The organism is Anthropogastromicrobium sp. (assembly GCF_037349415.1).
Taxonomy (GTDB): Bacteria; Bacillota; Clostridia; order Lachnospirales; family Lachnospiraceae; genus Anthropogastromicrobium; species Anthropogastromicrobium aceti.
The window spans coordinates 1-115,343 of the sequence record NZ_JAXWCK010000025.1; the positions used below are offsets into that span (position 1 = coordinate 1).

Below are 115,343 nucleotides of genomic sequence, written 5' to 3' on the forward strand. Positions count from 1 at the left end.
CTTGGCTTTCATCCCACGGTTAAAACCGTGGGCTTTCCCGCCCGACTTTTGTAAAAAAACCTTAAGCAGATTAGTCAATTGCTATATCTGCCTAAGGTTTTTATTTTGTCAAAATTAACTGCAATTAGAACTTCTTTGCATCCTCTTCTTCTGCTGCAAGTTCTTCCTCGCTGACTAACTCGTCATATTCCTCGTCGTCAAGCATTTCATCAAATGCGTCAGAAGCAATCTCATACTCCTCATCGGACTCAATATTTGTCAGGTTTGGATTGCCCTGCTCATCCTCTTCATAACGATACAGATAAACAGTACCTTCCTCTGCTTCAATTCCCTCAGTTGGAAGAAGTGCAATATACTCTCTGTCTCCGCCCTTGAAAATATTTAGTACGATACACTCTAACTCAGAATCATCATCAAGTGTCAGGGTTACTGTATCGCGTCCTTCAAATTCGTCATCATGCTTTGCCATTCTCGCTCTCCTTTCTGTCGTTTTTGTTCAATATATTCGTAACTATTCAGAATTTTATTCCGAAAGCTTCTCAATTGCAGCCTTGATACGTGCGATAGATTCTTCTTTTCCAAGAATTTCCATCAGCTCAGTTGCACCACCCGGTGTGGACTGTTTTCCTGAAACTGCAGTACGGATCGGCCACATTACAAAACCAGTCTTGTATCCCTTCTCCTTTGCAAATGCACTAAGAGAAGCAAATAATGCGTCATTAGAAAAATCTTCCTGCGCCTCAAGTACTGGAAGAACTTCTTTTAACAGCTGTAAGGAAGACTCTTTTGTTGTCTTCATCTTCTTATGAACATACATCTCGCTGTCGTACTCTGGTACTTCCTGGAAGAAATCGACAAGTGCTTCGATATCTGGGAATACCTCGATACGTGTCTTTACCATCTTTGCAATCTTCTCATAATCGCAGTCTCTTGTAACTACCTTTTTGATATGTGGAAGTGCCATCTCCATATAACGGTCATCGTCCATCTCTTTGATGTACTCGCCATTTAACCACTTTAACTTTCCGTAGTCAAAGACTGCCGGAGATTTGCTCATCTTTGTATAGTCAAACTTCTCGATCATCTCCTGCATCGTCATCTTTTCCTGATTGTCAGCCGGGCTCCAGCCAAGCAGTGCAACAAAGTTAACGATACATTCCGGAAGGAAGCCCTGCTCTAACAGATCCTCAAATGAAGAATGACCGCAGCGCTTTGAAAGCTTCTTATGCTCCTCATCTGTAATAAGCGGACAATGTACATATACCGGAATCTCCCAGCCAAATGCCTCATACAGACGGTTATACTTTGGAGAAGATGACAGATATTCATTTCCTCTTACAACATGAGTGATACCCATTAAATGATCATCTACTACGTTAGCAAAATTGTAAGTCGGGAAACCATCAGACTTAATTAAGATCATGTCATCAAGCTCCTCGTTATTTACAGTGATATCACCGTAAATCTCATCATGGAAGGTTGTTGTTCCAGTACGCGGATTATTCTGACGGATAACAAATGGCTTGCCTGCTGCAAGATTTGCCTCAACCTCTTCCTTTGAAAGTCCAAGGCAATGCTTGTCATAGATGCTGATTTCCTTATCACCAATCATAGTGTGCAAAGACTCAAGACGCTCCTTATCGCAGAAGCAATAATAAGCCTCTCCCTTTTCTACCAGCTGCTTTGCATACTCCATGTAGATGCCCTGCTTCTGGCGCTCACTCTGTACATATGGGCCTACACCGCCGTCCTTGTCTGGACCTTCATCATGGGTAATGCCCGCCTTTTCCAGTGTACGGTAAATGATATCAACAGCACCTTCAACCTGACGTTCCTGGTCGGTGTCCTCGATACGTAAGAGGAAATCTCCTCCCTCATGTCTTGTAATCAAATACGCATACAGTGCTGTTCTCAGGTTTCCGACATGCATACGTCCTGTCGGGCTGGGAGCAAATCTGGTTCTAACTTTACTCATAATGTAACCTGTCCTTTCTATTTTTCTGTCAGGGATGCAAAATACATTCCTGACTTTGTTTTTCATTCTTCTTGCATCTGATAGGGTAGCATATTCAACATAAAAATGCAAGTACTAATGTTTGCAAGGGAGTAGTTTTACAGTACAGAGATATTCTCTCCCTGCAGTCCGTTGAATGCGCCGTCAATCTTGGCATCTGCATGTGCGATAAGCCACTTATTTTCTGCTGTCAGTAAACGATCTTCTCCTGTTGCCTCTGGATTCTTTGTAATATCAGCATTTGTTCCCTTTGGAAGAATAATGACATCCTTAAAGCCCTTGCCGTCTACGCCACATGGTGCATAGTGAAGTGTTGTCTCGTACATCTCAAATGCTGTTCCTGCCGGTACAAAGAAGGCTTCTACCTTTGCTGTGTCATATGTAAAATCATCTGCTACGTCAACAAGAGATCCAACGAGCACGATCAGATCAGTAACAGCTACGTTTACCTCGCCGCAGCGATGATACTCGAGTGCATTTAATAAGGAATTGTGGCCATTGCAGTATCCTACCTGAATTGGAAGCTTTCCATAATAAATTTCCTGAAACTTCTCTGCACTCTTTGTTGCCTCTAATGCTGCCTCTGATGCCACGTAAACTACATCATCCGGACATGGAGTTGCTTCCATTGCCTGTAACAGATCACCTAATTCGATATCTGTGATAACCTTTCCAAATCTCTTGTACGCTGCGTCATTAACATTCTGAATCTTAATCATTTTTTGTTCTCCTTTATATAAATTTGCCATTTTATTACCATAAATATAAAATGTTCAAAATAGCGGACTCAAACATATGAGCCCGCTATATTCTTCTTAATTGAATTGCTCCATTGCTGCGCAACTCTCACAATTCTAAAAATATTCTGATATCTTATGCAAACGGATTCTCAGTTGGATATCTTACACCCTTTGGCTGATTGTAGTTGATATCCTCTAGCGGAACACCGATATACTTGAATACCTCATACAGTGCCTTTCCAAAGTGTCCAAATGCAACTGCTCCATGATGTGGATAGTTCTTCTCAATTAATACATGACGGTAGAAGCGTCCCATCTCTGGAATTGCGAATACACCGATGCCTCCGAATGACTTAGTTGCAACTGGAAGTACTTCACCCTCTGCCATATAAGCACGAAGCTTGCAGTCAGCAGTAGACTGTAAACGATAGAATGTGATATCGCCTGGAACAATATCTCCCTCAAGAGTACCCTGGGTAACTTCTTCCGGAAGGTTACGTGCCATAATCTTCTGATACTTCATTGTGCAGGAAGAAAGCTTCTTGCTGCAGGTATTTCCGCAATGGAATCCCATGAAGGTATCCTTCTGTGTATAGTCAAACTTGCCTTCAATAGACTCCTTATACATATCAGCTGGTACAGAGTTGTTGATATCAAGCAGAGTAACAGCATCTTCGCTAACGCATGTTCCAATAAACTCACTTAAGCATCCATAGATATCAACCTCACATGATACCGGAATGCCCATTCCAGTCAGACGGCTGTTTACATAGCAAGGTACAAATCCAAACTGTGTCTGGAATGCCGGCCAGCACTTTCCAGCGATTGCCACGTACTTGCGGTATCCTCTGTGTGCCTCAATCCAATCAAGAAGTGTCAGCTCATACTGTGCAAGCTTTGGCAGAACCTCTGGCTTCTTATTGCCTTCTCCAAGCTCTGCTTCCATCTCTGCTACCTTAGCTGGGATTCTTGGGTCATTGTCATGCTTCTTGAATGCCTCGAACAGATCAAGCTCGGAGTTTTCCTCGATCTCAACACCAAGGTCATAAAGTGGCTTGATCGGTGCATTACATGCTAAGAAGTTTAACGGTCTTGGTCCAAAAGAAATGATCTTTAAATCAGACAGACCAATGATGGTTCTTGCGATTGGTAAGAACTCATGCATCATGTCTGCGCACTCCTGTGCGGTTCCAACAGGATACTCCGGAATGTAAGCACCTACATTGCGAAGCTTTAAGTTGTAGCTTGCATTCAGCATACCACAGTATGCATCACCTCTGCCATCTGAAAGGTCATTCTGGCTCTCCTCTGCTGCTGCAACAAACATCTTCGGTCCATCGAAATGTTTTGCAAGAAGTGTCTCAGAAATCTCTGGGCCAAAGTTTCCAAGATATACGCAAAGTGCATTACATCCTGCCTTCTTGATATCCTCAAGAGCCTGAACCATGTGGATCTCGCTCTCTACGATACAGACTGGACATTCGTAAATGTCCTGTACATCATACTTTTCTGCATATGCTGCTACAAGAGCCTTTCTTCTATTTACAGAAAGACTTTCCGGGAAACAGTCACGGCTGACTGCTACGATTCCTAATTTTACCTGAGGAATGTTGTTCATGATAAATATGCCTCCTACATTATATGTATCTATTTTTCAGCACGCATTTTACGCGCACCTGAATTACTCACTTAATTACTCGCCAAATACAGCGATGTAATCTTTCTTAAACTTCTCAATACCCTGATCTGTTAATGGATGCTTTACCATCTGCATCAGTACATTGTATGGAACTGTTGCGATATCAGCACCTGCAAGCGCACAGTCGATTACATGAATCGGATTTCTTACGCTGGCTGCAATGATCTGCGTATCAATGTCATCATACATAGCAAAGATATCAGCGATAGTGCGGATCAGATCCATACCTGGTGTAGAAATATCATCAAGTCTTCCAAGGAATGGAGAAACATATGTTGCACCTGCTCTTGCTGCAAGAAGTGCCTGTGCTGCTGAGAATACAAGCGTCACGTTTGTCTTGATTCCCATTGCGGAAAGTGCCTTTGTTGCCTTTAAGCCTTCTGCTGTCATAGGAATCTTTACAACCATGTTCGGATGAATTTTGCTGATTGCAATACCTTCCTTAACCATAGTCTCAGCATCTGTTGTAGTTGCCTTAACCTCTCCGCTGATCGGGCCATCTACGATTGATGCGATCTCTGCGATTACTTCCTCAAAAACACGTCCTTCCTTTGCAATCAGGGACGGATTTGTGGTAACACCACAGATAATTCCCATATCATTGGCCTCTTTGATGTAGTCAACATTGGCAGTATCAATAAAAAATTTCATAATAACATACACCTCCAAATTATTGTCATGGACCAAAGTTCTTATCCATGCATTTGTAATAATCATAATGCATGGCCCTATAAAAGTCAACTTGTTTGTACAACCTCTACATCAATTTTCTTGACACTCTTCTTTTTTTTTAGATGCTTTCTTGCACTTTTACTAATGATCTGCTATACTTAAGTTCAGTTCACGGATTCGTGCATTGTCATCTTTTCCGACTCGAACACTACACTGCATTACTATGCAAAATATGGAGGATTATTATGAGCGAAAGAAAACTCCCTACAATTTATACCTGTTTTCCAGGCGGAAAACACAAGGTTTTAACAATGAGCTACGACGATGGTAAATTAGAAGATCGCCGCCTTGTTTCCATCTTTAATAAATATGGCATCAAGGGTACATTCCACTTAAATTCCGGTCTGGAGATGGACACACGTATTCCAACCTCTGAATACCAGGAACTCTACAAAGGACATGAAGTTTCCTGCCATACATTAACTCACCCGACAATTGCACGCTGCCCTATGGAGCAGGTAGTATCTCAGGTACTTGATGACCGTAAAAATCTTGAGGCAATCATGGGATATCCGGTACGCGGACTCTCCTACCCGAATGGCTCTTACTCAAAGGAAATCATAAATGCACTTCCGTCTCTTGGCATTCGCTATGCACGTACTGTAACAAGCACAATGTCATTTGCAATGCCAGAAAACTTCCTTGAGTGGAATCCAACCTGCCACCACAATAAAAATCTGCTCGAGCTTGGCCAGCAGTTTGTTGATCTGTTCAAGAAACAGTATCTGTACATGATGTATGTATGGGGTCACAGCTATGAGTTCACTAATCAGAATAACTGGGAACTCATGGAAGACTTCTGCAAGTTAGTCGGTGGACGCGACGATATCTGGTACGCAACCAACATCGAAATCGTTGATTACCTTGACGCAGCAAAGAGACTCCAGTACACCGCAGACTGCTCACATGTATACAATCCAAGTGCAGCATCTGTATGGATCTGTGTAAACGACACCAACTTCATTGAATTAAAGGGCGGCACCATGACCGAACTGCCAATTGGAGAATGGGCAAAATAATATTAGAAAGTCGATAGCATTTAGACATATAATCAATACTTTTTCAAGTTACATAATAAAAAGCAGCCCAAATTGATATGTACCCCCAATACTGGACACCCAGTATTGGGGGTATTTTTATGAAATATAGTTATGAATACAAGAAAAAGTGTGTGGAATTGTACCGCCAAGGAAAATGGCCAGAAACACCAGAGGGAGTAAATGAAAAACGATTTCATGATACAATTCGGATTTGGGTTCGTACAGAAGATGCTTGTGGTCCAGAAGCATTTCGACATAAAAATCAAAACAAAGTATGGGCAACAGAAGAAAAGTATGAGCTGATTGCTAAAATTTTGGCCGGTGCATCGTGTAAAGAAACGGCAATTTCGGCTGGAATCAGTGACGGTCTCTTGTACCAATGGGTCAGATGTTATAAAATGAAAGGGTATCAGGGATTGGCCGCACAGCAAAAAGGACGGCCACCCAAGGAGCCTGCCATGAAGAAGAAAATCGTACCAGCAAAACTGACCCCTTCAGAGCGAGAAGAAATGATTCGGCTCAGATCAGAGAATGAGCGTCTGAGATCGGAGATTACCGTCGTAAAAAAAGAGATTGCCTTGAGAGAAGAGAGATGCGCAGCGCAACTCAAGGCGAAAAGGCTGCGCTCGTCCAAGAACTCCACAAAGAAGGACACAGACTGAATGATCTGCTGGATGCCATTGGGCTGTCCAGGTCGACATATTATTATGAGCTCGGCAGAACCGACAAAGTCAAAGAACGAAACGCCAATCTATCGTCTGAAATTGTTTCCATTTTCAACGAGAACAGGAAGCGATATGGCGTAAGAAGGGTACATCGGGAGCTTCTGAACCGTGGCTTTCTGGTAAATCATAAGCGTGTCCAGCGAATTATGAATCAGTTTGCACTATGCGGCAAACGCCCCAAGGAAAAGTACCATTCCTACAAAGGCGATGTGGGCAAGGTCGCTGATAACATTATCAATCGGGATTTCAGTACCGAGAAGCCGCTTCAAAAGTGGACAACAGATGTATCGCAATTCAATCTGCCTTGGGGTAAATGCTACATTTCTCCGATTCTTGACATGAATACCAATGAGATTATTTCCTACAATCTCTCTACCAGTCCGAACATGGAACAAATCAAGGATATGCTGAATAAAGCGTTTGAACGATTTCCTTCTGTACAAGGTTTGATTATGCACTCGGATCAGGGCTGGCAGTACCAGCACGCATTTTACCGGAGCGAACTTCAAAAGCATGGAATTATACAATCTATGTCCCGAAAGGGCAACTGCTATGACAACTGCATTATGGAGACTTTCTTTGGCAGGCTGAAAAACGAAATGTTCTATGGATTAGAGAAGGATTATCCCTCCTTTGAATCCTTCTCTAAGGCGATTGCCGAGTATATCGACTATTACAATAACACCAGAATCCAAGCTAAAACAAAATGGATGCCTCCCTCTAAGTTCAGGGAAGCATCCATGATGGAAGCTTAATTATTCAATTTTGACCCGGTGTCCAGAAAACTGGGTACATATCAAATTTGGACTGCTTTTTTATATTTATGCTTTTTCTGCCAGCAGCTTCTCTGCTGATACAAGTCTTACGCATACTGTAAATACTCTTGATGCAAGCTTTAACTCATCAATGGTCGGGAAGGTCGGTGCCAGACGAATGTTTCTATCCTGCGGATCAATATGATATGGGAAGGTTGCTCCTGCTCCTGTCAGGATAACGCCTGCCTCTTTCATCTTTGCTACGATTTCCTTTGCGCAGCCTGGCATTGAATCAAATCCAATAAAGTAGCCGCCCTTAGGGTTAGTCCACTCTGCGATATCCAGTCCGCCAAGATCTTCTTCCATGATGGAAATCAGTGCTTCAAACTTTGGACGAATCAGATCTGCATGTTTCTTCATATGTGCTTCCATTCCCTCGTTATCGCCGAAGAAACGAACATGGCGCAGCTGATTTACCTTGTCATGGCCGATGGTCTGAACTGCCATCTGCTTTTTGATGGAAGCTACATTTGCAGTGGAGGCTGCGAGTGCTGCCATACCAGAACCTGGAAATACAACCTTAGAGGTGGATACGAACTCATATACCATATCCGGGTTTCCTGCCTTCTCACACTCTTCAAGAATGTTTAAGATCTGTGCAGGCTCACCGTTATACAGGTGATGGATACAATATGCATTATCCCAGAAAATACGGAAATCTTCTGCTGCCGGCTTTAAGTTTGCGAAGCGGCGTACTGTCTCATCTGAGTATACATAGCCCTGTGGGTTTGTATACTTCGGAACACACCAGATACCCTTTACCAGTGGATCCTCAGAAACAAGCTTTTCAACCATATCCATATCTGGTCCGTCTGGTGTCATCGGCACATTGATCATCTCTACGCCAAAATGCTCAGTAATGCCAAAATGACGATCATAGCCTGGAACTGGACATAAGAACTTAACCTTACCCTGAAGTGCCCACGGCTTTCCTCCTAAGACACCCTCATACATACATCTAGCAACAGAATCATACATAACATTCAGACTGGAGTTGCCATATACAATTACCTGCTCTGGCTTTGCACCTATCATGCCACCTAACAGACGCTTTGCCTCTGGGATTCCATCGAGGACACCGTAGTTACGGCAATCGGTACCATCCTCACATGTCAGATTCGAATCAGACCTAAGCACGTCCATCATTCCCTTGGACAGATCAAGCTGTGATGCTGATGGCTTACCTCTGGACATGTTAAGTGCTAAATTCTGTCCCTTGTAATCCTGATACATCGCTTCAAGCTTTTCCTTCTCAGCAAAAAGCTCTTCTCTGGTCATATCCTTATATGCTTTCATAATATGCAGCCTCCTCAGTCTATACAGTTTTGCGCTTCACCGTTATACAGTTTTCATGCAAACTCGTATGCGTATTCCGTTCACTACATGCATTTTATCTTGCCTATGCAGCGCTCGTGAGTATTATTGTATTACACATTTTAATTTTTTTCAATATGAATTATGTAAAAAAATTCGCAGATATTCAAAAGAATATGATGCTTTTCATACATATTTTTTAAATTTATTCTGAAAAACCTTTGAAATTCCTGTTTTTCTTTCGAGCAAATACATTCAGACAAAAGAAAAAGGAGAGCTCTGCTCCCCTTTTTCTCACCGTCTTTATTCTGTAAGTGTGTATATTTACATATATTATTCATTACTCTACAGGTGTTGGTCTTGCTGGATCAAATATATCTCTTGCATCAAACAAATCTGATAAACGGTTATGATAGCTGCTGTCAGTATAGCTCATAACTGCCTCCCACATACGAGTTCCGTCCAGATTTCGTCTTGCCTGACGGAAATAATCTTTATTCGCGCCAATCTGAATCCAATGTTCACTTGATGCATCTACATTACAATAGTAGTCAAAGCCTTTTTGTTTCAAATACAAGAACTTCTCATTGTCAGCTGCATAGCCCTGCCAGCCGTCTAGATCTTCACCAAATGCAAAAATGATAATATCTGTTCCTCCAACAAGCGGTGCTACCTCTCTCTCCCACATGTCAGTGTCCCAGCAGACACGACCATAACTGCTGCTTCCAATATAAATATGACCCCAGCTATGGCTAGCAATTGTCCATCCAAGCTCCTTCATTGCGGCGGCAATCTCTTTGGCCGATGCCTTATCTGCCTCAATGTTTTCATTATTGTAGTACATACGCTGTCGTTCCTCTGCATTCTGCTGATCAAAATATTCGCAGTTCCAATTGTACCAATAGTCAGAGGTACGATAACCAAATATACCATTATAGCCAGTGACTGCAATTGTTCCACGCGCACCGCGATACGAAAAATCTGGATGTGCCTCGATAAAATCCTCTAAAATGGTAAGCACATCAAATGAGCCTCGTATTACAGTGCCGTCATCAAGCGTATATTCATTTGTAATTTTTCCATTTTCATCAAGCACAAAGCGATCTGCAAAGCCCTGCCCTGTCATATACTCATAGTAGCAGACATCATCCTGTGACAGCACAAATGGTGTTTTTCCTGCTGGAAGATAGATCGGCTTCATCTGCATGATCTGTGTTCCATCTGGCTGAGTTACCATTTCCGCCACATCATGAAGACCTACAAGCACATATCCGTCATCGTACATTTTCTGAATTATTTTTACAAACTCATCAATTGTGGTCATAGCTTCGTTATATGCAATCACCTGCGCCTTGCTACTAAGTGAAACATCAAATGTCTTTTCAGGATCTACAATCAAAGTATGAAAGAAAATATGTGTAATTGTGTAGTTGTCATTCCACTGGAATAGACGGGATTTTTCAAGATCATATTCCTCAAGAGCCTTTGTATACTCTTCATTACTCTCATAGCCGCTCACTGCCTGAATCGTCTCAATTGCCTTATCATAATCATACATTGCAGCATAACGATTCGCTGTATCAAGAACAGTATCTCCTGTGCTGGTAAATGTACTCTCAAAAATTGGCGGATTCTGAAAGCTCTCCGGCAGCTTCACACCATAATCTCTTACCTGTTTTAAGCCTGAAGAAATTCCCTCGTCCATACCTGCCTCAGGATTTGTCTGCTGCTCTGCGAGTGATTCATTTTCCTTTTCATACAGCGTAATCACCTGCTTTTCATACGGTGTTTTTGTTTTATTTGAAACAAAAATTCCAATCACTATTGCAAGCGCAGCCACAATGCAAAAGCCGCCTGCAAAAATGGATTGTCTGCCAAATACCTGCTTTTTTCGATGTTTTTTTGAGCGCTTCTGTGAAGCGTTTTTTGTTCTGGTATCTCGCATTTGATGTACCTGTTTGTTTGATGTCTGTATTATTTTTTTATTTGTATTCTGATTCTTTTTCTCCATGAATTTCATTTCCTGCCTTTTTTGCTTGCGTCTGGTTGCCCATGCATGGTATGATTATAGTTAGCTTTTTAACAGCAAAACTTTATCATTATAATACTGATTGTGCCATTAAAAGCACTCTCTGTATCATAGCATATTTTTCTCTATATTTGAAACACTATTTTTATAATGAAAGGAGATTTTATGTTTTTTTTAAAATTACATGCAAAACAATTTCTTTTAAGTACTGCTTTGATTCCCTCTCTGGCACTAACAACCACTGTTAAAGTACACGCCGCGTCTAATACAGAGGATGCTTTTGACAATGCTGCCAACACTTTCTTTTGGGATATCATGGATTCTTCGCCTATTAATCTGCACTATTCCTTTTCTTTTCCAGAGGATTATAAACCGTCTGATAATCCACCACTTGGCTCCTTTAGTGAAACTTTCACCGAGACTGCTGAAATATTAAATCGTGCAAAAGAGAATCTCTCAGCAGTAGAATACAATTCACTGACAGCAAAGCAAAAGCAGGTATACCAGCTAATGAAGCACTATATTGACATTAATCTGGAATATTGTACGCTTCCTGACTATACAAGTACCTTAGGACCTATGAGCGGCATTTTATCCACTTTAAACACAACTATTACTGAATATTATCTTTTGTCTGAACAGGATATTATAAACTATCTTGATGTATTAAAAGACATCCCACGTTTTTTAAATGACGTTGTGAAGGAAATTGAACATCAGGAAAGTATTGGCTATGTGCCTAGCCTCTATGCCTTTGAGCAGGCACTGGAAAATAAGGATGCGATGACAACATTAGAAAATCATCCCTACCTTGAGGCGTTTGAGTCAAATGTGAGTGAAACCGGATTATCTGATGATGTAGTTAATAACTATACAAAACAGGTAGAGACAGTGTTGACCGATGAAGTTCTTCCTGCTTTTTCTTCTTTCTATGAAACATTAGAAAATAAAAAAGCCTCTGCCGGTGAGAGCAAAGGTCTTGCTTTTTATGATCAGGGTAAGGAATATTATGAACTTTTAGTAAGAGACAATACAGGAACTGATATGACACCGCTTGAGCTTAAGGATTATCTGACAGATAAGCTGACACAGGGGCTTATGAACCTGTCGCAGTCTTACTCCTACAATCCTAATTTGTTAAATGATCTTGATTCCCTGACAGCACCAAAAACAGACGCTGATGCTATTCTTCAGACATTAAATCAAAAGGCAACTGAATGTATGCCGGATATCGGTGATACCACATATACACTAAGCTACCTTCCCGAAGCACTTCAGGTTCCGAACAATCTGGCCTACTATCTGTCAAGCCCGCTTGATAACGAAAGTCGAAACATTATCCGGATTAACCCCAGCGAAGTTGGCGATGATTCGATGGTTCTTTGGACTACAATGGCACATGAGGGCTATCCTGGTCATCTTTATCAGCACCAGTATTTTATGCAAAATTCTTTTGAATACAATATTGAGACTCTCATTGGTTCTCTTGGTACCTCAGAGGGATGGGCTTATTACGTTGAAAAGCTTTCTCTTGAATGGGCTGGACTTGACGAAGCAACTGCTGATGCCTACTTTACTAACATGATCCTTGGAATGGCTGCACTCTCCGTTGTTGACATTGGCGTCAATTACGAGGGCTGGGGCATAGAAGAAACCTCTAATTTTTTAACAACCTATTATGGCGAATTAGATAAAAACACTTGCCAGAATTTTATAGATACCTGCGCTAACGATCCTGGCGTCTATCTGCCATACAGCGTTGGCTACTATAAAACTGAAGATCTTTTTGAACAGATGGCTGACGGATATTCATCTGACAAAAATATGTATGCTGCTTATCTTAAAATGGGAAGTATGCCATTTACATTGTTAGAGAAATATTTGATTCCTGATAACTCCATCTAAAACAATTTTGCCAGGCATGAAAAAACATGCCTGGCATTTTTTTAGAACAACAGCACTATCATCTGCTCCACAAGAACAACTGTTACAAGTGCAATCGGATATGTTGATGCATAGGCAGATGCCACATCATCTGTTCCTGCTACCTGAATCAGTGAGCCAAGTGCTGGTGTACTTGTCATACCACCGCACAAAGCACCCATGTTATTGAGGATCGGAAGCTTTAATACCTTCTTTGCAAATAAGTAACCGACAATCATCGGAACAAGTGTCATTATCATTCCGTACACGAAAAGAATCGGACCTTGTTCTATAAGTGTATCGACAAAACCAGCTCCGCCCTCGCAGCCTGCTCCTATCAGGAAAAGAATCAGACCAAATTCACGCATACATTCCATGACGCTCTTTTTCGGCTTTAGATCAATCGGTCCAATGTGCACAATATGACCAATTAACAGACCAGCAATTAACGGACCGCCAGATGTTCCAAGTGAAAAGAAAGCACCGCCTGGAAGCGGAATCTTTATAAGACCAATGATTAAGCCAAGTACGATTGTCAGGCAAAGCGGCATCATGCCAAGCGAATCAACAGCGATTAAACCCTTTGTCTTAAAACTCTTTGGTGCATTTCCTGCATCCTCTGCAAGCTTTGCGCGCTCCTTTGCCATATCAACCTTTAAGATTTTTGGCATCAGCTGCACAAACAATACGACTCCAATAACACCAAATGGGTAGGCAATTCCATAGCCGACTGATACAATATCCTTTGCGTTGCCTGCTGCCTCCTGTGCTGCTGCAAATCCTGGTGTACTTGTCAGGGCACCTGAAAGCAGTCCGGCTGCCAGAGCACCATCTACATTTCCAATCAGACAGATAGCTGCTGTACAAAGTCCACCGGCAATAATAATGCAAAAGCCAAGTATAACGTAAGACTTGAAGTTGTGCATGAAATTATGAAAAAACTTTGGTCCGGCAATCAAACCAACCGATGCTACAAACAATACAATACCGATGCTCTTTGCAAATGACGGACAGGTTACTCCAAAGTGTCCGGCAATCAGTGATACAATCAGAATGCCGGCATCTCCTACCTCAATTCCTTTAATTTTAATACGTCCTATGATATATCCGATCATTGCAATTAAAAAAACTTGAAATGCCGGATTTGAAAGGACACTATTTACATATCCCATAGCCGTTTCCCCTATTTTTATTTTGATATTATTTCATTGTGCTCAAAAAAGCCGGAGGGTTTCCCCGGCTTTTTTGCTTTTATTTTATTGAATTACTTTTTTCTTCTGTAATCTGGTAAGATCTTCGGAGATACCTCATCGGTATGAATGCCTGCTGCCTCACACTCCTTCTCGAAGCTGTCAACATGCTCCAGTGTCAGATCAGACAGTGTAACGTTCTTAAACTGCTTACCTGCTTCCTGACCTGCGTTACGACCGAATACAATAACATCCAGAAGTGAGTTACCCATCAGACGGTTTCTTCCATGAACACCACCTGCTGCCTCACCTGCAACATAAAGATTCTCAACATCAGACATACCGTTTACGCTGACACGAACACCACCATTCTGGTAATGCAGTGTTGGGTAAATTACGATCGGCACCTTTCTCATATCGATGTCATATCTTAAGTACATACGAAGCATACCTGGAAGTCTCTTCTCCAGTGTTCCTTCTCCGTGGATTGCATCGATCATCGGGCTATCCAGCCAGATACCATCGCGAAGCGGTGTGTGGATTCCGTTTCCTCTTGCTACCTCACGAATTACGCCAGATGCTGCAACGTCTCTTGTTTCCAGCGGATGCATAAATGCTTCACCGTTTACATTAACAAACTGTGCACCCATAGAACGAACCTTCTCTGTTACAAGCGCACCATAGATCTGAGATGGGAATGCAACACCAGTTGGATGATACTGTAATGTATCCTGATACAGAAGTCTTGCGCCTGCACGATAAGCAAGTACCAAACCGTCTGCAGTTGCACCGTAGTGATTGGATGTCGGGAATCCCTGATAATGAAGTCTTCCTGCACCACCAGTTGCGATGATAACGCACTTTGCACGTGCGATTAAGATCTCACCTGTCTCCATGTTCTGTAAAACAGCACCTGCTGCCTTACCTTCAGTATCCTTGATGATTTCGATTGCAGATGTGAAATCAACAACCGGGATCTTACGGTTCTGAACCTCATCACGAAGAACTCTCATGATCTCAGCACCAGAGTAGTCTGCTGCTGCATGCATTCTCTTTCTGGAAGTTCCGCCGCCGTGTGTGGTAATCATGTTGCCGTCCTTATCCTTATCAAACAGAACGCCAAGGTCATTTAACCACTTGATACACTCTGGTCCGTCCATAACAAGCTTCTCAACAAGCTCTGGAACGTTTGCGAAATGTCCGCCGCCCATTACATCTAAGTAATGCTGTGCCGGAGAATCATTTTCCTTATCTGCTGCCTGGATACCACCCTCTGCCATCATGGTGTTGGCATCACCGATACGAAGCTTGGTAACGATCATTACGTTTGCGCCTGCCTCGTGTGCCTCGATTGCTGCAGATGCACCGGAACCGCCGCCGCCGATAACAAGAACGTCAACGTCATAATCCGGATGAGCCAAATCTAAGGTCATTCCCTGAACACGGCTCTTTGCCTGTAAAAGCTCTACTAACTCCTTCGGAGCCTTCTCGCCTTTGTTCGGTCCTACTATAATCTCTGCAAAGCTAGAAAGATTATAGTCTGGATGATACTGCTCAAGCAGTGCATCCTTTTCTTCTGCTGTCATACGTCTCGGCTCTGCTGCCATACGGGCTGCTCTGGTGGCTTCAACTTTCTTGACAGACTCCATCATTTCCTCTGTATATGGAAAGCTCATCTTATTCGTCCTCCTTTATTTTTCGATTACACGATTGTTGTACATATCCTTCAGCTCGTCTACAGACTTGCTCATGATTTCCTTCATCGCCTCATCGAAATCTCCTTCTGCAATCTCCTCAACACGCTTTGTCAGATGCTTTGCTTCTGGCTTTAAGTACTTACCGGTCAATCTTCTTGCAAGTAATGCAACCTGCGGATGAGAAATTCCAGCCGGACATCTGGATGAGCAGACACCACACATTACACAGTCAAAGGACTCCTCTGCACACTTCTCGTACTCACCGCGCTGTGCATATGCAATGTACTGCATGGTGTTTAACTGCTGTGTACAAGCCTTTGTACAGGCATTACATCCGATACAGGAATAGATCTCCGGATACAGCTGCATCATGATCTCCTGAGTTGGACGGATCTCCTCAATGTTATAGATTTCCTTCTCTAACGGGAAGAACGGCAGAGATGCTACACACATGTTGTCCTCAACCTTTGTGGAACATGCCAGGCAGCCATGAAGAGTTGTCTCACCCTTAATACGGTAAATAGTAGCACAAGCACCACAGAAACCGTTACGGCAGCCGCAGCCACGAACCAGCTGATAACCGGAATACTCAAAAGCTTCCATAATTGTCAGGCTGGAGGGAACAGTATATTTCTTACCATATAAATAAACTGTAATCATTTCGTCCATTATTATATTTCCTCCATATTCAAATCTTTTTTTCGCCGTGCTCTCTCGCATGCGCTTCGCGCACGCTCGCACGCGGGCTTCGCCCTATGCAGTCTCAGAAAAGTGTCTACATTCATGTAAACATGATGCATTCACTTTTCTTCGACTGCGCACGGCTCATTGTCTTCGCGATTAATACTCGTCTGGCAGCTCATCCAGCTGGTCGAAGCGGAATACCGGACCGTCCTTGCAGACATACTTGGAACCGATATTGCAGCGGCCGCACTTTCCGATACCGCACTTCATGCGAAGCTCCATGGTTGTATATACCTGGCTCTTTGAGAAGCCCAGTGCCTGCAGATTCTGCAGAGTAAACTTGATCATGATCGGCGGTCCACAGATCAGGATTGTCTTGTCTAAGGAAAGATTCAGCTCATTTACGTAGCTTGGAACAAATCCAACATGGCCATCCCAACCCTCCTGCGGGCGGTCGATAGTCAGATGAACGTTAATTCCTTCCTCGTTGCACCACTCGTCCTGAATTTCCTTGATGTCTACAAGATCATCCATAGAACGGGAACCGTAAATAATATCAATATCACCGTACTGATCACGATAGTGACGGCAATAGTTGATTACAGAATGAAGCGGAGCCAGTCCGATACCACCTGCGATAAACAGCAAATTTTTGCCCTTTAACTCGGTATCTACCGGGAATCCATTTCCATATGGTCCACGGATTGTGATCATCTGACCTGGTTCAATTGCATGAAGCCAGCTAGTCAAACATCCGCACTTCTTAATGGAAAACTCCATATATTCTTCCTGTGTCGGAGAAGAGGTAATGGAAAACATACCCTCTCCTACACCTGGAACGGAAAGCATGGCACACTGACCAGGCTTATGTTCAAATGCTTTCTTGCCGTCTGGCGTTACAACACGGAATGTCTTTACATCCGGTGTATCCTTACGGATCTCAGTAACAACGCCAAGAGCAGGAATTAATTCTTCTCTTCTCTCACTCATGCCTGTGTACCTCCCAATGTTTTTGCTACCTTAACGATATTCAGGGAATTCGGGCACTTCTTTAAGCAGCGGCCGCAGCCTACGCAGGAGAACTCGCCATCATTTCTAAGCGGATTATAAACCAGCTTGTGCATGAATCTCTGGCGGAAACGCTCTACCTGACTCTTACGGTTTGTTCCGTGAGCCATCATTGTGAAGTCACGGTACATACAGGAATCCCAGCAGCGGTAACGCTCAATACCATGTCCTGTATCATAGTCACGCACATCATAGCACTGACATGTCGGACATACAAATGTACATGTTCCGCAGCCTAAGCAGTGGCTTGACAGTTCCTTCCACTCTTCTCTCTTGAAGATCTCTAACTCCGGATGAGAAGTGAAATAGGACAGATCAAGATCAGCAAGAGGCAGCTTCTTTAAGATTTCCTTTACAGCAGCCTGCTGTGCCTCTACTGCCTTAGAATCGCTCTCTGCTAAAACAGCCTCAACCTTTTTAGTTAAGCCCTCGCCCTTCTCTGTCTGTGCTTCCCAGTAAAGGGTATCCTCTACGATCCATGTTACAACATCACCCTCTGGCTTAGTTGCATCAATTCCAAAGGTACTGCAAAAACAAGTTTCCTCTGGTCTGTGACATGCCATAGATACAACAATGCCATGCTCTCTTCTTGCCTGATAATAAGTATCAACCGGATCAGCAAGGAAAACCTTATCCAAAATTGAAAAGCTTCTTGCATCACATGCTCTGACACCAAATACAACAAAATCCTTATCCTTCTTTGCAGCTGCCTCTACAGAAATCTTCTTTCCGTCCATATGGAATTTCATCAGATCTTCCTGGAACGGGAAGAACATATCCTTTGCAGACTTTACAGTCTGAAGTGCATCAAGACGCACCTTTGCATCTGCAGAATAAGGACCAAATTCTACCTCATTGCCCTTCTCTACTGGCAAATACAGTTCATCCACAGCCTGAATCGCATCAAACAGGCGGGAAATCTCACTCATAGCAATCTTTAACATGATTAATTCCCCCTCTCCATAACGATACTCGGCTCACAGTCTTCCTTAGTATAAGAAATCAGCGGTCCTCTTACGCCAACCTCAGTTCCTGCCTGGAAATCACCGTAGAATGTATCAATATCCTTGATGAACTTACGATTTAACAGATGAAGAGGAATGTTCTGCGGACATACTCTGCTGCACTCACCACAGTCGGTACAACGACCAGCTACATGGAATGCACGAATAACGTGGAACATATTCTCCTCGAAATCAGTATTGTTTACCTTAGCAGCAACTCCGGACTTCGGGTTATCGAATACGCAGGTACGGCAAGTACATGCTGGACATGCATTACGACATGCATTGCAGCGGATACACTTTGACAGCTGGCTTCTCCAGAAATCAAAACGCTCCTGCTCTGTCATTGCCTCAAGCTTTGCAACCTCAGCCATACGATCTGCACTTACTGGAACTTCTGGTGCTTCCTCATCTGGAATTAAAAGTTCATCGCCGGCTACATGATTTTTGCCCTTGCATACCATACAGCGCTCTAACAGCACTTCACTCTTCTTGCACTCCTCATCACCGTAAAGAGTCTTTACCTTAATGGTATCGCCCTCTTCCTCGATGCCAAGGATACCTGTGATTCCCTTTGCCTTGATCTTATTAACATCGATCATTCCGGTACATGGGATTCCCAGTGCATAAACCTTCTCTGCGTCCAGTCTGTGCTCTGTCTGCAGCTGATTGTAGCTGTAGCAGTCACACGGCTTAAGCAGTGCAAGGATCTTCTTTGGCTGCGGCGGTTCCGGTGCATTCGGTGCACGGAACGGCACATCCATTGTTGCAGCGCCTACTAAAAATTTACTCTGGTTTGCGCCGCAGAAGCTATTATAAACGAGTTCGTCCAGATTCTCCTTTGTGAAGATAGCCGGAGATACGTCGTAGCAGAATTCACCGGCCTTCCAGCCGATCACGCGGTCTACAGTGCCGTTATCAATAAGCTCATTGATTTTTGACACCAGTAATTCTTTTATTTCTCGCATCGCAGATCCCTCAACTTTCTGTTTTCACCAAGCTTTGTAATGGTGTCCACAAAATCATTCATAACAGATGCAAATCTTGCACCCTCTGCTGCAGAAACCCACTCCACTCTTGCTCTCTCCTTCTCAATGCCCAGATAATCAAGCATAGAGAACAGAAGTGTCATTCTTCTTCTTGCGTAGTAGTTACCAGTTGTGTAATGGCAGTCGCCCGGATGACATCCACACAGGATAACACCATCAGCACCTCTCTCAAACGCACGCAAAATGAACAGCGGATTTACACGGCAGGAGCATGGTACACGAATAATCTTGACATTTGCCGGATAATTCAGACGGCTGCTTCCAGCTAAGTCTGCTCCCGCATATGAACACCAGTTACAGCAGAATGCCACGATCAGAGGAGTAAACTCTTTGTTTTCATTTGTCTCATTTACTTGCATATTGCGTCTACCTCCGCCATAATCTGATTATTTGCAAAGCCCTTCAGGTCCATAGCGCCGGACGGACATGTAACCGTACAAGCACCGCAGCCCTGGCAGATTGCTTCATTAACAACTGCAACTCTTCTTGTCTCACGAACACCCTTGTCCATAACAAGTCTCTCTTCATAGGTGATAGCACCATATGCGCAGACATTTGCACACTGTGAACATCCGTTACACAATGTCTCATCAGAATGAGCTACACATGCGTTGCAAAGCAGGGAATCCTTTGCAAGAAGGCCGATTACCTTTGCTGCAGCAGCACTTGCCTGTGCAACAGTCTCCGGAATATCCTTTGGTCCCTGGCAAACACCTGATAAGAAGATACCAGCTGTCGGGCTCTCTACAGGACGAAGCTTTGCATGAGCCTCTGTAAAGAAGTCGTTTGTATCCATACTTGCAGTCAGCATCGTTGCAAGATTTCTTGCGCTCTCATCTGGCTCAATTGCAGATGCAAGAACAACCATATCTGCATCCATATGGATCTGCTCGTTGTTTAACAGATCAGAAGCCTGAACCTTAAGGCAGCCCTGACCCTGCTCTACCTTTCCGACCATACCCTTAATATAATGTACACCATACTGCTCTACAGCACGACGATAGAACTCATCAAAGTTCTTACCTGGTGTACGAACATCAATATAAAATACAGTAACGTCGATATCCGGATGATGATCCTTTACAAGCATTGCATGCTTTGCTGTGTACATACAGCAGATCTTTGAACAGTAAGACTTGTCTCTGCAGGAATCTCCTCTGGAGCCTACACACTGTACAAATACGATCTTCTTTGGATGTCTTCCATCAGACGGACATACAAGCTGTCCCTTTGTCGGGCCTGCTGCGTTCATGATACGCTCAAACTCTAAGGAAGTAACAACATCCTTGCTCTGTGAATACAGATACTCATCAAACTTAACAGGCTTAATCTGATTGTAACCTGTTGCAACTACGATTGCACCGTACTCCTTGGTGATAAACTCTTCCTTCTGATCATAATTGATCGCTCCGGCACCACAAGTTCTCACACAAAGTCCGCACTTGCCAGTCTTAAAGTGAATACATGCATCGCGGTCGATAACTGCTAACTTCGGAACAGCCTGTGCAAATGGGATGTAGATTGCTGGTCTATTGTCAAGACCCATGTTAAACTCGTTTGGTGTCTTCTTAGACGGACATTTCTCGGTACAAGCACCACATCCTGTACACTTTACTGGATCAACGTAACGCGGCTTCTGCTTGATGGTTACACTGAAGTTTCCTACGAAACCTGAAACCTTATCTACCTCACAGTAGGTATACAGATGAATCTTATCGTTTGCACCTGCATCTACCATCTTTGGTGTCAAAATACATGCCGCACAGTCAAGTGTTGGGAATGTCTTATCAAGCTGAGACATCTTACCACCGATTGTTGGCTTCTTCTCTACGATATCAACCTCAAAACCAGCATCTGCAATATCCAGTGCAGTCTGGATACCAGCGATACCGCCTCCGATTACAAGCGCACGCTTTACAACTGGGCTTGTCTGAGAGGTAAGAGGTGCATTTAACTGAACTTTTGCGATTGCGGAACGGCCTAAAATGATTGCCTTCTCAGTTGCTTCCTTGATATCCTTATGAATCCATGAACACTGCTCACGAATGTTTGCAATCTCAAGCATGTATGGATTTAATCCCGCTGCCTGTACGGTCTTGCGGAAGGTTGCCTCATGCATACGAGGAGAACAGGAACAGATTACTACGCCGGTCAGTCCGTATTCCTTGATGGCATCCTTAATGATGTTCTGTCCGCTGGCAGAACACATATACTGATAGTCGGTTGCGTATACTACGCCCGGCTGAACCTTTAAGGCTTCAACCACAGCCGCAACATCGACAGTTGCTGCGATATTGCTTCCGCACCAACATACAAATACTCCTATTTTCTGCATATGTAAACCAGCCTTTCTTTATCTCTTATACTTGCGGAATGCGCTGACAATTGCCTGCTGTGGAAGCTCTGGATCAAGCAGCTCTGGAATTGCTTCCTCGCTTAAATGATTCATGCCCTGCTGACGAATGACAGCCAGACGAATTGCTTCTACTAATTTTCCAGGTTCAACGCTTCTTGGACATCTCTGTACACATGCCATGCAGCTTAAGCAGTTCCAAATGGACTTAGACTGCATCAGTGCCTCGATTCTTCCGTTTTCTACCATATCAACAAACTGATGTGGATGATAATCCATTGCATCAAATGCCGGACAGGTTGCAGAACATTTTCCGCACTTCATACACTTGCGCGGGTTCACACCACTGATATCAGTAATCATTTCTTTATTGATATTCATGCCTGCACCTCCTCTTTTACGCCAAGCGCCTCTGCTAACAGCTCAGTGAAATAGTAAACTGGAATCTGGTTTTCAGTTGCATTGGCTACGAGGTTGTAACGGCAAAGAGGACAGGCTGTGATCATGCAGTCTGCCTGCTGCTCTAAAGCAGATGCTACAACCGCATTGCTTCTCTTTTGTGCCAGTTCCTTATCGTTTAAGGTCATGTATCCGCCGCAGCACTCATTGCGCTGTGAGAAGATAACTGGAGTTGCACCGATAGCCTTAATGAAATCCTCCATGATCTGTGGATTCTCTGGATCATCAAACTCCATTACTTTGCCCGGACGAAGTAACAGACAGCCATAATAAGCAGCAATTTTCTTTCCCTTTAACGGATTTACAACTGCCTTCTTTAAGTTGTCAAAGCCTACTACATCGCGCAGCATCTCGAGGTAATGAATTACATTGGCCTCACCATTGTATTCCATATCAGGTGCCATGTAATTGTTAGCTCTTGTACGGAAATCCTCGTTGTTTCTCATGTCATTATTGACACGCTTAATTACATTATGACAAGCGGAGCACAGAGTCAGAAGATCCTGTCCCTTATCTCTTGCCTGAGCCAGAGCTCTGACGGAAGAAAGCTTATTGGCAATCTCATCTGTAGCGGTAGAATATACACCGCCGCAGCACTGCCAATCCTCAATCTCCTCCATCTCAATGCCCAGTGCCTTTGCAGAAGCAATGGCATAGTCATTGAGCTCTTTTGCCTTTGTCTTCAGGGTACACCCTGGGTAGTAGCTATACTTCATAGTTCCTTCCATTCTGCCACATAGTGGCTATGTTTTTGTGCCGCAGCCAAGACAGCTGCGGCGTTACCTGCGGCTTATGCCATCTCTTCCGGATGGAATACCTCATCAAACTTCTCTGCTGTCAAAAATCCTAACTGTACACAGGCTTCCTTCAAGGAAATATTCTCCTTGTATGCCTTCTTAGAGGTCTTTGCTGCGTTGTCGTATCCGATGTATGGATTCAAAGCAGTTACAAGCATTAAAGAGTTGTGCAGGTTGTGCTTCATCTTCTCTCTGTTTGCCTTAATTCCAACTGCACAGTTGTCATTGAAGGAAACGATGACATCAGACAGAAGTCTTACAGACTGCAGGAAATTGTATGCGATAACCGGCATGAATACATTCAGCTCGAAATTACCCTGGCTTGCAGCGAATCCGATAGCAGCATCGTTGCCCATTACCTGAACAGCAACCATAGTCATTGCCTCGCACTGAGTCGGATTTACCTTACCTGGCATAATAGAACTTCCCGGCTCATTCTCCGGAATTGAAATTTCGCCAAGACCACATCTTGGACCGCTTGCCAGCCAACGAACATCATTTGCGATCTTCATAAGATCAGCAGCAAGTGCCTTTAATGCGCCGTGTGCAAATGTAATATCATCCTTTGCTGTAAGTGCATGGAACTTGTTCTCAGCTGTAACAAACTCTTTTCCTGTCAGCTCGCTGATTACCTTTGCAACTTCTGGTCCAAAGTTCTTTGGTGCATTCAGTCCAGTACCAACAGCAGTACCGCCAAGTGCCAGCTCCTTTAAGCCCGGAAGAGATGCCTCTAACATCTTCTTTGTCTTCTCAAGCATATTTCTCCAGCCACTGATCTCCTGAGAGAAACGAATCGGAACTGCATCCTGAAGATGAGTACGACCACTCTTAACAACATCCTCATTCTCAGACTCAAGACGCTTTAAGGTCTCAGTCAGCTTATCCATAGCCGGGAACAGATTGTCCTCGATACTCATAGCTGCTGCGATATGAAGTGCAGTCGGGAATGTATCATTGGAGCTCTGTGACATATTAATGTGATCGTTTGGATGAAGAATCTTCTTTCCTGCGATCTCATTTCCGCGGTTTGCGATAACCTCATTGCTGTTCATATTAGACTGTGTACCGCTTCCGGTCTGCCATACAGCAAGTGGGAAATGATCCATCAGCTTGCCGCTAATTACATCGTCTGCCGCCTGGCAGATAACGTTCTTTCTTTCCTCATCCAGTTTACCAAGATTGAAATTTGCAATTGCAGCACCCTTCTTTAAGATACCAAATGCATGTACAATTTCAGTTGGCATCTTTTCAATACCAATCTTGAAATTCTGATAACTTCTCTGAGTCTGAGCAGCCCAGTAGCGATCTGCCGGAACCTGCATCTCGCCCATGGAATCTCTTTCAATACGATACTCCATAGTAGTCCTCCTTAAATTTGTAAATTCTGCTAAATGTAGAAAAAAAACATAAACAGACATAATTCTTTGGCGACGCCCCACAAGGCCCCGCCAAAGGTTGTCTGCTGCTTTTTAATTACTCAATATCCATTTCCTTAATAACAGCCTTAAGTGCTTCTGCACTTGCCTTAAACTTTGCAACCTCTTCATCTGTCAGCGTTGCCTCGATCTTGCCCTTTACACCGTTTGGTCCAATTACAGTTAAGCAACTGGTACAGACATCATCTACGCCATACTCACCATGCATCATGGAAGATACAACAGTTACAAGATCCTGAGCACCCATCAATGCCTCACAGACATCAACAACAGAATTTGCTACACCATAGAAGGTAGCACCCTTTCTCTTGATGATTTCGCCGCCGGACTTGCGTACATAGGTGATTACTTCATCTGGATCAAAATCATTTGCATCAATGCCAAGTCTTCTTGCACCCTTTGTGTACTCATCAAGCTTGATGCCTTCAACTGTTACCATGCTCCACGGAATAAAAGAAGTGTCTCCGTGCTCACCAAAAACATAGCCCTTGATGCTTCTTTGTGCAATTCCAAGTTCCTGAGAAAGCTTGTAGGTAAGACGTACTGTATCAAGCAGTGTACCAGAACCAATTACCTGATTCTCCTTCATTCCTGAATACTTTAAGAATGCATAAGTCAGTACATCTACCGGATTTGCTACGATGATGCACAGTGCATTCGGTGCATGCTTTGCTACCTGAGGTGCAATGCTCTTCATGATTGCAACATTGGTCTTTGCTAACTCAATACGGGTCTGGCCAGGCTTTCTTGCTACACCAGAGGTAACAATCACAATATCAGAACCTGCTGCATCCTCGTAATCACCAGAAATCATAGAAATCGGATCTCTAAAACCAGTTCCCTGTGCCATATCCATGATCTCACCGTCTGCCTTATCCTTAAGGATATCGATCATGACGAGTTCTGATACATATGGCTTCAGTGATAAAATATGAGCAATTGTAGAACCAACGCTGCCTGCTCCAATAATAGTAATCTTACTTCCCATTATAAACTCCTTTCGTATTTCGCGAGATTGATATTTCATTAACGAACTTGTTATAAATATAACAAATCTTGCGTCAAATATCAAGTATATGAATATAGTTTTTTATTTTTCTGTAAAAAACACCGATACACATGCGAAAATCGTATTCATTATAATTCATTTTGCAGAATCACGCAAGTGTTTTGTACATATTACCATTTATATGGCGTCGCCTGATAAACATAAAAATTCAACCAGTTCGTATACAGCGTGTTAGCATGCCCTCTCCATGTAAGAAGCGGAGTTGTGGATGGATCATCGTTCTCATAATAATGAACCGGAACCTCTGCATCCATGCCTTTTGCCAGATCACGCTTATATTCTGCGTCGAGTGACATGCGGTCATACTCTGGATGACCAAGCAGATAAATATTTCCCTGATCGTCTTTAATCAGATAGCAGCCTGCCTCATCTGATTCTGCAAGCAGCATAAGATGTTCATTTGCTAACACATCATCTCTTTTTACGCCAAAGTAACGCGAATGCGGTGCGTAAAACACATCATCAAAGCTTCGCACAATAGGCTCACAGCGGTCAAGAAGACGGTGGCTATACACACCAGAAAGCTTCTTTCCTGTCGGTGTCTTTTGAATACCATAATGATAATAAAGACCGGCAAGTGCTCCCCAGCAAATATGAAACGTGCTCGTAACGTTTGTCTTTGACCATTCCATAATGCTCGCTAATTCCTCCCAGTAAGAAACTTCCTCAAACTCCATTGTCTCGACTGGGGCACCAGTTATGATCAGTCCGTCAAAGTACATATTTCGTACGGCTTCAAAGGTAGTATAAAATTTATTGATATGGCTGGCAGATGTGTGCTTTGACACATGACTGCTCACATTCATACAGGTAACATTGACCTGCAGCGGCGTATTTGACAGTGCCCTAAGAAGTTGGATCTCATAATCCTGCTTTAGCGGCATCAAATTCAATATTACTATCTCGAGTGGACGGATCTGCTGCGTATCTGCACGCTCCTCTCCCATCATAAAAATATTTTCAGACTCGAGTACCTCCCTTGCAGGCAGGTCATTATCTACACGTATTGGCATAAGTTATTCTCTTTTCATATTTATTGAATACATTTTTTACGTTACTCGCCAGCTTCCATTTTTTTGCACAGATCAAGAAAATCCTCTTCTGAAAGGATAGAAACACCAAGCTCCTTTGCCTTTTTGTTTTTGGAAGAAGTTGATTCTTTGTCGTTATTAATAAGATAACTTGTCTTAGCTGATACACTCCCTGCCGCCTTACCGCCATGCTTTTCGATATAGTTTTTCAGCTCATTTCTGTTTGCAAAATGATGGACAGATCCAGTAATCACAAATGTAAGGTTTTCAAGATACTGTTTTTCATTATTTTCTTCCAAAACAAGTTCCAGTTCCTTAAGGAGCGAATCTAACTGTCCCATTTTTTCTGAATCGTTAAAATAATCGCAGACAGCCTGTGCCATAACATCGCCAATACCATCAACCGCAGTGAGCTCTTCTGCTGTGGCTGCCCTAAGCTTATCAAGATCTTGGTGGAAAGCACGCGCAAGCACCTTTGCATTTGCCACACCAATTCCTGGAATACCAAGTGCATAGATTAATGCTGGAAGCTTAACCTTTCTTGCCTTATCAATTGAGGCAATCAAATTGGAACATGACTTTTCACCAAAGCCATCCATCTTGCAAATTTCATCTGCATGTTCCTTTAAATGGAAAATATCAGCAAAGCTGTGAATAAAGCCAGAGTCGATAAACTTTTCAATGGTCGCTTCTGACAAACCTTCCATATTCATGGCATTTCTGCTCACAAAAAGTTCAAAGGCTTTTGTCTGCTTTGCCGTACATGCAGGATTTTCACAGTACAGACATGTTACCTCGTCATTAGTAACAAGCTTTGTTGGTCCGCCGCAGACTGGACAGACAGACGGAATTGTTAAGTTACTGCTTTGTGTCAGATTCTCTGCAATCTGAGGAATGATCATATTTGCCTTGTAAACAGTGATTGTATCACCAATTCCAAGTTTTAAGCTTTCCACAATCGAAACATTATGGACGCTCGCACGCGTTATTGTTGTTCCCTCTAACTCAACAGGGTCAAACACGGCAACAGGATTTATAAGTCCCGTGCGTGATGGACTCCAGTGAATCTCTCTAAGGGTAGTCTCTGCCGTCTCGTCCTTCCACTTAAATGCCATGGCATTTCGTGGAAATTTAGCTGTGTTTCCAAGACTTTCACCATAGGCGATATCATCCATCAAAAGAACTAGTCCATCTGATGGCAGTTCATTTGATTCAATATGATTTGCAAACCACTTCACAGAATCAGGAAGATCTGTCGAAGTTACCATGCGGTATGTCACAACATCAAACCCCTGCGCAGCAAGCCATTCAAACTGGCAGCGTCTTGAATTATTAAAGGTCATATCCTCTGCCGAGACGAGCGCAAATGCGATAAACTGAACATGACGGCCTGCTGTTACCTGACTATTTAACTGGCGCACAGAACCTGCACACAAGTTTCTCGGATTTTTATACTTTGCATCCGCATCAGGATTTTCCTCGTTGATTCGCTCAAAATCCTTATAGGAAATAACTGCCTCACCACGCAGCACCAAACGTCCCTTAAATGGAATCTTAGCTGGAAGATTTTCAAACTGTCTGGCATTTTGTGTGACAACCTCTCCTGTGATTCCATTTCCACGTGTCACAGCCTTTGTCAATGTACCATTCTCATATGTTAATACAATAGTAAGACCATCAAGCTTCCAGGAAAGTATGCCTGTCTGATCTTTTAAAAATTCCTGAAGCTGCGACACTTCCTTCGTCTTATCAAGAGACAGCATTGGTGATGGATGATTTTCTTTTGGAAGTGCACTTAATACCTCATATCCGGCATGTGCAGTCGGGCTTTTTGCAAGCACTGTTCCGGTTTTTTTTTCAAGTGCTGTAAGCTCATCATAAAGCTCATCATATTCCTTATTGCTCATCAGCTCTTTGCTTTCCTGATAATATGCTCTCGCCGCCGCATCAAGCTGCTCTACCAGCTCCTTCATACGCTCCAAATCGGACATAATAAACCTGCCTTTTTACAAATAATTACAGTGTTTTAATAAGCTTATCAAACTCTGCGTCAGTCACATTACGGAAGTTTCCCTGCGGAATATTTCCAAGATGAATGTTCATGATACGAATACGCTTTAATGTCTCTACACGATAGCCACATGCTGCGCACATACGACGAATCTGACGGTTTAAGCCCTGCTTTAAAATAATATGAAATTCTCTGTTTCCTGTCTTTGTGCAGACGCATGGCATCGTATCTGCATTAAGCTCCTCAAGATGCATACCTCTTCTCATTTTATCTAAGAAGCTCTCTGTTACCTGATTATTAACTGTGACAACATATTCCTTTTCATGAGAATTGCTTGCCTTTGAAATTTCATTTGCCAGATCTCCAAGATTAGTCATTAAAATCAGACCCTCAGATTCCTTATCGAGACGGCCAATCGGATAAATTCTAGTAGGATATTTTACCATATCTACAATATTTTTCTCACCCTCAAAACGAGCTGTCGTACACACGATTCCTGCCGGCTTATTGACTGCAATCAATACTGGCTTAACCTGCTTTGTGCTGACCTTTTTTCCGTCCACAACGATCTCATCTGCACTGCTTACCTTCTGTCCCATAACAGCACACACGCCATTGACCATGACCTTTCCCTCATCAACAAGACGGTCTGCCTCACGGCGGGAGCAAATTCCTTTTTCACTCAAAAATTTGTTTAAACGAACTGTTTCTTCCATATATAAATATCCTTTCTTAGTGAATAAACATCGCATCGCCAAATGAGAAGAAACGATATTTCTTTTCAACAGCTTCCTTGTAGGCTGCTAAAATATGCTCTCTTCCAGCAAGTGCAGAAACAAGCATTACAAGTGTAGACTTTGGCAGATGGAAATTTGTAATTAAGGCATCTACCATTTTAAAATGATAACCCGGATAAATGAAAATATCCGTCCATCCACTCTGCGCCTTCAAAATACCATCCTCTGTAGATGCTGACTCTAACGTACGGCAGCTTGTCGTTCCTACTGCAATGACACGTTTTCCAGCCTTCTTTGCTGCATTGATTTTCTCTGCTTCCTCTGGCTCGATACGATAAAACTCTGAGTGCATATGATGCTCAAGAACATTTTCAACCTTTACAGGTCTGAATGTGCCAAGACCAACATGAAGAGTTACGCTTGCGATAACAACACTCTTTTCCTCAATCTTCTTCAACAGATCCTTTGTGAAATGAAGTCCTGCTGTCGGTGCTGCTGCTGAGCCTTCATACTTTGCATAAACAGTCTGATAACGATTCTTATCCTTAAGCTGGTGTGTGATATAAGGCGGCAGCGGCATCTGTCCAAGCTCATCAAGAATCTCTTCAAAAATTCCCTGATAAGAAAAACGAATCTTTCTGTTTCCATCCTCTACAACTTCAAGCACCTCTGCCTTTAAACGTCCATCACCAAATGTAATGATTGTTCCCGGCTTTGCCTTCTTTCCTGGCTTTACAAGTACCTCCCAGACATCATCCTGCTCTCTCTTTAGCAAAAGCACCTCAATGTGAGCACCAGTATCTTCCTTAACACCCATCAGACGCGCTGGAATAACCTTTGTATTATTTATAACAAGACAGTCACCTGGATTTAATTCATCGATAATATCTCTGAAAATCTTATCCTGAGTCTTGCCTGTCTTTTTATCCAGTAAAAGCAATCTTGAACTGCTGCGGTCCTCAATCGGATCCTGTGCAATTAGCTCCTCTGGCAGATCATAATCAAAATCATTTATATCCATCATACCTGTTTGATGTGCTGCAGACTCTGTCTCATTTGTTGTATTTACTTTTGTTTCCATAGTTTCCATTATTATTGCCTCCAAATATAAAAAAGCCCTCTAATACTCATGTAGCATATCATAATTTTTTCGCAAATACAAGAACTGTATCAACTTAAAAACTTTTTACGTGTATTTTGGATTTTTCGTTGATTTGTTTTCTCTGCAATGGTATGATTATAAGGAAAATAATAGTTACAATTCACGTGGCTAAATAACAGGGAGGTTTTCATTATGCCTAAAAAAAGAATCGTCGTTGCGCTTGGCCGCAATGCATTTGGAAAGACGCTTCCAGAGCAAAAGACTGCTGTTAAGGAAGCAGCAAAAGCTATTGCTGACCTTGCAGAATTAAAATATCAGATTGTTATCACACACAGCAATGGTCCTCAGGTTGGTATGATTCACATGGCTATGACCGAATTTGGCAATGCACATCAGGATTTTACAGTTGCACCTATGGCAGTCTGCAGTGCTATGAGCCAGGGCTACATTGGATACGACCTTCAGAATGAGATCCGTACTGAGCTGCTTCGCAGAGGTATCTTTAACACAGTATCCACCATTATTACACAGGTTAAGGTTGACCCATTTGATCATGCATTTAGTCATCCGCTGAAATCTATCGGCCGTATCATGACAGCTGAGCAGGCACAGGCAGAACGTGACAAGGGTAATTTTGTTCGTGAAGAGGAAGGCGGCTTCCGCCGTATCGTTGCATCTCCTGCCCCGATTGAGATCTATGAGATTGACGCTATTCGTGCACTTGCTGATGCCGGACAGGTCGTAATCGCAGCCGGCGGCGGCGGTATTGCTGTATTAGAGCAGGGTCCTGTTTTAAAGGGTGCCAGTGCTGTTATTGAGAAGGATGCCACAGCTGCTAAGATGGCACACGAATTAGACGCAGATGTTCTTTTATTCTTATCTGCTACTGAACGCTTTGTCATTCATGCAGATACACCGCAGGAGTTCTCTCCAGATCATTTATCTGTTGCAGAGGCAATGGAGCTTATCGACAGCCAGACTATGGCAAAGGAAACAAAGCTGCCTAAGCTTGCTTCAGCTGTAAGCTTTGTAGCTGCAGGTGAAAACCGCAAGGCAATCATCACATCCCTCGATAAGGTAAAGGAAGCACTTGCAGGAAAGACCGGTACATTGATTACCAAGTGATTTGATTTACACCATCACAAACTGCAAAGAGGTCATGTCCAAAACGACATGACCTCTTTTTTATTATTCATAATTATTCATAGTAAACAGTCTGGAACATTCCTACACTTCCAAGGATCGTTGCCGCATAAGCAGAATCATTTCCTGCGTTTCCTGTACGGTATGCTGTCAGTGCCTGATTCCAACTGCCATATGTATGGTAATACTCCGCTAGCAAATCAATTCCAACTAAGATGTTGGATGCTGGATCATACAGATTAGTAACACCAAGCTTCGCCATACGAGATGCACTGTATCTTGGAATGATCTGCATCAGTCCCTGTGCACCGCTTCCGCTTGTAGCACCTGCATTAAAGTGGCTCTCATGATACATAACAGAGAATATTACTGAACTGTCCACACCATACTGACTGCAAAGATTTAATGTATACTGCGTCAAATCACTGCTGAGTGCAACATTAGTGACACGGATGCTTCCAGTTGGCTGTGACGGCTGTGTCTCCGGTGCTGCTGGCTGTGTCTCTGGTGCTGCTGGCTGTGTCTCTGGCGCTGCCGGCTGTGTCTCCGGTGCCGCCGGCTGTGTCTCTGGCGCTGTCGGCTGTGTCTCCGGTACCGCTGGCGATGCTGCTGCCACTGTAAGAACGATGTTAGATGAAAAACCACCATAAGACAATGTAATTACATTTTCACCTGCGTGAAGCATCATACCGATATCACTGCTTGACCAGCCTTCTGTGATCGTTGCATAATTTCCATCACTGTATGCTGCTACAACATATACCTCATTGCTGTAAACTACATCGCCTTCACTCTTAGTACCACCGACATAGAAAGCTTCGATACCTGTTACTGTCACAGCTTCAGTAGATGGCTGTGTTTCTGGTACTGTTGGCTGTACAGCCTCAGAAGATGGCTGCTGTGCCGACTCAGACGGTGCTGCTGTCTCACTGTTTGCTGTGCTGTTTTCGATAGCTGCTGCACTAGATGATGGCACAGTATCCTGCTGTACTTTAGATTCCTCTTGCTGAGAACTTACCGTTTCTGCCTGAGATGCCATTGCCATTACCTGATCTGGTGACAGAACTGTTAATACTTCCTGGCTGCCTGCATCCTCTTTTGTAGTATCTGATGAGATATCAGTACTTGTATTAACTTTATTTGCAGATGCTAACAGGATATTTTCTGCACTGCTCTCACTTACTGCAACACCTAGCTGCTTTGCATTATCCTCTGTTAAAGCAATATCGGTATTGATCCATGTCTCTCCAAGAGAATATGAAACTGCAAGACAATCTGCTGAAAGGTACCCCTTCATAGGTCCGTCATATACACAGTATGCCCAGCCAGACTCCAGCAAGCTTACTTCATAAGCATCGTATTCGTATGCTACATCCAAAATATCTGCAGATGTTGTAGGACGAAGACGAATGTTCATATTCGGAACAGTCACTCTTGCATAAAGAGTTCCGTTCTCCTGCATATACGCTGCAGCTTCTTCTCCTGTCAGAAGGTACTCGGTTTTTACCCAGCCCTCCATATCGTCTACTCCAATCTTTGTCCAATCACCGTCTTCGCCAAGAACAGATACAAGCTCTTCTGCCTTAATGGTATTAACCACCTCTGCACTCTCATCTGCCTGTACTCGCACATTTAAGTAATTGCCTACTGTATTTGGATTTACAAGTGCCTGATCTGAAAAATAGCTTGCCAATGGACTCTGTGCAGATGATGCACTTGATGAGTACTGCTCATTTTCTGAATTTTTTTCGTCAGACTCAGTTGACTTTTCTGTTGTCTTTTTCGCCGTTAGCTCATGTTCCCACAACATGCCCAGCTGATAACGTTCAGCGCTGACTAATTCTGCATTTGCTTCTGTCTGAGGCTCCTGCTCTCTTGTCATCTCTTCCTGTGTCTCATCAAGCTCACGCGCGGCGAGAACATCATTATTCTTTGTCTGGAGTGCACCTGTTGAAGAAATAATAAGTCCAGCTGCAACTGCACCAGTTAAAAGCGTTGCTGCCGCTCCATTCACAAGAATTTTTACTCTAGCTTTCATTGAATATTTGACCTCTCCCATTTTTATTTTCATGTCTGTGAAACATTTACTTTTCGCAAACAGTATTTTTTACCGTCCTAGACATGAAAAATATCATAATTATGTAATAACTGTTTCAATTTTATTAAACTTATTACAACTTTGTTACAGACGCATTGTAACATTTTTAATAAATATTGTCAACTGCTTTCTTGGGAGAGCCGTCGCGCAAATCGACAGGAGGCCTAGTTTTGTTACAGTTCACTGTAAACTCAATTCCGTCTCTGTCTTGCTGCCTCAAACATCAAAACAGTGGCTGCCATTGCCGCATTTAATGATTCTACCTGTCCTGCCATTGGAATCAGAATCTTACAGTCTGCAAGCGCTGCTACCTCATCTGACAGACCGTTTGCCTCGTTTCCAATCATAAATGCGCAAGGCTTTTTATAGTCTGCTCCTTCGTAGCTGATTGTTGCGCCTAGGTGAGCGGCATATGTGCTTACACCTGCCTTTTTTAAGCGCTCTATATCGCCTGCAAAATCTTCTGATACGACAAACGGCACGCGGTAAAGAGCACCCATAGTGCTTCGTATTGTCTTTGGATTGTAGATATCAACACAGTCACTGCTCATTAAAATACCAGTCACTCCTGCTGCCTCAGCTGCACGCATGATTGTTCCTAAATTTCCCGGATCCTGTAAATGATCTAAGATAAGCAAAAAGGAGGCTCTGTCTTTTCCAAGCAGCTCTTCAAATGAATACGGCTGCTGCTTTACTACTGCAAGAATACCCTGCGGTGTCTTTGTATCGGAAAGTGTCTCAAAAATCGAATCACTTACTACGTCAAATTTTTTGCCTTTTAAAAGTGCTGCGCCCTCTTTGCTTTTGCTAAAGGATTCGGACGCCACAATCATTTTTACACGATCTGCTGGTGCCTCCTCAAACATCTTTCTTCCCTCAATAACAAATGCCTGCTCGCGCTTTCTCTCCCTGGATTTTCTCTGTAAATTCAAAATATATTTTTGCTGCTGATTCATAAATGATCCTCACTTTTTTTCTTTTTTAACTGTATTTTCCTGCAAAAATAGCCCACAGTCAAGACCGTGGGCCACTTTCGTTCTTTTTCTTTTATACTGATACTTATGATACTTACGAATTGCTCCGTTACTGAAAACTTAGCAATTCTAAAAACATTCAGTTATCTAGACAGCATCTTGCTTACTTCGTACTCGTATGGAGAGATAGTCTTCTTCATAGCAAGTGCCTCGTTGATATCGTAATCAACGAACTTACCATCGCGGAATGCTACTACACGGTTGCTTGCACCTTCACACAGAAGATCTACGGCACGAGCACCCATCATAGATGCATAATAACGATCCAGACAGGTCGGGCTTCCACCACGCTGCATATGTCCAAGAATGGTTGCTCTGGTCTCAATGCCTGTAGCTGCCTCAATTCTCTTTGCCATGCTTGCGGAATGACCAACACCCTCTGCGTTAATAATCAGATGATGCTTCTTACCCTTCTTACGATTCTCAATAATCTGATTGATCAGTGCCTGCTCATCGCCATCATAATACTCTGGAAGAAGAATATTCTCTGCACCATTTGCAACACCACACCATAAAGCGATGTAACCTGCGCTTCTTCCCATAACCTCAATGATACTGCAGCGCTCATGAGATGTAGATGTATCTCTTACCTTATCAATTGCTTCCATTGCAGTATTGATTGCTGTATCAAATCCGATTGTATAATCTGTACAAGCAATATCCTGATCAATAGTTCCCGGCAGACCAATTGTATTGATTCCCAGATTTGCCAGCTTACATGCTCCATTAAAGGAACCGTCACCGCCAATTACAACGATACCATCAATTCCGTGCTTTTTGCAGATCTCTGCACCAAGCTTCTGACCCTCCTCTGTACGGAACTCAGAACATCTTGCTGTATAAAGGATAGTACCACCTCTCTGGATGATATCAGATACGCTGCGAGAATCCATATCAACGATCTCCTCTTTCAGCAGTCCGGCGTAACCTCTCATAATACCCTTTACGTTCAGACCCTTCGCAATACCGGTACGAACAACGGCGCGGATTGCGGCGTTCATGCCTGGAGCATCTCCTCCACTTGTTAATACACCAATTGTCTTTACTTTATTTGCCATGACGTTTCCTCCTTGCTGTCTTGACATGTTTCTTATCTTTTTGCTTTGCATTTTGTGTTTTTCTTGCTGTCTGGTAAAGTGTGTTAAAAATTTACCAATACTTATTCTAATTGATTTTGCAAAGTTTTTCAATACAATTTAGAGCTTTTCCTTGATTTTTTTCAATGTTTTTATATTTTCTTTTCCAAATACTTGGTCAAGCTGGTCAATAAGCTGTGGACAAATGCCGACACATCGGCTTGGCGGCAGCTTTTGGTACTGTCTTGTGTTGGAAAGATAAACCACTACTGTGTCTTTTCCATCCCACGGTGCCAACATAGACAGAAGCTTCTTTTCATTCATTTGGTAGCTTTCAAGATCTTGAAACTGAATCCACAGCTCACCCGGAATCTCAGAAAATGCCACTATCTTTTCACAGATCAGTTTTCCCTGCACCTCATCTCCAAGTGACACGCGACCCTTAACAAAAATTTTCTGATCTGGACTGAGAATTGCGCGATATTTTTCGTAATCTTTTGGAAAAACAATCACCTCAAGAGTTCCTCGTAAATCCTCAAGCGTCAGAAATGCCATCATTTGGTTTGTCTTTGTTGTCTTAACTGTTTTTGCTGCAATCATTCCTGCCACCGTAACAATGGCCTGATCTCGCACCCTTGCCATTCCAGTCTCCTCATCCTGAATAAAATCACTGCTGACTGCTGTGATATTTTTCTCGATGAGACTTCTGTCAGCCTCTAGCGGATGACCACTGATATAAATTCCAAGCACCTCTTTTTCCATTGCTAGAAGTGCTCCTGGCTCATATTCTGGCACCTTGGGGAATGAAATCTTAAAGTCATCCTTCTGCGGTCCCTCTAAAAAATCCATCAGGCTGTACTGTCCTGTCATAGAGTGTTTCTGTTCTCTGGCTAATTCATCCATAATAGAGGAATAAACTTCCATTTTTTGTCTTCTGTTGCCTTCAATACAGTCCATCGCACCTGACTTTATCAGATTTTCAACGGCTCGTTTATTTAACTCACCTCCATACATGCGCTCTAAGAAATTCTGAAGATCTGTGTATGCTCCATTTTCTTTTCTCTCACGCACAATCGCTAAAATAACATTTCGTCCAATGCTTTTTATGGCAGATAATGCATAACAGATTTTTCCATCGCGCACAGAAAAATCCCACTCACCGGCATTTATATCAGGCGGAACGATTGAAATTCCCATCTTACGGCAAACCTGAATATAATCAGAAACTTTTCCAGAATTTTCAATTACAGACGTCATAAGTGCAGCCATATATTCAACAGGATAATAATATTTTAAATAAGCCGTCTGATATGCTACAACTGCATATGCTGCAGCATGTGACTTATTAAACGCATATCTTGCAAAATCAATCATCTCATCATATATATGATTTGCCGTTTTCTCATCAATTCCGCGTGAAATACATCCCGGAACACCTTCTTCTTCATTGCCGTACACAAAATTCTGACGCTCTTTCTCCATCACAGCTGCCTTCTTTTTAGCCATTGCACGGCGCACAAGATCGCTTCGTCCAAGCGTATAGCCTGCAAGATCACGAACAATCTGCATAACCTGCTCCTGATACACTATACATCCATACGTAGGTTCAAGAATTGACTTTAACTGTGGGCATTCGTATGTGATTTTTTCCGGATTATTTTTTCCCTCTAAATATCTCGGAATAAAATCCATAGGACCTGGGCGATATAGAGAAATTCCAGCGATAATATCCTCAAGACTGTCTGGCTTTAACTCCTTCATGAAGTTTTTCATTCCTGCACTCTCAAGCTGGAAAATACCTTCACAATGACCTGTTCCAATTGAGGCAAGTACCTGCGAATCATTCATATCAATGTTACTGATATCTAATGCAATGCCCTGACTTCGCTTCACATTATTTACTGCATTTTGTATAACTGTAAGCGTTCTAAGTCCCAGAAAATCCATTTTTAAAAGACCTAGCTCTTCTAAGGCTGTCATAGTGTACTGTGTGACAACTGCACCATCGCTTCCTCTTGAGAGCGGCACATATTCGTCTACGGCACGCTGGCTTATGACAACTCCAGCCGCATGCATTGATGTATGACGCGGAAGACCTTCAAGCCTCTTTGAGAGATCAATAAGTTTTTTAACCTGCGGATCGCTGTCATAATGAGACCGAAGCTCTGGGTTGACATTTAATGCACGGTCAATTGTCATATTTAATTCAGCCGGAATAAGCTTAGCAATCATATCGCAAAGCGAGTATGGCAAATCAAGTGCACGTCCAACATCGCGGATACAGTTTTTTGCAGCAAGCGTACCAAATGTAACAATCTGAACGACCTGATCTTTGCCATACTTTTCTACAACGTAGTCAATTACTTCCTGACGGCGCTCGAAGCAAAAGTCTACATCAATATCTGGCATAGATACACGCTCTGGATTTAAAAAACGCTCAAACAGAAGCTGATAGCGAAGCGGCTCAATATCTGTTATCTCCAGACTGTAGGCAACTACACTTCCTGCTGCTGAACCTCGTCCCGGACCAACCATTATATCTTTTGATTTTGCGAAATGAATAAAATCCCACACAATCAAAAAGTAGTCAACATAGCCCATCTTTTTTATAACACCAAGCTCATAGTCAAGACGTTTTTCTACCTGTGATGCCTCCTCACCATAACGGCGCACCAATCCTTCACGGCAAAGCTTCTCAAGATACTGTTCTGATGTGTAGCCATCCGGCACAGAAAACTTTGGAAGCTTTGTCTTTCCAAACTCAATCTCAACATTACATCTGTCTGCAATTTTTGCTGTATTGTCAATCGCCTGCTGTGCATAACGAAACAGATCACGCATTTCCTGCTCAGATTTTAAATAATATTGGCCTCCCGTGTAGCGCATGCGGTTCTCATCGTTTACCTTTTTTCCGGTCTGTATACATAAAAGTACATCATGAGGCTCTGCGTCTTCTGCATTTATATAATGAATATCATTTGTTGCTACAAGCTCAATCCCTGTCTCCTCACTCATACGAAGAAGTGCCTGATTAACAGTTGCCTGTGCACTGATTCCATGATCCTGCAGTTCTAAAAAGAAATTTCCCTTTCCAAAAATTTTCTCATAGGAAAGCGCTGCTTTTTTTGCGTCCTCATAAAGACCTCTTGTGACATTTCTTGCCACCTCACCTGCCAGACATGCACTTAGTGCAATTATGCCCTCATGATATTTTTCAAGAAGTTCTTTATCTACACGCGGCTTATAATAATAGCCTTCCGTAAAACCTCTTGAAACAATCTTCATCAGGTTATGATAGCCTGTATCATTTTCTGCTAACAGCACCAGATGATAATAACGATCATCTCCCTGTCCGCCTGCTTCTCTGTCAAATCTTGATTCCGGTGCCACATAAACCTCACAGCCTATAATGGGCTTTATACCTGCATTAACTGCTGCTTTATAAAAATCAATCACGCCGTACATGACGCCGTGATCTGTAATCGCCAGGGACTGCATCCCCAGCTCTTTTGCTCTGTCAATTAATTCCTTTATCTTACATGAGCCGTCGAGCAGACTATACTCTGTATGCACATGAAGATGTGTAAATGCCATAGAAGCCTCCTTCTTTTGTGGTCAATTCTCATCACAATTCCTGCTCACGAGATTCTCCTTTTAAAGATCACGCGAACTATAACATATTTTATCATTTTTCCGTGCGAAAAGCAAACATTAGTTGCAAAGCGCCAATTGACAATAGACTTTTCCTTTCGTTTATGCTATACTCGTACAAAAGCGTTTACGCAAATTTTCAGCTGCAGCAGTGTTACAGCAAAGAGAAAGGTACAGGTACTCATATGGAGCAAAACAATATTTCTGAGCAGGAAAATGACCTGCAAACGAATGAAAAAAAAGCCAATAAGAAAACGGATGAAAAAGAATCAACAGCAAAAAATATTCTTGAATATGTGATCAGCATAGGCATTGCCATTGTTGCTGCACTTTTGATTAACAATTTTATTCTGTTAAATGCAAAGGTGCCATCTGGCTCAATGGAAAACACAATCATGACTGGTGATCGATTGTTCGGTTTTCGTCTTTCTTATCTTATGGAGGATCCAAAGCGTGGTGACATAGTAATCTTTAAGTATCCTGACAACGAATCTATAAACTACATCAAGCGAATCATTGGACTTCCAGGTGAGACTGTCACAATAAAAGACAGCAAGGTATATATAAATGACTCCACTACTCCATTAAAAGAGGATTATTTGAAAGAGGAATGGGTTATCGCAAACGATGGTATGCAGTTTCAGGTTCCCGAGGGCTGCTATTTTATGATGGGTGATAACAGAAATAACTCAAAAGATTCGCGATACTGGAATAATACTTATGTTGCACGTGACAAAATTCTGGCAAAAGCAATCTTTCGATATTGGGGCGGCTTTAAACTCCTAACAAATACTGCTGATTATGAATAAAAACAAGAAAACCGTGTGGGCAGTGATGCGCACACGGCTTTTTTATCAGAATTATTATTTATGCTCTTGCATTGATAACTGCTCTTCCTGTCAGATATGCCTCGATCTTAGCTACAGCGTCTTCCTCATCTGAACCATCTGCATGTACAGTAACAGACTCACCTGCACGAAGTCCTAATGTCATCAGTCCCATAATGCTCTTTGCATTTACTTTCTTGTTTCCACTCTCTACGTAAATGCTGCTGTTGTACTGATTTGCCACTTGAACGAGAACAGCCACCGGGCGTACTTCTAGTCCTGCTGGAATCTCTACTGTAATTGTTTTTGTTATCATAATCTTCCTCCTTTTTCTCTCATCTGATCCGCTAATGCCTTTAGTTTCTTAAAACGATGGTTAACACCTGATTTACTTACTGGCGGGTCCATCATTTTTCCCAGTTCCGTCAGAGAGGCGTCTGGTTTTTCAAGACGCAGACGTGCGGCCTGTCTTAAATTTTCAGGTAAGCTCTCCAGGCCGTAATATTCACTGATATATTCAATATCTCTAACTTGCTCCAATGAGGCATTTGCCGTTTTATTCAGATTGGCAGCCTCACAATTTACTTTGCGGTTCACACTGTTGCGGACATCCTTTAGAATGCGAATGTTTTCAAAATTCATTCTGGCTTTTGGTGCTTCCATCAAACTTAACAGATCTCCGATTTGCTCTCCTTCTTTTGCATAAACTACATGATACTTTTTTCGTACCACTGTTTTTACATCAATCCCACAAGTGCGGATGATCTGCTGCAGTTGCTGCGCTCGCTTTTCTGAAACGGTAACGATTTCAAAATGATACCCTTTCTGCGGCGCACTGATTGAGCCGGATGCCAGAAAACAACCCCGGACAAAAGCCCTGCGGCAGCAATTTCGAAGCAAAAGTCTGCTGTCTGCAACGCAATTCTCCAGGGGCTCCCCTTCAGAAAGCTCTATTGCCTGCAAAACCGTTTTTGTGTCTTGTTCATTCAGCTCTAAAGCATATCCGTTTCCCTTGTATACACGCATTAACTCTATATTAAATGTTTTTTGTACAAAAGTAAAGTACTTTCTTAAAACTGTTTCATTTTCTGACTCGAAAAGTAACGTTTTACTAATACAACTATCTTTATAACCATCATCTTTTTTCCTGTCCACCAGCCGTCCACAGCAAAGAACTAACGCTGCTAACTCTGCCAGCTTACAGTGGCGTGATGTTCCTTCTACGTAGGAAAGCTCCTCCTTTACCTGCATGGAAAAGGAGGCTCCTTCTTTTTCTTTCTTATTTTCTTCTTCCATCTTTCTCAATATCCTTGTGGTCAAGTCTCAGCCCATAGCCCTCTTTGCCCTTTAATTTTTCATAAAGTGCATTGGCGATCGTAACAGAGCGGTGCTTGCCGCCTGTACAGCCGATTGCTATGACTAGCTGGGATTTTCCCTCATCAATATAATGGGGAATCAGAAATGTCACCATATCGGTGAGCTTTTCTAAAAATACTTTTGCCGTGTCTGAACTCATAACATAGTCGCGAACAGGTGCATCATTTCCTGTCAGCGGTCTCATGTTTTCAAAATAGTACGGATTTGGCAAAAATCGCACATCAAAGACAAGATCAGCATCTGTAGGTATTCCATACTTAAAGCCGAATGAAAGCACTGTCACAAAAAGATTTTTATAATCAAAGCCTTTTAAAAGTATATCTTCTAGCTGTGCCTTAAGTTCTCTTGTCAGAAGCTGCGACGTGTTTATGACATAATCGGACTTAGAAAGCAATTCTGCCATTAACTTTCGCTCTTTTGCAATTCCAACCTCTACTCGCTGTCCCTGTGACAGCGGATGGCTGCGGCGTGTTTCCTTATAACGCTTAATAAGACATTCATCTGATGCTTCAAGAAACAAAACCTTACAGTCAATTTCTTCCTGCTTTAGCTGCGTAATGACTTCGTTCATAAGTCCAATAAACTCAGGATTACGAATATCAATGCCCAGCGCAATATCATTTGCCTCAGTGCCGCCACCCTTAATCAGCTCAACAAACTTTTCAATCAGGCGAATTGGCAAATTGTCAACGCAGTAAAAACCCATATCCTCAAGCATCTTGAGTGCAGTTGTTTTTCCTGCACCGCTCATTCCTGTTACAATTACAATTCTCATTTTTTAACCCTTTGTTTTTTGCTGCTCAAATGAACCAAGCTTCTGAATTTCCATTTCCAGCGTTACACCAAACTCATTTTGAACCCTGTTTTGTATCTCATTGCAAAGATTCCAAATATCAGCTGCAGTTGCAGAACCAGTATTGATTACAAAACCAGCATGCTTTTTTGAAACCTGTGCTCCACCGACTGAAAATCCCTTAAGGCCTGCATCCTCGATCAGCTTTCCGGCAAAATAACCTGCTGGACGCTTAAAGGTGCTTCCTGCACTTGGGTATTCAAGCGGCTGCTTCTCTCTTCGCCTACTGTTAAAATCATCCATAGTTTCTTTAATTACAACTGGATTTCCCTGTGTTAACTGCATCTTAACAGAAAGAATAATCTCACCAGTCTGCATAAAGCTGCTAAGACGATGACCAAGTGTCATCTGCTCTGCCGGCACATGTAAAATCATGCCGTCCTTTGTCATTACAGCTGCTTCTGTTACGACCTGTTTTAGCTCGCCGCCATACGCGCCTGCATTCATAAACAGACCGCCACCCATTGTTCCCGGAATGCCAGCAGCAAATTCAAGACCTGTAAGTCCTGCAGATAGTGCCGCCTGTGACACAGCCGGAAGTGATGCGCCTGCCTCTGCTGTGATTGTTTTATTTTCGCGATCTACTTCAATTTTATTGAAATGTTTTCGTAAGTTTACAATCACGCCGTCAAAACCTTTGTCGCTGACAAGCAGATTGCTGCCGCGTCCAAGAATAAAGCATGGAATCTGCAGTTCTCTGCAAATTTTTAAAATTACGCGAAGCTGCTGCTCATCCTGCGGAGCTGCCATCCATTTTGCCGGTCCTCCAACTCGAAAAGTCGTGTAGTCCTTCATCGGCTCATCAAAAAGAAGATCCTCTGGTTCTAAAATAGCCTGAAGCCTCTTTGTAACATTATCCTGTAATTGTCTTTCCATTTCCATAAATTCCATCAATCGTCATCTCTCCTGGCAAGATTTTGCTGTACACGATTATACAGCTCTCTAGCTGCATTATAGCCCATCTTCTTCTGACGGTAGTTGACAGCCGCTGACTCTACAATAATCGCAAGGTTTCTGCCCGGACGAATCGGAATGTTGTGGCAGACGATCTTGTTTCCAAGAAACTCGGTATAATGATCCTCCAGACCAAGACGATCATATTCCTTATCCTTATCCCAATCCTCCAAGTTAATAACCATATCGATTGCCTGCGTGTTTTTAACTGCCTCGACACCAAACAATGTCTTAACATCGATAATTCCTATGCCTCGAAGCTCGATAAAATGTCTTGTGATATCTGGTGCACTTCCAACTAATGTCTCATCACTTACCTTACGTATCTCTACAACATCATCAGATACAAGACGATGGCCTCGCTTTATAAGCTCAAGCGCTGCCTCGCTCTTTCCAATGCCGCTCTCTCCAGTAATCAGCACACCTTCACCATAAACATCGACTAACACACCATGAATTGAGATTGTCGGTGCCAGCTCAACATTTAACCAACGAATTATCTCTGCCATCAAAGGAGAGGTCTTTTTATCAGAAAGCATAACAGGAACCTTATATTTGCTTGCAATCTTTAAAAATGTCTCACCAGGTCTATTATTTGTAGAAAAGATGATGCATGGAATCTCGCTTGAAAGCAGCTTTTCATAATTTTCCAGACGCTGCTCTTCTGTCATGCGCTGCATATAGGTATACTCAACAACACCAATCAGCTGAACACGCTCACGATCAAAATGCTCGTAATAGCCCGCCAGCTGCAGTGCCGGACGATTAACATCCGGATGATACAGTTTGATCTTGTCTGTATTTATCTCTTTTGTCAAAAGTTCCAAATTCATTTTTTTAATTAATGCTGAAATAGTAACTCCGCTCATAAATTTATCTCCTTTTTTTTCTTCATTGTATCAATTTGTGTCCGTTTTGTAAACTACTGAATGAAAAAACTCATAGACCGACTCGGCGGCGCGCTCGTTCATCCCTTCGACATCTGCTAATTGTGCGACTGTGGCCTCGCGGATTTCATTAATATCTCCAAACTGACGCATTAATGCCAGTCTGCGCTTTGGTCCTATGCCTGGAATATCGTCTAAAATAGAATGAATTTCTTTTTTGCCGCGCAGACTTTTATGGTATTCAATGGCGAAGCGATGTGCTTCGTCCTGCACGCGTGTAATTAAATGAAATCCTTCTGAATGTGTGTCGATTGGAAGCTCTACGTTATTATAATACAAGCCTCTTGTGTGATGATGATCATCCTTTACCATGCCGCATACTGGAATGGACATTTCCAATTTTCCCAAGACTTCAAGCGCCATATTGACCTGACCTCGTCCACCGTCCATCATGATGACGTCTGGCAGACGCACGAAACTGTCGGATGTGCTTTCACTGCCTGTTTTTGCACGCTCGAAACGCCTTGTCAGCACCTCGTACATTGAGGCATAATCATTTGGCCCCTGCACGCTTTTTATCCTGAACTTTCTGTAATCGTTTCTTTTTGGCTTTCCACCTTCAAAAACAACCATAGATCCAACTGATTCCATACCGCTTGTATTAGAAATATCATATGCTTCTATGCGGTTAATATGCGTCAAGTTTAGCCAGCCTTCGATTTCCTTTAGCGCACCTGTTGTGCGTTCCTCTTCGCGCTTTATGCGATCCTTATCCTGGCGCAGAACAATCTTTGCATTCTGCGCAGCAAGTTCAAGCATTTTTTCCTTACGGCCTCGCTTGGGCACTAGAATTTCAACCTTTTTGCCACGTTTTTTCGTTAGCCAGCTGCCAATCACTTCCATATCCTCTAGCTCGCATGGAATATAAATTTCACCGGGAAGAAATGGTGTTCCTGCATAATATTGTTTTACAAAACTGCTTAAAACATCTGCTTCGGTATCGCCGCCGGCTACGCTGACATGATAGTGATCACGGCCAATCAACTTGCCTTCACGGACAAAAAAGACCTGGACAACTGCATCAGCGCCTTCTATTGCACTGGCAATCACATCACGGTCATTTAATGAACTGCTGTCTGTAATCTTTTGCTGTTGGGCAATTTTTGTAATGCTTTCTGCAAGATCTCTGTATTTTGCAGCCGTTTCAAACTCAAGTTCTGCCGCCGCAGCTTTCATTTTTTCCTCGAGTTCTTTTCTCAGCTGCACATAATTTCCATTAAGCAGCGAAATCACGCGGTCAATCTGTTTCCCATATTCCTCTTTTGTGACATACCCCTGGCATGGTCCCATACACTGACCGATATGATAATTCAAGCAAGGACGTTCCTTTCCCTGATCGCGCGGCAGCACACGATTACAGGTGCGAATGCCAAAGAGCTTATGCACTAGTTCTAGTGTGTCCTTAACAGCCAGTCCGCTCGGATATGGTCCAAAATAACGGCTCTTATCACGCACCTGCTTATGCGCAAGCATGACTCTTGGAAAATCTTCATCGACTGTAATTCTAATATACGGGTATGCCTTGTCATCCATAAGCATCGTATTATAGCGCGGACGATGTTTCTTTATCAGGTTGCACTCTAAAATCAGTGCTTCCATCTCAGAGTCTGTCACAATATATTCGAAATATGAAACATGAGAAACCATCTGCTCGATTTTGGCAGACGGCTTTTTACTGCGCTGAAAATACTGGCGTACACGATTACAAAGCTTAATCGCCTTTCCGACATAAATAATCTCGTCCGAGGCATCATGCATCAGATAGACGCCCGGCTTTGCAGGCAACTTTTTTAATTCATTTTCAATATTAAATTCCTTGAAATTCTTCGCAGAATTGCGATTTAATATCTGCTCTTTTCGTGCTAAAAAATCATCTTGCTCCATACGTACTCCTTAAAAAACGCCCATTCATAAGCAAAGCAAATCAACATAAAAAAATTGTGCTTCTTTTATAAATGAGCGTCCATAATAGATTAAATCAATATGTTTTGTTCTTTATTCGTTTGTGTTGTCTGATACGTCCATACCAACCTGGCGTTCCATCTGCTCCAGACGATATTTATGGAAGATTTCCATGAACTCTTTTCCAGTAATTGTTTCTTCTTTAATTAAGAACTCTGCCAGATGATCCATGACCTCTCTGTTCTCAGAAAGCATCTGCTTTGCCTGCACATAGCATTTCTTAAGCGTTTCCTTTACTACCTGATCAATCTGAGCAGCCGTTGCATCAGCGCAATTTAGCACTCTGCGTCCGTCCAAGTACTGGTTTTCTACTGTCTCAAGTGCCATCAGACCAAATTCATCTGACATACCATACATTGTGATCATATTTCTGACATAGGCAGTTGCCTGCTCAATATCATTTGATGCACCAGTTGTCACGCTGTTAAAGACAAGTTCTTCTGCGGCACGTCCTCCGAGCGCCATGACAACCATATTTAAGATTTCTTCCTTGGAATTTAGGAATTTTTCCTCTGCCGGTGTCTGCATTACATAGCCGAGCGCACCCATTGTTCTTGGTACAATTGTGATTTTCTGTACAGGTTCTGAATCCTTTTGAAGTGCACTGATAAGTGCATGGCCAACCTCATGATAGGAAACGATACGTCTTTCTTTCTGATTCATGACGCGGTCCTTCTTTTCCTTACCGACAAGAACAACCTCGACAGCCTCAAGAAGATCCTTCTGAGATACCACCTGACTTCCTCTTTTTACTGCAGTGATCGCTGCCTCGTTGATCATATTAGCAAGATCTGAACCTACAGCACCACTTGTTGCAAGCGCAATTGCCTCTAAATCAACAGAATCATCCATTCGCACATCCTTTGCATGAACCTTTAAGATTGCAATACGACCTTTAAGATCAGGCTTATCTACGATGACACGTCGGTCAAAACGACCCGGACGAAGAAGTGCCTTATCAAGAATTTCAGGACGATTAGTCGCTGCCATGACAAGTACACCCTTAGAAGCATCAAATCCATCCATCTCAGAGAGCAGCTGATTTAATGTCTGCTCACGCTCATCATTTCCACCGTAGCGTGTATCTCTTGTCTTACCGATAGCATCGATCTCATCAATAAAAATGATACACGGTGCATTCTGCTGTGCAGTCTTAAATAAATCACGCACTCTTGATGCACCAACACCGACAAACATCTCTACAAAATCAGAACCAGACAACGAGAAGAACGGAACCTTAGCCTCGCCTGCAACGGCTCTTGCCAAAAGCGTCTTTCCTGTTCCTGGAGGACCTACAAGAAGTGCGCCCTTCGGAAGCTTTGCACCGATCTGCACATATTTCTGTGGATTGTGTAAGAAATCAACAATTTCTGTCAATGACTCCTTTGCTTCGTCCTCACCAGCCACATCAGCAAATGTTACACCAGTTGCACGACTCATATTAGTTGCTGTGTTCGCCTTTCCAATGCCCATCATGCCGCCGGAACCTCCTCCGATACGGCGCATAAAAAATCCCATCAGAATCCAGATCAATGCAAATGGAAGAATATACACTAAAATAAATTCAAGTATAGCTGAGCCTGAGCTATCCTCCGTACCAGTATATTCTACACCTGCCTCATTCAGCATAGGAAGTAAATTTGAATCTGGAAGATATGGCGTATAATAAGTCATACGAAGATCATCTGTCAGCGTAAAGGTTACTCTTGCGCTGGAAATCTTTACTGAATCTACCTTTCCTTCCTCTACTGCTTCCACAAACTCATCGTACGTTACCTTTTTTGTCGTACTTTTCTTGACTAGAGAATCCAGTCCCGTTATCAGTGCAACAGTAACTGCTGCTACAATCGCCAAGATTATATACAACTGATAATTTCGTTTTTTGTTATTCCTGTTATCAGGTTTTCTTTCCCTGTCGTCCATTCGTTCCTCACCTTTCTTCATTTTCAGTACCCATCATGCGTGCCTTATAAAGCTGCTTTAGCGAAGTCTAAGAAACATACATGAGAAGTAAACTGTAACTATTATATAATTGAACATGCAATATTGCAATAAAATTTCTGTGAAATAATAGTGGCGCTGAAAAAAAAATGGTTGTATAATAACTCTGATTTTGTTGACTATTCAGAGCCAGTAAAATTGCTTTCTGTAATATATGGATTTATTTTATATGGCTGAATAGTTCATACACGCATTTTACTATTGACACTTTTATTTTTCTTCAGAGGAGGTAATTATGCCTGTTAAGTACGTATTTGTCACCGGAGGCGTCGTATCCGGACTTGGAAAAGGAATCACTGCCGCATCACTTGGCCGTCTGTTAAAGGCGCGCGGCTACACCGTTACTATGCAAAAATTCGACCCTTATATCAACATTGACCCAGGAACTATGAACCCGGTTCAGCACGGAGAGGTGTTTGTCACCGATGACGGCGCTGAGACTGATCTTGATCTTGGTCACTATGAGCGCTTTATCGATGAAAGTCTCACCCGCAATTCCAATGTTACCACTGGAAAGGTTTACTGGAGCGTACTGCAGCGCGAGCGCCGTGGCGATTACGGCGGCGGTACCGTACAGGTAATCCCTCACATCACAAATGAAATTAAGGATCGTTTCTACCGCAATTTTACAACTGATAAGACAGAAATTGCCATTATCGAGGTTGGCGGTACTGTCGGTGATATCGAGAGTCAGCCGTTTTTAGAGTCTATCCGTCAGTTCCAGCATGAGGTTGGCCGCAACAATTCTATGCTGATTCATGTTACCCTGATCCCGTATCTGTCTGCTTCTCAGGAGCTGAAAACAAAGCCTACACAGGCAAGCGTTAAAGAGCTTCAGGGAATGGGACTTCAGCCAGATGTTATCATGTGCCGCAGCGATTACCCAATGGGCGACCAGATGAAGGCTAAGATCGGTCTGTTCTGTAATGTTCCAGTCAGACACGTATTAGAAAATTTGAACTGTGACGTATTATATGAGGTTCCGCTTATGCTTGAGGAAGAACATTTAGCAGACGTTGCCTGTGAATGCCTTGGTCTTGATAGTCCAAAACCTGATCTTGACGAGTGGAAAGCTATGGTGGATGCATGGAAGAATCCGACAAGCTCTGTAACCGTTGCTCTTGTCGGAAAGTATACCGCACTTCACGATGCATATATCAGTGTTGTTGAGGCACTTAAGCACGGCGGTGTTGCTCATCATGCAAGTGTAACTATTAAATGGGTTGATTCTGAGCAGGTAACAACTGAGAATGTAGCCGAACAATTAAAGGATGTATCCGGTGTTATCGTTCCTGGCGGCTTTGGTGATCGTGGTATTGAGGGCATGATTACCTCTATCCGCTATGCACGTGAAAATAACATTCCATTCCTTGGCTTGTGCCTTGGCATGCAGATGGCAATCGTTGAGTTTGCCCGTCATGTTCTTGACATTCGCGATGCACACAGCATTGAGCTTGATCCGCAAACCGCTCATCCAGTTATCCATCTGATGCCAGATCAAAATGGTGTCACTGACATCGGTGGTACATTACGTCTTGGCTCTTATCCATGTATCTTAGGAAAGGACACAAAGGCTTATCAGCTTTACGGCACTGAGAAAATCGCAGAGCGTCATCGTCACCGTTATGAGGTCAACAACGATTACCGTGCTGCCCTCACTTCTCACGGCATGACTCTTTCTGGTATCTCACCAGACGGCCGCATTGTAGAGATGATCGAGCTTCCAAATCATCCGTGGTTTATTGGTACCCAGGCTCATCCAGAATTAAAGTCAAGACCAAATCGCCCACATCCACTGTTTAAGGGCTTCATCGGTGCTGCACTGGAGTATCAGAAAAAGAGCGAAAACTAAGTCATTATTATTCACAGAAAAGTAGTTTTAATAAAGAGCAGTTCATTCAAATTCAAATTGAATATTCGTAAGAAAAAAGAAGAAAGCGGCAGGCTTTTGAGTCTGTCTCTTTCTTCTTTTATTATAATTTATGAGTTAAACTGCTTTTACAAACTTTCACATATCATTAATCGTTAACCCAAACAGTCATTTCGCCCTCATTACGATTTGCCCAAGCATAATATGGAATAAATGTAAGCTTTCTCTCACGTCTTCTTACCTGAGAACAATCGTAGTACAGACCATCATCTGCCGGACCATACTCTTCCTCTGCTGTCATGGTAATGCGCACAATACCACCAAGAAGATCTGGAACAAACTCCTCATGAATATCCTTCTTTCCTGCCAGATGAATCATCTGAAGCTCTTCTCCGTTATCATCCTCCTCCAGACAATACACAACTGGGCCCTTCATTACAGCAGTTTTTCCGATATCCTGACGAACCTTCGGATTTGCCTTTACAAATGTAACAGGCATTTCAAATACAAGTGTAATCTCATCACCGTTCTTTACCGGATCCTCCAGATAGCCATAGCCGTTATCTGCATGATAGGATACCTCCATGCCATTCTTCTTTACAGTCATTCCTCTGCACCAACCTGGTACACGGAATGCATACTCAAATGCCGCATCTTCCATAGACTCTACACGAACTGAAACTGTTTCTTCCCATGGATATGAGGTAGTTACATGGAGCGTAATTTCTTTTCCATTCACCTCAGTCTTCATATCACTTCCGATAAACAAGTTTTGGTAAACAGTATTTCCCTCTGTCGTGTAGATATATTCACCAAGTGAAGTCATCATTCTGGCTAAGTTTGGCGGGCAACATGCACACGCAAACCACTTCTGACGTCTCGGTTCTACATGTATAAGTCTCTGATCCTTCTTGACTGCCTTTGGCTTTACTGCCAATGGATTAACGTAGAAGAATTTAGTGCCGTCAAGAGAAATTCCACTGATAATGCCGTTGTACAGTGCCTTCTCCATTACGTCAGCATAAACACCATTTGTATACATTTTCAACATTCTCATTGCAAAGAATACTAGTCCGATTGCTGCACAAGTTTCTCCATAGATTTCCTCATTAGGAAGATCATAGTCAAATGTAAATGCCTCTCCGTATGTACTTGAACCAATTGAACCAGTAACATACATCTGCCTGCGCACCACATCGTTCCACAGTGTATGGCACGCCTTCTTTAATGACTCATCGCCTGTTACCCTCGCTACATCTGCCATTCCAGAGTACAGGTAAACGGCACGAACAGCATGGCCTACTGCTTCCTTCTGCTCTCTTACCGGCTTATGTGCCTGATAATATCCATACTGGAACAAGGATTCCTCCCAGTAATACTTATTCTTATACTTATTCTTTTCCTCAGCAAAATAGTTCGGACTCTGACCTCTCTGATTAATAAAATAAGCTGCTAACTTTAAGTGCTTTGGATCTTTTGTGATCTCATACAGCTTCATAAGTGCCATTTCAAGCACCTCATGACCTGGATAACCCTTAAGCTTTCCTTCCTCCTCACCAAAAGTCTGATCAATCAAATCGACATATTTAATCAGTGCATTTAACAGCTTATCCTTTCCTGTTGCATGGTAGTATGCACATGCTGCCTCAAGAAAATGACCAAGACAATACATTTCATGCGCATCCGCGATATTTGTAAAACGCTTATCCAAACCATTTATAATAAAATACGTGTCTAAATATCCGTCTGGCTGCTGAGCAGCACATACAAGATCAATGACATCATCAATCGTCTTTTCAAGTTTTTCATCCGGATGCCAGTTTAATGAAAACGCAGATGCCTCAATCCACTTGGCAAGATCACTGTCCTGGAAAACACAGCCATGAAACTCTGCTTTTGCCTTACTTTGATCCAATTCGCCAGAAGTAATTGCAGCTGCTGTCTTAAAATTAGCAATCGCATAGCTTGGCTCTGTATCTGGGAGACGATCATTCAATGCCTCCCACTGATACGGAATTACTTTATCATGCACCGTTTTCATTTTTCCAGACCAGAACGCGTCCGTAATTTTTACATTTTTTCCTTTTATTGTCTCCATACTCGTCCTTTCTGCCAGCGTACAGCGGCTTTCATAATTTATTGTTATGCTTTCTTATTTATTATCAGCATCATTACCCTTCGTTCAGAAGAATCTTAATGCTTTCCTGTCCATATTTTAATGGATATTGCACTGTGTTGCTTCCAAGCATTGTGCCATCTTCAAGTGTTCCCACCATATGCAGCATAGAAATTGTTACCGTTCCGGTCAGCGCACTCTTTTGTGTGTCAAAATACAGTGTCAGCGAATGATCACTCTCGTTATACTTTGCTGCTGTTTTAGCAAGTGTTCCATGATCCAATACAACATGAAGACGCTTATCATTTGACAGATAATGAAACTCTTTTCCTGCCGCATCACTTCTTTTTACAGTCCATATATTATCTTTTTTGCTAAGGTCTGCACCGTATCCTATACGACCAAACAGCGGATCTTCTGCCACAATGCAGGATGCTCCGCGAACTCCGCCACAAAATCCAAGATCAATCTCACAGGAGTAATACCATGAACCGCCTGAATGCGGCTGGTCAAGCCAGGTTTTGCCTTCATACAGCGGTTCAAATCCACCGCCTGCTGCTCCATCATGTTCTTTTCCTGAAAACCAATATCCATAGTTACTTACCTCATCTCCTGTATTCATCAGTGCATACGAGCTAAGCAGTGATCCATATCCTAAACGGAGCATTTCCCATGGTTCCTTCTCATAATATAATGCATGGCGAAGAATTGAGCATCCACCCATCTGTGACATGTAACTAAGCATATAATGCGTGCTGTTTCCACGATAATCGCTTCCATAACCAAAATATGACGGCTCTAAATATCCACGGCATGCAATGTTGCATTTATGCTGGCTTTCCATAAATTGAACTGCCTTCTCATATGGAATACTCTCTGCAAATGGAGAATCATCCCTCTCAAACACAGCAACTTTTAAACCATCCTCTGCCAACACAAATGTTGACTCAAATCCTGTTGTATCAAATGGATATTCAGATCCAAACACATCCTTACATTCAGTAACAAAGAATTTAACCTTTCTCATCCAGAATGTTTCAAGACGATCTGCCTGTGCCTTCATACCATTTTCTCTAAGTGCTGCAATAATCTTTGGGATCACGCATTCATTGTATAATCCAGTCTTATATGCTGACCAGTCTTCAATCTCAGATGGAATTGTAAACATACCACATGCCGTTCCATATGCTCGTTTCAAATAGACAATCGGTTCCAACTGAAACTTTAAATTCGGGTAACGCACCGCTGTCAGATACATATTATACCAAGTCAATGCAATATGTGGATAATCGTAAATCCGCCAGATATGAAGCTTTCCTCTCGTACCATCTTCTTTCGAATTGCGAAGAACATGCCAATCAGGAATTCCATATATACCATATGGATATGGCTCTTCTTCTGTCTGCTGCAAACCGCCCCATACAAAGCGGTCAAGATAATGATCCAGTGCTGCAATCTCATCTTGATTTGGAAGCATAGTCTGCTTTGAAGATAGAAATGCTGGCTTTGCTAATCCAGGATCGTCACAGCTGACCTCATAGATACGCCATCCGCCGATAGTATCATAATTGTCTGGTGACAGCTGCACACCTGTCTTGTTATTCCACTCACATAGAAGTCCGTCGTACCACAAAGTTTCGTCCTTTATCTGATGCGATGCTATAAAAGCGGCACGCTTTTCCCAAAGTATCTCGACTGGCTGTGTTGCAAAATAATACAAATATGCCTGTTTTTGTTTTCCATAATAAATGCTTATTGTATGCTCACCAAGCGTCTCAAAAGAGAACTCATAAAAATATTGTTTGGTACCAGACTCACATTCCTTTGTCCTAACATATGAAATCGGTTCCTTAGATTCATCGCAAAAAACTTTTACCTCGCTCTGTCCCCAGAAGGATTCGAGGCAAAGCTGCACATTCGTTCCTTGTGGGATAGTATAACCCGGAATGCTGACTGCATGAATCAATCCTTCCTGTGCCATACGTTTTCCCGCTCTAAGGAAATGATCTGCCCATAAATAAGCAAATGAAAATGATGCTGTCTCGCCTGGCTTTAATAAAACGGTGTGCTGCTGTGTACGAAGACGCGCTCCCTTTTTTGCTGCTCTTTCTGCTCTCTTTACTGCAAACGGATACAGCATCGTAAAACCTTTGCCTTCTTCTGTTTCCTTTTGCTCTCTTTCATTTAATTCTGGATTAAACCATTTTTGTACATCATAGTACAAAAGCTGAGTATCTTCCTGCGGTGCAAAGATTAAGCATGGTCCTTCTCCATCTACGCGATAATACGTGCCGTGTGAGCTATTGCCACCAATATGATAATGACCAATCACATTTGGAGATGCGCTTTCACCCCACTTAAATTCTGTGTGACATGCCTGACGAATGCCGACATCACAAAGCGTAATCTCTTTTTCTGATGTATTTATAACCTGTATTTTCTGCGAGAGCTTGTCATATTCTAACTCATAAGAGATTGAAACAGAAATTGTACCGTCGGATGATTTTGCCTGATAGGACAGACCGTTATCCCTACGAACCACGCCTGACTCCTGATATGTCTCCTGATCATTTGTAAAAAATTCAACTATATTTTTATGTACATCTTCATACAATATGCAGATTCCGCCAAATCCGAGCTTTTCATCTGCATACTGCGTCTGATAACTGTCTCCGGTTTGCTTCATTGAAATGATCATGCCTTTTGATATTTGTACGTCAAACTCCGCATTTGTCAAATAGTAGATCTTTCTTTTTTCCTTCATATCGCACTCCCTTATCATCCCTTTACTGCACCGATTGTAATACCACTTACAAAATATTTCTGGAAAAACGGATATACACATACAATCGGAATAGTAACAATCATTGTGGTTGCTGCACGAACAGAACTTGTTGTCAGATTCTTCATTGCTTCATATTTTTTCTGGTCATTCATAAGTTTCGATGCCGCCTCACTGTCGAGAAGAATCTTTCTCAAATACATTTGCAATGTATCAAAACGACCACTCGGATTGTAAATATAAACATCAAACCAAGAATTCCAATGACCAACTGCTGTCATAATTGCAAGCGCTGCAATAACTGGCTTACACAGTGGAAGAATAACTTTAAAGAATATACGAACCTCCGATGCACCATCAATTCGCGCAGACTCTGCAAGTGAATCTGGAATTCCTTCAATAAATGAGGAAACAAGAATCATGTTGTATGCAGAAAGCAGTCCCGGAAGCCAATATACAGCAAATGAATCAGTCAAACCAATGGAAGAATACAGCAAATATGTCGGGATCATTCCACCACCAAAATACATTGTAATGATCATTACGATTCGCATGAATTTTCTTCCTGCAAAATGTTTAATTGTTACAATGTAGCCAAGCAGTGCTGTACAGACAATACTTGTGAATGTACCAACTACACAGCGCGCAACTGACATTGCTGCACCCTTTGGAAGGTTTTGACGCTGAAAAATATAAATATAATTCTGTAAGGTAAACTTTCTTGGCCAAAAGGTAATTCCGCCAAGAACGGTATCTGAACCTTCATTTAATGAGATAACTAGCTGATTCCAAAATGGATATACCATACAGAAGGTAAATGCTATCATAAACAGATAAAGAAAAACATCAAACACTCGTGAGCCAACGCTTTGCTTAATACGATTTTGCTTAACAGTATAATTCTTTCTCTTTGTACGCCTCATATGCTTTGACCCCTTTCTTTAGAAAATTCTCATATCCAGTACTTTTCCTGAGATGAAGTTCGTCAGCCATACTAAGAAGAAGCCAAATACAGATTTCATCAAACCTACTGCAGTACCAAACGTATAGTTTCCAAGCTGAATGCCGTAGCGGTATACATAAGTATCAATAACCTCATATACTTTTCTTGTACTTGGAGTACCAATCAAAAGCTGCTGCTCAAAGCCAGCATTTAGGATATTTCCTATACCAAGAATAAACAAGACTACTACCGTTGGCATAATACTTGGAATTGTAATATGCCATACCTTTCCAAAACGTCCCAGTCCGTCAACAGCACCGGCCTGATAAAGTTCCTGATCAACACCTGCAATTGCTGAAATATAAATAATTGCAGACCATCCGAGTCCTTTCCAAATATTTGCTGTTGTCAAAAGCCCCCAAAAATAATCTGGATTACTTAAAAAGTTTACTGATTTATCAATTACGCCAAGCTTAAGCAACACCTCATTAATCAGACCCTCACTTCCAAGAAGAGACATCATAATAGAAGCTACTACTACCCAGGATACAAAATAAGGCATATAAGAGATGGTCTGTACGACCTTCTTAAACATCTTATTCTTAATTTCGTTTAATAAAAGTGCAAATATAATCGGACTGACAAAACCGATTGTCAGCGACAATCCACTAATTACAAGTGTATTTCGAATAACCATCTTCCACTCTGGTAATTGGAAGAAACGCTTAAAATTTTCAAGTCCTACAAATTTACTTTGTGAAAGTGACATTCCTGGATACCAATCAAGAAACGCCACGATATTTCCTGCCATAGGAATATAACAAAAGATTACTACCCATATAAGGGCAAGCAGACACAAAAACCAAATTTGTTTCTGCGTACGAAATGATTTTAACAGAGTGCCTTTTTTCTTTTCTACTTTTACATACCGACCTGCATCACCACCCTGTACTGCATGTTTTTTTCTTAGTGCCATAAGCCAGTTCCTCCCGTTCGCTGTTAATCTAAAAGGAGAGGCAGGAAATCCCACCTCTCCCATTCATTTTTCAGCCTTCGTACTTCTCAACGTTAGCCTTGTAGGAATTCTCATAATAATCTGTTAATTCTTCCAGACCCATTGCATTGCAATTATCTCTTGCTGCTTCGAATGCTGCTATACAATCCTCTTCGCTAGCGCTGTTAATAATTTCTGCCCAAGAAGAAGTAATTGTATCGTCAACCATCTGCTTAATTGTTGCAATCGTATCTCTGGAATTAAAGGTTGTCTGATACATTGTAGTATCCTTTGCCGGTGCAGTGTAGTTACCCCAGCAGATATTAATGCCTTCATCCGCAAAACTTCCGTCCTCATTTACTGGCCAATAATCATAAATAGATACACGATCTACTCTCGGATCAATCTTATCAAAAACAGAACGGCCATCACTCTTAAGCCACTGTCCGCAAATTGCTACCCAGTACTCGCAAGCATAATGATTTTTTACAGTATGATATGTAGTATCCTTTGTGTCAACATTCATAATCTCATCATCAAACAGCCATGTACCATCATCATCAATTTTCCATACATTTTCTTCACGTGGTGCACCAAAACCCATAATAAAGGTTCCAAGTTCAGATGCTTCCCAGTTCAAATATTTAACAATACCCTGAATTTCTTCCTCAGTTGCCTTGTCGGTAATGATCATGCGGTAACTTCCCACATAGTTGGAGGTAAGAAGTGAGGTATCTTCCATGCTCATTCCTTCTCCGTGAACAGAAACGTTCGCAAATCTCTTATTCTTATCGTAGTCATCACCTTCCTGTACGGCCCATGTCTGATGTCCACCTACCCACGCATACCACCAAGTTCCAAAATTTCCAAGTACTTGTCCGTTCGCTAACTTAGAAATGTATGTCTCATAATCAACACTTTGATAATCTGGATCAATTAAACCTTCACGATACATCTGATTTACAAGCTTTGCGATCTCGAGACCCTCATCAGTATTCAGCCAATGAGTGAACTCACCTGTCTCCTCATTTAACTTATAACCATTTATAAAGCCGTAAGCACCGAGCATTGCATTTAAAAAGCTCTTGCCCTGATTATCACTTGTAAACGCGTAAGTCGTCTGTCCGGCATCATTTGTTGGATGATTTGCAAGAATCTTCTTCATAACCTCAATATACTCCTGAGGCGTCTCATACATTTTCTCCTCACCAAGCTCCAGATAATAATCCCAGCGAACACCAAAATCAAGTCCTGCTACATTAGGATTCTCGCCCCAAAGTGTAGAAAGCTTATAAATATGACCTTCATCATCCTTAAGCATATTAATATAATCGCCCATACGTCTTGTCAGATTTGGCATGTCATCAAGATACTCCGTCAAGTCAACAGCCTTGCCCTGTGCGATAAATTTCTCAGCCATATCATCAGGCATATTGGTAATAACAGATGGATAACTATTATCTGCCAACATCAGATTTAAACGTTCAGTCATATCACCTGTCATATACTGCCAGTCAAAGGTTACATTTAGATTTTCCAGAAGCCACTCGTCCATAACGGCCTTTCCGCCATTTTCATCTGCCAAAAATTCTTCCTGATCACCCTCACCTGCATACACGCTAATGTTAATAGTTTCTTCTGGCTTTTCCCAATTCAAATCTGCTGGATCAACGGTTCCGTTCTCTGCAAATGCTGCTGAAGAAAGTGTTCCAACTGCCATTGCTGCTGCTAAAAATGATGTTGCTACTCGTTTTCCACTCATACTCCAAGTCTCCTTTTTTTCTTATTATGTTAAGTCTCATTGCCTACGCCGGTAAGACTCTCGTTCTACTAATGTACATTCCAAAAGAATTCTCTTTTTTTCTAATACTCCATGTTCAATTTTTGTGATCAGTGCTGCCGCTGATTCTCTTCCAATTTCATCAAGCGGCACATGCACTGTTGTCAGTGATGGATTTGAAAACCAGCCATATTCAGAATCATCAAATCCAATTACTCCTATGTCATCTGGTACCTGTAATCCACAATCCCGGATCTGTCTAATTGCACCAAGTGCCATTAAATCATTCATTGCATAAATTGCTTTTACTGGATAACCTGCTTTTAAAATATCTCTACAAGCCTGCTGGCCACTTTCAAACTCCCAATTGCCATTTTGCCGCAGTTTTAAATTCATAGAAATTCCAGCATCTGCATATGCTTCTTCTACACCAGCCATACGTTGTCCAGCGGGAGCTGACTGAATCGGTCCTCCAATAATTGCAATTTCTTCACCGTAACGCGTCAAAAGCATCTGTGTAATCTTCTTTGAGATCTCTCTATTATCATATCCTACTTGTACATCATCTGCATTCTCTGTTGTACAGTATGCATATACAAGTGGAATATCTGTCTCGATCAATCCCTTCACGTCTCGATCATGCATTCCAATAAAAATTACACCATCTACACGAACGGCCTGCAATCGCTGCAATTCCTTACTAATCACCCCTCTATACTTATAAATGCTGTCATAATCCGTCTTGATTTTATCCTTTAAACCAAGGTCAGATAAAATCACGCTATATCCATTTTGTTGTGCATAATGTGTAACACCCTGCACAATACTCCCTGTTTGCCATACAGAGAGATCTTCTGTCATCACACCTATGATGCTTGACTTACTGCTTCTGAGTGCTTTAGCTACAGTATTCGGCTGATAGTTCACTTCCTTTATAATACTTCTAATCCTAGCTGCCACTTCAGGGCTTACCTTATTGTCTCTGTGATTCAGTACGTGAGATACAGTAGCAACAGACACACCTGCCATCCCTGCTATATCTTTTAACGTCATATTTTCTCCTTTTAGTTAATCGTTTAACCAGTTCAGTATTTAAAAAATCACCTCCATTTTTACTGCTTCTGGTTTTTTTATAATTGTTTACAAAATCAACTCGTTACTTTATGTCATTGATATTACTCCATATCAGCCTTCATGTCAAGTGTTTTCTAATTATTTTTTTATATTATTTTTATATTCCTATCTTTTTCGTTTGTATTGTATAAATAGTATGATTATTCAATACAATAAACTCTGTTCATTTTTAGTATACTCTTTTTGCGCTAAGTTAAACGATTAAATACCACTTTTTTAAAATACCCGACATTTTAGAACCATATATTTTCTAAAATGCCGGGACTATCAATATCTATTTTTTCTTCGATTAACCGTTAACTGTTATTGCCTCTATTCCTCTTCATCATTTGCCCAGAAAAGCGCACAGCGAACTGCCTTTTTCCAGCCCTTTAGCTTTTGCTTTCTCTTTGTCTCTCCTATTGACGGCATAAATGAACGCTGCAGCTGCCAATTAGCACGAATCTCTTCTTTATCTTTCCAATATCCTGTTGCAAGGCCTGCCAGGTAAGCTGCACCTAGTGCTGTTGTCTCGATACATCCTGGGCGATCTACCTGTGCATCAAGAATATCTGCCTGAAACTGCAAAAGGAAATTATTTGCACTTGCACCGCCATCTGCCTTTAATATCTCAATTGTATAACCGCTGTCCTGCTCCATTGCTTCAAGCACATCATGTACCTGATACGCAAGTGATTCAACGGCTGCGCGCACAAAATGAGCACGGCTTACACCTCTTGTCAGTCCTACAAACGTACCTCTTGCATATTGATTCCAATATGGTGCACCAAGTCCTGTGAATGCCGGCACCAGATAAGAACCTGCCGTATCCTCAACAGACTGACATAAGCTTTCTGTCTCAGAAGCGTTTCGAATCATCCAAAGCTCATCACGAAGCCATTGAATTGTCGCTCCTGCCACAAACACACTTCCCTCAAGCGCATACTGCACTTCACCCGGCGAACCTGCTGCAATTGTTGTGACAAGTCCATGATCAGAGTTTACCGGCTCTGCACCTGTATTCATCAAAAGAAAGCATCCTGTTCCGTATGTATTCTTTACATCACCAGGTTCAAAACAGCACTGACCAAAAAGTGCTGCCTGCTGGTCTCCCGCAATTCCCGCAATCGGAATAGCACCACCTGTAACCTCTGGATCTGTTTTTCCGTAAATGCAGCTGCTTGGAAGAACCTTTGGAAGCATAGATTGCGGAATATTAAAGTATTCCAAAAGTTCCTTATCCCACTCCAGCGTATGAATGTTAAACAACATTGTTCTTGATGCGTTTGTGTAATCTGTTGCATGTACAGCGCCGCCTGTCAGTTTCCATACAAGCCAGCAATCAACCGTTCCAAAAAGAAGCTCGCCCTCCTGTGCACGCTTTCTGGCTCCTGGCACCTGATCTAAGATCCATTCAATTTTTGTTGCTGAAAAATAAGCATCTGGAACTAATCCTGTTTTTTCACGAACCTTTTGCGTCATACCATCTGCTCTTAGACGATCAATTCGCTCACTTGTACGGCGGCACTGCCATACGATTGCCGGATAAATTGGACGACCTGTCTTTTTATCCCAAATGATCGTAGTCTCTCGCTGATTCGTAATGCCGATTGCATGAATCTGCTCAGGAAGCGCTGCTATTTTATTCATTGCCTCTGATAATACACTCACCTGTGATGCCCAAATTTCCATCGGGTCATGCTCTACCCAGCCTGGCTTTGGATAATGCTGCTCAAATTCCTTTTGAGCAACACTGCAGATATTTCCCTTTCGGTCAAATAAAATGCAGCGAGAGCTAGTTGTTCCCTGATCCAGCGCCATCATGTATTTTTCCATTGTGTGTCCTCCTAATCTGCTTCGTATCCTGTCGGATTTATCGTGTTATTTTTTCACTCCGAATACTGATTCTGACACTATTATAGCTGATACAATTGGCGCTGTAAATGCTGCAGTTTATTTTTTTAGTTTTGGGTGGCTGACTAACGATGCAAGATATCCAAATACAATCGCTGCACAGATACCTGCTGAGCTGGCTGTCAGTCCGCCCTTAAAGATGCCAAGCAGCCCTTCCTCATCGACTGCTTTTTTGACACCTTTCCAGAGCGTATTGCCAAAACCAAGAAGCGGCACACTTGCCCCTGCTCCTGCCCACTCTTTAAATGGCTCATAAATGCCGAATGCACCTAAAACTACTCCTGTAACCACAAGAATAACCATGATTCGACCTGGCATCAGCTTTGTCTTGTCCATCAGAAGCTGTGAAAGCGCACAGATCGTGCCACCGACTGCAAATGCAATTAGATATTCCTGCATGATTTGCCTCCTTCTGCTAATGACATAGCCTTTTGTTTCTTCTCAAAACGTTCATCGAATGAGTCAAGCGCTTCAATGACTACTGCATGTGCAATGCCTGGAATGCTTGCACCTTCATTAAATGAAATCTTTGACAAAAGCGCGCCTGTCGGAACAAAAAGCACACGTTTCCAGATCTTTTTTTGAATCTGAGGCAAGATATACGCAGCCAATATCACAGCACTGCAGCCACATCCACTTCCACCTGCGTGAACATCCTGCTCTTTTCGTTCAAAGATTTCCAGTCCACAGTCCATATGACGATCAGAAATATCAATCTTTTTTTCGCGAAGCAAATCAATTAATAGTTTACTACCTATCTGGCTAAGATCGCCTGTAATGATCTTGTCGTAATCGCTTGGTTTTGTCTTAAAATCTTCAAAATGCTGCACAATCGTATCATATGCGGCAGGAGCCATCGCCGCCCCCATATTCATTGAATCTGTTATTCCATAGTCTACGATTTTTCCTGTCGTTACTCCTGTGATTTTGGCAAGTGGAATGTCGAGTTGGGTTGTAGTGTGTGTCTGAACACTTTCAAGTACAACAGCTCCTGAACCTGTTACAGTCCATTCTGCACTGAGTGGTCTCTGGTTTCCATAATCAGATGGGAAGCGAAACTGCCTCTCGGCAGAGGCATAATGGCTGCTTGTCACACAAAGTACATGATCTGCATATCCTGCATTCACAAACATAGCACCCGTTGAAAGTGTAAGCCCCATTGTAGAGCAAGCACCATACATGCCAATTGTAGGGCAGTTAAACTCACTAATTCCAAAACTGCTTGCGATACACTGGCCAAGCAAATCACCTGCAAATACATAGCGAATCTGCTTCGGCAAAAGATGTGCCTTCTCAATTACTTTCTTTACGGCTCGCTTTTGAAGCTCACTCTCTGCCTGTTCCCAATTATCCTGTCCACACTTTCCGTCAGAATCAATTTCATCAAATAGTGCGCCAAATGGCCCCTCTGCCTCTTTTGGGCCAACAACAGAGGCCGCCTGCAGAATGCGGGGCGGCCTCTCAAAACGTATACTTGCTGTTCCTGTCTGCATAATCGCTCCTTGTTATGGATATAGTTTTCATTTCAAAACTACTTTGCCCAAGCGGTAGGTTCTTTATGCATTCCTATAACTTTTCTTTGTGTTATCAAGATCTATCATTATGTTCATGTTAGCGTATTATAACAATTTTTATTATTCAGCATAATTCACATAGCATGCTGCACCAACAATAGCCTTTGTATAATAGCCACCTATATTCTCAAATGTAATTACATTAAACGGCAAAAAAGTTACCGTGACATCATTACCTTCAAATACATTAGGAAGTTCTCCTAAGTAATATACACAATAGTCATAACCCGAATAATCTTCAATCTGTACATATGTCAATGTCTTTCCACTTTCTTCTAACTCTTGACAATCAACGACTTCACCAAATACATACATAAGACGGTCGGAATATTTAAATGGATTTTTCGCTACATGTGCATAGTCCATGCTAAAATCAATATGATCACTTATGGCTCCAGTATTAGAAGAATTTCCTGGAAAGAACTGTGGATTATCATTTATAAAAGCAATTGCATCATCTGAGATATCAAATTCCATTGTGTCTGCAATTGCTTCATACGTAGCAGCTTTTGTCGTTGTCTTGCTTGAATTATCCTTGCTTGTTGTCTTTGAAATTCTACCTATAACATCTGCCATCAAAACTGCAATAATAACAATAACTACCAATGGTACCCACTCTTTTTTCAAAACCTTCTGAATTGCAGAATTAATCTTGAACGAAGTATTCTTTCCCTCATTCATCGTCTGTGATTTCCCCTGCTCTTTTTCTATTTTTGCACCACAATTTGTACAAAACACATCTCCCTCTTTTACCTTATTTCCACACTTAGGACATATCATCTTTCTTTCCTCCTTTTGTAAGCTGCATTTTTCGCCATTCAATCATTTTCTTTAATTTGCATCTGGCATAAATTTTCTATAAAGACCTGCTATTACCAAAACAATCGTCGCAGCAATCATCAGATAATAGCCGCTTTCTTTTTGCATTAGATAGCCAAATTCCTCTTCATTTATAGCATTCGAAAAATTGATTACCTCTATTATCGTCAACGTTCCTGCTGCTATACTTGTAAACATAACACCAGTATCTTTTCCTTTTAAGCCTAATATTAGTGCAATAATTCCAATACCTAAAAAGAAAATCCCATCGCCTCCAATCAATGACTCTGTCGATGCAACACCAAATACTGTTACTTTCACATATGGTAAAAATGGACAGATAATCATTAATATGCTGCTTACAACTGCAATCCAATTTGTTTTCGCATTTGTCAATGTACTCCAACTAAAGTTGTAGGAATTTCCTTTCCATTTGCCACTTGACTGCTTTTCTTTTTCCTGCTGCTGATATGTATGAGTATTTTGATTTCCATTCACATCCTGAACAACGCCAAATTGCGCCTGTACCTCATAAGCAATCGTTCCCATTGCACCAAGCATTTCTTTATAATACTTATAATATACTGAGCTACGCATTAAAATGATAGAGGCCATTCGTTTTAGGGATGCATCCCATCGAATACAAAATGTAGAATCAAAGTTCAATATCACTGTATAGCTAAAATCATTTATTATAATTACTGCTTGATTCTTCTCATTTCTGCTTATAGAAATTCCATATTTTGAAAACATAACTGGCTGAAGTTTTTCAAATATTCTTTCATCTGTCATTTCAGAATTTGCCCAGAATTTCAATCTTCTCAAACGATACATGCGATACTCTGTTACACATCCATCAATTACACAAGTTAATGGAAGACCAATGAGTCCAATTGCAAAAAATACTTCATTAAAAACTCCTATACCAATACAAATCAAAAATATCGGATAAAAATTTTTTATTTTTTTCATTTGGTTCTCAAGTGGCTGTGGATTTAAAACATATCTCGCCTGATCAGTTTCCTCTTCTCCTCCGTCAAATCCTCGAAACCACATATGAGTAATAAAATACAAAAATTTAGAAAACATTTGCTTGATATCGTTTTCATTAAGCCTTGCTTTTGCATTAGCACGACCATTCATGTTTTCTGTACTTTGATTCGTATCTTCCACTTCTTTTTCTACAAGCAAAATTCCACATTTACCGCAAAATCGATCATTCGGTTTACCCTGCATTCCACATTTCGGACATACCATTCTTTTAACCATATGTTTTCTCCCTTCTCTTAATCTACCATAACACTAAGTTAATCTTGCTTCTGCGAATTTGGAACCATTTCGATAGGAACTCCCATTGTATTTAGCATCTGGTAAATCTCACCTTCATTTAACATGTAATCTCCATTGGTTCCATTCAAATATTGACTCTGAGATCTGGAATATGCACATATGCCATACGGAGAATTCCATACAATTGTTTTCTTATCTCCATAGCCTGGAAGTACACCAAGATCTCCACTCAATGATCTGTCTACTAATTCCTTGGCATTCCCAGATGTACCACACGCAAGGTACTCATTATCGCAAGATATACTATCATACATTCCGCTTGAACCCGGACACAAATAAAAGTACAACAAGATTTGCCCTGTCGCTTCATTCTGATCAATGCACAAATAATCTGACCGATCTCTTATTGCCGGATTCACAACAGCCGCTGCGTTTCCAGTTGTACCTGTTGGCGTATAAGCGGTTGTTTCCTGCGTTTGGCTGTATGTTTCTGCTATATCTGCATTTTCCATATTACTATTTGTGTTCTCATTTGTACTAGGATCTTCGCTTGTAGTTTGTTCTGTCCCTTCTGAAGATTCTTCACTGTCTTCTGTAGCTTCTTCTGTTTCTGGTATTTCGGTAATCGGCAAATTATCAAGCTCTCCTGTATCATAAGCATGCTGATAAACTTCCTCACATTTTGCCAGATCAATTCGCATGGCTGGGCGGACCATCTCTGCGTCAGTTATACTACCTGTTTCTACTGCTCCACCTGACATACCATTAAATCCCATTCTTGTCTCTCCACCATAAGCAATTGTTCTTAACCACCACCATTGCTCTTTATCTGGGCTTGCAGTCAAGTTCGTATGTTGCTTATCATATTGTGCGCATGCATACAAAGTTCCATATGCTGTCTTATTTTTTAAATATTGAGTAGCTTCGTTATAGCTCAATAAAAATACGTAGTCTAAGGTATCCTCTTCGCCATATGATACTGCATAATATGGATCCCTTTCGTTTTTTATTTCTTTACAGACAATTAGATCCTGCAAATTTGAGGAAAAGGCGGTTTGCATAAAATCTCCATTTAACCACTCTCGAATATTACTACCTGTCCACTCACTCATCTCCCATGTTTCCGAAAAAATTCTAGCATCTAGACATTTTTCAGAAAGTATGAATGCTTCATCATCCTGCACATCCAGCACAATCCAATCAATTGCCTCTTTTCCATTTTCAAAATTGTTGTCCTGTTCATACTCGCCAAATTTTATTACATCACCAGACTGCAAATTCTGGAAATGCAATGCTTCTGCATACCTTTGGTTTGCACATAACAGCTTAATTTTATCCTGACGTGCTTTTTCTGTATCCTTTACACGCTGTTTTGCATCACTGTAATTACCAAGTGATTGAAACGTTTCTTTTGCATCGAAAAATTTGTCAGCCTCAAGCTGCTCCTCAGCCTTTGCGTAAATGCCTTCTTGAATGCCTACAATTGCCTCTTTTCGTTCCTTGCTATCTTTCACCTCTGGAATTTTTTCGTACATTGCAATTGCTCGCATTCTATCATCATTTGTGTCTTTAAATTCATAGCGTCTAGCTTTATAATACGTTACCAAGTCACTGCTATCTTCATAAGACTTTAATGCCTCTAAGATCTTAATTGCATTGTCATATTCACCTGAATCACCAGATGCAATTGCATTGTCATACCATGTTTTTTGATAATTTTCCAGTTGTTCATTGCTATCTTTCACTTGCGGAATTGATTTCAATGCTTCAACAGTTTTTTGAATGTCCTCAACCTGTTTGGATTCAGATTGTTCTAATGCTTCATAGTAAATCAGTAAATTCTTTGAATCTTTATAGTCTTGCAATCCTTTAAGTATTTTAATAGCTGTATTATAATCTTTATTTTTCTGTGCAATTGCTGCTCTTACGTATGCAAGGTATTTTTGCGAATCCTGATATTCTCTTGCTGTCAGATTTTCAAGTAATTGTTCTGACTCCTCAAGCTTGTCTTCCACATAAAACTGTTCTGCCTTTTCATATTCCGCTTGAACCGTTGCTGTTATTCTGTCCGAAGAATCCTGATAATTACCCAATTCTTCAAAGATTGCAATCGCACTCTCAAAATCCTCATCGGCTACTAACTTATCTGCTTCTTCATATCGCTGTTCTTGAATCTCTTTTTCGCGCTCAGCTGCATCCTTATAATCCCTTAATTGTGCAAAGGCATGAACTGCACCTGCATAATCACCTTTTGCAAGCAAGCCTTCCGCCTCTTCATACGACGTTTTGTTTGCTAATTCTGTTGTCGTATCCTCTGCTCTTTGCTTTGCATCCTTATATGAACCAAGCATTTCAAATTCAGCAATCGCTCCCTCGAGATCTCCGTTTTCTATCAAGTCTTCTGCTGCTTTATATCGTTCAGCCTGAATCTCTTTTTTACGATTTGCAGCATCCTTATATTCTCCAAGTTCAGCAAACTGCTGGATTGCGCTCTTATAGTCCTCTTTTTCATATAACTGCTCTGCATTTTTATAAGCGTTTTGTTTTGTAAGCTCCTGTTTTGCTAAATTTAAATTTTTCTTAGACTCTTTATAAGAACCCAACATTTGAAATTCTGCAATCGCACCTTCAAAATCTTCATCATTCATCATTTTTTCTGCTGCTTCATATCGAGCTTGCTGAATAGCCTCTTTACGCTGTTTCGCATCTGCATAAGAGCCAAGTTCACCAAATTTTTTGATTGCATCTGCATAATCCTGTTTCGAAAGAGAATCTTCTGCTGCCTTATAAAGCTTCTGATTTGCAATTTCCTTTTCCAACTTATCCGCTAAATCAGCAGAGTCCTCATAACTGCCTAAACTAGCAAACATTTTGAGCGCTTGCTCATAGTTTCCTTCTTTCATTTTACTCTGCGCATCTTTATATACGGTCTGCAATGTTTCCAAAATTTTACTGCTTCGATCTGCGCAGTCTACTACCTGTGGCATCGTATCATATACACGCTTTGCCTTGAGCATCGAAATATAATCCCCTTCTGCCTCTAAGCGCCTTGCTTCATAATAATCAATCATTTTATCACTATCGTTATACGAACCAAGATTATCAAAAATAGGATATGCCTCTGCATAGTTTTCAGCTTCTGCATCTGTTACAGCAGTCTGATACCAACCGGACAAATATGCCTCTTCCTGTTCTTTGCTGTCACGAAACAATGGAATTGACTCATATAAACTTGCAATATATTGAATATCATACACATCTTCTTGTGCTTCAGCTTGCTTGGCGCTATAATATACAATTAAATTTTGTGAATCCTTATAATCGCCCAATGATTGCAATGTAGTAATTGCCTCTGAAAAACTTCCTTCTACCGCAGCTGCATTTGCACTTGCATACAGCAATAACTGAGAAGAATCTTCATAACTCGTGATCTCTCTTAGCTTTTTTACAGCTTCACTATATTCGCCTTTATTAATTAATTCCTGTGCTGATGAATATTTCTTTGATGCTGATTCCTTACAGCCTGATATTCCAGCAGCCACTACCGCTGACCCTAGGATAATACAAAATTCTCTTTTTTTCATAACGCTACCTCTCCCTTTACTTAAGTATTTATAACCGTTGCTCGAATAATATCTATAGAAATTAAATATTATCTTTATAATATCATCCCTATAAAAAAAGGTCAAATAGTTTTCTCTACTGCCCTAATTATAAAATACGGCAATGACAGTTATTGTCAAAGTAAATAAAAAATTAGCATCAGATTAAAACTTGTCAAAAAAAGCGTACCGCAATCATTTCTCGTTGCAGTACGCTTCTCATATTTTTGTATCATTAAGTTACTCGTATATTTTAATTTATTCTATGCCTTCTGCCCTTACGCAAACAGCTCTTTCACCATTGCGACATCGAAAGTAACATTTTCCACTTTGTTGACCTCGATGCGATACAATGCATTTGCAGCGATATGCTCTGCTGCCTGCTCTAAATCACGGATACCTGTTGTATGTGCGTAAAGATCAACGACTGCCTCAACTGCTTCTGGTGTGACGATGCACTCACCCTCACGAAGACCCATGCGGCGCAGTACCTTAGGCAAGGAGAATTTTGTGAAAATGATCTTCTTCTCTTCCTTTGTGTAGTCTGGGATGTCGATCACGGCAAAACGAGACATAAGTGGAGCACTGATCTGATCCTTATTATTGGCAGTTGCAATAGGGTAAACGCCGCCAGTCGGAACCATACACTCCATATAGTTATCAGTAAATCCAAGATTATCAAGAAGTGTTAAAAGTACATCGGCTGGGTTGCCGCTGCCCTTACTTGATGCTGCTTTATCAAGCTCGTTGATGATGAATACAAGATTTGATTCACGCGCTGCTGAGAAAGCTTCCATGATAATACCTGGTTTTGCATTTGCGTAGATACGTGAGCTTCCAGTTAACTGCTCTGGATCGTTGATGGAACTCATATCGAGTGTGGTCCACGGCAGCTTCAGGATTCTGGCAACTGCATAGGCAATCTGAGATTTTCCAGTACCAGCCGGTCCTACAAGCAAAAGACCATATGCCGGAAGTGTGTGTGTACGGTTAATCTGAATGATAGTCTCTATAATTCTTTGCTTTACGCGCTCCATGCCGTAAAGTTCTTCGTCAAGCACCTGACGGGCATACTCTGGATCAATTGCCTCAAAATAATTGCTCTTCCACTGGATATTCATCATAATAGAAAGCGCACGCTGCGCATGACGCTTCTCCTCTGGGGAAACCTCGTGAGAACGCGCTACAGCCAGATTTCGTCTCGCCCACAGACGAATATTGTCTGGAAGTGTCTTTCCTGCACATGTCAAAAAGTCTGTAATGCTCTGAAGGCTAGTGATCTTCATATCATCGCCAAGCTCTTCTTTATCTTTATCTTCATCTTCAGCCTCTTCTGCTGGTGCATCGCTTGCAAGCAGACGGTCAATCATAAACTGTAAGAAACCATCCTCTGCTGAAAGCTTTGTACCGCCGCCAAATGCGATCTCACGAATCTTATAAACTGCATATCCTTCTGCTGTATTTTCTCCTGACAAACGCACATTGATATGGTTGTCACCAAGCCATCGCACCAAACTTACAAAGCGTGAATCCACTTTCAGAATATCGGCAGTATAAGACTCTTTTGAATCTTCTTCCTTAAACTCAAATGCAGTTCTCTTTGTCGGATTTGTAAAAAATCCAGCGGAATGATGCGCATGCTCTTTTTCTTTATTATCTAGAACAAAAATTGGATGCTCTGGTGTAGAGACCTCTTCGTTAGAACGAAATGTCGTATATGTACACTCTGGATTAACCTTTTCTTCTGTCTGGTTACTGAAATCAAAAACTCTCATTTTCTTCCTCGCTTATTTGATGTCGTTGTTGATGATTCCAATCTACAGCCATATTTTAACAGCAGGCTACCTATTGGCTTCGTCATGGTTTCAGTATAGCGCATCTGCACGCTTCGGTCAATTACAAAACAAAAGTCAAACTCGTTTTGCACCCATGTGGCACTGCGTCTACAATTTGCATCGTGCCTTTATGAGCACTCACGATTTGCTGTACGATCAAAAGTCCTAATCCATGCCGCAAATCCAGACGCTCGTCTGTGCTTTCCATATAATGTGGCTTTTTTTCTAACTCGCATCGTTTCTCAGGTGAGATCCCGATGCCATCGTCTGTAACAGAGAGGATAAGACAATTCTTCGCATATTTTTTTGTGCACTCCAGCGCAAGATAAATTTTGCAGCCATCTGGATTATGCTTGATACTGTTTTGCACAAGATTACTGATTGCACGCAGAATTAAACGAGCATCCCCTTCCAAAACTGCATTTTCAGCATTCTCTGCAATTTCAATTTCGATCGTATAGGTATCTGAAATGCCAGAATTAAGTAGTTCCGCTGCGTAAGAACGGATAAGCTTTGATAAGCGAATGACTTCCAGATGAAGCGGCTGCATTTCATATTCTAACTGCGATACCAAATTTAAGTCCTGTACAAGCTCTTTGATCTTCACGCTTTGATTTCGCACAATCTCGGCTTGCTCCTTGATTGATGCACTAGCCTCTTTATTCTGTGCAATGCGCTCTGCATATCCCATAATCATGGAAAGCGGTGTGCGAATATCATGAGAAACACCGCTAATCCAGTTGGCTCTCGCCTCATTTTGTTTACTTAAAATGTTTGATGCCTTATTTACACTTTCTGCAATTTCAGCCAGTTCTCCATCCACATGAAGGGAAATTGCCTTGCCATCCGATAGTTTTTCCACTGCCGCTACAATCGGTTCCGTATTTCGAATGATCTTGCGCCGTGAACAATAATACGCAATAAACAAGCATATAAGATCCGTTCCCAGCATTCCCATAAGAAAAAGCGGAAGTCTCTGAATTGCCGCGATTGAATAATAATTACTGGTTAACTTCATATAGCTGTTTTTCGGATAGCCTAGTACCAAAAGACCATCGGCCGTATTCCAGACAAAAACAGGATAATCAGCCAAATACCCCTTGGAAAATAATGCAACATCCTGAATCGTATAGCTTTGTGGAATCTCAGCAGGCAAGTCAAATGCCCAAAAGCAATTGCCATCAGGCGTCAGATACAGCGCCCAAATATTTTGCTCACGCAATCTTTGTGCTGCCTCCTCTGATAAGGCATCATGAGTTACCGAAGCGGCAGTTAGCTCCAACATTGTTCGAGGAGACGCGGCTCCATAATCTTCTGTCACAGTTTTATGAAATGCGACAACAAAAATTATTACATTGATAAATAATAGAAGTAGAATAAATGCGGCAAACGATGCCAGATATTTTGAAATATATGCGCCAAATGATTTCATGATCTATGACCTCACTTTCGCATAATCAATTTGTAGCCCAAACCCTTAATTGTGATCAATGACTTGGGATTTGACGGATCCGTTTCGATCTTTTCTCGTACACGCCGCACATGGGCATTCAAACTATTTTCATAGCCAAATGGATTGTCGCCCCATAGTGCTTCGCAAAGCGCATCAACGGTGATAATTTTTCCTTCATTGCGGGCAAGTGTTTTTAACAGCATGTGTTCCTTTGCCGTTAAAAAGAAAATCTCGTTTCCTTTGTAGACTTCTGCTCTATCAAAATCTACCGTACATCCATCCAGCACAACCAGTGGATTGTCTTCCTTATAAGAGCGACGCAGTACTGCATAAATGCGAAGTATCAATTCCTGCGGCAAAAATGGTTTTACAATATAATCATCTGCTCCAAGCCCCAGCCCGGCAAGTTTGTCCGCTGCCTCATCCTTCGCAGTCAAAAAGATGATCGGCACATCAGTAAATGAGCGAAGCTGCTGCATCAAAGAAAAACCATCTTTATCTGGCAGCATCACATCCAAAATGATCAGATCCGGTTTTCCTTTTTTTGCCTCTGCAACCGCTTCTTTCCCCGTAGCAGCCATAAGAATTTTTTGAAAACCAGCATCTTTTAAAATATCGGATAGCATTTTCAGCAAATCCGGCTCGTCATCTACAAGCAGGAGTGTTTTCGTATATAAAAATGAATTGTCCATCGTGTTTCCTCCAACTACAACCATATGTATCGTTATCGCTATCATTACAGCTACAATCATAATCACAATTATAGTTATGACTGCAACCACAGCCACAACTAGCGATAGTATATCACAGAGAATCTCATCTGAGGGGCATATCTCAAAAAAGTAAGGTAAAAGTAAGGACGCGAGAAGATTATTGTCAGGTTCACGTTGTACGATAAAAGCATCGAAAAAACCACACTTATCTATCAGGAGGAGATGTTCTTATGAACTATATTACAGATCGCGCTACCGATCATACTACAGACTGCATTATCACCACCGAACAGTTGACAAAGAAATACAAAAACTTCACTTCTGTCAACAATGTTTCGCTTCACATCCGCAAAGGCAGTATCTATGGTTTTCTCGGTCCAAATGGGGCTGGAAAATCTACCACGATGAAAATGCTTTTGGGTCTGACCAAGCCGACAGCTGGCAGCTTTACCATTGACGGAAAACACTTCCCAGCTGATCGCCTTGCAATCTTAAAGGAGATTGGTTCCTTTATCGAATCGCCTTCGTTTTATTCCAATCTGACAGGACGAGAAAATCTTGATATTATTCGTAGAATTTTAAAACTGCCGAAAAGTACTGTGGACGAGGCTTTAGAATTAGTTGGTCTAACTGAATTTGGTGACCGACTGGCAAAAAAATATTCACTTGGTATGAAGCAGCGTCTTGGTCTTGCTGGTGCTTTGCTTGGCCGACCGCCTATTCTGATTTTAGATGAGCCGACCAATGGTCTTGACCCATCCGGTATCCATGAAATTCGCAATCTCGTAAAATCTCTGCCCACGCTTTATGATTGTACCGTCTTAATCTCATCCCATATGTTATCCGAGATTGAGTTGATGGCAAATGACATTGGCATTCTCAATCATGGCCGACTATTATTTGAAGGCAGCCTAGATGAACTGCGGCGAAACGCCTTGCAGGCTGGATTTGCAGCTGACAATCTAGAAGAAATGTTCCTCTCAATGATTGACAATGACAATACCACCAGAAAGCAGAGGGCAAAGCTATGAGTCTTCTTACAATCGAACTTCAAAAAGAAAAACGAACCGGTGTGATTCCCGTACTGATTGTCGTTGGCATTTTAGGTGCCGCTTATGCCCTTGTCAATTTCTTTGTGAGGAAAAACACACTTTTATCTCTGCCGCTTGCCCCGATGGATGTTTTACTGACCCAGCTTTATGGTACGCTTCTGATTTTAAATATGTTTGGCATCATCGTTGCCACCTGTATGATTTACAATATGGAATTTAAAGGAAATGCCGTAAAAAAATTATATATGCTGCCTGTAAGCGTCCCCAAAATGTACCTGTACAAATTTTTGATTCTGACAATTCTGCTTTTGATTGCAATCACTTTGCAAAATCTTGCACTTATAAAAATTGGCATGACCGATTTGCCGCAGGGTACATTTGAGTTACCGACACTTATTCGGTTCGCCGCCTATTCGTTTATCACCTCTATGCCGGTATTATCTTTCTTGCTGCTGATTTCCTCGCGCTTTGAAAATATATGGATTCCTCTTGGCATCGGTGTCGCTGGCTTTTTAAGCGGAATGGCATTGGCAAATTCCGATCTTGCCATTTTGATGTTTCATCCTTTTGTTGTCATGCTAAAGCCTGCGGTTGCGATGAGCGCCCAACCTGACAAATCAATTGCTCTTGTTGCTCTCACAGAAACCGTTCTGTTTCTTGCCATCGGTTTGGGACTGGCAAACTATACGCACTACGAATAAGGAGGATGTTGAAATGAGTGAAATAAATAAAATAAGTAAAATGAGCTTTTCAGAATTGCTCAAAATTGAATTTATGAAATGCAAGCGTTCCAAAATCGTACCCCTGATTTTTATTGCCCCTTTGCTTGTGGTTTCTTCTGGAATTGCAAATTTAAGCAGCTATTTCACACCAGAATATACAAATGCATGGTCCGCTATGTTCATTCAAAGCGCACTTGTTTACGCATATTATCTGTTGCCCTTTAGCATGATCGTCGTCTGCGTCATGATTGCAAGCCGTGAAACTAGAAATAATGGGATTCTAAAAATGCTTGCGCTGCCTGTTAGCCGCTATGCGCTTTCCGCAGTCAAATTTTGTGTACTAATTTTTTATCTTTTTATGGAAATGGTTGTCTTTCTTGCTGTGTTTGTCATTGGCGGATTGATTGCAACTAAGACAATGGGCGTAACCGAAACTTTGCCTATTTTTTATTTATTGAAATGGTGCTTCTCCCTTTTTCTTACAATGCTTCCTTGTATTGGGACAATGTGGGCCATTACTGTCCTTTTTGAAAAACCACTGCTATCGGTGGGCCTTAATCTGCTTCTTGTCATTCCAGGTGTTTTGGTTGCAAATACGCCTCTTTGGATTGCTTACCCTTATTGCTACAGCGGCTATTTGGTTTCCTGCTCGCTGCACGATTTTACAGCAGAAGCTTCGGATGCTGCATTTTCTCTGTTTCCATTTTTGCCTTGCGCGGTTCTTGTCTTTTGTCTGGTGTTTGCGCTGGCGATCACGCAATTCGGCAGAAAAGAGATGAAATAAAATAAAATCGAATAAAACCATGCTTTTACGCATACTACTACAATAATAAATCTGCGCAAAGGCATGGTCCCTCTATGAAAATTCGATGGAAAACACTATTTGTCTGTATCCTAATTCCACTTGCAGTTGGCAGCCTATCCGCTCTTATAACCCGAAATGGCATGGAAGCTTTTGCTCTAGTAAATAAGCCCGCCCTAGCACCACCGAATTGGCTATTCCCTATTGTGTGGACACTATTGTATACACTAATGGGATTTGCATCTTATCTTATTTACACATCAAAACGCCCCAGTCAACAGGCATTGGCCGCATACGGGCTTCAACTCATTGTCAATTTCTTTTGGTCCATTTTCTTCTTTAACCTGCAATGGTATTTATTCTCTTTTATTTGGCTAGTTCTGCTATGGCTTTTGATTTTATACACAATAAAACAATTCTATCCGATCTCAAAGCCTGCAAGCTACTTATTGATTCCTTACCTATTGTGGGTCACATTTGCAGGATATCTCAATTACACTATTTATCTATGGCAACCACAAGCATCATACCACCAATTCGCCATACTTCATTTACATTTCCAGTGACAATGCCCTTGTTTACGATTGCTGCTGTCAGCGTGGGAATATATAATGTTCCCAACACCTGCGCAAACAGCAGAAAAATCATAAAAATCGCGCGCCCCTTATAGGGACGCAAATACTTTAATAGTTTGAACATACAATTTACATTTCCTTTCTGCTATAAGAAACTTTTAATGTGCGTCTTTGGGACGATGAATTTTTTCAACTGCTGCTTTCAACGCATTTGCATGTTTTTGTAAAAGCGGCAGCAGCAAATCCTGCTCCTCCTGTGTCAGCGCTGAAAATGCCTCCTTTTCCGCCTCCGTCAACGGGACTGCAATTTCTTCCATAATCTTTTCTCCTGCTTCTGTCAGGTGAATATACTTGTTTTTCTTATTTCCCGGCTGACAGATCAACGTAATAAGACCTTTTTTCTCCATGTTTTTGATGGTGGTATGAATCGTTTGCAAACTATAATACCATTGGCGGCAAATGTCTGTTTGCAAATAATCTCCATTGTGTTCAAATAGCGCATAGAGAACCCAAAGCTCTGCATCGGTAATACCAAACGAGCCAGCATAGCTGTCGTAAATATCATCAATCATTTCGTAAACCTGATTGACGGCTTCCAATTTTTGATTCAATCTTGGATTCAGTTTTGAATTCTGATTTCGATTCTGTTCCTCAATTTGTTTCATAGTTTGTTTCATAATTGTCCTCCTTAAACAAGAATACTCCGAAATCGTAGTTTTTACTATACTACGATTTCGGAGTATTTTCAATGACTGTTCTGTTATTTAATAAATTCTTAAAAAAACGTTTTTACCAATTGTCGTTAATCGGCCGTGCTGCCAACCCAATCCGAATGAAATGTTGTCATGCACTCGGTATCTCCATCCACAGACTTCGATACAAGAAGTCCTTTTTTGATATCCTTTAAGGTTTGCTCGTACTCATCAATATACTGATCGGTCAATTCTTGTGTCCACAAGAAAGTTCCTTCGCTGGTTTTAACCCTTGTATGCTCATCTGCCATTTCCTGAAGTGTTTTCTTTTCCTGTTCCAGCCACACCTTGTACTCATCATAAGTCCACCACTCATAGTTGATTGCAGGATAACTGCTATTATACGCTTCTTCCGATACCCAGGTTGCGCCATTGTCTTCACTGACAAAGCTCTTTCCACTCGTCTTATCCTTGTAGCTCATGACACCATCTGAATCATCCGTCGTCGATACAACCATTTCTTTCGATATGGATTTCGTTGCCTTACTTGCTGATGAATCCAGTGTACGAGCCTCTGCAGTCCCATTCATCTGACCTGCTGCTCCCATTCCCATCAATGCTGTCAGGGCCAAAGCCCCCATTGTCTTTGCTTTTCCCATTTTCTTTTACCTCACTTTTAAAATTATAGCTGCCCTTTTCAGGACAGCTAAAGAATAGCAAAAGAATTTGAATCGTATTTGCAGGAAATATGAAGTTTAAATGGAGTCGCTATCACTTCTTCTTTGCGGCATTTTAAACCAAAACAACACACCTCTGTCTGAATTTTTGATTCCATATTTTGCATGGTGCAAATCCATGATTTTGCGAACAATATAAAGACCTAATCCAGTCCCTCCTGTGTTACGATTGCGTGAGGCATCCACTCTATAAAACGCTTCAAACAAATGAGAAATTTCCTCCTCCGGAATCGTAACACCTGTATTTTCTATTTTACAAAAAACGATATTCGTATTTTTCTCATTTGATAATGATATATTGATTTCCTCGCCATTTGGTGAATAACGAATGGCATTTATCAATATATTTTGAAGAGCTCGTTCCATCTGCGCAGAATCAACTTCGCACAAAAGCTTGTCTGGAATGTCTACCGTAAGCGATAGTTCTTTTTCAGACAATAATTCGGTCACATCCGCTATCTGTACCCGAAGAAGCTCTGCCAAATCAATCATTTTATATTCCGATTTCTGACTTTCATCTGTTTTCGATAGATACAATAATTCCTTCACCAATGTTTCCATCTTCTCAACAACAGCCAACGATCGTTCCATATACACTTCCCGATTTTCATATCCTTTGACCTTGTTAAGCATTCCCGTTAAATGACCTTTTAAAATGGTCAAAGGTGTTTTTAACTCATGTGATGCCGCTGAGAAAAATTCACGTTGCTTTTGTTCCAGCTCTCGCTGTTTTGAGATTTCAACTTTTAACTCGATATTGCTTTCTTTTAATTTTATAATGTAGCGTGAATAAATGCCAGAGCATACGATTGATATAAGAAAAATCCCAAAAATAACAAGTGGAATGGTTTGCCAGATTGCTTCTGTCGCTTGATTGATAGATACCGTATCCCCCTGAACACAAAGAGTATATTCACTGCCAAATAAAGTAAACGGATAGCCAATCTCCGATAATAGCTCGTCATTATCTGTTGTAACTATGATAGTATCCGTGGATTCCTGAATTGTAGCAATCGAATCCTGATCTGTTGTGGTTTGCAATTCATCACTTGAATACAAAATCGTTCCATTCTCATCTTCAATGTAAACAGTTGCTTTTGTCTGTACTGCAAATTGGCTGGCAAGCATATAACACTCCTCTAAAGAGTTTGCTCGTTCCAATACTGGCACGAAATCATTTGCCTGCTTTTGCAATTCTTTGCTAAGCCGATTGCTATAAGTTTGAGGAATATATCTTGCCATGCTAAAAACAGAGAGCAAGCACACAAAAAGCAAAAGAATCGTCGTCAATAAAAAAAGTTTCACTGTTAGACTTGTTTTAATTTTCCTTATCAATTCGGTACCCCACCCCTCTGATTGTTTTGATATAGTCCACATCCAGCTTTTTGCGAATGTTTTTTATATGACTGTCAACAATTCGATCTTCTACCTCCAGATCATCTGCCCACAATCGGTCAAGCAACATTTGTCTCGTAAATACTTTTCCTTGATTTTCCAACATAAGCTTCAGCAAGGCAAATTCTTTACTAGTTAAAACCACTTCTTTTCCTCTGTGATAGACATGAAATCCGTCAATATCCATGCTCAACTCTTTGTACGTAAGCATGGATTGATTGTGATTTTCACTCGTTCCTCGGCGAAGAATGGCTGCAATCTTGCATAATAAAATTTTAGGTGAAAAAGGCTTCGGAATATAATCATCAATTTGCTGTTCAAATCCTTTTAGCTGATTATCTTCATCTGCAAGTGCCGTAAGCATAATAACCGGAACCTGCGACTTTTGGCGAATGACCTCACAGACACCATAGCCATCAATCTTTGGTAATAGGATGTCTAACAGGACAAGATGAACAGTATCATCAAATTTTGCAATTGCCTCTACGCCATCGCCCGCAATCACAACCTCATATCCAGCATCAATCAAATGATTTTTTAATATATCCTGAATGTCAATATCGTCTTCAACAACTAAAATTTTCTGCATAAGCCTGCCTCCCTTACTGCCCATATACTTTAAATTTAATGGTAACATAAAAGAATGGATTTTTTATGGAGTCATCATAAAGTTGTATAAAATCATCAAACATTATTGACAAAATATTTGTATTATGTTATATATAAATTAGATAAATAAAGATATTAAAAAGAAAATAATAAGAAGGATGTGATAAAAATGATTAGTTGACAGTTTTTTTAAGAAGTTGTAAGAAAAATTTAAGAAACTCATTTTTAAAGATTCCATACGATTATATGAGGAGGTGTAGCATATGAAGAGTATTTGGATTGCATTTTTAAGTGTCATGTATATGTTGGGTTCCATTCTGTGTATAAATCAATCACCTGATACTACATCTAACGAAGAAGTAAGTATTCAACCGACAGGTTATCCTGACGGAGAACTTCAGTGGACATATATTTTCTGGGAAGGAAATTTATATTCTAACGATGCTATTTTCGTTAAAACATTGCCGGAGGATGCTTATCAAATTGGTGAAATAGCAAAAGAAGATAACATCAATTACCCAGATGAAAATCTTGAAGCTTCTCATATTGATGTAGGCGTTGAAGTTTATAGTGATACGCGATATTTATATATCAAAGCTGGAACTGATAGCTACAGACGATTTTCAATTAGCACGGACGCAAATTAACATATTTTATTCCTTATAGAAAGGAACTTCCCAAATGAAACGATTAAAACTATGTCTAATAGCACTCATCATTTGTTTTGGCTTGTATGGCTGCAAAGGAATCGATTTTACTTCAACACGTAGATATGCCGATTGCATGAATCTCAACTGGCACTTAAGCTTGCCTGAAACGGATGTTGTAATATATGAAAAAAATTCTGGTGCCAGCTTTACCGGTGATGGCACCCGATACCACATTCTCCAATACGATGAAGAAAATGCAGCTATCATTTTAAAAAGTTTCGATTGGGAAGCTGGTGAACTAGACAGTGAATTAGCCATTAAAATGAATGAATGGCTAGATGATATCGAAGTGCCATCGGAAGAACGCCCTAAACAGAACGAATGGAAACATACGACTTTACTAAGAAAAGAGGACAACAGAGATCGTCTTATCATGTTCTTTGATGAAAGCACAAATCAGTTGTATGTAGTAGAATATTTCTTATAAAGTTAAAGGCTTTGTTTGTCTTAGTCAAAAAGTAATTCTTTTAATATGCCCGCAAGTGTTAGATTCTCACTCTAACGCTTGCGGGCGATTTAATTTGAGCCATCACACAATCTCAAAAAGCCAGTTTTCACGCCACGGTGAACTTCTATTACTCTTCAATCAACTCGTGCTCTTCAACTTTAAGCTTGCCAGCCTTGTAATCTGCCAATTTCTTTTCCAAGTAGCGAGTATTGTTTTCTTCCTCCGATGACTGTCGTTCAAACATTCCTGACATGGCAATTTTTTTTACAGCCTCAATTGCGACCTCATAACTTACCTTTTCTTCCAAAATACGAGACGTAACATTCTCATAATCATCTTTATAAATTTCATTTCTTATCAAAAAATTCAGCATATCAGGTACATTTACTTCTGGTTGAGCCGATGGACAAATATTTGTCATTGCACGCACATTGCGTACCTCTTCAACTAGCGCTTTAAATTCCTTTGTCTGTGGAACAAGGTCGATCAATTTATAGATATCATAAATATGACGCGAATGCTTTTTTACCCGATCCTGCATATAGTAATCGCAAATAGCAAAAACCTTATCTACTAATGTACGATCAAGCCCCTGCACTTTCATTTCAAAAGGTTCCAAGCCAAAATTTTTAAGTTCTTTTGGAGCTTCTTCCATCATCATATCTCCAATATAGCTGCGAACCGGCATCACAACTGTCGGAAAAGACACCTCTGCAAAAGATGTCTCCATTAGCACTGCTGGTTGAACCGCATCGTCTGAATCAGAAAGTACAGATTGATATTCCAAAATATATCGATTATAACTTCTACGGCTACGAGTCTCATCAATATTAGGAATGGAAAGCCCTAATATTGACGAAATCTCCTTAATAACTTCCTTAAGTTTCTTCATTTGCCCTTGTGATAACTTGGAATCAATTGTAATATCAATATCTTCTGAAAAACGCTTGATTGCTTTATGACATTTTGATAACGATGTTCCACCCTTAAATACAACAAAACCCAAACGCTTCGATAATTCGCGCAGAATCATGGTAACATAATAATCCTTCTCTACAATAATGGGAAGGACACGAAAATATTCACTTGCCAAATTAACTGCATTCGCAAATTCTTCTTTATTTTCATGCAGATACGCCATTTAACAACCCCACCTCATACATATTTTTGTAAATACGCTCTGGATAATATGGCAAAAAAGGCTTCATATTTTCAAACTCAATATTTTTGCTCTTCATATAATCAAACAAGCGATTTGTCAGTTCTTCTCCCTCAACTTCGGAGATATCCACAACTTCCTTTATCAAATCAAGAAACTGGAGAATTGCCATATTTCTTTCATTTATTTCACAATACGGTTTTCGCAAAATCACACGCAAGTTTGCCAGTTTCGTCTCCCTATATTCTGTCGTAGCCTTGTTTGTATAGACTTCATATACACCTGGAACCTGAGTCGTTAAACCAAGTTGATTTGCAAATAGGATTCCTCCAAGATAACCGCAACGATTAACGCCATCCACTAAATATTTTTTTCTGATAACCTCATCGACAGATAATACCGACCCAGACCGAAACATTGATTTCTTAGGAATGTAATAGATTCCCGTATCAAAACGTTTTAATCGTCCATCTTCTGTTAGCTTTTTCATTTGCTGGCGAACAGATACCGCTTTTATGCCAGAAATATTCAATTCCGACAAAAAAATGGGTTCGTTTGCTTTATAGTTATTTTCTATATAATTGTATACTTCATCAAATAACGCCACACTTTCTACCTCCTCTTAATACTTATTAGAAGTATATATTTTCTATTTTGTTATTATACATTAAAGAAAATTTAATTGCAAGTTTTATTTTTAAGAGTTTTGAAAAAGATAAACCGTACCTTTCAACATTCTTTTTCGAGAACGTAACTGGTGCTGAGACGATATGCTTTACAAGGCGGGACGTTGTAGCGGGTCTTTCAAAATAGCTATGACAATAAAGGACCTAACAGGAGCCCGCGGAATTGGGCCCGCCGACAAAGTCATTCGTCGAAGCACCCTTCTTAAAGCTTCCGGGCCACCACTTCTCCTACACTGCCTCCTGCCGCAGTTCTTCGCAAATATTTCCTCTCTTGACTTTTCGCCACGTATAAACTGTGGAAAAAATCATTACGAGTATAAATGCCGCGGCGCCAACTGCATACAGCCCAATTGGTATGACTTTATTTGTGTAGATAGAATACTTCAAATAGGAATATGACTCATAGTTTGCCAGAACTCCCATCAACCCTCCTATCACAAAGCCTCGAAGCGTATAGCTTAAATTCTCCGCGAAAATCATTCTTAAAAATGTGTGCTTGCTGCAGCCTGCTGCTTTTATCATCGCATACTCCCTTGTGCGAAGCCGCACTGCCGTCGTGATTGTATTGGCAATATTCGCCAGTGAAATAAGAACAATCAGAATCAAAAAGCACATCAAACACACATTGAGAATGCGCATCATATTTGCTTCATACTGATCAGTTTGCGGCGGCATTCCAATATCAAATGATTCATCATACTCATTTCTCAATTCTGACATTAGTTCTAATGCACGCTCGGAATCAATTGTTTTCACATATGCATAGTCCTGAATATTAGGCATAATAAACAGTTCTTCATTATAGGCGCTAAGCGGCAGCACAAAGCCCCAGTCTCCTGCCCATGCCCAGTATGGATAATCCTCTGCATTTACAGTCTCTCCGATTTCAAATGAAAGCTTTTCCATGGACTCTTCCACTGGAACTTTAAATTTTTTAAAATCATCATCTGACTGTGCAGTCCTGCCATCTCCCACCAAATAAATCATCATGCTTGGATCCTCAGGATCTGGATAAACATATGAGGCATCTCCAATCTTCTTTTGTTCCATGATTGAGATTTCAGTCAATTCACTGCTGTCTTTAAACATCGCACCCTCATAAAAACGTCTTCGTCCATCATCAAAATCGGCTGCGCCTTTCACAGCATTTAAAATCAAAATTTTTGGATTTTCAGCCCTCAGATATTCCTCTGGATTTAGTCCAAGCTGCTTTAAATATGCCTCATACTCTGTGTCTTCCACAAAATAAACTTGATCTCGATAATGCATCTGACCATCTACAATATATTCCCCTACAGCAAGTTTTCCTACATCTGTCAAATTACTCTCATCCACCACAATATGCAAATTGGCCTTGCGAATATAGACCGCCTCTATAATACTCGATGACGTTCTTAGCTGACCAACAAGCTTCTCTCGAAATTCCTGTGTGAGATATTCTTGATCAAATGTATCATTATAAATACTGTTAAACTGAATATGATAATTATAATAATACGGAACATTCAGTCCCTTCATACTCAGACGCATGTAGTAGATAAATCCGCTTCCACCAAGAAACAAAAACAGACAGATCGCCAGAGAAAAACTAATCGCACGGTATGATTTTTTATTGCGCTTTGCATTGCGGTGTGCAATCAGACCGCCCACGCCAAACACCATTCCTAAGATACCGCGTCCACGTATATTCCTTGCAAACTTAGGATCCTTAATATCATTTGTCTGGCGAATCGCCTCGATCGGAGAAATCCGTCCAGCACGCATGGCTGGCACCATCGCAGAGATCAAAATGGTGATGAGCCCTGTCACAGCTGCAACCACAAGATACCAGACTTGCGTATAAAAGGTCATCGAAATGCTTCCCACATATGCGACTCCATTTGAATTGATCATCGCATCAAAACTGTTCTTTAAAAGCCGAAATACACAGCTTACACCAACACAGCCAATTAGCAATCCTGCCGGAATCGCTGATACTGCCAGAAAGCCCGCTTCCAGAAAGACACTCACGATAACCTGAAAGCGCGTAGCACCAATAGATTTAAACAGCCCAAACTGACGTGTTCGCTCAGTCAGAGATATCGAAAACGAATTATAAATCAGTGCAATGCTCGCAATCGCAACCACCACCATTAACACTGCACACATACCAAATAACATATAGCGGATATCGGAGACACCTTGCCCAAAATAACGCAAAAGCGTCTCATTGATCTTTGACTGGTGATCGCCAAAATTTTTTGCAATAAAGTCGCTGGTATCATCAATGCTTTTCGTTTTTAAATAAATATCAGAAATCGTTGTCTGCACCCCTGTTGTCAGCACAAGATAACAAGGCTCCGCAAACTTTTGATAACCGGGATTTGTGCTAACTCCGACAATCGTATAGGTCTTTGTCTGTTCTACCTGTATCGTCTCTTCCTCGCAAAAATCCGCACTGCTTCGATCCTCGATTCTTTGTTCCTGATGCTGTATGACTCTGCCATCTGACCCAATACGCTCGCCAATCTGCCAGGTGATTGTATCGCCAACGTGAAATTCTTTTCCAGCTGTTGTCATCATTTGTGGGATAATGACTTCGCTGTCATTTTCCGGCAAACGCCCTTCAATCAACCTTACGCCCATCGTAGCAAAAAAGTCTGCATCCACGCTTCCGATCGCCACATAAACTCTATTCGACAGCGAAACTTCATGTTCAATACCAAAATTCTTCTCGGCAACGCCGACAATGCCCATGCGACAGATCTGCATCACTTCCCCAGACTGTGCCAAGCGCGCCTCATCTTCTTCGTCACAATTATAAATCACGCCATAATAATCGCCATCGCGCATTTTCATATATTCGCTGAAAAAATGAAACAGACTTGAGGTTCCCGTAAGTACTGCTGTCAGCAATGCAAATGACAAAACAATTCCCGCAAATGTGACTGCCGTTCTCGCCTTATTCGCTGCTAACATCCGCTTTGTATACAAAAATAAAATCTTCATCAGCTGATCACCTCATCTCTGCAAATTCGCCCATCCTCGATGCGGATTAAGTGCTTTGCCTGGTTTGCAATCTCCTCGTCGTGCGTGATAATAATCAAGGTCTGATGATATTTTTCATTCGACAATCGAAGAAGATTCATGATCTCCTGACTGTTTTTCGAATCAAGATTTCCAGTCGGCTCATCGGCTAAAATCACCGTTGGCGAATTGATTAGCGCCCTTCCAATTGAAACACGCTGCTGCTGACCACCAGATAACTGATTTGGAAGATGATGCTCACGCCCTTTTAAGCCAAGATCATTTATCATCTGATCGATGCGCGATTTTTCCACCTTTCGACCGTCAAGAAGCGCCGGAAGTGTCATATTTTCAACAGCATCAAGCACAGGAATTAAGTTATAAAACTGATAAATCAGTCCCACCTGCCTTCGGCGAAAAATTGCCAGCTGCTCATCATTTTGCTTATATATATCCTGTCCGTCCATGTACACACTTCCGCTGTCTGGACGATCCACTCCGCCTAATATGTGCATCAGCGTAGACTTTCCAGAACCAGATGTACCAACAATTGCAACAAACTCTCCCTTTTCAATCGAAAAAGAGACATCATCAAGAGCTCTTACTTCATTCTCGCCCTTTCCATATGTCTTACACAAATGTGATGCCCGCAAAATCTCCATTCTCATCCCTCCTGATTTCCTGAATTTTCCGTTTTCAATTATTATGGTACACGCTATAAGTGACAACTCACTTACTTTTTGGTGACATTTTTGTCACTTGCGCACATGAATGACAAATTTTGCGCCGCCCTCCTCTCTGTTTTGCGCCTTAATTGTTCCATTTTGTTTTGCAAAGATACTCTGTGCCATTGCCATACCAATTCCAAATCCGCTGTTGCGCGCCGTTTTTCCTCTGTAAAATCGCTCAAAAATATGTGGCAGTTCCTCATCGCTTATGCCGCTTCCCTCATCCGTGATCACGATCTCACTGTAAACAGATGTCTCTCGCCAACTCACACAAAGATTACCGCCGTTTTCCATATGCTCTATGCCATTTTTCAAAATATTAGTAATTGCCTCTGCACTCCAGCCAAAATCACCCTGAAAGCTGTCTGTGTCATTTCCATTCAGACAAAGCTTTACACCGTGCAAGTCCATGGAAATCGCAAGCGGCTCTGCACTATGTAAAATAAGCTCCTTAATAAAAATCTTCTCCTTCTGAAGAATAGCAGTTCCTGAATCAAGCTTTGCCATCTTAAGAAGCACTACGACAAGCGAATCTACACGATCTACAAGCTGCTGCATCTCGGTAAGACGTCTTGCACGCTGGCGCACTTCGTCCTCTCCGCTTCCCTCAAGCTTTCTAATGCTGCTGATCATCAGACGCATTGCAGTAAGCGGTGTTTTTAATTGATGAGAAATATCAGCCATCATCTCTGCCTGAAAATTCTTTTCTTTTTGAAGCTGATCTGCCTGCTCACGCAGTCTTATGACAAGTTTTCTTACTTTATCCTGCAAAATGGCAAGCTCTCCCTCGCTGTATTCGTCCAGATTCCAGTGTTCTTCCCCATAAAGAATACGGTCGATCTCGTCTGACAGACTAGATGCCTGCGTCTCACGCCTGCAAATCTCAGATATAAACACGCCAGACAAAACAAATGCAGAAAAAACAATGCAGACAGCTGCCTGCCAACCCCACACAAAGAAAACGATAAGTGCGGCGGCTGCAAGCATACTGTCTGCCATGATTAATTTATTATATTCTGGTCTCATAGGAAATTTCCCCTTTTCATCATTCTGTCCGATCCTCCATGCGATATCCAATACCTCGAATAGTATGAAGCAGGCGTGGACTTTGTGGATTTTTCTCAATCTTCTCACGCAGACGCTTCATATACACAGACAGCGTATTATCATTTACATATTCGCCAGATGCATCCCATATCTCCTCAAGCAGCTGATTTCTCGTCAAAATCTGACCTTTGTTCTGCAGTAAAATAAGCAGCAGACGATACTCAAGTGCCGATAAAAACAACTCTTTTTCGCCTTTTGTCACTGTTGCTGATGACACATTGACCTTAAGATCGCCACAGCTTAAAATGCGCTGTTCTTTTTTGCAGCGGCGAAGAACTGAGCGGATTCTTGAGATCAGCTCACGAGGTCGAAATGGTTTTGCTATGTAGTCATCTGCACCCATATCAAGGCCTGCGACTACGCTGTACTCATCACCTGATGCAGTCAGAAAGATCACCGGAATCTCGTATTCTCTTTTTATTTCTGCACAGATAGAAAAGCCATTTCCATCTGGCAGACTTACATCAAGGAGCACCAGATCAAAAGCTTGTACCAAAAGGCATTCGCTCGCCTCTTTTTTAGAGCCTGCAATTTGCGTATCAAAACCCTCTGCGCGAAGCAGTTCACCTAGATACGCAGCGATTTGGCCATCGTCCTCTACCAGTAGTATTTTTGTCATTTTCTTCTTTGCCTCCCGGAACTTTAATGCCACGTTATTTTATCGCGCACAGCGCTGATAAGCAAATCGCGATGTTCCATTCTCTACATATATAACACCACAGCGCTCAAATCCATTCTTTTCAAACAAATGCTGCATGACATTGTTATCCTTATGTGTATCGGCGCGAAGCTCTGGGCAAATCACTTCGCAAAAGGAAACTATCTGTGAAAATACTCCCTTGATTGTACCGTCACTTGCAACACGATGAATTGTTCCGTATGTATTGTCATTTTTCCAGCTGCCCTGCTCGATCACACGATACGTCGGATCTTCTCCCACAAAGAACTTAAATGCTGCATGGGGAATGTTATCCTCTCCCATGCAGACAAAGCTGTATCCATTTTCAATATCATCCTGTATCATTTTTCGTGTTGGATAACCAATCTCCCACTGCGTTGTGTTTCCAGTACTATCCATAAATCGCTTTGCCCTGGCATAAATTTCCATCATGCGATCAAGATCAGTCAGCTTGGCTTTTCGTATTGTTATCATGTCCACGCTTCTCCCTTCTGCTATTAAAAGACAATAGCCCAAAAAGAGCTGCCGCTCCACGGATGATGACATCCATTTTGCAGCAGCTCTCCCTGCTAAAAACTATTTATTTATCCTTATCTTTTTCAAAGAAATCTTTGATTGGATGCTTTTTCTTAGTTGTCGTTGTATTGGCAGTCGTCTTGCCATTCATTGCCTCATCAAATGCCTGCAGTGCCTCTTTTTGCTCCTTTGTCATACTGGTTGGTACCTGTACTACAAAAGTAACATAATGATCACCGCGTACATTTTTGTTGCGAAGACTCGGAACACCCTTGCCTCTTAAACGTACCTGCGTATCAGTCTGAGTTCCTGCTTTAAGCTCATACTCCACCTGACCGTCAATTGTATCAATTCTAATCTTTGCACCAAGCGCTGCCTGTACAAAAGATACTGGCACTGTTGAGAAAATATCGTAGTCCTGACGTCTAAAGATCGGATGCTGTGATACTGCAACCTCAACAAGAAGATCACCCCACTCGCCGCCGTTAATACCAGGCTCACCCTTTCCTCGGATGCGAATACTCTGACCATTGTCAATACCAGCTGGAATCGTAACCTGAATGGTCTTTAACTTTGTCTGATATCCGGTACCACGACAATCCGTACACTTGTCCTTTATGATCTTACCGCTTCCATGACAATCCGGGCAGACCTGAACGTTACGAACCATACCAAACATTGACTGCTGTGTGATTGTAACCTGACCGCGTCCCTGACATTTCGGACAAGTAATCGGAGAAGTTCCTGGCTTTGCACCTGAGCCATGACAAGTCGGACAAGGATCCTTCAGATTTAACTTAAGCTCCTTCTCGCAGCCCTTTACAGACTCATCAAAAGTAATACGTACTGCTGTTCGAAGATTTGCGCCCTTCATAGGACCGTCATTTCTTCTGCTTCGTCCGCCGCCAAATAAATCTCCAAAGATATCTCCAAAGATGTCTCCCATATCGCCGCTAAAGCCACTAAAACCACCGCCGTAGCCTCCGCCGCTGCCATCAAATGCTGCATGACCAAACTGATCATACTGTGCACGCTTTTCCTTATCACTTAATACACTGTAAGCCTCTGAGGCCTCCTTAAAAATTTCTGCAGCTTCTGCGCTCGGGTTAATATCCGGATGATACTTCTTGGCAATCTCTCTGTATGCCTTTTTTATGGCGGCATCATCAGCGTCCTTCGCTACACCAAGGACTTCGTAGTAATCTCTCTTCTCTGCCATAAATACTCCCATCTGGGCAACCGCTCAAAGCCGCTTCGGCCAAAAGGGCTACCAATACTTTTCTTACTCTTAACATGGCAAAACTCCTGGAGAAGTCCCCAAGAGCAATGCCATTTTTTATCTTACTAAAACTTCTTAATTATTTCAACCCACAGTTGATATTTTTTTCAAACTTTCTAATTAAGCGTTTTTTTATTAAACTTCCTTGTAGTCTCCATCAACAACATCGTCAGAAGAAGATGAGGAACCTGCACCTGCGTTCATGTCTGGGCCTGCCTGTGCGCCACCCTGAGCTGCCTGTGCCTGCTCATACATCTTGGAGAACAGCTGCTGTGCACTGTTCTTTAATGTCTCAGTCTTTGCCTTTAACTGCTCAGTCTGATCTGGTGTTACGTTGTTGATATCGGTAGAAGCTACCAGATCCTTCAGTGCCTGAAGGTCGCTCTCTACCTGACCCTTTAAGGTCGGATCCAGCTTATCGCCAACTTCTTTCATTGCATTCTCAGTCTGGAATACGAAGGAATCTGCCTCATTACGAGCATCTACGCCTTCCTTACGAGCCTTATCCTGTGCCTCGAACTCAGCTGCTTCCTTAACAGCCTTCTCGATATCAGAATCAGACATGTTGGAACCTGCAGTGATGGTGATGTGCTGCTCCTTACCAGTTCCAAGATCCTTAGCAGATACATTTACAATACCGTTTGCATCGATATCGAAAGTAACTTCGATCTGCGGAACACCTCTTCTTGCTGGTGCGATACCGTCCAGACGGAACTGTCCTAAGGACTTGTTGTCACGTGCAAACTGTCTCTCACCCTGTACAACGTTGATATCTACTGCTGTCTGATTATCAGCTGCGGTAGAGAAGATCTGGCTCTTCTTTGTCGGGATTGTAGTATTTCTCTCGATCAGATGAGTAGCAACACCACCCATAGTCTCGATTGAAAGAGTTAACGGAGTAACATCAAGCAGAAGGATATCACCTGCACCTGAATCACCTGCTAACTTACCACCCTGAATGGAAGCACCGATTGCTACACACTCATCTGGGTTCAGTGTCTTAGACGGCTCCTTACCAGTCAGTGCACGAACCTTATCCTGTGCGGAAATCATACGTGTTGAACCACCTACAAGAAGAACCTTATCAAGCTCTGCTGCTGTCAGTCCAGCACCCTCAAGAGCCTCTCTTACTGGTCTCTCAGTACGAGCGATCAGATCTGCTGTCAGCTCATCGAATTTTGCTCTTGTCAGTGTCATATCTAAGTGCTTCGGTCCCTCAGCAGTAGCGGTGATGAACGGAAGATTGATGTTTGTGGTAGTAGCAGTAGACAGCTCTTTCTTTGCCTTCTCTGCTGCTTCCTTTAATCTCTGAAGTGCCATCTTATCGTTAGACAGATCAACACCCTCAGTCTTCTTGAACTCATCTAACATCCACTGAGTAACCTTGTTATCAAAGTCATCTCCACCTAAGTGGTTGTCACCAGCAGTTGCCAGTACTTCGATAACGCCATCACCTATCTCAATGATAGAAACATCGAATGTACCACCACCAAGGTCGTATACCATAATCTTCTGCTCATGCTCATTATCAAGACCATATGCTAAAGCTGCTGCTGTAGGCTCGTTGATGATACGCTTTACATCAAGACCTGCAATCTTACCAGCATCCTTTGTTGCCTGACGCTGTGCATCGTTGAAATATGCCGGAACAGTGATAACTGCCTCAGTTACCTTCTCACCCAGATAAGCCTCTGCATCTGCCTTTAACTTCTGAAGGATCATTGCGGAGATCTCCTGAGGAGTATATCTCTTATCATCAATTGTTACTTTATAATCAGTACCCATATGTCTCTTAATAGAAGAAATGGTATGGTCTGCATTTGTAACAGCCTGACGCTTTGCCGGCTCACCTACAAGACGCTCACCAGTCTTTGTAAATGCAACAACGGATGGTGTTGTACGAACACCCTCTGTATTTGTTATAACAACTGGCTTTCCACCTTCCATAACTGCTACACAAGAGTTTGTAGTACCTAAGTCAATACCAATAATCTTTCCCATAATCTAATTTCCTCCTAGATTGATCTTTTAATGTTTTGTAATCAAATCTTTCTTTATCAAATATGCAGCTTTCGCTGCGTCTAATATGCTAACTTTAATTTGCAACCTGTACCATAGAATGTCTTACAACACTTCCGTGATATAAATAGCCTTTCTGGAACTCCTGAGCAACTGTGTTTTCGCCAAGGTTCTCATCCTCAACATGCATCACAGCGTTGTGCAGGTTTGGATCAAATGGCTTGCCAACTGCTTCAATAGGCTCAACACCCATATCTGCAAGTGCTTTTACAAGCTGCTTGTAAACCATATCCATACCGCTTACAAATGGATCGCTCATCTGCTCCTCGCTAAGACCTGCGAATCCACGCTCGAAGTTATCTATAATTGGAAGAAGCTTCTCTACAACTGACTTTGCTCCCATGTCGAACATGGTTGATTTTTCTTTTTCAGTTCTCTTGCGGAAGTTCTCAAATTCTGCAAGATTACGTTTTCTCAAATCATCAAGCTGCGCTGTCAGATCTTCGATCTGCTTATCTTTCTTATCTTTTTTCTTGCCAAAGAAGCGCTTCTTATCATCTGTCTGCACATCCTTGTCATCCGGCTGATTCTCGGCAGCCTGTGCATCTGTCTGCTCCTGACTCATATCTTCAGCAGACTCCTGCTCGGTCTCTTCAAGAATCTCATCAGTAACTGTTTCTTTTTCCATGTCTGTCACGATACATCCGCCTTTCTATCTCCTGTTTTTCAGGATCTTTCCTCAGGCCTGACCTAAGGTTCATTTTTTTTATAAATTGCATCCAGCTGATCTCTTAAATTCTTCAATGTGCCTACAACCTTTTCGTAATCCATACGCTTTGGTCCTACCACACCAAGAGTTCCCTGAACGCCATCACCCAAATCATATCTTGCGGTTACTACGCTGCAGTCTTTCATGTCCTGCATGCCGTTCTCCTCACCGATATAAACCTGAATGCCCGAATTGCTCTGTGAACCGCTCTCCGAGTTCTTATCTAAATTATCCTCAAGCAGCTTTGCAAGCTCTTCCTTTTCCTCAAATGTGGAAATCAGACGCTGTGCATTTTTCTCATCCGAAAGTTCTGGGTAACGGAATATATTATTTGCACCGCTCGTATAAATTACCGGTGCCGATTCATGTTTGATCGCCTCTGCGACCGCCTCAAGCACACTTCCTACAACGCAGCTGTAATCTCCTGCCTGCTCCTTTAGCTGTGTGATGATTCCCAGATTAATCTGGTCTATCGTCAAACCATTCAAGGCGCTGTTAATGAGGACATTTAATTTAAGAAGCTCTTCCTCGCTGATGTCGCTTTCGATATTTAAAATCGTGTTCTTTACAAGATTTCCTTCGACTACGATAACGGCTAAAAGCTTTCCTTCCTCCATTCGTGAAAGCTGTAAAAACTTAAGCTTATTTGTACCAACCTGCGGTCCTGTAATCATCGTCGCATAATTGGTATTTGCTGCAAGAACCTTAACCATCTGCTTTAACAAAAGCTCAAGCCGGTCTACTCTCTTGACTACAACTTCCTGAAGCTCATTGTTTTCCTTTTCACGTGTCTTCATCAGATGATCCACATACAGGCGATAGCCCTTATCCGACGGGATTCGTCCGGCAGATGTATGTGGCTGAATGATAAGCCCCATCTCCTCAAGATCTGCCATCTCATTTCTAATCGTGGCTGAACTTAAGTTTAAGTCCGTGTACTTAGAAATCGTCCGTGAGCCTACCGGTTCACCAGTCTCCAGATAATTTTTAATGATTGCTGTAAAAATCTTCCATTTTCTGTCATCTAGTTCCACAAGCTCACTTCCTTTTCCTTTGTTTCTATTAGCACTCATCATCCCTGAGTGCTAACGATTATAAAATAGCACTATCGGGACGTATTGTCAATACATTTGGGAAAAAAAATTGTGAAAATTTTGGGAACAATAAGAGCCGGGCAGCACTGCCCGGCTCTTATTAATATATTTATTATGTTGAGAGGATTATACAATACCCTGTGCGTTCATAGCTTCTACGACTTTCTCGAAACCTGCGATGTTTGCACCCATTACATAGTTTCCTTCGTAGCCGTATTTCTTTGCTGCTTCGTCTACCTTCTTGAAGATATTGATCATGATGTTGTGCAGCTTCTCGTCTACTTCCTCGAATGTCCAGGAAAGTCTCTCGCTATTCTGGCTCATTTCAAGTGCAGATGTTGCAACACCGCCTGCGTTTGCAGCCTTTCCTGGCATGAACATCATTCCACTCTCTAAGAAGAAGTCTGTTGCCTCTCTGGTGGATGGCATGTTTGCACCCTCTGCTACAAGGAAGCATCCATTTGCCTTTAACTGCTTTGCATCCTCAAGGTCTAACTCATTCTGAGTTGCGCATGGAAGTGCGATATCACACTTAACGCTCCATACACCCTTGCCTTCATGATACTCAACACCCGGCTTTGCTTCTGCGTACTCTTTGATTCTTCCGCGGCGAACTTCCTTGATCTGCTTTACAAGGTCAAGATCAATGCCGTTTGGATCATAAATCCAACCGTTAGAATCACTTAATGTAACAACCTTCATGCCATACTGCTGAGCCTTCTCAGTTGTGTAAATTGCAACATTTCCTGAACCGGAAACAGCAACTGTCTTTCCTTCCATGGTCATACCTGCATTTAACAGCATCTCGCGAACCATATATACAAGACCATAACCAGTAGCCTCTGTTCTTGCAAGAGAACCACCGTATGTCAGACCCTTACCAGTTAAAACGCCCTCATACAGACCAGTCAGTCTCTTATACTGTCCATACAGATAGCCAATCTCTCTTCCGCCTACACCAATGTCACCAGCCGGTACATCTGTATCTGCGCCAATGTGACGATACAGCTCTGTCATAAAGCTCTGGCAGAATTTCATAATTTCACGGTCTGACTTGCCCTTCGGATCAAAATCAGAACCACCCTTGCCGCCTCCGATTGGAAGTCCTGTCAGTGAGTTCTTAAAGGTCTGCTCAAAACCAAGGAACTTGATAATACCAAGATTTACAGATGGGTGAAGACGAAGTCCACCCTTGTACGGTCCGATTGCACTGTTAAACTGTACACGGAAACCTCTATTTACATGAGCCTGTCCGTTGTCATCTACCCACGGTACACGGAATGTAATAATACGCTCTGGCTCTGTCATTCTTTCAAGCAAAGCATCTTTGCGGTACTGCTCCTCATTTGCCTCAATTACCGGACGAAGGGAATCAAGAACTTCCTTAACTGCCTGCTGAAACTCTTTCTCGCCTGGATTCTTCTCTGCAACCTTCTGCAGCACTTCATCTACGTAAGACATTATGACCTCTCAATCTGCCGCTCTGGAGCGACCTCTTACAATATCCAACTCTATTTTTCGGACATCGGAGTGAATGCTGATTTTCACTCTACTCTACCTGCCCACCCGAAACCTAGAGATGTCAAATGCACTGATGTCGATCGGGTGGATTTTTGTTACCGGCTTTGAAAACCGACATGTATATGGTACTACATGAATTAAATTACGTCAATATGTGTTTTTTAAAAATAAAATAAATTTTTTAGCATGTTTTTGTGTATTTATACAATGCGCTATGGTAAAGTGACAAAGTGCCGATTTTTTTCTTTCTCTTCCGTTCATATTGCACATATAAAAAAAGCCCAAAGACAGGCCGGATTTCTCCGGTACCCGCCTTTGGGTTTAGTTGCAAAACTATTTAGAAATCAAACTTTTCTTCGAAATATGCCTTAAGATCTGCAATAGCAACACGCTCCTGCTTCATGGTATCACGATCACGAACAGTTACGCAGCCATCAGTCTCAGAATCAAAGTCATAGGTGATGCAGAACGGTGTTCCGATCTCATCCTGTCTTCTGTAACGCTTTCCAATTGCACCGCGGTCATCAAACTCACAGTTGTACTTTTTGATAAGCTGCTCATATACCTTCATAGCACCATCATTGAGCTTCTTAGAAAGCGGAAGCACACCGATCTTTACTGGTGCCAATGCCGGATGGAAATGAAGAACAGTACGAACATCGCCGCCCTCTAACTCTTCCTCGTCATATGCTGCACAAAGGAATGCCAGTGTTACACGGTCAGCTCCAAGAGATGGCTCGATAACATATGGAATGTAACGCTCCTTCTTCTCATCATCAAAGTAGGTCATATCCTCACCAGATGTGTTCTGATGCTGAGTTAAATCGTAATCGGTACGGTCTGCGATACCCCAAAGCTCACCCCATCCAAACGGGAATAAGAACTCGATATCAGTTGTTCCCTTAGAATAGAAGCACAGCTCCTCAGGAGAATGATCTCTTGCACGCATCTCGTCTTCCTTGATGCCAAGGCTCTTTAACCAGTCGATGCAGTACTGACGCCAATACTGGAACCACTCAAGATCAGTACCTGGCTCACAGAAGAACTCTAACTCCATCTGCTCGAACTCTCTTGTACGGAATGTAAAGTTTCCTGGTGTAATCTCGTTACGGAAGGACTTTCCGATCTGGCCAATACCAAATGGAAGCTTCTTACGTGATGTTCTCTGTACATTTTTGAAGTTTACGAAGATACCTTGTGCAGTCTCCGGACGAAGATATACGGTATTCTTTGCATCCTCAGTAACACCCTGGAATGTCTTAAACATCAAATTAAACTGACGAATATCAGTGAAATCATGCTTTCCGCATGTCGGACAGCAAATATTCTTCTCATCGATGAACTCCTTCATCTCCTGTGTTGTCCAGCCGTCAATTGGCTTTTCCGGCTCCTGTCCCTGCTCAGCATAGTAATCCTCAATCAGCTTATCAGCACGGAAACGCTCATGGCAGCACTTACAGTCCATTAACGGATCAGAGAAACCGCCCAGATGGCCTGAAGCTACCCATGTCTGTGGGTTCATCAGGATTGCACAGTCTACACCTACATTATAAGGATTGCCAGTAACAAACTTCTGCCACCATGCCTTTTTTACATTATTCTTAAGTTCAACACCGAGATTACCATAATCCCATGTATTTGCCAGACCGCCGTAAATCTCAGATCCTGGATATACAAAGCCTCTGGACTTTGCAAGAGCTACAATTTTCTCTAATGTCTTTTCCATAATCGTTCTTCCTCCAAAAATGTTTTATAAAGTTACTGTTCGCAAAACGAAAGATTGCGCTTTGCTCACTGTGACTACTTGAAAATGATATACCCACCGTCATTGCCAGTGATCTGGGCACAGTTTGATGCCAGAACTGTAACATTTTGGGAAACATATGCAATATCATGCTCACCAAATACAGTTACGGGGTAATCTGCGTACACAAGACAATAATCTGTCTTTTTCATCAAATCTTCACTGCTGATATGCTTTTGACCATCGCTTGTGACAAAATCGCCGCTAAGTGCCATGGTACTGCTGCCAAGCTGTGATGTGTAAAGCTTGCTTCCACCGGCATTTTGAATCTCAGCAGAATTAAAGCCTGTATAGGTATCACCATTTGCATACGTAAATACGACGCTTGCTTTTTTGTCCTTCACTACTGCCTTTTCGTAGCACACTGGAAGAAGAATACTTTCTTTTTCTTCCTTTGTCATCTGATCATAGCTATAATAGGAGCAGTCATACACATTTTTGTTGAAAGACAGCGCCTCCTGCTGTGCCACACCTGCAAGCTCGTCGATACTGTAGTAATCCTTATCAAAGTCAGAAATCATGGCAGCACGGATTGTAGCATTGTCTTCCACGTAAATGCTGTTTTCGGCTTCTGTGAAGTCATATGACTTCGTAAACAATCCACAGCCTTCTAAACTGACCGCCGCCACAAGCCCTGCCATAAGACTGGCTATTTTTATCCGTATCATCCTGTTTCTCATACTTTTCTTTCCTCTCATTACTGCCTCTTTTCGGCAGAGACTTATCTTTTATACATTCTATGGTATCTTGGCGAATATTTCAAGTATAAAATCTTCCTATTTCTTTAACATTTCTTTACAAATGTGTCAGCAATCTGCTCTAATCACATAAAAAGCAGGCAAAATGGCTTACAAAGTGCCCATAAAATGCACCATCTCCTCAAGGACCTGCAATGATTTAAACTCTCTTGAAAAGTATCGTCTGCGCCATTTCACTGTCAGATCATAAAGTGTACGCTTAACTGGCTCTTCAAGACAGAATGTGTAAAGTCTGCCGATTGGAGCCGTCAGAATATACTGAAGCGTATACATAGCTGATTCATCCAGATAAAGACGCGCCGATGTATGTGCCTCATTTTTTCTTTTTGCACATTCTTCACAGACACAATTTCCCCGCTCGACAGACAGCCAGCCTTTTGTGAGTTTGCTTTTACATACACTGCACTCAAATACCTGCGGATAAACACCCATCACTAAAAACAGACGAAGCTCATAAACAAGACGCACAAGCTCATCTGGAATAGCCTGATTCTCCAATGCCTTTAATGAGAAATAAAGAAGATTCAACAATTCTCTTCCATCATCATTTTCCTCTGAGGCAAAACCTGCTGCCTCAAGGAAATAGCAGCCATATGCCATCTTAGTCACGTCAGAGCTGACTGCCTCAAAATACTCTTTTATTGAAGCAGCCTGCACTGTGTACGAATCTCGTCCGGCATGCAGTGTAAATATACCCATGGAAAACGGACGTGCCGCAGCTAACAGCGAACTGTTTGGCCGTCTTGCCCCACGCACAAATGCGCTGATTCGCCCAAGATCTGTTGTCAAAAGCACAATTCGCCTGTCATATTCACCTATTGGCATGGCAGACAGAACCATTCCGTTCACTGTTACGGTATCCATTTGTTTTCCTTTCTATAAGCTTACTTCTCGTCCTCGTGATATCCAAAGTTCTTCATGTAAAGGTCGCTGTCGCGCCAGTCCTTACGCACCTTGACAAACAACTTTAAATTAACCTTCATCTCAAGCATATCTTCGATGTCACGACGTGCATCACTTCCGATTGCTTTTAGCATCGAGCCGCCCTTGCCGATAATGATTCCCTTATGAGACTCACGCTCACATATAATGGATGCTTCGATATCCATCACAGAGCCATCCGGGCGCTCTTTCATCTGCTCGATTGTAACTGCAATGCCGTGCGGAATTTCTTCCTGAAGACGTCTAAGTGCCTTCTCTCGAATCATCTCTGCTGCAATCTGACGCATTGGCTGATCAGTGACAGTATCCTCATCATAATACATTGGGCCATACGGCAGATAACGAAATACAGTATCAAGCAGTGTATCTGTATTGACACTTCTAAGTGCAGAAACGGCTACCACCTCATTAAAGTCTGCAATTTGACGGTATGCCTTGATGCACTCTGCCACTGCTTCCTTCTTTACTGTATCAGTCTTGTTGACGATCAAAAAGACAGGACACTTGAGCTGGCGAAGCTTCTTTGCAATCTCCTGTTCGCCTCTTCCGATAAAGGTGGTCGGCTCAACAAGCCACATGACAATGTCAGCCTGTGAAAATGTTTTCTGCGCAACCTCTACCATATATGTGCCCAGACGATTCTGTGCCTTATGGATGCCCGGCGTATCCAGAAAAACGGCCTGACCGCGCTCATCTGTATAGACGGTGCGGATCTGATTTCTCGTTGTCTGAGGCTTTCTTGATGTGATCGCAATCTTTTGTCCAATCAGATGATTCATCAACGTGGACTTTCCCACGTTTGGACGTCCGACCAGTGCAATAAAGCCTGATTTTTTCTGTTTTTCCATATTTTATTTCCTTTCCAGTGTAACAAACTACAATGATCGTACCGTTGTAAAAAGTGAGCTGTTTTCTTTTATCTTGTTTTCATTTCCAACTACGCAAAGGCAATTATTAGAAAGTACCGCTTTCGCATACGGCACAAGTGCACGAATTTCCTTGGCATCTGTATCAATCACTTCATCTCGCTCCTTTTGAAGCTGCTCTCTTGTGATTCCACTTAAATACGCAGTAAGACCACGCACACCAAGCGCTGCTGGATTTTTCGGAATGTCCATCTCACTAATTGCACCTATAACATATCGGTCCATACTTCTCTCATCCTGATCAAACTGCTCAAGATATTCTGGAAGCTTATCATATACTTCATTTGTTTCGGCAAGCTTAGGATCAAGATAAGATACCATATAACAGTCACCATCACGTCCAAAACCGGACATACAGCCATAAGCACCGCCCTTGACGCGCAGACGTATCCAAAGATAATCATAATTTAAGATGTTTTGCAGCACAAGAAGTGATCCTCTAAATGGCAGCCCGGCATCCTTATAATTGCCAGTTCTTCCCACAAATTGAATCTGTGATGCACAGCATATGCCCTCATTTTTCTTTTCAAGCGGCATATTCCAATCTGCCTTTACAAAAGGCTCATCTGGCATCTGCTTTATAAGCGTATCCATTGCCTTTTCTAAAACATCATAGCCTTCCTTATCTGCGGTAAAGCTGACAAGAAGCGCTCTTTTATTAAACAGTTGATTACTGACAGCGCGCAGCTTCTCAATTATCATACCCTTTCGTTCTTCGAAGTGATCATACAAATCATTTAAAAATTCATAGAACGAAATACCCGTCATAATCTCATTTAAGTAGCCTGACTCACTGTGATAGGAGGACGCCCTCTTGATTGACGTATTATGTCCAGCACTCTTTAGGCGCTCATACAGCTGTGAACGCGTCTCACCGATTATCTCTAACAGACGCTTCTCATTTGCAAGATCAGACTGATACATCATCTTAGCTGTAAGGTTAACTGCTGTCTCAAGCTCATGATAAAATGCCTTTATGCGGAAAGAAAAACGCACAGTTGGTCTTCCTGTCTCTGGCTGCAGCACAACAAAGCCCGGATCAATGCCACCCGTATGAATATTAACCTCATCCATCAGCTCTGTATAGCTGTATTCTCCTGCTGCCACAACACCTAAAATCTGCTTTAATAAAGACAGATATGGAAGCTCTGAAAGATCTGCAAAATCAGCATCAAATACAAGCTCCAAATAGCCGATCTTTTTTGTTGACATCTCGTGAAATAATACCTTCACTCCATCCATGCTTCGCTCTTCATTGTAAAGCGGCAGCACTTCACGCTTAATATCTGCGCGTGTCAGCATAGGAATAGTCTCAAGCTCTTCTTTCGTGCTTGGAGTTTCCTGATATTCCTTTAACTCCTTTGTGTGACGCACAATTTCTTCAATCTCTTCTTTTGAGAGAGAATCTTTATAAACACGAAGCTTCTCTGCTGTCTTTTCTTCATTTTCAGCATCAAGACCAACCTTTGGCACAGCCATTGCCACAACACCAAATGAATTGTCAATCAGACACTCTTTTATCAGCTGCTCAAAATAGCTTCCCTCTGCCTTTTTGTAGAGTTCATCCATCGCATCCTGCGTCTCTAAAAGCAAAAATGCAGCATTGTCATCATAAAGCCAGCTGTCAAAAAGATCCAGTCCATACATAAGACCTTTCGGCCAACGGCCAAAATCGCCTTCTTTTAAGCGAAACTGTAAGCTGTTTAAACCAGCAAGAAGTGAACGCTTCTGTAAGCCTTCCTCTGCAAGCTTTCTTAACGTTGCCTCAATTGTCTCCACAAAGACTTCTCTTTGCTCTTGTCTGGCACCTTTTGTAGTAACCTCAAATGATGGCTGCAAAATACCATCCTCGAAGCCTCCATAAATATCTACACCGATTCCAGCATCAAGAAGTGCCTGCTTAAGAGGCGCACCAGGTGCATCAAGAAGAACATACTCTAAAACCTGAAATGCAAGATACTTTTCAAGATCAAGTGCATTTGATACAACCTTTGACCATGTAAAATAAGTACCCTCATCGTCATCCTCAGAAGCTGCATAGCACAGCGAAATCTCCTTCATCTTGTTGAACGGCTTTTGAAGTGTAACTGCTGAGTCAATCTCTTTTTTCTCGTAATGACTTAAGTACTCATGATCCATCCAATTGAGTGCTTTTTCCATATCAAGATCACCATACAGATAAATATAGCTGTTTGAAGGATGATAATAAGTATGATAAAACTCCAGATATGACTCATATGTCAGATCTGTGATAAATTCTGGATCTCCGCCTGACTCATATGCATATGTCGTGTCAGGATAAAGTGCAGCCTTCACCTGACGGCCAAGAATCTCGTCTGCACTTGAGAAAGCGCCCTTCATCTCATTATACACAACACCGTTGTATGTCAGCTCACCATCCGGACTGTCCATCTCATAGTGCCAGCCCTCCTGCTCGAAAATCTTTCTCTCTTTTGTGATATTTGGATGAAAGACACCATCCATATAGACAGACATCAAATTAAAGAAATCCTTATCATTTGTACTTGCAAGAGGATACATTGTCTTATCTGAATATGTCATTGCATTTAAAAATGTATTTAAAGATCCCTTTGCCAGCTCAACAAACGGATCCTTGACCGGGTAGCGGTCAGATCCGCAAAGCACAGTGTGCTCAATAATATGAGCCACACCTGTGCTATCTGTCGGAACAGTTCTAAATGCAATGTTAAATACTTTATTGTTGTCATCATTTTCCAGTATAAAGACACGTGCGCCTGTCTTTTTGTGGCGCATCAGATATCCCTCACTTTCAAGCTCCCTGACATAATGATGTTCAAGCAGCTCATACTGCGGTATTTTCGTTATATCCATTTTTATGCCCTTCCATCACTGTTTTTCGTCTGGCTCTTGTCTTCGCAGAATATCCTGCGGCTCTGTCTCGCCATCAAATACAACATGAAGCATCTGCTTTGGATGAGGTGCGCTCTCCTGCGCATTTCCATCCTCATCAAAAATTCCGATTACCTTAAGAGAAACATTAGTTCCGTCTGGCTTCATGCGCTCAATCGTCTCGCCAACAGTAAATTTATTCTTCTGTTCAAATACACTTCGTCCATTCTCGTCAATAGACTCTACTGTTCCCAGATATGTGTAATTCTTAACATAGGTATTGCTGTTGTAAATCTGCGCATCACTAGAAGGCTTTCCATAGAAAAATCCTGTCGTGAACTCACGGTATGTGCACTTTCCAATTTCTTCCTTGTACCATTCCATGTTTGCTTCATATTTCTTTGGATCCTCAAAATAATCGTCAAGTGCTTTTCGATAAGTGCGCGCTACAGTTGCCACATAAAGAGCAGTCTTCATGCGTCCCTCTACCTTTAAGCTATCGATACCGCTTTCTGCCAAATCCGGAATGTGTTCTATCATGCAAAGATCCTTTGAATTAAAGATGTATGTTCCTCTCTCATTCTCGTAAACAGGATAATATTCGCCCGGACGTGTCTCCTCCACGATAGAATATTTCCAGCGACACGGATGTGTGCATGCACCCTGATTGGCATCGCGTCCTACCATATAATTGCTTAAAAGACAGCGTCCTGAGTAAGAAATACACATCGCACCATGAACAAACGTCTCGATCTCAAGATCGTCTGGGATATGCGCACGAATCTGCTTTAATTCATAAAGAGAAAGCTCTCTTGCGGAAACAACACGCTTTGCGCCAAGCTGATGCCAGAAATTAAATGTTCCATAATTGCAATTGTTAGCCTGGGTACTGATATGAAGCTCCATCTCTGGAAGCTCACTCTTTGCAATCATAAAAACGCCCGGATCAGAAATGATAAGTGCATCTGGTCCAATAGTCTTTAATTCGCGAAAATAAGCGCGCACACCGTCAAGGTCATCATTATGAGCTAAAATATTAGCTGTCACATAAACCTTTACGTCATGTGCATGCGCAAAGGCGATTCCCTCTGCCATATCCTCTTTGCTAAAATTTTTTGCCTTTGCCCGAAGACCAAATGCCTCACCGCCGATATACACCGCATCTGCTCCATAGGTAACGGCAGTCTTTAATACGTCAAGACTGCTTGCCGGGATCAAAAGCTCTGGCTTTTTTCTCGCTGCCATATCACATTTCCTCCGTGTTTTTCTTCATTGTCAGTGAGACGCCGTCTCCAATCGGAATAACCGATGTGGTAAGCTCTGGCGTATGTGTCAGCATCGTCAGATATTCTCGCATTCTGCTGTGAATCGTGCGGTTGCGTCTCGTCACCGCAAATCTTGACTCCAAAACATCTCCGTCCTGAAGTACATTATCTGAAAATAAAAATCCGTCCGGAGCTAAAAGTCTTAGTACATCCGGAAGGAAATGAATATACTGTCCCTTCGCCGCATCCATAAAAATCAGGTCATACGGCTTGTCCAACGTCTTTAATATATCAGCTGCATCTCCCTCAAGAAGCGTGATGTCGCAGCCTCGCGGTGCTCTTGCAAAATTTCTTTTTGCCTCCTCAATTCGCGGCGGATATTTCTCAATCGTCGTAATCGTTGCACCAGCTGGCATCACCTCGCTCATGCGAATCGCTGAATAGCCCACTGCTGTCCCCACTTCAAGAATAGAAAGCGGCTTTTTCAAACTAATTAAAAACAGCAGAAAACTGGCAGTCTCCGGCCGAATAATCGGCACGTCTCCTGCCAGCGCATCTTTTTGAATTTCTTCACAGAGAGCGCTCCCTGGTAATTCCAGGGAGCGAATATAATCGGTTGCCCGCTCAAAATCAAACATTCACTTACTCCACTTCCATGATGATCGGAAGAATCATCGGACTGCGCTTCATCTTCTTCCACAGGTAGTTGCTTAAGCTGTCGCGAATCTCATTTTTGATCTTTGACCAATCAGAAATCTTATGATCCAGACAATCAAATACAGCATCCTCTACGACCTGCTGTGCCTCAATCATCAGATTCTCAGACTCACGTATATAAACAAATCCTCTTGATACAATGTCTGGACCTGCAAGCAGGTTGTTGGTGTAACGCTCCAATGTCAGAACAACAATAATAATACCATCCTGAGACAAATTCTGACGATCACGAAGAACTATGTTTCCAACGTCACCAACGCCAAGTCCATCCACAAGAATACCGCCGTGCGTTACCTGTCCGGTAACAAGTGCACTTTCTTCACTTAACTCAAGCACATCGCCGGACTGAATCATAAAGATATTATCCTTCGGGATTCCAAGAGATTCTGCTATCTCAGCCTGTGCCTTTCTATGACGGAACTCACCATGAACAGGAATTGAATACTTCGGGCGAACAAGTGAGTACATCAGCTTGATCTCCTCTTGACATGCGTGACCAGATACGTGCGTATCCTGATAAATAACCTCTGCGCCTAAAACGCATAATTCATTGATTACCTTTGATACAGATTTCTCATTTCCAGGAATCGGATTTGAGGAAAATACGACAAGATCACCTGGGCAGATGCTGACCTTTCTGTGAATGGCTGCTGCCATACGAGACAGTGCTGCCATAGACTCACCCTGGCTTCCTGTTGTGATAATAACGGTCTTCTCCGGTGGGTAATTGCGAAGCAGCTCAATATCAATTAAAGTGCCTTCTGGAATATTAATGTAGCCAAGCTCGCTTGCCTTTCCAATGATGTTAACCATGCTTCGTCCTTCTACAACAACCTTGCGGTCATATTTGTAGGCAGTATTGATGATCTGCTGCACACGGTCTACATTAGATGCGAATGTTGCAACGATGATTCTCTGGTTTCTGTGCTCAGAGAAAATTGTATCGAATGTATGGCCAACTGTACGCTCAGACGCTGTAAAGCCCGGTCGCAGTGCATTAGTACTATCGCAAAGAAGTGCCAGTACGCCCTTCTTTCCAAGCTCTGCAAAGCGCTGTAAGTCTGCCATATCACCAAATACAGGTGTATAGTCGATCTTAAAGTCTCCAGTATGAATAATGGTTCCTGCCGGAGAAGTAATGGCAAGTGCTGCTGCATCAACAATACTGTGATTTGTGCGGATAAACTCTACTTTAAAATCACCTGCTGAGATTGTCTGGCCATACTTTACTACCTTTCTCTTTACACTCTTTGTAATGCCGTGCTCCTCAAGCTTTCCCTCGATAATTCCAAGAGTCAGCTTTGTTCCGTAAAGCGGAACATTGATTTCTTTAAAGAAAAACGGCAATGCACCGATATGATCCTCGTGACCATGCGTAATAAATACGCCCTTTACCTTGTGAATGTTTTGTTTTAGATACGTGATATCTGGAATGACCATATCAATACCGAGCATCTCATCCCCCGGGAATGACATACCGCAGTCTACAACGATGATGCTTTCTCCATACTCAAACACAGTCATATTCATTCCGATTTGCTCAAGACCTCCTAATGGTATGACCTTGACACTTGTTTCAACTGTACTCAAATCTTACCTCCTTTTTCCTGTTCATTTATGAAACAGCTCTTTTTTCTGTCGTAACTTCTCTGTCCAATGTTTCATCCAATTAACTGATTGGAGTCTTCATTCACTTTATTGCCATAGCGCACTTACATTTTCTGTGCATCACTCAATGGTAATATCCTCATCAGAAAGGAGTTCTTCAAATACTTTCGAAACAGCGTCAAGCTCGGTCTCATCTTCAACGAGCTCATACACGGCCTCCGGATCCTCATCACGTGATGTGTCCTTTAAAATCAGACACTCTGCATCCTCATCATCCGAATCTGCCACCAGCAGATAATTGCTTGCACCGAGCCTTGTTTCCTCAATCACATAAAACGTTACCTCTGTTCCATCATCTGCTGTCAAAATGATCTTATCTTCCATTCGCCTTCTCCAGTCTTTTCTTTTTCCTAGTCTGCTGTGCTATTCATAACTTCCAGGTTTTTATTATTATTTTTTTCTTCTGTGTCCGATTCGCTATCAGCAAGTTTACTGCCCTTCTTTGTGTTTTCCATAAAGTCCTGCAAAATAAGCCCTGCTGCTACCTGATCGATCACGGTTTTTCGTTTTTCCCTAGGCATACCGCACTCCTGCAGAATTTCATCAGCTGCCACCGTTGTCAGCCTCTCATCCTGCATAATCACCTCAAGTTTGGTTCTACGCTCTAGCATTGCTTTAAACGCAAGCGCAAGCTCTGCACGCTCTCCTGCTGATCCGTCCATATTGACTGGATAACCCAAAACGATCTTTTCGATCTGGTATTCTCCTACCAGCTGTTCAATGCGCGCAAGTGTACGCCGCAATTTATTCTCCTCTTTTCTTGTAATGGTTTCTAACGGCTGAGCAGTGTAACCCAACGGATCAGTAACCGCCACTCCCACTGTCTTGGAACCATAGTCGAGTCCTAATAATCTCACTTTTTCTCTCTGCCTTTTCTTTCAATGCATGTTTCTACGTAGTTTCTCATCAGTTCTTCGAGAATTTCATCTCGCTCAACCTTCATGATGAGGCTTCTGGCATTATTGTGGCTTGTGATATAGGTCGGATCACCGGACATAATATATCCGACAATCTGGTTGACCGGATTGTATCCCCTCTCTACGAGCGCCTGATATACTCTCAGAATTACTTCTGATACAGAAATTCGCTTCGTCTGGTTGATGTCAATAAATTGAGTATTTTTTAAATCTGCCATTGATTCACGCCCTTCCTACAGTCCAAAACCTGCTAAACAATAATATTGTAATACATTTCGTCTAATTCGGCAAGTATTTTTTTTGCCAGTTCAGGCGTCCTGTTAGATTCGTACAAATCTCATGCTTGCATGAAGATTTTACGAATCAGCAGGGCATCCCATAAACTGTCATTCACCCCTGTCTTGCCTTCATCACATCCGCAGTCAATTCACCTTCGATTATTGCATCGATGATCGTATTGTCTGGCGCATCCGTCTCTACCGCACATTTTATGTACTCTGGCGTATGGCCGACCATGTAGGAGACACCATTAATTTCCTGACGCTCCTCCAATAAAACTTTGACGCACGCTCCTGTCCACTTTGTTCTAAACTCTTTTGTCATCTGTGACTCAAGTGACGAAAGTATACCGCTTCGCTGCGCCTTAATCTCTTCTGGGATCTGATTTTCCATCTTGTCAGCTCTTGTTCCTTTTCTTCTGGAATAGCGGAAAATATGCATCTCATAAAAATGCACTTTCTCAAGAAACTGACGTGTCTTATCAAATTCTTCATCCGTCTCTCCCGGAAATCCTACAATCACATCTGTTGTGATTGCTGGATTTTTAAAAGCGGCTCGAAGAAGTTTACACTTTTCATAGTATTCTTCTGGCGTGTAATGTCTATTCATACGCTTTAAAGTTTCCTCACATCCGCTTTGCAGAGACAAATGAAAATGAGGACATACTTTATGCAGCTTTTTTAAGCGGCCGACAAATTCCTCTGTAATAATACGCGGTTCAAGTGAGCCAAGACGTATTCTGCTTATGCCATCAATTGGATGAATGGCTTCAATAAGCTCGATTAAATGACTTTCCCCATCAATTTCCCTTCCATAAGAGCTTAGATGAATACCAGTCAGCACAACCTCCTGGATACCGGCTTCTGCAAGTCTTTTAATCTCAGCTATAACGTTTTCCATACGACGGCTTCGCACACGTCCTCTGGCATATGGAATAATACAGTAACTGCAGAACTGATTACATCCATCCTGAACTTTTACAAATGCTCTTGTGTGCTCTAATACTGTGCTGACTTCAAGCTCCTCATACTGCTCCTTCTCTACATCTGCCAGCACATCATCAAATGTTCTTCCTTCAAAATAAGCATCTAGTGCCGTAACAATCTGACGCTTCTGGTTATTTCCAAGAACAAGATCGACAGCAGCATCTGCTCTGGCTTCTTCTTCACTTACCTGCACATAGCAGCCTGTCGCCACCACAACAGCCTCTGGATTTAATTTTTTTGCGCGGTGCAGCATCTGCCTTGATTTTCGCTCCGCCATATTTGTAACTGAGCAGGTATTAACAACATAAACATCTGCCTGCTCTGTAAATGGAACAATATCGTAGCCTGCCGTCTGCAAAAGCTCCTCCATTGCTTCCGTCTCATATGCATTAACCTTGCAGCCTAATGTGTGAAATGCTGCCCGTCTTCCCATGTTTTCATTTTCCTTTCTCTAACTTTCCCTTGACTTTTCTACTCAAAACAAGTACTATAAACTTAAAGATGAATGTTCGTTTTTTCGGTATATCTAAAATTAAAGAACAGATAATTCCGCAAGAAGCAAACATAAAAACTCACAAACATCATATTCACAGGAGGGTATTATCATGGTTACAGTAAAAATTTCTTTAAATTCTATCGATAAGGTTAAGTCTTTTGTAAATGACCTGACCAAGTTTGATTCTGATTTTGACCTGGTTTCCGGAAGATACGTTATCGACGCAAAGTCCATTATGGGTATCTTTTCTTTGGATCTTTCCAAGCCAATCGATTTAAACATTCATGAAGAAAAGAATCTTGATACTGTTATGAAGGTTCTGGAACCATACATCATCCAGTAAATTTTTTTAACTTAACTTTCAGAGATCGTTTTATCTGACCAATCGGGGCATCACATTCGTGATGCCCTATTTTTTTGCTACAGTTCACACGTCCTGTGAACTGTAATATTAAGCCTTACACCAGATAATCTCTGCGCTATTAACTGCCTCTTCTACCATCGCATCAATCTTTTCCTCAAGCTTCTTTTCGGAACTTCTGATTACCTTTACATTTGGCTTTGTAACAGGATGCTTTGCAACAAAAATTGTACAGCAGTCCTCATACGGCTGAATAGATGTTTCAAAGGTATCAATCTTTTCTGCTACATCAACAATCTCCTGCTTGTCAAAACCGATTACCGGACGATATACAGGAAGTGTGCATACCTCATTTGTTGCCATTAAGCTCTGCATAGTCTGTGATGCTACCTGACCAATGCTCTCTCCAGTAATTAAGCCATGGCAGCCATCCTTGATGGCAATGCGCTCAGCGATACGCATCATATAGCGGCGCATGATAATAGTAAGCTCATCATGCGGGCAGGCATCGTAAATATAAAGCTGAATATCAGTAAAATTGATGACATGAAGCTTGATCGGTGTTGCATATTTAGACACAAGCTTTGCCAGATCTACTACCTTTTGCTTTGCACGCTCACTAGTATACGGCGGTGCATGGAAATAAACAGCCTCAATCGTAACGCCTCTTTTTGCAATCATATAGCCTGCAACTGGTGAATCAATTCCGCCTGACAACAAAAGCATTGCCTTTCCAGCTGTTCCAACAGGCATTCCGCCTGCACCCGGAATAGATACAGAATATACGTTGATGCAAGTGTCACGAACCTCAACAGACAATAAAACCTGCGGATTGTGAACATCTACACGCGCGTTTTCGTATGCGTTTAAGATAGCCTCGCCAAGATCTGCATTTAACTGCTGAGAATCCTTTGGATAATTCTTTCTTGCACGGCGGCTGTGTACCTTAAATGTATAATCACCCTGCGGATATACATTTCCCATATATTCCACAACCTGCTCTGCCAATTTATCATATCCTTCATCCTTAAGCTGTACAACAGGACAGATCCACACGATTCCAAATACATGCTTTAACGCATCTACTGCCTCATCATAATCATAATCGCTAAGTGCCTGCACGTAAATACGTCCAGACTCCTTCTTTACTTCAAACTCACCCTCAACACGCTCCATTGCAAGACGGATATGCTTTACAAGCGCATCCTCAAACAAATAACGGTTTTTTCCCTTAATGCCAATCTCGGCATACTTTATCAAAAATGCATGATATTTCATGTTGTTCCTCACAATTCTATCTAATGTTTATGTGAAATGATACCCACGAATTAAGCTCAAAACCTTATCGTGCAAGCACGAACGGCTTTTGGAGCTTTTGACCCTGGTATCATTCTATCGTCTTGTGTAGCGGCGAAGCATCGGAAGAAGTTCCTGCAATGCCTTAAGTGCCTGATCAAGCTCTTCCTTTGTCGTATTCTCACAGAAAGAAAAACGAAGCGTTCCCTCAATAAGCTTTTTATCCAGCCCAATTGCCTGCAGAGTACTTGAAAGTGCCGGATGGTTAGATGAGCATGCACTTCCAGATGACACATAAATGCCGCGGTCGCTGAGTGCATTTAAAAGCACCTCGCTTCTTACACCTGTGAAGCTTACACTTACAATATGCGGTGCTCGTCTTTCTATACATTCCTCACCATCTGCCGTCTCATCCCAACCGTTTATTGAAACGTCATCCAGCTTATGAATGCCCTCCAAAAAATAGCGGCGAAGCTCATTTAAATGTGCTTTCTTCTGCTCAAAGTTCTGGTAGGCAAGCTGCGCTGCCAATCCCATACCTGCTGCACCAGGTACATTTTCAGTTCCTGAACGCATACCAGACTGCTGACCGCCTCCAAAGATGATTGGATGAAGATTAACCTTGCTGCTGCAATATAAAAAGCCTGCTCCCTTTGGACCATGGAATTTATGTGAGCTGACAGACAAAAGATCAATTCCCTGCTGCTTTGGACGAATCATCACCTTGCCATATGCCTGAATGGCATCCACATGAAATACAGCACCTGGAACAGTCGCATGAACCAGCTTTGCAGCTTCCTCTACAGGCTGAATTGTTCCAATCTCATTATTTACATACATGATTGATACAAGAATGGTATCAGGTGTAAGTGCTTCCTTTAAATCTTCTAAAGAGATCTGTCCTCTGCTGTCAACTGAAAGAAATGTGATGCGAAAGCCCTGCTCCTCCAAAAAAGAAGCCGTTGCCTTGACACTTGGATGCTCGACTGCTGTTGTAATGATATGGTTTCCCTTTCTCTTTGCAGCAAGTGCCGTTCCAATAAGTGCCATATTGTTGGACTCCGTACCGCCAGAGGTAATGATAAACTCCTTTGGATCAACCTTTAAAGTAGCAGCAATTTTCTGTCTTGCTTCCTTGATATAGCCCTCTGCCACAACACCCTTTTGATGACGTGATGATGGATTTCCAAAATCAACATCCATCAATTTTTTCATCAGCTCCTGCACCTGTGCATCCACACGGGTCGTTGCTGAATTATCCAGATATGCTTCCATTTTTTATTCCTCCAATACGTATCCAAGCATGGCAAGCACTGCCATTCCGGCTGTTTCCGTCCTCAAAATTCTTCTTCCAAGCGTAATTGCCTGTGCACCGCAATTTTCTGCCTGTGCAATCTCCTCGTCCTCAAAGCCGCCCTCTGGTCCTATAAAGATTGCTACCTGCTCGCCCGGTTTTACTGCACTAAGCGCATCACGCGTTGCCTGCATATTTTCTGCATGCTCAAATGGTACAAGAATATGTTCCTTATCAGAAGCATACAAAAGCGCCTCTTTATATGTCATAAGAGGATGGATATCAGGAATAAGTCCGCGTCCAGCCTGCTTTGCTGCACTCTCTGAAATCGCCTGCCAGCGTTTTCTCTTTGCTTCTTCCTTTTTGCAATCAAGCTTGACTACACAGCGCTTCATCTGTACCGGAACAATCTCATGCACGCCAAGCTCCACACACTTTTGAATAATTGTCTCCATCTTATCGGCCTTTGGCAATCCCTGAAACAATACTATTCTTGAAGGCAGCTCACTTGTAGTTTCACTGACCTGCTCGATTTTTGCTGTCACTTCTTCTGCATCAAGCTGTGCAATGCTGCAAAGATATTCATGACTGCCATCGTTAACACAAATCTGTTCACCAACCTTCATTCTAAGCACATTTTTGATGTGATTTACATCACTTCCAATGATTGCTACCTCGTGTGCAGCTGCCTGCTCTGGCTTTATAAAAAAATGATACATATATTTACTTCCTTCTAGTTACAATTGAAACCCACTCGCCCTGATGCAGCACATCAATCACTTCAAACTCTGGATTTTTTGCAAATGCATCCATGACAGCCTGCTCCTTCATATCAATGATTCCAGATGTGATAAAGATACCGCCATGCTTTACATGAACTGCGACAACTTCCTGCAGCGCAATAATAACATCTGCCAGAATATTGGCAACGACAACATCATATGCTTCATAGCCAACCTCATCCTTGATTGCCTGATCATCAATTAAGTTTCCAATCAGAACCTTATACTGCTCTGACGTAATGCCATTAACTTGTGCATTCTCATGTGCAGCATCAATAGCATTCTCATCAAGATCTGTTCCCACTACATGACTGGCACCGCTTAACAGCGCACAAATTGACAAAATACCGCTTCCTGTTCCAACATCAAGAACATTATCACCAGGCTTTACATATTTGCGGATTCCTGCAATACAAAGCTGAGTAGTCTCATGCTTTCCTGTACCAAATGCCATACCAGGATCAATCTGAATCAGCTTCTTTCCTTCCATTCCCTCAGGAATTTCTTCCCATGTTGGCTTAATTAAAAGATCATCAACAACGAATGGCTTAAAATACTGCTTCCAGTTATTCATCCAATCCTTGTCCTCTGTCTCAGATGCCGTGATCTCGCATGATCCTGCATTTACAAAAGAGGCAACCTCCTCAAGTGCCATCTTTACGGCAGCAAGCGTCTTAGGCACATCATACGTATCATCAAGATAAAAGCTTACAAGCGCCTCTCCGTCATCTGGTCCTAAATCTGGCAGTACATCAATAAACATGCCCTTTGTATCATTTGCTGTCAGCTCAACCTTATCTTCAATCTCGATTCCCTCAATGCCAATCTCACTTAGCTTCTCACTGATGAAATCCTCTGCTGCTGTTGTTGTCTGAATCGTAAATTTCTTCCACTTCATAACGTTATTCCTCTTCTATTCATATAATGATGGCGCCTGCGGAATCGCAAAACCTGACTGCAAAACACCATTTTCGTCAAAATAATATTCACCATTTCCAATGGTCATCTTTCCAGTTGCCATATCGCCGGCCTGATAAAAATAATATTGCTTTCCATCAAGCTTAAGCCAGCCTGTGTGAAGCTTTCCATCTGGATCAAGATAAAATGTTGTATCACCCTTTAGCCAGCCTGTATACATCTGCGCTGTAGTATAATCAAAGTAATAGCAGCCCTCTTCAAGCTCCTGCCACTGCAGGCCAAGCGCACCATTTTCATGCACATAATAAGTGGCGCCATTCCAGTTTACAAATCCTTTTTGTTCTCCTACTCCTGCTAATACTTTAATCGAGCATACCTTTGATTCTCCTGACGCATTATACACATAAGCCTGTACTGTATACACACCGTTTTTTCCGGCGTGATCCGAAAGACTGACATGATAGGAGATTGTGTCAGATGTCACCTCCAAAGATCCCTTTGTCAGCACATCTGTGCTGTCATACTCAATCCAGACAGGAAACTCAGCTCTCACAGCATCGAGTCCGACATCCCATGTCACGGTAAATCCAGCATCATCAATCTGCGTCACACGCGGATGATACACATTAAAGCCTCCAGTCATGCCCCAGTCATTAATCTTCGCGTAGGCATTGTCAAGCAAAAGACTTGTATCCTCATAGCTTATGCCTGAGTCTGATTTCATAACAACTGCTATAAGATTAACATCGTCTCGCTTTGCAGCTGTCACAAGCGTGGACTGGGCAAGACGTGTATAGCCCGGCTTTCCGGCATAAACACCCTCACATTCAAACTCACCCGAAACCATCTTATGACCACTTGTCATATTTCTTTCTGATGTATACGCTGTTTCAGGAATAGTGTATGTTTTCGCAGAAAGAATTTCCTTTGCCGCCGGATTTTTTAGTGCTGCCTTCATAATAAGCGCCATATCATAGGCTGTTGTTAAGTGATCATCAGCATCAAGTCCGTGAGGGTTTGAAAAGTGAGTGTTTTTTGCACCAGCTTCTTTTGCTCTCTCATTCATCAGTTCAACAAAGCTGTCGATATCACCGCAAACTGCTTCCGCTAAGATATTCGCGCACTCATTGCCTGAGCACATCGTAAGACCATATAAAAGATCCCTGATAGTAAATTGCTCTCCCGGCTTTGGCATCGGATGAAGTGTTGAACTAAGCGGTGCTATCTGATTCAGTGCATTTTCTGACACAGTTGTTACAGAATCAAGGTTCTTACATTGTTCCACCGTCACAAGCAGCGTCATAATCTTTGTAATGCTT

At 41.9% G+C, this 115,343-nt stretch carries 97 protein-coding genes (1 of these 97 running past the window's edge); 14 read left to right on the plus strand and 83 right to left on the minus strand.

The genetic code is table 11. From position 1 onward, the window contains the following. Positions 1-124: 124 nt before the first annotated feature. From WJP93_RS03845 to fsa, 5 genes are all read right to left on the minus strand, one after another. Complete coding sequence (locus WJP93_RS03845) at positions 125-469, minus strand: DUF1292 domain-containing protein (RefSeq protein ID WP_066563254.1); 345 nt, start codon at positions 467-469, stop codon at positions 125-127. A gap of 54 nt (positions 470-523) precedes the next feature. Then, the gene (gltX, locus tag WJP93_RS03850) at positions 524-1,975 is read right to left on the minus strand and encodes a glutamate--tRNA ligase (RefSeq protein WP_337547006.1); all 1,452 of its coding nucleotides are present in this window, start codon (positions 1,973-1,975) and stop codon (positions 524-526) included. Positions 1,976-2,112: 137 nt separating this feature from the next. Continuing rightward, positions 2,113-2,730: a DUF4867 family protein gene (locus tag WJP93_RS03855; protein WP_227101717.1), complete on the minus strand. Its 618-nt coding sequence runs from the start codon at positions 2,728-2,730 to the stop codon at positions 2,113-2,115. A gap of 157 nt (positions 2,731-2,887) precedes the next feature. Continuing rightward, positions 2,888-4,372 carry an L-fucose/L-arabinose isomerase family protein gene (locus WJP93_RS03860; RefSeq protein ID WP_337547007.1) on the minus strand — a complete coding sequence of 495 codons (1,485 nt, stop codon included), beginning with the start codon at positions 4,370-4,372 and terminating at the stop codon, positions 2,888-2,890. Between the two features lie 75 nt (positions 4,373-4,447). Beyond that, positions 4,448-5,104, minus strand: coding sequence for a fructose-6-phosphate aldolase (gene fsa, locus WJP93_RS03865; protein WP_227101686.1), 657 nt, complete (start codon positions 5,102-5,104; stop codon positions 4,448-4,450). Positions 5,105-5,370: 266 nt separating this feature from the next. Between fsa and WJP93_RS03870 the strand changes: the two genes are divergently transcribed. From WJP93_RS03870 to WJP93_RS03880, 3 genes are all read left to right on the plus strand, one after another. After that, entirely contained in the window at positions 5,371-6,204 is an 834-nt protein-coding gene (locus tag WJP93_RS03870; RefSeq protein WP_227101685.1) for a polysaccharide deacetylase family protein, read from the plus strand. A gap of 119 nt (positions 6,205-6,323) precedes the next feature. Next, positions 6,324-6,887, plus strand: a complete 564-nt coding sequence (locus tag WJP93_RS03875; RefSeq protein WP_337547008.1) for a transposase — start codon at positions 6,324-6,326, stop codon at positions 6,885-6,887. After that, complete coding sequence (locus WJP93_RS03880; protein ID WP_337547009.1) at positions 6,818-7,705, plus strand: IS3 family transposase; 888 nt, start codon at positions 6,818-6,820, stop codon at positions 7,703-7,705. Before WJP93_RS03875 ends, WJP93_RS03880 begins: the two co-directional genes overlap by 70 nt. A gap of 66 nt (positions 7,706-7,771) precedes the next feature. Here WJP93_RS03880 and WJP93_RS03885 read toward each other — a convergent pair whose 3' ends face one another. Both WJP93_RS03885 and WJP93_RS03890 read right to left on the minus strand, forming a co-directional pair. Next, positions 7,772-9,061 (minus strand): aminotransferase, encoded by a 1,290-nt coding sequence (locus WJP93_RS03885; protein ID WP_337547010.1) that lies wholly within the window; start codon positions 9,059-9,061, stop codon positions 7,772-7,774. Between the two features lie 358 nt (positions 9,062-9,419). Continuing rightward, positions 9,420-11,090, minus strand: a complete 1,671-nt coding sequence (locus WJP93_RS03890; RefSeq protein WP_337547012.1) for a polysaccharide deacetylase — start codon at positions 11,088-11,090, stop codon at positions 9,420-9,422. A 183-nt stretch (positions 11,091-11,273) separates the two neighbouring features. On the opposite strand from WJP93_RS03890, the gene WJP93_RS03895 reads away from it, so the two are divergent. Continuing rightward, positions 11,274-13,013, plus strand: a complete 1,740-nt coding sequence (locus tag WJP93_RS03895) for a DUF885 family protein (protein WP_337547014.1) — start codon at positions 11,274-11,276, stop codon at positions 13,011-13,013. 41 nt (positions 13,014-13,054) lie between these two features. Here WJP93_RS03895 and WJP93_RS03900 read toward each other — a convergent pair whose 3' ends face one another. The 16 genes from WJP93_RS03900 to queA all read right to left on the minus strand — a co-directional run bounded on the left by WJP93_RS03900 (position 13,055) and on the right by queA (position 30,637). Continuing rightward, positions 13,055-14,203 (minus strand): permease, encoded by a 1,149-nt coding sequence (locus WJP93_RS03900; RefSeq protein WP_337547016.1) that lies wholly within the window; start codon positions 14,201-14,203, stop codon positions 13,055-13,057. 92 nt (positions 14,204-14,295) lie between these two features. Continuing rightward, positions 14,296-15,897 carry an FAD-dependent oxidoreductase gene (locus WJP93_RS03905; protein ID WP_227100363.1) on the minus strand — a complete coding sequence of 534 codons (1,602 nt, stop codon included), beginning with the start codon at positions 15,895-15,897 and terminating at the stop codon, positions 14,296-14,298. Positions 15,898-15,912: 15 nt separating this feature from the next. After that, positions 15,913-16,587 (minus strand): 4Fe-4S dicluster domain-containing protein, encoded by a 675-nt coding sequence (locus WJP93_RS03910; protein WP_066563226.1) that lies wholly within the window; start codon positions 16,585-16,587, stop codon positions 15,913-15,915. Between the two features lie 171 nt (positions 16,588-16,758). Further along, positions 16,759-17,592 (minus strand): FAD/NAD(P)-binding protein, encoded by an 834-nt coding sequence (locus WJP93_RS03915; RefSeq protein ID WP_066563217.1) that lies wholly within the window; start codon positions 17,590-17,592, stop codon positions 16,759-16,761. Beyond that, entirely contained in the window at positions 17,589-18,614 is a 1,026-nt protein-coding gene (locus tag WJP93_RS03920; RefSeq protein WP_337547020.1) for a 4Fe-4S dicluster domain-containing protein, read from the minus strand. The genes WJP93_RS03915 and WJP93_RS03920 overlap by 4 nt, the downstream gene beginning before the upstream one ends. Positions 18,615-18,616: 2 nt before the next feature. Then, positions 18,617-19,642 carry a 4Fe-4S dicluster domain-containing protein gene (locus WJP93_RS03925; protein WP_118613006.1) on the minus strand — a complete coding sequence of 342 codons (1,026 nt, stop codon included), beginning with the start codon at positions 19,640-19,642 and terminating at the stop codon, positions 18,617-18,619. Then, complete coding sequence (locus tag WJP93_RS03930; protein ID WP_066563205.1) at positions 19,630-20,082, minus strand: hydrogenase iron-sulfur subunit; 453 nt, start codon at positions 20,080-20,082, stop codon at positions 19,630-19,632. Before WJP93_RS03930 ends, WJP93_RS03925 begins: the two co-directional genes overlap by 13 nt. Continuing rightward, positions 20,073-22,058: a CoB--CoM heterodisulfide reductase iron-sulfur subunit A family protein gene (locus WJP93_RS03935; protein WP_066563203.1), complete on the minus strand. Its 1,986-nt coding sequence runs from the start codon at positions 22,056-22,058 to the stop codon at positions 20,073-20,075. The genes WJP93_RS03930 and WJP93_RS03935 overlap by 10 nt, the downstream gene beginning before the upstream one ends. Before the next feature lie 18 nt (positions 22,059-22,076). Then, complete coding sequence (locus WJP93_RS03940; RefSeq protein ID WP_066563201.1) at positions 22,077-22,457, minus strand: 4Fe-4S dicluster domain-containing protein; 381 nt, start codon at positions 22,455-22,457, stop codon at positions 22,077-22,079. Continuing rightward, entirely contained in the window at positions 22,454-23,251 is a 798-nt protein-coding gene (locus WJP93_RS03945) for a CoB--CoM heterodisulfide reductase iron-sulfur subunit B family protein (protein ID WP_227100359.1), read from the minus strand. Before WJP93_RS03945 ends, WJP93_RS03940 begins: the two co-directional genes overlap by 4 nt. Positions 23,252-23,325: 74 nt before the next feature. After that, entirely contained in the window at positions 23,326-24,690 is a 1,365-nt protein-coding gene (gene fumC / locus WJP93_RS03950) for a class II fumarate hydratase (RefSeq protein ID WP_337547025.1), read from the minus strand. Positions 24,691-24,805: 115 nt separating this feature from the next. After that, a complete protein-coding gene (locus WJP93_RS03955; protein ID WP_227100358.1) occupies positions 24,806-25,756 on the minus strand; it encodes an L-lactate dehydrogenase in 951 nt (316 codons plus the stop codon). Positions 25,757-25,947: 191 nt separating this feature from the next. Then, positions 25,948-26,850, minus strand: a complete 903-nt coding sequence (gene metA / locus WJP93_RS03960; protein ID WP_118613010.1) for a homoserine O-succinyltransferase — start codon at positions 26,848-26,850, stop codon at positions 25,948-25,950. A gap of 41 nt (positions 26,851-26,891) precedes the next feature. After that, the gene (gene ligA / locus WJP93_RS03965; RefSeq protein ID WP_337547026.1) at positions 26,892-28,859 is read right to left on the minus strand and encodes an NAD-dependent DNA ligase LigA; all 1,968 of its coding nucleotides are present in this window, start codon (positions 28,857-28,859) and stop codon (positions 26,892-26,894) included. Positions 28,860-28,884: 25 nt separating this feature from the next. Further along, positions 28,885-29,595, minus strand: coding sequence for a pseudouridine synthase (locus tag WJP93_RS03970; protein ID WP_066563184.1), 711 nt, complete (start codon positions 29,593-29,595; stop codon positions 28,885-28,887). Positions 29,596-29,611: 16 nt separating this feature from the next. Further along, positions 29,612-30,637 (minus strand): tRNA preQ1(34) S-adenosylmethionine ribosyltransferase-isomerase QueA, encoded by a 1,026-nt coding sequence (gene queA / locus WJP93_RS03975; protein ID WP_337547128.1) that lies wholly within the window; start codon positions 30,635-30,637, stop codon positions 29,612-29,614. 273 nt (positions 30,638-30,910) lie between these two features. Between queA and arcC the strand changes: the two genes are divergently transcribed. Further along, a complete protein-coding gene (arcC, locus tag WJP93_RS03980; protein ID WP_227100356.1) occupies positions 30,911-31,843 on the plus strand; it encodes a carbamate kinase in 933 nt (310 codons plus the stop codon). A 73-nt stretch (positions 31,844-31,916) separates the two neighbouring features. Here the strand turns inward: arcC and WJP93_RS03985 are convergent, their stop codons facing one another. The 4 genes from WJP93_RS03985 to WJP93_RS04000 all read right to left on the minus strand — a co-directional run bounded on the left by WJP93_RS03985 (position 31,917) and on the right by WJP93_RS04000 (position 39,663). Further along, entirely contained in the window at positions 31,917-33,899 is a 1,983-nt protein-coding gene (locus WJP93_RS03985) for a transglycosylase SLT domain-containing protein (protein ID WP_337547029.1), read from the minus strand. A 251-nt stretch (positions 33,900-34,150) separates the two neighbouring features. Beyond that, on the minus strand, positions 34,151-34,915 hold the full coding sequence (locus tag WJP93_RS03990; protein WP_337547031.1) for an RNA methyltransferase: 765 nt from the start codon (positions 34,913-34,915) through the stop codon (positions 34,151-34,153). A 161-nt stretch (positions 34,916-35,076) separates the two neighbouring features. Continuing rightward, the gene (gene pfkA / locus WJP93_RS03995) at positions 35,077-36,051 is read right to left on the minus strand and encodes a 6-phosphofructokinase (RefSeq protein ID WP_227100353.1); all 975 of its coding nucleotides are present in this window, start codon (positions 36,049-36,051) and stop codon (positions 35,077-35,079) included. A gap of 138 nt (positions 36,052-36,189) precedes the next feature. Continuing rightward, positions 36,190-39,663: a DNA polymerase III subunit alpha gene (locus WJP93_RS04000; protein WP_337547034.1), complete on the minus strand. Its 3,474-nt coding sequence runs from the start codon at positions 39,661-39,663 to the stop codon at positions 36,190-36,192. A gap of 242 nt (positions 39,664-39,905) precedes the next feature. On the opposite strand from WJP93_RS04000, the gene lepB reads away from it, so the two are divergent. Then, positions 39,906-40,529, plus strand: coding sequence for a signal peptidase I (lepB, locus tag WJP93_RS04005; protein ID WP_337547035.1), 624 nt, complete (start codon positions 39,906-39,908; stop codon positions 40,527-40,529). Positions 40,530-40,587: 58 nt separating this feature from the next. On the opposite strand, the gene WJP93_RS04010 is transcribed toward lepB, so the two are convergent. From WJP93_RS04010 to ftsH, 7 genes are all read right to left on the minus strand, one after another. Further along, a complete protein-coding gene (locus tag WJP93_RS04010; RefSeq protein ID WP_262536753.1) occupies positions 40,588-40,863 on the minus strand; it encodes an HPr family phosphocarrier protein in 276 nt (91 codons plus the stop codon). Continuing rightward, the gene (gene whiA, locus WJP93_RS04015) at positions 40,860-41,843 is read right to left on the minus strand and encodes a DNA-binding protein WhiA (protein WP_337547037.1); all 984 of its coding nucleotides are present in this window, start codon (positions 41,841-41,843) and stop codon (positions 40,860-40,862) included. The genes WJP93_RS04010 and whiA overlap by 4 nt, the downstream gene beginning before the upstream one ends. After that, positions 41,827-42,699 (minus strand): RNase adapter RapZ, encoded by an 873-nt coding sequence (gene rapZ, locus WJP93_RS04020; RefSeq protein WP_337547038.1) that lies wholly within the window; start codon positions 42,697-42,699, stop codon positions 41,827-41,829. The genes whiA and rapZ overlap by 17 nt, the downstream gene beginning before the upstream one ends. A gap of 3 nt (positions 42,700-42,702) precedes the next feature. Continuing rightward, the gene (gene murB, locus WJP93_RS04025; protein ID WP_337547039.1) at positions 42,703-43,668 is read right to left on the minus strand and encodes a UDP-N-acetylmuramate dehydrogenase; all 966 of its coding nucleotides are present in this window, start codon (positions 43,666-43,668) and stop codon (positions 42,703-42,705) included. Beyond that, positions 43,668-44,600 carry an HPr(Ser) kinase/phosphatase gene (hprK, locus tag WJP93_RS04030; protein WP_262536747.1) on the minus strand — a complete coding sequence of 311 codons (933 nt, stop codon included), beginning with the start codon at positions 44,598-44,600 and terminating at the stop codon, positions 43,668-43,670. The genes murB and hprK overlap by 1 nt, the downstream gene beginning before the upstream one ends. A gap of 30 nt (positions 44,601-44,630) precedes the next feature. Then, the gene (uvrC, locus tag WJP93_RS04035; protein WP_262536746.1) at positions 44,631-46,562 is read right to left on the minus strand and encodes an excinuclease ABC subunit UvrC; all 1,932 of its coding nucleotides are present in this window, start codon (positions 46,560-46,562) and stop codon (positions 44,631-44,633) included. A gap of 111 nt (positions 46,563-46,673) precedes the next feature. Beyond that, positions 46,674-48,563 carry an ATP-dependent zinc metalloprotease FtsH gene (gene ftsH / locus WJP93_RS04040; protein WP_337547041.1) on the minus strand — a complete coding sequence of 630 codons (1,890 nt, stop codon included), beginning with the start codon at positions 48,561-48,563 and terminating at the stop codon, positions 46,674-46,676. A gap of 313 nt (positions 48,564-48,876) precedes the next feature. Between ftsH and WJP93_RS04045 the strand changes: the two genes are divergently transcribed. Further along, entirely contained in the window at positions 48,877-50,493 is a 1,617-nt protein-coding gene (locus WJP93_RS04045; RefSeq protein WP_337547042.1) for a CTP synthase, read from the plus strand. Between the two features lie 166 nt (positions 50,494-50,659). Here WJP93_RS04045 and WJP93_RS04050 read toward each other — a convergent pair whose 3' ends face one another. The 15 genes from WJP93_RS04050 to WJP93_RS04120 form a co-directional block, all read right to left on the minus strand. Further along, the gene (locus WJP93_RS04050) at positions 50,660-52,609 is read right to left on the minus strand and encodes a beta-L-arabinofuranosidase domain-containing protein (RefSeq protein WP_337547043.1); all 1,950 of its coding nucleotides are present in this window, start codon (positions 52,607-52,609) and stop codon (positions 50,660-50,662) included. Between the two features lie 73 nt (positions 52,610-52,682). Then, a complete protein-coding gene (locus WJP93_RS04055) occupies positions 52,683-55,391 on the minus strand; it encodes a DUF5695 domain-containing protein (RefSeq protein ID WP_337547044.1) in 2,709 nt (902 codons plus the stop codon). A gap of 14 nt (positions 55,392-55,405) precedes the next feature. Continuing rightward, positions 55,406-56,332 carry a carbohydrate ABC transporter permease gene (locus tag WJP93_RS04060; protein ID WP_337547045.1) on the minus strand — a complete coding sequence of 309 codons (927 nt, stop codon included), beginning with the start codon at positions 56,330-56,332 and terminating at the stop codon, positions 55,406-55,408. Between the two features lie 18 nt (positions 56,333-56,350). Next, positions 56,351-57,328: an ABC transporter permease subunit gene (locus WJP93_RS04065; RefSeq protein WP_337547046.1), complete on the minus strand. Its 978-nt coding sequence runs from the start codon at positions 57,326-57,328 to the stop codon at positions 56,351-56,353. A gap of 70 nt (positions 57,329-57,398) precedes the next feature. Continuing rightward, a complete protein-coding gene (locus WJP93_RS04070; protein ID WP_337547047.1) occupies positions 57,399-59,108 on the minus strand; it encodes a hypothetical protein in 1,710 nt (569 codons plus the stop codon). A gap of 36 nt (positions 59,109-59,144) precedes the next feature. Continuing rightward, positions 59,145-60,179, minus strand: a complete 1,035-nt coding sequence (locus tag WJP93_RS04075; protein WP_337547049.1) for a LacI family DNA-binding transcriptional regulator — start codon at positions 60,177-60,179, stop codon at positions 59,145-59,147. A gap of 393 nt (positions 60,180-60,572) precedes the next feature. Next, entirely contained in the window at positions 60,573-62,075 is a 1,503-nt protein-coding gene (glpK, locus tag WJP93_RS04080) for a glycerol kinase GlpK (RefSeq protein WP_337547052.1), read from the minus strand. Between the two features lie 117 nt (positions 62,076-62,192). After that, positions 62,193-62,552, minus strand: a complete 360-nt coding sequence (spoVAE, locus tag WJP93_RS04085) for a stage V sporulation protein AE (protein WP_262536742.1) — start codon at positions 62,550-62,552, stop codon at positions 62,193-62,195. Beyond that, positions 62,537-63,646 (minus strand): stage V sporulation protein AD, encoded by a 1,110-nt coding sequence (gene spoVAD / locus WJP93_RS04090; RefSeq protein ID WP_337547053.1) that lies wholly within the window; start codon positions 63,644-63,646, stop codon positions 62,537-62,539. The genes spoVAE and spoVAD overlap by 16 nt, the downstream gene beginning before the upstream one ends. A 141-nt stretch (positions 63,647-63,787) precedes the next feature. Beyond that, entirely contained in the window at positions 63,788-64,507 is a 720-nt protein-coding gene (locus WJP93_RS04095; RefSeq protein ID WP_337547055.1) for a zinc ribbon domain-containing protein, read from the minus strand. A gap of 51 nt (positions 64,508-64,558) precedes the next feature. Further along, positions 64,559-65,815: a zinc ribbon domain-containing protein gene (locus WJP93_RS04100; protein WP_337547056.1), complete on the minus strand. Its 1,257-nt coding sequence runs from the start codon at positions 65,813-65,815 to the stop codon at positions 64,559-64,561. A gap of 38 nt (positions 65,816-65,853) precedes the next feature. After that, on the minus strand, positions 65,854-69,420 hold the full coding sequence (locus WJP93_RS04105) for a DUF6273 domain-containing protein (protein ID WP_337547058.1): 3,567 nt from the start codon (positions 69,418-69,420) through the stop codon (positions 65,854-65,856). 296 nt (positions 69,421-69,716) lie between these two features. Beyond that, the gene (locus WJP93_RS04110) at positions 69,717-71,213 is read right to left on the minus strand and encodes an AAA family ATPase (RefSeq protein ID WP_337547059.1); all 1,497 of its coding nucleotides are present in this window, start codon (positions 71,211-71,213) and stop codon (positions 69,717-69,719) included. 121 nt (positions 71,214-71,334) lie between these two features. Beyond that, positions 71,335-72,705 (minus strand): HAMP domain-containing sensor histidine kinase, encoded by a 1,371-nt coding sequence (locus WJP93_RS04115; protein WP_337547061.1) that lies wholly within the window; start codon positions 72,703-72,705, stop codon positions 71,335-71,337. Between the two features lie 11 nt (positions 72,706-72,716). Then, positions 72,717-73,418, minus strand: a complete 702-nt coding sequence (locus tag WJP93_RS04120; RefSeq protein WP_337547062.1) for a response regulator transcription factor — start codon at positions 73,416-73,418, stop codon at positions 72,717-72,719. Positions 73,419-73,669: 251 nt separating this feature from the next. Here WJP93_RS04120 and WJP93_RS04125 point away from each other — a divergent pair, with 251 nt between their 5' ends. The 4 genes from WJP93_RS04125 to WJP93_RS04140 all read left to right on the plus strand — a co-directional run bounded on the left by WJP93_RS04125 (position 73,670) and on the right by WJP93_RS04140 (position 76,581). Next, a complete protein-coding gene (locus WJP93_RS04125) occupies positions 73,670-74,470 on the plus strand; it encodes an ABC transporter ATP-binding protein (RefSeq protein WP_066563112.1) in 801 nt (266 codons plus the stop codon). Then, positions 74,467-75,192: an ABC transporter permease gene (locus WJP93_RS04130; protein ID WP_337547064.1), complete on the plus strand. Its 726-nt coding sequence runs from the start codon at positions 74,467-74,469 to the stop codon at positions 75,190-75,192. Before WJP93_RS04125 ends, WJP93_RS04130 begins: the two co-directional genes overlap by 4 nt. 40 nt (positions 75,193-75,232) lie before the next feature. Further along, the gene (locus WJP93_RS04135) at positions 75,233-75,997 is read left to right on the plus strand and encodes an ABC transporter permease (RefSeq protein WP_337547129.1); all 765 of its coding nucleotides are present in this window, start codon (positions 75,233-75,235) and stop codon (positions 75,995-75,997) included. 161 nt (positions 75,998-76,158) lie between these two features. Then, positions 76,159-76,581 (plus strand): TspO/MBR family protein, encoded by a 423-nt coding sequence (locus WJP93_RS04140; RefSeq protein ID WP_337547130.1) that lies wholly within the window; start codon positions 76,159-76,161, stop codon positions 76,579-76,581. Here WJP93_RS04140 and WJP93_RS04145 read toward each other — a convergent pair. The 5 genes from WJP93_RS04145 to WJP93_RS04165 all read right to left on the minus strand — a co-directional run bounded on the left by WJP93_RS04145 (position 76,514) and on the right by WJP93_RS04165 (position 80,003). Beyond that, a complete protein-coding gene (locus WJP93_RS04145; RefSeq protein ID WP_227100376.1) occupies positions 76,514-76,714 on the minus strand; it encodes a hypothetical protein in 201 nt (66 codons plus the stop codon). The two genes, WJP93_RS04140 and WJP93_RS04145, sit on opposite strands and share 68 nt — an antisense overlap. A 34-nt stretch (positions 76,715-76,748) precedes the next feature. Then, entirely contained in the window at positions 76,749-77,267 is a 519-nt protein-coding gene (locus WJP93_RS04150) for a MarR family transcriptional regulator (RefSeq protein WP_337547065.1), read from the minus strand. Between the two features lie 125 nt (positions 77,268-77,392). Next, the gene (locus tag WJP93_RS04155) at positions 77,393-77,941 is read right to left on the minus strand and encodes a hypothetical protein (RefSeq protein WP_227100335.1); all 549 of its coding nucleotides are present in this window, start codon (positions 77,939-77,941) and stop codon (positions 77,393-77,395) included. A 96-nt stretch (positions 77,942-78,037) separates the two neighbouring features. Further along, complete coding sequence (locus WJP93_RS04160) at positions 78,038-79,354, minus strand: HAMP domain-containing sensor histidine kinase (RefSeq protein ID WP_337547067.1); 1,317 nt, start codon at positions 79,352-79,354, stop codon at positions 78,038-78,040. Then, positions 79,338-80,003 carry a response regulator transcription factor gene (locus tag WJP93_RS04165; RefSeq protein ID WP_227100333.1) on the minus strand — a complete coding sequence of 222 codons (666 nt, stop codon included), beginning with the start codon at positions 80,001-80,003 and terminating at the stop codon, positions 79,338-79,340. The genes WJP93_RS04160 and WJP93_RS04165 overlap by 17 nt, the downstream gene beginning before the upstream one ends. A 283-nt stretch (positions 80,004-80,286) precedes the next feature. On the opposite strand from WJP93_RS04165, the gene WJP93_RS04170 reads away from it, so the two are divergent. Both WJP93_RS04170 and WJP93_RS04175 read left to right on the plus strand, forming a co-directional pair. Next, positions 80,287-80,670, plus strand: coding sequence for a hypothetical protein (locus WJP93_RS04170; RefSeq protein WP_118613419.1), 384 nt, complete (start codon positions 80,287-80,289; stop codon positions 80,668-80,670). 34 nt (positions 80,671-80,704) lie between these two features. Further along, positions 80,705-81,160, plus strand: a complete 456-nt coding sequence (locus WJP93_RS04175; RefSeq protein WP_118613421.1) for a hypothetical protein — start codon at positions 80,705-80,707, stop codon at positions 81,158-81,160. A gap of 148 nt (positions 81,161-81,308) precedes the next feature. Here WJP93_RS04175 and WJP93_RS04180 read toward each other — a convergent pair whose 3' ends face one another. The 24 genes from WJP93_RS04180 to mtaB all read right to left on the minus strand — a co-directional run bounded on the left by WJP93_RS04180 (position 81,309) and on the right by mtaB (position 109,310). Beyond that, the gene (locus WJP93_RS04180) at positions 81,309-82,322 is read right to left on the minus strand and encodes a nucleotidyl transferase AbiEii/AbiGii toxin family protein (RefSeq protein ID WP_118613423.1); all 1,014 of its coding nucleotides are present in this window, start codon (positions 82,320-82,322) and stop codon (positions 81,309-81,311) included. Continuing rightward, positions 82,306-82,947, minus strand: coding sequence for a hypothetical protein (locus tag WJP93_RS04185; protein WP_066563105.1), 642 nt, complete (start codon positions 82,945-82,947; stop codon positions 82,306-82,308). The genes WJP93_RS04180 and WJP93_RS04185 overlap by 17 nt, the downstream gene beginning before the upstream one ends. A 307-nt stretch (positions 82,948-83,254) precedes the next feature. Further along, positions 83,255-86,014 (minus strand): FtsX-like permease family protein, encoded by a 2,760-nt coding sequence (locus tag WJP93_RS04190; RefSeq protein WP_337547072.1) that lies wholly within the window; start codon positions 86,012-86,014, stop codon positions 83,255-83,257. Next, a complete protein-coding gene (locus tag WJP93_RS04195; RefSeq protein ID WP_262536723.1) occupies positions 86,014-86,694 on the minus strand; it encodes an ABC transporter ATP-binding protein in 681 nt (226 codons plus the stop codon). The genes WJP93_RS04190 and WJP93_RS04195 overlap by 1 nt, the downstream gene beginning before the upstream one ends. Positions 86,695-86,787: 93 nt before the next feature. Beyond that, positions 86,788-87,786, minus strand: a complete 999-nt coding sequence (locus WJP93_RS04200) for a HAMP domain-containing sensor histidine kinase (protein WP_337547074.1) — start codon at positions 87,784-87,786, stop codon at positions 86,788-86,790. Positions 87,787-87,805: 19 nt separating this feature from the next. Further along, on the minus strand, positions 87,806-88,486 hold the full coding sequence (locus WJP93_RS04205) for a response regulator transcription factor (protein ID WP_337547075.1): 681 nt from the start codon (positions 88,484-88,486) through the stop codon (positions 87,806-87,808). Between the two features lie 39 nt (positions 88,487-88,525). Beyond that, a complete protein-coding gene (locus WJP93_RS04210) occupies positions 88,526-89,020 on the minus strand; it encodes an N-acetyltransferase (protein WP_337547077.1) in 495 nt (164 codons plus the stop codon). A gap of 106 nt (positions 89,021-89,126) precedes the next feature. Then, the gene (gene dnaJ, locus WJP93_RS04215; protein WP_337547078.1) at positions 89,127-90,281 is read right to left on the minus strand and encodes a molecular chaperone DnaJ; all 1,155 of its coding nucleotides are present in this window, start codon (positions 90,279-90,281) and stop codon (positions 89,127-89,129) included. Positions 90,282-90,476: 195 nt separating this feature from the next. Further along, the gene (dnaK, locus tag WJP93_RS04220) at positions 90,477-92,342 is read right to left on the minus strand and encodes a molecular chaperone DnaK (RefSeq protein ID WP_066563096.1); all 1,866 of its coding nucleotides are present in this window, start codon (positions 92,340-92,342) and stop codon (positions 90,477-90,479) included. Between the two features lie 94 nt (positions 92,343-92,436). Further along, complete coding sequence (grpE, locus tag WJP93_RS04225) at positions 92,437-93,048, minus strand: nucleotide exchange factor GrpE (protein ID WP_337547131.1); 612 nt, start codon at positions 93,046-93,048, stop codon at positions 92,437-92,439. 62 nt (positions 93,049-93,110) lie between these two features. Continuing rightward, positions 93,111-94,202 carry a heat-inducible transcriptional repressor HrcA gene (gene hrcA, locus WJP93_RS04230; protein WP_262536716.1) on the minus strand — a complete coding sequence of 364 codons (1,092 nt, stop codon included), beginning with the start codon at positions 94,200-94,202 and terminating at the stop codon, positions 93,111-93,113. Between the two features lie 147 nt (positions 94,203-94,349). Next, positions 94,350-95,684, minus strand: a complete 1,335-nt coding sequence (gdhA, locus tag WJP93_RS04235; RefSeq protein WP_227100325.1) for an NADP-specific glutamate dehydrogenase — start codon at positions 95,682-95,684, stop codon at positions 94,350-94,352. A gap of 397 nt (positions 95,685-96,081) precedes the next feature. Beyond that, complete coding sequence (locus tag WJP93_RS04240) at positions 96,082-97,470, minus strand: glycine--tRNA ligase (RefSeq protein ID WP_118613437.1); 1,389 nt, start codon at positions 97,468-97,470, stop codon at positions 96,082-96,084. A gap of 74 nt (positions 97,471-97,544) precedes the next feature. Further along, positions 97,545-98,228 carry a hypothetical protein gene (locus tag WJP93_RS04245; protein ID WP_337547080.1) on the minus strand — a complete coding sequence of 228 codons (684 nt, stop codon included), beginning with the start codon at positions 98,226-98,228 and terminating at the stop codon, positions 97,545-97,547. Positions 98,229-98,396: 168 nt separating this feature from the next. Beyond that, the gene (gene recO / locus WJP93_RS04250) at positions 98,397-99,170 is read right to left on the minus strand and encodes a DNA repair protein RecO (protein WP_308731027.1); all 774 of its coding nucleotides are present in this window, start codon (positions 99,168-99,170) and stop codon (positions 98,397-98,399) included. 20 nt (positions 99,171-99,190) lie between these two features. Next, entirely contained in the window at positions 99,191-100,096 is a 906-nt protein-coding gene (gene era, locus WJP93_RS04255; protein WP_066563085.1) for a GTPase Era, read from the minus strand. A gap of 27 nt (positions 100,097-100,123) precedes the next feature. Continuing rightward, positions 100,124-103,027: an insulinase family protein gene (locus WJP93_RS04260; RefSeq protein ID WP_337547085.1), complete on the minus strand. Its 2,904-nt coding sequence runs from the start codon at positions 103,025-103,027 to the stop codon at positions 100,124-100,126. Between the two features lie 15 nt (positions 103,028-103,042). Further along, a complete protein-coding gene (locus WJP93_RS04265; protein WP_118613445.1) occupies positions 103,043-104,290 on the minus strand; it encodes a U32 family peptidase in 1,248 nt (415 codons plus the stop codon). 1 nt (position 104,291) lies between these two features. Next, complete coding sequence (locus WJP93_RS04270; protein ID WP_337547087.1) at positions 104,292-104,948, minus strand: O-methyltransferase; 657 nt, start codon at positions 104,946-104,948, stop codon at positions 104,292-104,294. 4 nt (positions 104,949-104,952) lie between these two features. Then, positions 104,953-106,617 carry a ribonuclease J gene (locus tag WJP93_RS04275; protein ID WP_227100318.1) on the minus strand — a complete coding sequence of 555 codons (1,665 nt, stop codon included), beginning with the start codon at positions 106,615-106,617 and terminating at the stop codon, positions 104,953-104,955. Between the two features lie 138 nt (positions 106,618-106,755). Then, on the minus strand, positions 106,756-107,019 hold the full coding sequence (locus tag WJP93_RS04280; protein ID WP_066563079.1) for a DUF1292 domain-containing protein: 264 nt from the start codon (positions 107,017-107,019) through the stop codon (positions 106,756-106,758). Positions 107,020-107,045: 26 nt separating this feature from the next. Then, positions 107,046-107,552, minus strand: coding sequence for a Holliday junction resolvase RuvX (gene ruvX, locus WJP93_RS04285; RefSeq protein ID WP_118613451.1), 507 nt, complete (start codon positions 107,550-107,552; stop codon positions 107,046-107,048). Further along, positions 107,549-107,830 carry an IreB family regulatory phosphoprotein gene (locus WJP93_RS04290; RefSeq protein WP_066563075.1) on the minus strand — a complete coding sequence of 94 codons (282 nt, stop codon included), beginning with the start codon at positions 107,828-107,830 and terminating at the stop codon, positions 107,549-107,551. Before WJP93_RS04290 ends, ruvX begins: the two co-directional genes overlap by 4 nt. Before the next feature lie 172 nt (positions 107,831-108,002). After that, on the minus strand, positions 108,003-109,310 hold the full coding sequence (gene mtaB, locus WJP93_RS04295) for a tRNA (N(6)-L-threonylcarbamoyladenosine(37)-C(2))-methylthiotransferase MtaB (RefSeq protein ID WP_337547091.1): 1,308 nt from the start codon (positions 109,308-109,310) through the stop codon (positions 108,003-108,005). A gap of 172 nt (positions 109,311-109,482) precedes the next feature. Between mtaB and WJP93_RS04300 the strand changes: the two genes are divergently transcribed. Beyond that, positions 109,483-109,716 carry an HPr family phosphocarrier protein gene (locus WJP93_RS04300; protein ID WP_066563071.1) on the plus strand — a complete coding sequence of 78 codons (234 nt, stop codon included), beginning with the start codon at positions 109,483-109,485 and terminating at the stop codon, positions 109,714-109,716. A gap of 108 nt (positions 109,717-109,824) precedes the next feature. On the opposite strand, the gene thiI is transcribed toward WJP93_RS04300, so the two are convergent. From thiI to WJP93_RS04325, 5 genes are all read right to left on the minus strand, one after another. Then, positions 109,825-111,012 carry a tRNA uracil 4-sulfurtransferase ThiI gene (thiI, locus tag WJP93_RS04305; protein WP_227100315.1) on the minus strand — a complete coding sequence of 396 codons (1,188 nt, stop codon included), beginning with the start codon at positions 111,010-111,012 and terminating at the stop codon, positions 109,825-109,827. Positions 111,013-111,126: 114 nt separating this feature from the next. Continuing rightward, a complete protein-coding gene (locus tag WJP93_RS04310) occupies positions 111,127-112,305 on the minus strand; it encodes a cysteine desulfurase family protein (RefSeq protein ID WP_337547094.1) in 1,179 nt (392 codons plus the stop codon). Positions 112,306-112,308: 3 nt separating this feature from the next. Beyond that, positions 112,309-113,043: a 16S rRNA (uracil(1498)-N(3))-methyltransferase gene (locus WJP93_RS04315; RefSeq protein WP_227100313.1), complete on the minus strand. Its 735-nt coding sequence runs from the start codon at positions 113,041-113,043 to the stop codon at positions 112,309-112,311. A gap of 4 nt (positions 113,044-113,047) precedes the next feature. Continuing rightward, positions 113,048-114,004, minus strand: coding sequence for a 50S ribosomal protein L11 methyltransferase (gene prmA / locus WJP93_RS04320; RefSeq protein ID WP_066563060.1), 957 nt, complete (start codon positions 114,002-114,004; stop codon positions 113,048-113,050). A 15-nt stretch (positions 114,005-114,019) separates the two neighbouring features. Continuing rightward, positions 114,020-115,343, minus strand: partial view of a serine hydrolase gene (locus WJP93_RS04325; protein ID WP_337547096.1) — the 3' portion only. 248 nt of this gene lie beyond the right edge of the window; only the last 1,324 of its 1,572 coding nucleotides appear in the window; its start codon lies beyond the right edge, outside the window; it ends in the stop codon at positions 114,020-114,022.

Bases quoted from the DNA above. Each gene is read 5' to 3' on its own strand.
- WJP93_RS04095 (WP_337547055.1), bottom strand. From the start codon at position 64,507: ATGATATGTCCTAAGTGTGGAAATAAGGTAAAAGAGGGAGATGTGTTT.
- WJP93_RS04280 (WP_066563079.1), bottom strand. From the start codon at position 107,019: ATGGAAGATAAGATCATTTTGACAGCAGATGATGGAACAGAGGTAACG.
- WJP93_RS04265 (WP_118613445.1), bottom strand. From the start codon at position 104,290: ATGGCAGCGAGAAAAAAGCCAGAGCTTTTGATCCCGGCAAGCAGTCTT.
- WJP93_RS04010 (WP_262536753.1), bottom strand. From the start codon at position 40,863: ATGATAACAAAAACAATTACAGTAGAGATTCCAGCAGGACTAGAAGTA.
- WJP93_RS03910 (WP_066563226.1), bottom strand. From the start codon at position 16,587: ATGGACGAAATGATTACAGTTTATTTATATGGTAAGAAATATACTGTT.
- prmA (WP_066563060.1), bottom strand. From the start codon at position 114,004: ATGAAGTGGAAGAAATTTACGATTCAGACAACAACAGCAGCAGAGGAT.
- spoVAE (WP_262536742.1), bottom strand. From the start codon at position 62,552: ATGCAGGAATATCTAATTGCATTTGCAGTCGGTGGCACGATCTGTGCG.
- queA (WP_337547128.1), bottom strand. From the start codon at position 30,637: ATGGATATAAATGATTTTGATTATGATCTGCCAGAGGAGCTAATTGCA.
- WJP93_RS04060 (WP_337547045.1), bottom strand. From the start codon at position 56,332: ATGAGGCGTACAAAGAGAAAGAATTATACTGTTAAGCAAAATCGTATT.
- WJP93_RS04135 (WP_337547129.1), top strand. From the start codon at position 75,233: ATGAGCTTTTCAGAATTGCTCAAAATTGAATTTATGAAATGCAAGCGT.
- WJP93_RS03990 (WP_337547031.1), bottom strand. From the start codon at position 34,915: ATGAATCAGCAGCAAAAATATATTTTGAATTTACAGAGAAAATCCAGG.
- WJP93_RS03845 (WP_066563254.1), bottom strand. From the start codon at position 469: ATGGCAAAGCATGATGACGAATTTGAAGGACGCGATACAGTAACCCTG.
- hprK (WP_262536747.1), bottom strand. From the start codon at position 44,600: ATGAGCGGAGTTACTATTTCAGCATTAATTAAAAAAATGAATTTGGAA.
- WJP93_RS04140 (WP_337547130.1), top strand. From the start codon at position 76,159: ATGGAAGCTTTTGCTCTAGTAAATAAGCCCGCCCTAGCACCACCGAAT.
- WJP93_RS03870 (WP_227101685.1), top strand. From the start codon at position 5,371: ATGAGCGAAAGAAAACTCCCTACAATTTATACCTGTTTTCCAGGCGGA.
- WJP93_RS03905 (WP_227100363.1), bottom strand. From the start codon at position 15,897: ATGAGCTTTCCATATACAGAGGAAATGATGGAGTCTGTCAAGAAAGTT.
- grpE (WP_337547131.1), bottom strand. From the start codon at position 93,048: ATGGAAAAAGAAACAGTTACTGATGAGATTCTTGAAGAGACCGAGCAG.
- WJP93_RS04000 (WP_337547034.1), bottom strand. From the start codon at position 39,663: ATGGCATTTACACATCTTCATGTGCATACAGAGTATAGTCTGCTCGAC.
- lepB (WP_337547035.1), top strand. From the start codon at position 39,906: ATGGAGCAAAACAATATTTCTGAGCAGGAAAATGACCTGCAAACGAAT.
- WJP93_RS04045 (WP_337547042.1), top strand. From the start codon at position 48,877: ATGCCTGTTAAGTACGTATTTGTCACCGGAGGCGTCGTATCCGGACTT.
- WJP93_RS03920 (WP_337547020.1), bottom strand. From the start codon at position 18,614: ATGTTAAAGATTGCTATGAGTGAGATTTCCCGCCTGTTTGATGCGATT.
- murB (WP_337547039.1), bottom strand. From the start codon at position 43,668: ATGGAATTTATGGAAATGGAAAGACAATTACAGGATAATGTTACAAAG.
- WJP93_RS04175 (WP_118613421.1), top strand. From the start codon at position 80,705: ATGAAACGATTAAAACTATGTCTAATAGCACTCATCATTTGTTTTGGC.
- WJP93_RS03930 (WP_066563205.1), bottom strand. From the start codon at position 20,082: ATGCAAGTAAATGAGACAAATGAAAACAAAGAGTTTACTCCTCTGATC.
- WJP93_RS04100 (WP_337547056.1), bottom strand. From the start codon at position 65,815: ATGGTTAAAAGAATGGTATGTCCGAAATGTGGAATGCAGGGTAAACCG.
- WJP93_RS03925 (WP_118613006.1), bottom strand. From the start codon at position 19,642: ATGCGAGAAATAAAAGAATTACTGGTGTCAAAAATCAATGAGCTTATT.
- fsa (WP_227101686.1), bottom strand. From the start codon at position 5,104: ATGAAATTTTTTATTGATACTGCCAATGTTGACTACATCAAAGAGGCC.
- WJP93_RS04240 (WP_118613437.1), bottom strand. From the start codon at position 97,470: ATGGAAAAGACATTAGAGAAAATTGTAGCTCTTGCAAAGTCCAGAGGC.
- WJP93_RS04180 (WP_118613423.1), bottom strand. From the start codon at position 82,322: ATGGCGTATCTGCATGAAAATAAAGAAGAATTTGCGAATGCAGTTAAT.
- WJP93_RS03945 (WP_227100359.1), bottom strand. From the start codon at position 23,251: ATGAAGTATAGCTACTACCCAGGGTGTACCCTGAAGACAAAGGCAAAA.
- WJP93_RS04145 (WP_227100376.1), bottom strand. From the start codon at position 76,714: ATGTTCAAACTATTAAAGTATTTGCGTCCCTATAAGGGGCGCGCGATT.
- WJP93_RS04195 (WP_262536723.1), bottom strand. From the start codon at position 86,694: ATGGAGATTTTGCGGGCATCACATTTGTGTAAGACATATGGAAAGGGC.
- WJP93_RS03955 (WP_227100358.1), bottom strand. From the start codon at position 25,756: ATGGGAAGTAAGATTACTATTATTGGAGCAGGCAGCGTTGGTTCTACA.
- WJP93_RS04050 (WP_337547043.1), bottom strand. From the start codon at position 52,609: ATGGAGACAATAAAAGGAAAAAATGTAAAAATTACGGACGCGTTCTGG.
- WJP93_RS04290 (WP_066563075.1), bottom strand. From the start codon at position 107,830: ATGGCAGATTTAAAAAATACTCAATTTATTGACATCAACCAGACGAAG.
- WJP93_RS04120 (WP_337547062.1), bottom strand. From the start codon at position 73,418: ATGGACAATTCATTTTTATATACGAAAACACTCCTGCTTGTAGATGAC.
- WJP93_RS04165 (WP_227100333.1), bottom strand. From the start codon at position 80,003: ATGCAGAAAATTTTAGTTGTTGAAGACGATATTGACATTCAGGATATA.
- fumC (WP_337547025.1), bottom strand. From the start codon at position 24,690: ATGGAGTATCGTATTGAAAGAGATTCCATGGGCGAGATGCAGGTTCCG.
- WJP93_RS03880 (WP_337547009.1), top strand. From the start codon at position 6,818: ATGCGCAGCGCAACTCAAGGCGAAAAGGCTGCGCTCGTCCAAGAACTC.
- mtaB (WP_337547091.1), bottom strand. From the start codon at position 109,310: ATGGGAAGACGGGCAGCATTTCACACATTAGGCTGCAAGGTTAATGCA.
- WJP93_RS03985 (WP_337547029.1), bottom strand. From the start codon at position 33,899: ATGAAAGCTAGAGTAAAAATTCTTGTGAATGGAGCGGCAGCAACGCTT.
- glpK (WP_337547052.1), bottom strand. From the start codon at position 62,075: ATGGAAAAATACATGATGGCGCTGGATCAGGGAACAACTAGCTCTCGC.
- dnaJ (WP_337547078.1), bottom strand. From the start codon at position 90,281: ATGGCAGAGAAGAGAGATTACTACGAAGTCCTTGGTGTAGCGAAGGAC.
- pfkA (WP_227100353.1), bottom strand. From the start codon at position 36,051: ATGGCAAATAAAGTAAAGACAATTGGTGTATTAACAAGTGGAGGAGAT.
- WJP93_RS04315 (WP_227100313.1), bottom strand. From the start codon at position 113,043: ATGTATCATTTTTTTATAAAGCCAGAGCAGGCAGCTGCACACGAGGTA.
- WJP93_RS04150 (WP_337547065.1), bottom strand. From the start codon at position 77,267: ATGAAACAAACTATGAAACAAATTGAGGAACAGAATCGAAATCAGAAT.
- thiI (WP_227100315.1), bottom strand. From the start codon at position 111,012: ATGAAATATCATGCATTTTTGATAAAGTATGCCGAGATTGGCATTAAG.
- WJP93_RS04300 (WP_066563071.1), top strand. From the start codon at position 109,483: ATGGTTACAGTAAAAATTTCTTTAAATTCTATCGATAAGGTTAAGTCT.
- era (WP_066563085.1), bottom strand. From the start codon at position 100,096: ATGGAAAAACAGAAAAAATCAGGCTTTATTGCACTGGTCGGACGTCCA.
- arcC (WP_227100356.1), top strand. From the start codon at position 30,911: ATGCCTAAAAAAAGAATCGTCGTTGCGCTTGGCCGCAATGCATTTGGA.
- WJP93_RS04245 (WP_337547080.1), bottom strand. From the start codon at position 98,228: ATGAGAAACAGGATGATACGGATAAAAATAGCCAGTCTTATGGCAGGG.
- WJP93_RS03900 (WP_337547016.1), bottom strand. From the start codon at position 14,203: ATGGGATATGTAAATAGTGTCCTTTCAAATCCGGCATTTCAAGTTTTT.
- WJP93_RS04105 (WP_337547058.1), bottom strand. From the start codon at position 69,420: ATGAAAAAAAGAGAATTTTGTATTATCCTAGGGTCAGCGGTAGTGGCT.
- metA (WP_118613010.1), bottom strand. From the start codon at position 26,850: ATGCCAATACGTGTAGATAATGACCTGCCTGCAAGGGAGGTACTCGAG.
- WJP93_RS03885 (WP_337547010.1), bottom strand. From the start codon at position 9,061: ATGAAAGCATATAAGGATATGACCAGAGAAGAGCTTTTTGCTGAGAAG.
- uvrC (WP_262536746.1), bottom strand. From the start codon at position 46,562: ATGGAGCAAGATGATTTTTTAGCACGAAAAGAGCAGATATTAAATCGC.
- WJP93_RS04065 (WP_337547046.1), bottom strand. From the start codon at position 57,328: ATGGCACTAAGAAAAAAACATGCAGTACAGGGTGGTGATGCAGGTCGG.
- WJP93_RS04210 (WP_337547077.1), bottom strand. From the start codon at position 89,020: ATGATAACAATACGAAAAGCCAAGCTGACTGATCTTGATCGCATGATG.
- WJP93_RS04070 (WP_337547047.1), bottom strand. From the start codon at position 59,108: ATGAGTGGAAAACGAGTAGCAACATCATTTTTAGCAGCAGCAATGGCA.
- WJP93_RS04270 (WP_337547087.1), bottom strand. From the start codon at position 104,948: ATGTTTGATTTTGAGCGGGCAACCGATTATATTCGCTCCCTGGAATTA.
- WJP93_RS03890 (WP_337547012.1), bottom strand. From the start codon at position 11,090: ATGGAGAAAAAGAATCAGAATACAAATAAAAAAATAATACAGACATCA.
- WJP93_RS04075 (WP_337547049.1), bottom strand. From the start codon at position 60,179: ATGACGTTAAAAGATATAGCAGGGATGGCAGGTGTGTCTGTTGCTACT.
- WJP93_RS03875 (WP_337547008.1), top strand. From the start codon at position 6,324: ATGAAATATAGTTATGAATACAAGAAAAAGTGTGTGGAATTGTACCGC.
- WJP93_RS04055 (WP_337547044.1), bottom strand. From the start codon at position 55,391: ATGAAGGAAAAAAGAAAGATCTACTATTTGACAAATGCGGAGTTTGAC.
- ligA (WP_337547026.1), bottom strand. From the start codon at position 28,859: ATGTCCGATTTGGAGCGTATGAAGGAGCTGGTAGAGCAGCTTGATGCG.
- gdhA (WP_227100325.1), bottom strand. From the start codon at position 95,684: ATGTCTTACGTAGATGAAGTGCTGCAGAAGGTTGCAGAGAAGAATCCA.
- WJP93_RS04170 (WP_118613419.1), top strand. From the start codon at position 80,287: ATGAAGAGTATTTGGATTGCATTTTTAAGTGTCATGTATATGTTGGGT.
- WJP93_RS04125 (WP_066563112.1), top strand. From the start codon at position 73,670: ATGAACTATATTACAGATCGCGCTACCGATCATACTACAGACTGCATT.
- WJP93_RS04205 (WP_337547075.1), bottom strand. From the start codon at position 88,486: ATGACAAAAATACTACTGGTAGAGGACGATGGCCAAATCGCTGCGTAT.
- ftsH (WP_337547041.1), bottom strand. From the start codon at position 48,563: ATGGACGACAGGGAAAGAAAACCTGATAACAGGAATAACAAAAAACGA.
- WJP93_RS04130 (WP_337547064.1), top strand. From the start codon at position 74,467: ATGAGTCTTCTTACAATCGAACTTCAAAAAGAAAAACGAACCGGTGTG.
- WJP93_RS03940 (WP_066563201.1), bottom strand. From the start codon at position 22,457: ATGAATATCAATAAAGAAATGATTACTGATATCAGTGGTGTGAACCCG.
- WJP93_RS03970 (WP_066563184.1), bottom strand. From the start codon at position 29,595: ATGGAAGAAACAGTTCGTTTAAACAAATTTTTGAGTGAAAAAGGAATT.
- dnaK (WP_066563096.1), bottom strand. From the start codon at position 92,342: ATGGGAAAGATTATTGGTATTGACTTAGGTACTACAAACTCTTGTGTA.
- WJP93_RS03935 (WP_066563203.1), bottom strand. From the start codon at position 22,058: ATGCAGAAAATAGGAGTATTTGTATGTTGGTGCGGAAGCAATATCGCA.
- WJP93_RS04260 (WP_337547085.1), bottom strand. From the start codon at position 103,027: ATGGATATAACGAAAATACCGCAGTATGAGCTGCTTGAACATCATTAT.
- WJP93_RS03915 (WP_066563217.1), bottom strand. From the start codon at position 17,592: ATGAGTGAGAGAAGAGAAGAATTAATTCCTGCTCTTGGCGTTGTTACT.
- WJP93_RS04155 (WP_227100335.1), bottom strand. From the start codon at position 77,941: ATGGGAAAAGCAAAGACAATGGGGGCTTTGGCCCTGACAGCATTGATG.
- rapZ (WP_337547038.1), bottom strand. From the start codon at position 42,699: ATGAGAATTGTAATTGTAACAGGAATGAGCGGTGCAGGAAAAACAACT.
- WJP93_RS04115 (WP_337547061.1), bottom strand. From the start codon at position 72,705: ATGAAATCATTTGGCGCATATATTTCAAAATATCTGGCATCGTTTGCC.
- WJP93_RS04110 (WP_337547059.1), bottom strand. From the start codon at position 71,213: ATGAGAGTTTTTGATTTCAGTAACCAGACAGAAGAAAAGGTTAATCCA.
- recO (WP_308731027.1), bottom strand. From the start codon at position 99,170: ATGGATACCGTAACAGTGAACGGAATGGTTCTGTCTGCCATGCCAATA.
- WJP93_RS03860 (WP_337547007.1), bottom strand. From the start codon at position 4,372: ATGAACAACATTCCTCAGGTAAAATTAGGAATCGTAGCAGTCAGCCGT.
- WJP93_RS04310 (WP_337547094.1), bottom strand. From the start codon at position 112,305: ATGGAAGCATATCTGGATAATTCAGCAACGACCCGTGTGGATGCACAG.
- WJP93_RS04190 (WP_337547072.1), bottom strand. From the start codon at position 86,014: ATGAAGATTTTATTTTTGTATACAAAGCGGATGTTAGCAGCGAATAAG.
- whiA (WP_337547037.1), bottom strand. From the start codon at position 41,843: ATGGAAGAAGAAAATAAGAAAGAAAAAGAAGGAGCCTCCTTTTCCATG.
- spoVAD (WP_337547053.1), bottom strand. From the start codon at position 63,646: ATGCAGACAGGAACAGCAAGTATACGTTTTGAGAGGCCGCCCCGCATT.
- hrcA (WP_262536716.1), bottom strand. From the start codon at position 94,202: ATGAGTGCTAATAGAAACAAAGGAAAAGGAAGTGAGCTTGTGGAACTA.
- gltX (WP_337547006.1), bottom strand. From the start codon at position 1,975: ATGAGTAAAGTTAGAACCAGATTTGCTCCCAGCCCGACAGGACGTATG.
- WJP93_RS04200 (WP_337547074.1), bottom strand. From the start codon at position 87,786: ATGAGACCAGAATATAATAAATTAATCATGGCAGACAGTATGCTTGCA.
- WJP93_RS03895 (WP_337547014.1), top strand. From the start codon at position 11,274: ATGTTTTTTTTAAAATTACATGCAAAACAATTTCTTTTAAGTACTGCT.